This window comes from Streptomyces sp. NPDC030021 (assembly GCF_055574035.1).
The window spans coordinates 1-110,424 of record NZ_JBVIAH010000011.1 but is presented as its reverse complement, the minus strand read 5'-3'; the positions used below and the strand labels follow the sequence as shown (position 1 = coordinate 110,424).

The 110,424-nt window shown below is 73.0% G+C and carries 106 protein-coding genes and 3 pseudogenes (1 of these 109 only partly in view); 57 read left to right on the top strand and 52 right to left on the bottom strand.

Annotated elements, in window-relative coordinates; translation table 11 throughout:
* Positions 1-39, bottom strand: partial view of an SRPBCC family protein gene (locus ACZ4YL_RS22490; RefSeq protein ID WP_468118756.1) — the 5' portion only. The gene continues 450 nt to the left of window position 1, outside the view; 39 of the gene's 489 nt are visible here — the first part of the coding sequence; the start codon lies at positions 37-39; its stop codon lies beyond the left edge, outside the window.
* Between the two features lie 320 nt (positions 40-359).
* On the opposite strand from ACZ4YL_RS22490, the gene ACZ4YL_RS22485 reads away from it, so the two are divergent.
* Complete coding sequence (locus tag ACZ4YL_RS22485; protein WP_468118960.1) at positions 360-2,735, top strand: hypothetical protein; 2,376 nt, start codon at positions 360-362, stop codon at positions 2,733-2,735.
* Here ACZ4YL_RS22485 and ACZ4YL_RS22480 read toward each other — a convergent pair.
* From ACZ4YL_RS22480 to ACZ4YL_RS22460, 5 genes are all read right to left on the bottom strand, one after another.
* A complete protein-coding gene (locus ACZ4YL_RS22480) occupies positions 2,659-5,142 on the bottom strand; it encodes a right-handed parallel beta-helix repeat-containing protein (protein ID WP_468118754.1) in 2,484 nt (827 codons plus the stop codon). The genes ACZ4YL_RS22485 and ACZ4YL_RS22480 overlap by 77 nt on opposite strands.
* 146 nt (positions 5,143-5,288) lie before the next feature.
* The gene (locus ACZ4YL_RS22475) at positions 5,289-5,924 is read right to left on the bottom strand and encodes an Rv1733c family protein (protein WP_301372984.1); all 636 of its coding nucleotides are present in this window, start codon (positions 5,922-5,924) and stop codon (positions 5,289-5,291) included.
* A 198-nt stretch (positions 5,925-6,122) separates the two neighbouring features.
* Positions 6,123-6,947: an MOSC domain-containing protein gene (locus ACZ4YL_RS22470; RefSeq protein ID WP_468118752.1), complete on the bottom strand. Its 825-nt coding sequence runs from the start codon at positions 6,945-6,947 to the stop codon at positions 6,123-6,125.
* A gap of 46 nt (positions 6,948-6,993) precedes the next feature.
* A complete protein-coding gene (locus tag ACZ4YL_RS22465; protein WP_030713698.1) occupies positions 6,994-7,503 on the bottom strand; it encodes a DUF6643 family protein in 510 nt (169 codons plus the stop codon).
* 246 nt (positions 7,504-7,749) lie between these two features.
* Complete coding sequence (locus tag ACZ4YL_RS22460) at positions 7,750-8,928, bottom strand: glycosyltransferase (RefSeq protein WP_468118750.1); 1,179 nt, start codon at positions 8,926-8,928, stop codon at positions 7,750-7,752.
* 283 nt (positions 8,929-9,211) lie between these two features.
* Between ACZ4YL_RS22460 and ACZ4YL_RS22455 the strand changes: the two genes are divergently transcribed.
* Positions 9,212-10,003: a glutamate racemase gene (locus tag ACZ4YL_RS22455; protein ID WP_468118748.1), complete on the top strand. Its 792-nt coding sequence runs from the start codon at positions 9,212-9,214 to the stop codon at positions 10,001-10,003.
* A gap of 162 nt (positions 10,004-10,165) precedes the next feature.
* Positions 10,166-11,749, top strand: a complete 1,584-nt coding sequence (locus tag ACZ4YL_RS22450) for an ABC-F family ATP-binding cassette domain-containing protein (RefSeq protein WP_468118959.1) — start codon at positions 10,166-10,168, stop codon at positions 11,747-11,749.
* On the opposite strand, the gene ACZ4YL_RS22445 is transcribed toward ACZ4YL_RS22450, so the two are convergent.
* Together ACZ4YL_RS22445 and ACZ4YL_RS22440 are read right to left on the bottom strand one after the other, a co-directional pair.
* Positions 11,719-12,642, bottom strand: a complete 924-nt coding sequence (locus tag ACZ4YL_RS22445) for an ADP-ribosylglycohydrolase family protein (RefSeq protein WP_468118957.1) — start codon at positions 12,640-12,642, stop codon at positions 11,719-11,721. The genes ACZ4YL_RS22450 and ACZ4YL_RS22445 overlap by 31 nt on opposite strands.
* Positions 12,642-13,304 (bottom strand): TetR/AcrR family transcriptional regulator, encoded by a 663-nt coding sequence (locus ACZ4YL_RS22440; RefSeq protein WP_468118747.1) that lies wholly within the window; start codon positions 13,302-13,304, stop codon positions 12,642-12,644. Before ACZ4YL_RS22440 ends, ACZ4YL_RS22445 begins: the two co-directional genes overlap by 1 nt.
* 86 nt (positions 13,305-13,390) lie before the next feature.
* Between ACZ4YL_RS22440 and ACZ4YL_RS22435 the strand changes: the two are divergent.
* From ACZ4YL_RS22435 to ACZ4YL_RS22415, 5 genes and pseudogenes are all read left to right on the top strand, one after another.
* A pseudogene (locus ACZ4YL_RS22435) lies at positions 13,391-13,783 on the top strand (FAD-dependent oxidoreductase); the annotation flags it as partial.
* A gap of 185 nt (positions 13,784-13,968) precedes the next feature.
* Positions 13,969-14,484 carry a hypothetical protein gene (locus ACZ4YL_RS22430; RefSeq protein ID WP_468118745.1) on the top strand — a complete coding sequence of 172 codons (516 nt, stop codon included), beginning with the start codon at positions 13,969-13,971 and terminating at the stop codon, positions 14,482-14,484.
* 67 nt (positions 14,485-14,551) lie between these two features.
* Positions 14,552-16,177, top strand: a complete 1,626-nt coding sequence (gene lnt, locus ACZ4YL_RS22425; protein WP_468118743.1) for an apolipoprotein N-acyltransferase — start codon at positions 14,552-14,554, stop codon at positions 16,175-16,177.
* Between the two features lie 37 nt (positions 16,178-16,214).
* Complete coding sequence (locus ACZ4YL_RS22420) at positions 16,215-16,697, top strand: NUDIX hydrolase (RefSeq protein ID WP_468118741.1); 483 nt, start codon at positions 16,215-16,217, stop codon at positions 16,695-16,697.
* A 101-nt stretch (positions 16,698-16,798) separates the two neighbouring features.
* A complete protein-coding gene (locus ACZ4YL_RS22415; protein WP_468118740.1) occupies positions 16,799-17,998 on the top strand; it encodes an acyltransferase family protein in 1,200 nt (399 codons plus the stop codon).
* Positions 17,999-18,013: 15 nt separating this feature from the next.
* Here ACZ4YL_RS22415 and ACZ4YL_RS22410 read toward each other — a convergent pair whose 3' ends face one another.
* Both ACZ4YL_RS22410 and ACZ4YL_RS22405 read right to left on the bottom strand, forming a co-directional pair.
* Positions 18,014-18,784 carry a trypsin-like serine peptidase gene (locus tag ACZ4YL_RS22410; protein WP_468118738.1) on the bottom strand — a complete coding sequence of 257 codons (771 nt, stop codon included), beginning with the start codon at positions 18,782-18,784 and terminating at the stop codon, positions 18,014-18,016.
* A 140-nt stretch (positions 18,785-18,924) separates the two neighbouring features.
* A complete protein-coding gene (locus ACZ4YL_RS22405; RefSeq protein WP_468118736.1) occupies positions 18,925-20,418 on the bottom strand; it encodes a glycosyltransferase family 39 protein in 1,494 nt (497 codons plus the stop codon).
* Between the two features lie 159 nt (positions 20,419-20,577).
* On the opposite strand from ACZ4YL_RS22405, the gene ACZ4YL_RS22400 reads away from it, so the two are divergent.
* Together ACZ4YL_RS22400 and ACZ4YL_RS22395 are read left to right on the top strand one after the other, a co-directional pair.
* Positions 20,578-21,867 (top strand): ATP-binding protein, encoded by a 1,290-nt coding sequence (locus tag ACZ4YL_RS22400; protein ID WP_468118734.1) that lies wholly within the window; start codon positions 20,578-20,580, stop codon positions 21,865-21,867.
* A 251-nt stretch (positions 21,868-22,118) separates the two neighbouring features.
* Positions 22,119-22,457 carry a DUF6191 domain-containing protein gene (locus tag ACZ4YL_RS22395; RefSeq protein ID WP_468118955.1) on the top strand — a complete coding sequence of 113 codons (339 nt, stop codon included), beginning with the start codon at positions 22,119-22,121 and terminating at the stop codon, positions 22,455-22,457.
* Here the strand turns inward: ACZ4YL_RS22395 and ACZ4YL_RS22390 are convergent.
* The 5 genes from ACZ4YL_RS22390 to ACZ4YL_RS22370 form a co-directional block, all read right to left on the bottom strand.
* Entirely contained in the window at positions 22,435-23,061 is a 627-nt protein-coding gene (locus tag ACZ4YL_RS22390) for a hypothetical protein (RefSeq protein WP_468118732.1), read from the bottom strand. The genes ACZ4YL_RS22395 and ACZ4YL_RS22390 overlap by 23 nt on opposite strands.
* Positions 23,058-24,674, bottom strand: a complete 1,617-nt coding sequence (locus ACZ4YL_RS22385; protein WP_468118731.1) for a serine/threonine-protein kinase — start codon at positions 24,672-24,674, stop codon at positions 23,058-23,060. The genes ACZ4YL_RS22390 and ACZ4YL_RS22385 overlap by 4 nt, the downstream gene beginning before the upstream one ends.
* Positions 24,675-24,818: 144 nt before the next feature.
* Positions 24,819-26,072, bottom strand: a complete 1,254-nt coding sequence (locus tag ACZ4YL_RS22380) for a Tm-1-like ATP-binding domain-containing protein (RefSeq protein ID WP_468118953.1) — start codon at positions 26,070-26,072, stop codon at positions 24,819-24,821.
* A gap of 48 nt (positions 26,073-26,120) precedes the next feature.
* Complete coding sequence (locus ACZ4YL_RS22375; RefSeq protein WP_468118729.1) at positions 26,121-26,600, bottom strand: NUDIX hydrolase; 480 nt, start codon at positions 26,598-26,600, stop codon at positions 26,121-26,123.
* Positions 26,601-26,671: 71 nt separating this feature from the next.
* Entirely contained in the window at positions 26,672-27,736 is a 1,065-nt protein-coding gene (locus tag ACZ4YL_RS22370) for a cation diffusion facilitator family transporter (RefSeq protein ID WP_468118728.1), read from the bottom strand.
* A 179-nt stretch (positions 27,737-27,915) separates the two neighbouring features.
* Between ACZ4YL_RS22370 and ACZ4YL_RS22365 the strand changes: the two genes are divergently transcribed.
* The 3 genes from ACZ4YL_RS22365 to ACZ4YL_RS22355 are packed head-to-tail and all read left to right on the top strand — an operon-like array spanning position 27,916 to position 32,059.
* Complete coding sequence (locus tag ACZ4YL_RS22365; protein WP_468118727.1) at positions 27,916-30,297, top strand: ABC transporter ATP-binding protein/permease; 2,382 nt, start codon at positions 27,916-27,918, stop codon at positions 30,295-30,297.
* 5 nt (positions 30,298-30,302) lie between these two features.
* The gene (locus ACZ4YL_RS22360; protein WP_468118725.1) at positions 30,303-31,022 is read left to right on the top strand and encodes a hypothetical protein; all 720 of its coding nucleotides are present in this window, start codon (positions 30,303-30,305) and stop codon (positions 31,020-31,022) included.
* Between the two features lie 2 nt (positions 31,023-31,024).
* Positions 31,025-32,059, top strand: a complete 1,035-nt coding sequence (locus ACZ4YL_RS22355; RefSeq protein WP_468118724.1) for a serine/threonine-protein kinase — start codon at positions 31,025-31,027, stop codon at positions 32,057-32,059.
* A 56-nt stretch (positions 32,060-32,115) separates the two neighbouring features.
* Here the strand turns inward: ACZ4YL_RS22355 and ACZ4YL_RS22350 are convergent, their stop codons facing one another.
* Entirely contained in the window at positions 32,116-33,411 is a 1,296-nt protein-coding gene (locus ACZ4YL_RS22350; protein WP_468118722.1) for a streptophobe family protein, read from the bottom strand.
* A 93-nt stretch (positions 33,412-33,504) separates the two neighbouring features.
* Between ACZ4YL_RS22350 and ACZ4YL_RS22345 the strand changes: the two are divergent.
* A pseudogene (locus tag ACZ4YL_RS22345) lies at positions 33,505-34,752 on the top strand (DUF6777 domain-containing protein); the annotation flags it as partial.
* Positions 34,753-35,225: 473 nt separating this feature from the next.
* Here the strand turns inward: ACZ4YL_RS22345 and ACZ4YL_RS22340 are convergent.
* Entirely contained in the window at positions 35,226-35,483 is a 258-nt protein-coding gene (locus ACZ4YL_RS22340; protein ID WP_468118721.1) for a hypothetical protein, read from the bottom strand.
* Positions 35,484-35,609: 126 nt separating this feature from the next.
* Here ACZ4YL_RS22340 and ACZ4YL_RS22335 point away from each other — a divergent pair, with 126 nt between their 5' ends.
* The 3 genes from ACZ4YL_RS22335 (at position 35,610) to ACZ4YL_RS22325 (ending at position 39,723) form a co-directional block, all read left to right on the top strand.
* Positions 35,610-36,797 carry a sensor histidine kinase gene (locus ACZ4YL_RS22335; protein WP_468118720.1) on the top strand — a complete coding sequence of 396 codons (1,188 nt, stop codon included), beginning with the start codon at positions 35,610-35,612 and terminating at the stop codon, positions 36,795-36,797.
* A gap of 77 nt (positions 36,798-36,874) precedes the next feature.
* The gene (locus ACZ4YL_RS22330) at positions 36,875-37,543 is read left to right on the top strand and encodes a response regulator transcription factor (protein ID WP_468118718.1); all 669 of its coding nucleotides are present in this window, start codon (positions 36,875-36,877) and stop codon (positions 37,541-37,543) included.
* A gap of 110 nt (positions 37,544-37,653) precedes the next feature.
* Positions 37,654-39,723 (top strand): SpoIIE family protein phosphatase, encoded by a 2,070-nt coding sequence (locus ACZ4YL_RS22325; RefSeq protein ID WP_468118716.1) that lies wholly within the window; start codon positions 37,654-37,656, stop codon positions 39,721-39,723.
* Positions 39,724-39,859: 136 nt separating this feature from the next.
* On the opposite strand, the gene ACZ4YL_RS22320 is transcribed toward ACZ4YL_RS22325, so the two are convergent.
* The 3 genes from ACZ4YL_RS22320 to ACZ4YL_RS22310 all read right to left on the bottom strand — a co-directional run bounded on the left by ACZ4YL_RS22320 (position 39,860) and on the right by ACZ4YL_RS22310 (position 43,359).
* Entirely contained in the window at positions 39,860-41,857 is a 1,998-nt protein-coding gene (locus ACZ4YL_RS22320) for an ABC transporter permease (protein WP_468118714.1), read from the bottom strand.
* 154 nt (positions 41,858-42,011) lie between these two features.
* A complete protein-coding gene (gene modA, locus ACZ4YL_RS22315) occupies positions 42,012-42,806 on the bottom strand; it encodes a molybdate ABC transporter substrate-binding protein (protein WP_468118712.1) in 795 nt (264 codons plus the stop codon).
* A 157-nt stretch (positions 42,807-42,963) separates the two neighbouring features.
* Positions 42,964-43,359 (bottom strand): TOBE domain-containing protein, encoded by a 396-nt coding sequence (locus tag ACZ4YL_RS22310; protein WP_030730138.1) that lies wholly within the window; start codon positions 43,357-43,359, stop codon positions 42,964-42,966.
* Between the two features lie 135 nt (positions 43,360-43,494).
* Here ACZ4YL_RS22310 and ACZ4YL_RS22305 point away from each other — a divergent pair, with 135 nt between their 5' ends.
* On the top strand, positions 43,495-43,887 hold the full coding sequence (locus ACZ4YL_RS22305) for an RNA-binding S4 domain-containing protein (RefSeq protein ID WP_468118710.1): 393 nt from the start codon (positions 43,495-43,497) through the stop codon (positions 43,885-43,887).
* A 106-nt stretch (positions 43,888-43,993) separates the two neighbouring features.
* On the opposite strand, the gene ACZ4YL_RS22300 is transcribed toward ACZ4YL_RS22305, so the two are convergent.
* Genes ACZ4YL_RS22300 through dhaK form a run of 3 tightly spaced genes read right to left on the bottom strand, consistent with a single transcriptional unit; the run spans position 43,994 to position 46,104 of the window.
* Positions 43,994-44,437: a PTS-dependent dihydroxyacetone kinase phosphotransferase subunit DhaM gene (locus ACZ4YL_RS22300; protein WP_468118709.1), complete on the bottom strand. Its 444-nt coding sequence runs from the start codon at positions 44,435-44,437 to the stop codon at positions 43,994-43,996.
* Positions 44,434-45,048 (bottom strand): dihydroxyacetone kinase subunit DhaL, encoded by a 615-nt coding sequence (gene dhaL, locus ACZ4YL_RS22295; RefSeq protein WP_468118707.1) that lies wholly within the window; start codon positions 45,046-45,048, stop codon positions 44,434-44,436. The genes ACZ4YL_RS22300 and dhaL overlap by 4 nt, the downstream gene beginning before the upstream one ends.
* A 51-nt stretch (positions 45,049-45,099) precedes the next feature.
* On the bottom strand, positions 45,100-46,104 hold the full coding sequence (gene dhaK, locus ACZ4YL_RS22290; RefSeq protein ID WP_468118706.1) for a dihydroxyacetone kinase subunit DhaK: 1,005 nt from the start codon (positions 46,102-46,104) through the stop codon (positions 45,100-45,102).
* Between the two features lie 535 nt (positions 46,105-46,639).
* On the opposite strand from dhaK, the gene ACZ4YL_RS22285 reads away from it, so the two are divergent.
* The 3 genes from ACZ4YL_RS22285 to ACZ4YL_RS22275 all read left to right on the top strand — a co-directional run bounded on the left by ACZ4YL_RS22285 (position 46,640) and on the right by ACZ4YL_RS22275 (position 49,765).
* On the top strand, positions 46,640-47,203 hold the full coding sequence (locus ACZ4YL_RS22285; RefSeq protein WP_468118704.1) for a papain-like cysteine protease family protein: 564 nt from the start codon (positions 46,640-46,642) through the stop codon (positions 47,201-47,203).
* 10 nt (positions 47,204-47,213) lie between these two features.
* Positions 47,214-48,095 (top strand): hypothetical protein, encoded by an 882-nt coding sequence (locus tag ACZ4YL_RS22280; RefSeq protein WP_468118703.1) that lies wholly within the window; start codon positions 47,214-47,216, stop codon positions 48,093-48,095.
* A 377-nt stretch (positions 48,096-48,472) separates the two neighbouring features.
* Positions 48,473-49,765 carry an ion channel protein gene (locus ACZ4YL_RS22275; RefSeq protein WP_468118701.1) on the top strand — a complete coding sequence of 431 codons (1,293 nt, stop codon included), beginning with the start codon at positions 48,473-48,475 and terminating at the stop codon, positions 49,763-49,765.
* A 633-nt stretch (positions 49,766-50,398) separates the two neighbouring features.
* On the opposite strand, the gene ACZ4YL_RS22270 is transcribed toward ACZ4YL_RS22275, so the two are convergent.
* Positions 50,399-51,373 (bottom strand): 2-hydroxyacid dehydrogenase, encoded by a 975-nt coding sequence (locus tag ACZ4YL_RS22270; protein ID WP_468118699.1) that lies wholly within the window; start codon positions 51,371-51,373, stop codon positions 50,399-50,401.
* 430 nt (positions 51,374-51,803) lie between these two features.
* Here ACZ4YL_RS22270 and ACZ4YL_RS22265 point away from each other — a divergent pair.
* From ACZ4YL_RS22265 to ACZ4YL_RS22255, 3 genes and pseudogenes are all read left to right on the top strand, one after another.
* Positions 51,804-52,058: pseudogene (locus ACZ4YL_RS22265) on the top strand (glycoside hydrolase family 15 protein); the annotation flags it as partial.
* 20 nt (positions 52,059-52,078) lie between these two features.
* Entirely contained in the window at positions 52,079-52,603 is a 525-nt protein-coding gene (locus tag ACZ4YL_RS22260; RefSeq protein WP_468118697.1) for a gluconokinase, read from the top strand.
* A gap of 197 nt (positions 52,604-52,800) precedes the next feature.
* Positions 52,801-54,078, top strand: coding sequence for a GMC oxidoreductase (locus ACZ4YL_RS22255; RefSeq protein ID WP_468118695.1), 1,278 nt, complete (start codon positions 52,801-52,803; stop codon positions 54,076-54,078).
* A gap of 40 nt (positions 54,079-54,118) precedes the next feature.
* On the opposite strand, the gene ACZ4YL_RS22250 is transcribed toward ACZ4YL_RS22255, so the two are convergent.
* Positions 54,119-54,466, bottom strand: coding sequence for a cytochrome d ubiquinol oxidase subunit II (locus ACZ4YL_RS22250; RefSeq protein WP_468118694.1), 348 nt, complete (start codon positions 54,464-54,466; stop codon positions 54,119-54,121).
* A 606-nt stretch (positions 54,467-55,072) separates the two neighbouring features.
* Here ACZ4YL_RS22250 and ACZ4YL_RS22245 point away from each other — a divergent pair.
* On the top strand, positions 55,073-55,654 hold the full coding sequence (locus ACZ4YL_RS22245) for a DUF4190 domain-containing protein (protein WP_468118692.1): 582 nt from the start codon (positions 55,073-55,075) through the stop codon (positions 55,652-55,654).
* A 371-nt stretch (positions 55,655-56,025) separates the two neighbouring features.
* On the opposite strand, the gene ACZ4YL_RS22240 is transcribed toward ACZ4YL_RS22245, so the two are convergent.
* Positions 56,026-56,376: a hypothetical protein gene (locus ACZ4YL_RS22240; protein ID WP_468118690.1), complete on the bottom strand. Its 351-nt coding sequence runs from the start codon at positions 56,374-56,376 to the stop codon at positions 56,026-56,028.
* A gap of 67 nt (positions 56,377-56,443) precedes the next feature.
* On the bottom strand, positions 56,444-57,373 hold the full coding sequence (locus ACZ4YL_RS22235) for a LysR family transcriptional regulator (RefSeq protein ID WP_468118951.1): 930 nt from the start codon (positions 57,371-57,373) through the stop codon (positions 56,444-56,446).
* A 144-nt stretch (positions 57,374-57,517) separates the two neighbouring features.
* Here ACZ4YL_RS22235 and ACZ4YL_RS22230 point away from each other — a divergent pair, with 144 nt between their 5' ends.
* Positions 57,518-58,258 (top strand): flavodoxin family protein, encoded by a 741-nt coding sequence (locus ACZ4YL_RS22230; protein ID WP_468118688.1) that lies wholly within the window; start codon positions 57,518-57,520, stop codon positions 58,256-58,258.
* Between the two features lie 140 nt (positions 58,259-58,398).
* Here the strand turns inward: ACZ4YL_RS22230 and ACZ4YL_RS22225 are convergent, their stop codons facing one another.
* From ACZ4YL_RS22225 to ACZ4YL_RS22210, 4 genes are all read right to left on the bottom strand, one after another.
* Entirely contained in the window at positions 58,399-59,235 is an 837-nt protein-coding gene (locus ACZ4YL_RS22225) for an undecaprenyl-diphosphate phosphatase (RefSeq protein WP_468118686.1), read from the bottom strand.
* Positions 59,232-59,933, bottom strand: coding sequence for a phosphatase PAP2 family protein (locus ACZ4YL_RS22220; protein ID WP_468118684.1), 702 nt, complete (start codon positions 59,931-59,933; stop codon positions 59,232-59,234). The genes ACZ4YL_RS22225 and ACZ4YL_RS22220 overlap by 4 nt, the downstream gene beginning before the upstream one ends.
* A gap of 97 nt (positions 59,934-60,030) precedes the next feature.
* Positions 60,031-60,600, bottom strand: coding sequence for a TetR/AcrR family transcriptional regulator (locus tag ACZ4YL_RS22215; RefSeq protein WP_468118683.1), 570 nt, complete (start codon positions 60,598-60,600; stop codon positions 60,031-60,033).
* Positions 60,601-60,727: 127 nt separating this feature from the next.
* Entirely contained in the window at positions 60,728-61,378 is a 651-nt protein-coding gene (locus ACZ4YL_RS22210) for a DedA family protein (protein WP_468118682.1), read from the bottom strand.
* Between the two features lie 129 nt (positions 61,379-61,507).
* On the opposite strand from ACZ4YL_RS22210, the gene ACZ4YL_RS22205 reads away from it, so the two are divergent.
* From ACZ4YL_RS22205 to ACZ4YL_RS22185, 5 genes are all read left to right on the top strand, one after another.
* Positions 61,508-61,891, top strand: coding sequence for a BlaI/MecI/CopY family transcriptional regulator (locus ACZ4YL_RS22205; protein ID WP_468118680.1), 384 nt, complete (start codon positions 61,508-61,510; stop codon positions 61,889-61,891).
* Between the two features lie 169 nt (positions 61,892-62,060).
* Complete coding sequence (locus tag ACZ4YL_RS22200; RefSeq protein WP_468118678.1) at positions 62,061-62,366, top strand: hypothetical protein; 306 nt, start codon at positions 62,061-62,063, stop codon at positions 62,364-62,366.
* Between the two features lie 126 nt (positions 62,367-62,492).
* Positions 62,493-62,873 (top strand): BlaI/MecI/CopY family transcriptional regulator, encoded by a 381-nt coding sequence (locus ACZ4YL_RS22195; RefSeq protein ID WP_468118950.1) that lies wholly within the window; start codon positions 62,493-62,495, stop codon positions 62,871-62,873.
* The gene (locus tag ACZ4YL_RS22190) at positions 62,870-63,817 is read left to right on the top strand and encodes a M56 family metallopeptidase (protein ID WP_468118676.1); all 948 of its coding nucleotides are present in this window, start codon (positions 62,870-62,872) and stop codon (positions 63,815-63,817) included. Before ACZ4YL_RS22195 ends, ACZ4YL_RS22190 begins: the two co-directional genes overlap by 4 nt.
* A 210-nt stretch (positions 63,818-64,027) precedes the next feature.
* Positions 64,028-64,501, top strand: a complete 474-nt coding sequence (locus ACZ4YL_RS22185) for a MarR family winged helix-turn-helix transcriptional regulator (protein WP_468118674.1) — start codon at positions 64,028-64,030, stop codon at positions 64,499-64,501.
* A gap of 268 nt (positions 64,502-64,769) precedes the next feature.
* Here the strand turns inward: ACZ4YL_RS22185 and thpR are convergent, their stop codons facing one another.
* Entirely contained in the window at positions 64,770-65,354 is a 585-nt protein-coding gene (gene thpR / locus ACZ4YL_RS22180; protein WP_468118673.1) for an RNA 2',3'-cyclic phosphodiesterase, read from the bottom strand.
* Between the two features lie 58 nt (positions 65,355-65,412).
* Positions 65,413-66,258 (bottom strand): LysR family transcriptional regulator, encoded by an 846-nt coding sequence (locus tag ACZ4YL_RS22175; protein WP_468118672.1) that lies wholly within the window; start codon positions 66,256-66,258, stop codon positions 65,413-65,415.
* Positions 66,259-66,337: 79 nt separating this feature from the next.
* Here ACZ4YL_RS22175 and ACZ4YL_RS22170 point away from each other — a divergent pair, with 79 nt between their 5' ends.
* The gene (locus tag ACZ4YL_RS22170; RefSeq protein ID WP_468118670.1) at positions 66,338-67,327 is read left to right on the top strand and encodes an EamA family transporter; all 990 of its coding nucleotides are present in this window, start codon (positions 66,338-66,340) and stop codon (positions 67,325-67,327) included.
* Here ACZ4YL_RS22170 and ACZ4YL_RS22165 read toward each other — a convergent pair.
* From ACZ4YL_RS22165 to ACZ4YL_RS22155, 3 genes are all read right to left on the bottom strand, one after another.
* Positions 67,246-67,623: an ArsR/SmtB family transcription factor gene (locus ACZ4YL_RS22165; protein ID WP_468118668.1), complete on the bottom strand. Its 378-nt coding sequence runs from the start codon at positions 67,621-67,623 to the stop codon at positions 67,246-67,248. The genes ACZ4YL_RS22170 and ACZ4YL_RS22165 overlap by 82 nt on opposite strands.
* A gap of 95 nt (positions 67,624-67,718) precedes the next feature.
* Complete coding sequence (locus tag ACZ4YL_RS22160) at positions 67,719-68,555, bottom strand: CbtA family protein (RefSeq protein ID WP_468118666.1); 837 nt, start codon at positions 68,553-68,555, stop codon at positions 67,719-67,721.
* Between the two features lie 12 nt (positions 68,556-68,567).
* The gene (locus ACZ4YL_RS22155; RefSeq protein WP_189733983.1) at positions 68,568-68,795 is read right to left on the bottom strand and encodes a CbtB domain-containing protein; all 228 of its coding nucleotides are present in this window, start codon (positions 68,793-68,795) and stop codon (positions 68,568-68,570) included.
* A 365-nt stretch (positions 68,796-69,160) separates the two neighbouring features.
* Here ACZ4YL_RS22155 and ACZ4YL_RS22150 point away from each other — a divergent pair, with 365 nt between their 5' ends.
* The 3 genes from ACZ4YL_RS22150 to ACZ4YL_RS22140 are packed head-to-tail and all read left to right on the top strand — an operon-like array spanning position 69,161 to position 71,367.
* Positions 69,161-70,387 (top strand): MFS transporter, encoded by a 1,227-nt coding sequence (locus ACZ4YL_RS22150; RefSeq protein WP_468118664.1) that lies wholly within the window; start codon positions 69,161-69,163, stop codon positions 70,385-70,387.
* Positions 70,388-70,439: 52 nt separating this feature from the next.
* Entirely contained in the window at positions 70,440-71,075 is a 636-nt protein-coding gene (locus ACZ4YL_RS22145; RefSeq protein WP_468118662.1) for an alpha-ketoglutarate-dependent dioxygenase AlkB, read from the top strand.
* 34 nt (positions 71,076-71,109) lie between these two features.
* A complete protein-coding gene (locus ACZ4YL_RS22140) occupies positions 71,110-71,367 on the top strand; it encodes a hypothetical protein (RefSeq protein WP_468118660.1) in 258 nt (85 codons plus the stop codon).
* A 22-nt stretch (positions 71,368-71,389) separates the two neighbouring features.
* Here ACZ4YL_RS22140 and ACZ4YL_RS22135 read toward each other — a convergent pair whose 3' ends face one another.
* Together ACZ4YL_RS22135 and ACZ4YL_RS22130 are read right to left on the bottom strand one after the other, a co-directional pair.
* On the bottom strand, positions 71,390-71,683 hold the full coding sequence (locus ACZ4YL_RS22135) for a YkvA family protein (RefSeq protein ID WP_468118659.1): 294 nt from the start codon (positions 71,681-71,683) through the stop codon (positions 71,390-71,392).
* A gap of 55 nt (positions 71,684-71,738) precedes the next feature.
* A complete protein-coding gene (locus ACZ4YL_RS22130; protein ID WP_468118657.1) occupies positions 71,739-72,203 on the bottom strand; it encodes a MarR family winged helix-turn-helix transcriptional regulator in 465 nt (154 codons plus the stop codon).
* A gap of 121 nt (positions 72,204-72,324) precedes the next feature.
* Here ACZ4YL_RS22130 and ACZ4YL_RS22125 point away from each other — a divergent pair, with 121 nt between their 5' ends.
* The 3 genes from ACZ4YL_RS22125 (at position 72,325) to ACZ4YL_RS22115 (ending at position 77,465) form a co-directional block, all read left to right on the top strand.
* Complete coding sequence (locus ACZ4YL_RS22125) at positions 72,325-72,888, top strand: DoxX family membrane protein (RefSeq protein WP_468118655.1); 564 nt, start codon at positions 72,325-72,327, stop codon at positions 72,886-72,888.
* 166 nt (positions 72,889-73,054) lie between these two features.
* Positions 73,055-75,610 (top strand): discoidin domain-containing protein, encoded by a 2,556-nt coding sequence (locus ACZ4YL_RS22120; protein WP_468118653.1) that lies wholly within the window; start codon positions 73,055-73,057, stop codon positions 75,608-75,610.
* Positions 75,611-75,680: 70 nt separating this feature from the next.
* Positions 75,681-77,465, top strand: coding sequence for a glycoside hydrolase family 15 protein (locus tag ACZ4YL_RS22115; protein WP_468118651.1), 1,785 nt, complete (start codon positions 75,681-75,683; stop codon positions 77,463-77,465).
* 9 nt (positions 77,466-77,474) lie between these two features.
* Here ACZ4YL_RS22115 and ACZ4YL_RS22110 read toward each other — a convergent pair whose 3' ends face one another.
* Positions 77,475-79,565, bottom strand: a complete 2,091-nt coding sequence (locus ACZ4YL_RS22110; RefSeq protein ID WP_468118948.1) for a SpoIIE family protein phosphatase — start codon at positions 79,563-79,565, stop codon at positions 77,475-77,477.
* Positions 79,566-79,845: 280 nt separating this feature from the next.
* Here ACZ4YL_RS22110 and ACZ4YL_RS22105 point away from each other — a divergent pair, with 280 nt between their 5' ends.
* Complete coding sequence (locus ACZ4YL_RS22105; RefSeq protein WP_468118649.1) at positions 79,846-80,583, top strand: class I SAM-dependent methyltransferase; 738 nt, start codon at positions 79,846-79,848, stop codon at positions 80,581-80,583.
* Between the two features lie 35 nt (positions 80,584-80,618).
* On the opposite strand, the gene ACZ4YL_RS22100 is transcribed toward ACZ4YL_RS22105, so the two are convergent.
* Positions 80,619-81,527: an alpha/beta hydrolase fold domain-containing protein gene (locus tag ACZ4YL_RS22100; RefSeq protein WP_468118648.1), complete on the bottom strand. Its 909-nt coding sequence runs from the start codon at positions 81,525-81,527 to the stop codon at positions 80,619-80,621.
* A gap of 211 nt (positions 81,528-81,738) precedes the next feature.
* On the opposite strand from ACZ4YL_RS22100, the gene tdh reads away from it, so the two are divergent.
* The 4 genes from tdh (at position 81,739) to ACZ4YL_RS22080 (ending at position 87,109) form a co-directional block, all read left to right on the top strand.
* Positions 81,739-82,767 (top strand): L-threonine 3-dehydrogenase, encoded by a 1,029-nt coding sequence (gene tdh / locus ACZ4YL_RS22095; RefSeq protein ID WP_301373107.1) that lies wholly within the window; start codon positions 81,739-81,741, stop codon positions 82,765-82,767.
* Positions 82,768-82,892: 125 nt separating this feature from the next.
* On the top strand, positions 82,893-84,101 hold the full coding sequence (locus tag ACZ4YL_RS22090; RefSeq protein ID WP_468118645.1) for a glycine C-acetyltransferase: 1,209 nt from the start codon (positions 82,893-82,895) through the stop codon (positions 84,099-84,101).
* 30 nt (positions 84,102-84,131) lie between these two features.
* Positions 84,132-85,046 carry a LysR family transcriptional regulator gene (locus ACZ4YL_RS22085; protein ID WP_314241728.1) on the top strand — a complete coding sequence of 305 codons (915 nt, stop codon included), beginning with the start codon at positions 84,132-84,134 and terminating at the stop codon, positions 85,044-85,046.
* A gap of 137 nt (positions 85,047-85,183) precedes the next feature.
* A complete protein-coding gene (locus ACZ4YL_RS22080; RefSeq protein WP_468118643.1) occupies positions 85,184-87,109 on the top strand; it encodes a S41 family peptidase in 1,926 nt (641 codons plus the stop codon).
* A 108-nt stretch (positions 87,110-87,217) separates the two neighbouring features.
* On the opposite strand, the gene ACZ4YL_RS22075 is transcribed toward ACZ4YL_RS22080, so the two are convergent.
* Positions 87,218-87,997 carry a DeoR/GlpR family DNA-binding transcription regulator gene (locus ACZ4YL_RS22075; protein ID WP_468118641.1) on the bottom strand — a complete coding sequence of 260 codons (780 nt, stop codon included), beginning with the start codon at positions 87,995-87,997 and terminating at the stop codon, positions 87,218-87,220.
* A 183-nt stretch (positions 87,998-88,180) separates the two neighbouring features.
* Here ACZ4YL_RS22075 and ACZ4YL_RS22070 point away from each other — a divergent pair, with 183 nt between their 5' ends.
* Genes ACZ4YL_RS22070 through ACZ4YL_RS22060 form a run of 3 tightly spaced genes read left to right on the top strand, consistent with a single transcriptional unit; the run spans position 88,181 to position 90,479 of the window.
* Positions 88,181-89,083, top strand: coding sequence for an SIS domain-containing protein (locus ACZ4YL_RS22070; protein ID WP_468118639.1), 903 nt, complete (start codon positions 88,181-88,183; stop codon positions 89,081-89,083).
* Complete coding sequence (locus tag ACZ4YL_RS22065; protein ID WP_468118638.1) at positions 89,080-89,916, top strand: class II fructose-bisphosphate aldolase; 837 nt, start codon at positions 89,080-89,082, stop codon at positions 89,914-89,916. The genes ACZ4YL_RS22070 and ACZ4YL_RS22065 overlap by 4 nt, the downstream gene beginning before the upstream one ends.
* Positions 89,917-89,936: 20 nt before the next feature.
* Positions 89,937-90,479, top strand: a complete 543-nt coding sequence (locus tag ACZ4YL_RS22060) for a hypothetical protein (protein WP_468118636.1) — start codon at positions 89,937-89,939, stop codon at positions 90,477-90,479.
* A 179-nt stretch (positions 90,480-90,658) separates the two neighbouring features.
* On the opposite strand, the gene ACZ4YL_RS22055 is transcribed toward ACZ4YL_RS22060, so the two are convergent.
* Both ACZ4YL_RS22055 and ACZ4YL_RS22050 read right to left on the bottom strand, forming a co-directional pair.
* Entirely contained in the window at positions 90,659-91,345 is a 687-nt protein-coding gene (locus ACZ4YL_RS22055; protein WP_468118634.1) for a hypothetical protein, read from the bottom strand.
* A gap of 82 nt (positions 91,346-91,427) precedes the next feature.
* The gene (locus ACZ4YL_RS22050; RefSeq protein ID WP_468118632.1) at positions 91,428-91,979 is read right to left on the bottom strand and encodes a DinB family protein; all 552 of its coding nucleotides are present in this window, start codon (positions 91,977-91,979) and stop codon (positions 91,428-91,430) included.
* Positions 91,980-92,105: 126 nt separating this feature from the next.
* Between ACZ4YL_RS22050 and ACZ4YL_RS22045 the strand changes: the two genes are divergently transcribed.
* Together ACZ4YL_RS22045 and ACZ4YL_RS22040 are read left to right on the top strand one after the other, a co-directional pair.
* On the top strand, positions 92,106-93,296 hold the full coding sequence (locus tag ACZ4YL_RS22045; protein WP_468118630.1) for an acyl-CoA dehydrogenase family protein: 1,191 nt from the start codon (positions 92,106-92,108) through the stop codon (positions 93,294-93,296).
* A gap of 198 nt (positions 93,297-93,494) precedes the next feature.
* Positions 93,495-93,974, top strand: a complete 480-nt coding sequence (locus tag ACZ4YL_RS22040) for a hypothetical protein (RefSeq protein WP_468118628.1) — start codon at positions 93,495-93,497, stop codon at positions 93,972-93,974.
* 4 nt (positions 93,975-93,978) lie between these two features.
* Here the strand turns inward: ACZ4YL_RS22040 and ACZ4YL_RS22035 are convergent, their stop codons facing one another.
* The 4 genes from ACZ4YL_RS22035 to ACZ4YL_RS22020 all read right to left on the bottom strand — a co-directional run bounded on the left by ACZ4YL_RS22035 (position 93,979) and on the right by ACZ4YL_RS22020 (position 96,508).
* Complete coding sequence (locus tag ACZ4YL_RS22035; protein ID WP_468118626.1) at positions 93,979-94,392, bottom strand: VOC family protein; 414 nt, start codon at positions 94,390-94,392, stop codon at positions 93,979-93,981.
* Entirely contained in the window at positions 94,389-94,958 is a 570-nt protein-coding gene (locus ACZ4YL_RS22030; protein WP_468118624.1) for a MepB family protein, read from the bottom strand. The genes ACZ4YL_RS22035 and ACZ4YL_RS22030 overlap by 4 nt, the downstream gene beginning before the upstream one ends.
* Before the next feature lie 63 nt (positions 94,959-95,021).
* On the bottom strand, positions 95,022-95,414 hold the full coding sequence (locus tag ACZ4YL_RS22025; protein WP_468118623.1) for a TOBE domain-containing protein: 393 nt from the start codon (positions 95,412-95,414) through the stop codon (positions 95,022-95,024).
* 98 nt (positions 95,415-95,512) lie between these two features.
* On the bottom strand, positions 95,513-96,508 hold the full coding sequence (locus tag ACZ4YL_RS22020; RefSeq protein ID WP_468118621.1) for a DUF4344 domain-containing metallopeptidase: 996 nt from the start codon (positions 96,506-96,508) through the stop codon (positions 95,513-95,515).
* A gap of 232 nt (positions 96,509-96,740) precedes the next feature.
* Here ACZ4YL_RS22020 and ACZ4YL_RS22015 point away from each other — a divergent pair, with 232 nt between their 5' ends.
* From ACZ4YL_RS22015 to ACZ4YL_RS22005, 3 genes are read left to right on the top strand one after another with little or no spacing between them, the layout of a single operon-like run.
* Positions 96,741-97,646 (top strand): oxygenase MpaB family protein, encoded by a 906-nt coding sequence (locus tag ACZ4YL_RS22015; RefSeq protein ID WP_468118619.1) that lies wholly within the window; start codon positions 96,741-96,743, stop codon positions 97,644-97,646.
* 26 nt (positions 97,647-97,672) lie between these two features.
* Complete coding sequence (locus tag ACZ4YL_RS22010; RefSeq protein ID WP_468118617.1) at positions 97,673-99,784, top strand: serine/threonine-protein kinase; 2,112 nt, start codon at positions 97,673-97,675, stop codon at positions 99,782-99,784.
* Positions 99,781-101,355, top strand: a complete 1,575-nt coding sequence (locus tag ACZ4YL_RS22005) for a phytoene desaturase family protein (RefSeq protein WP_468118615.1) — start codon at positions 99,781-99,783, stop codon at positions 101,353-101,355. The genes ACZ4YL_RS22010 and ACZ4YL_RS22005 overlap by 4 nt, the downstream gene beginning before the upstream one ends.
* Before the next feature lie 10 nt (positions 101,356-101,365).
* Here ACZ4YL_RS22005 and ACZ4YL_RS22000 read toward each other — a convergent pair whose 3' ends face one another.
* A complete protein-coding gene (locus tag ACZ4YL_RS22000) occupies positions 101,366-101,815 on the bottom strand; it encodes a hypothetical protein (RefSeq protein WP_266485924.1) in 450 nt (149 codons plus the stop codon).
* 237 nt (positions 101,816-102,052) lie between these two features.
* On the opposite strand from ACZ4YL_RS22000, the gene ACZ4YL_RS21995 reads away from it, so the two are divergent.
* Positions 102,053-102,460: a PPOX class F420-dependent oxidoreductase gene (locus ACZ4YL_RS21995; RefSeq protein WP_468118613.1), complete on the top strand. Its 408-nt coding sequence runs from the start codon at positions 102,053-102,055 to the stop codon at positions 102,458-102,460.
* A 108-nt stretch (positions 102,461-102,568) separates the two neighbouring features.
* Here the strand turns inward: ACZ4YL_RS21995 and ACZ4YL_RS21990 are convergent, their stop codons facing one another.
* Together ACZ4YL_RS21990 and ACZ4YL_RS21985 are read right to left on the bottom strand one after the other, a co-directional pair.
* Positions 102,569-103,018 (bottom strand): nitroreductase family deazaflavin-dependent oxidoreductase, encoded by a 450-nt coding sequence (locus tag ACZ4YL_RS21990; protein ID WP_468118611.1) that lies wholly within the window; start codon positions 103,016-103,018, stop codon positions 102,569-102,571.
* Positions 103,019-103,057: 39 nt separating this feature from the next.
* The gene (locus ACZ4YL_RS21985; protein ID WP_468118609.1) at positions 103,058-104,266 is read right to left on the bottom strand and encodes an FAD-dependent monooxygenase; all 1,209 of its coding nucleotides are present in this window, start codon (positions 104,264-104,266) and stop codon (positions 103,058-103,060) included.
* 97 nt (positions 104,267-104,363) lie between these two features.
* Between ACZ4YL_RS21985 and ACZ4YL_RS21980 the strand changes: the two genes are divergently transcribed.
* The 3 genes from ACZ4YL_RS21980 to ACZ4YL_RS21970 all read left to right on the top strand — a co-directional run bounded on the left by ACZ4YL_RS21980 (position 104,364) and on the right by ACZ4YL_RS21970 (position 106,987).
* The gene (locus ACZ4YL_RS21980; RefSeq protein ID WP_468118607.1) at positions 104,364-105,017 is read left to right on the top strand and encodes a TetR/AcrR family transcriptional regulator; all 654 of its coding nucleotides are present in this window, start codon (positions 104,364-104,366) and stop codon (positions 105,015-105,017) included.
* A 564-nt stretch (positions 105,018-105,581) separates the two neighbouring features.
* Positions 105,582-106,754: an alpha/beta hydrolase family protein gene (locus tag ACZ4YL_RS21975; RefSeq protein ID WP_468118606.1), complete on the top strand. Its 1,173-nt coding sequence runs from the start codon at positions 105,582-105,584 to the stop codon at positions 106,752-106,754.
* Positions 106,685-106,987 carry a hypothetical protein gene (locus tag ACZ4YL_RS21970; protein ID WP_468118605.1) on the top strand — a complete coding sequence of 101 codons (303 nt, stop codon included), beginning with the start codon at positions 106,685-106,687 and terminating at the stop codon, positions 106,985-106,987. Before ACZ4YL_RS21975 ends, ACZ4YL_RS21970 begins: the two co-directional genes overlap by 70 nt.
* A gap of 23 nt (positions 106,988-107,010) precedes the next feature.
* Here ACZ4YL_RS21970 and ACZ4YL_RS21965 read toward each other — a convergent pair whose 3' ends face one another.
* Positions 107,011-107,370 (bottom strand): hypothetical protein, encoded by a 360-nt coding sequence (locus tag ACZ4YL_RS21965; protein WP_468118604.1) that lies wholly within the window; start codon positions 107,368-107,370, stop codon positions 107,011-107,013.
* A 434-nt stretch (positions 107,371-107,804) separates the two neighbouring features.
* Here ACZ4YL_RS21965 and ACZ4YL_RS21960 point away from each other — a divergent pair, with 434 nt between their 5' ends.
* Together ACZ4YL_RS21960 and ACZ4YL_RS21955 are read left to right on the top strand one after the other, a co-directional pair.
* Positions 107,805-108,302 carry a hypothetical protein gene (locus ACZ4YL_RS21960; RefSeq protein WP_468118603.1) on the top strand — a complete coding sequence of 166 codons (498 nt, stop codon included), beginning with the start codon at positions 107,805-107,807 and terminating at the stop codon, positions 108,300-108,302.
* A gap of 74 nt (positions 108,303-108,376) precedes the next feature.
* Positions 108,377-108,751 (top strand): VOC family protein, encoded by a 375-nt coding sequence (locus ACZ4YL_RS21955; protein ID WP_468118601.1) that lies wholly within the window; start codon positions 108,377-108,379, stop codon positions 108,749-108,751.
* Positions 108,752-109,867: 1,116 nt separating this feature from the next.
* On the opposite strand, the gene ACZ4YL_RS21950 is transcribed toward ACZ4YL_RS21955, so the two are convergent.
* Entirely contained in the window at positions 109,868-110,209 is a 342-nt protein-coding gene (locus ACZ4YL_RS21950; protein ID WP_468118599.1) for a DUF5713 family protein, read from the bottom strand.
* Between the last annotated feature and the right edge of the window lie 215 nt (positions 110,210-110,424).

Below are 110,424 nucleotides of genomic sequence, written 5' to 3'. Positions count from 1 at the left end.
GATGAAGTCGAGCCCCACCGGTCGGAGTCGGCGATCCATGGGCGGTACCCCCTGGGGTGAGCTGCTGAACAGGCGTGCGCGCCACCATAGCCCCGTACCCGTGAGAAGTCCGCAGTGATCCCGACCGATCCGGACCGATCCCGAGCGAACCCGTCCGGCCCTGTCCGGCCCTGTCCGGCCCCGTCCGATCTCTGCCGATCTCTGCCGATCCCCGCGCGGGACCTGGGCAGCGGCTCCGTTGCGCGGGATGCTGGAGCCGCGCCGATCCCGCCCCGCGAGCGGAGGCCGCTGTGCCCGACCGCCCCCAGCCCGACCCCTCCCCGTCCGACACCTCCCAACCCGACCCCTCCCCGCCCCACATCCCGGCCGACACCCCCCTCGCCCTCGAACTCCTGGTCCACGGAGTCGCCGGTGCCGCCCCCGGCGAGCTGCTCGGCGACCCGCGCACCGTCCGTGTCACCGGCGACTCCACCGCCGCCGTCTTCCGCCGCACCGAGGACGCCGACGCCGAGGCCCACCCCGAGCGGTACGCCGGGCGGCCCGTCCCCGAGGCCTACTGCTGGTCCCGGCTCACCTCCGGCAACGGCGCCCGCGCCCTGTGGCTGCTGCTCCTGCCCTTCATGGTGGCCAACCTCGCCCACTGGGCCCGGCCGGCCACGCCCGCCGCCGACCCCGCGCCACGCGCCGTGCGCACGTACGGGGTCCTCGTACGGATCCTCGCGCTCAGCCTGACCGTGCTGCTGATCGCCGCCGCCTGCGAGGTCGCGCTCGACCTCCTCGCCTGGCAGTGCGCGGGCTCCGGGACCTGCGCCGGCTCCCGATTCCGCTCCTGGCTGGGCTTCCTCGCGCCCGGCGCAGGCTGGTGGGCCCAGCCCGGACGGCGCCTCGCCCTCGGGGCCCTGGTCCCCGCCGCGTTGACCGGCCTGCTCTGGTACCTGTCGAACCGCACCTGGAGCGCCTACGAGTCCCAGCCCCCGCCCGCCGGCGCCGCCGATCCGGACACCGCGTCGGACCCCGTGCCCGCGCTCGGGCGCCCCGGGTTCTGGTACGGTCGCCGGCTCGTGGCCCGGCTGCGCGCCGCGCACACCGCCGCCGGGCTGCTCACCGTGGCGGTGGCCGTCTCCGTGCCGACCGCCCGCCAGGACCGCCGGGCCGGCGCCCCCGTCCTCACTGCCCTCGGTACCCTCACGCACGTCCTGCTCGCCGCCGGGGCCGTCACCGTGGCCTGGGTCGTCTGCCGGCGCGGCCGCACCGAGGACCGGGCCGACCACCGGCTCGACCGGGCCGCCGTCACCCTGCTGCCCGGCGCCGCCCTCGCCCTGCTCGCCGCCGTCCTCGTGCACGCCTGCTGGTCGCGCCCGGGCTGGACCGCCACCGGACGGCTCCCCGGGGACCTGGCCTTCGGCGTGCTCATGCTGGGTCAGGGGCTCTGCGTGCTCGCCCTCGCCGCCGTCGCCCGCGACCTGTACCGCAGGGCTCCCGACCCGGCGACGGCCCTGTACGGCCTCGGCGGGCCCGCCGTCGCCATGCTCGGCTGCGCGCTCGGCGGGGTGATGTCCGGCGGGGTCGCGCAGCGCGTCGCCGACTGGCTGGACGGGGGAGCCACGCCCGGCATGCCGGGCGCCCCGCTGGCCGGGCCGCCGGTCCTGCTGTCCTGGCAGGCCGCCGTACTGCCCCCGCTGCTCCTCGTACTGGTGCTGCTCGCGGGCTGGTTCGCGGTGCTCGGAGCCCGGGCCCGGGTCCGGCTCGCCGCCGCCGTGGCCGCCGAGTACCCGGGGGAGACACCGGACCTCGCCCGCAGCCGCAGGATCGCCGGGGCGCGCACCGCGGCCGCGCTCACCGACTCCGCGCCCTGGTTCGTGGCGGCCGTCTCCGGGATCACCCTGGTGCTGGGCGGGGGCGCGCTGGCCGGGGCCTGGTTCAGCGGAAAGGTCCCGGGCGAGGCCGCCCGGGGGACCGTGCCGCTGCTGGAAGCCGCCGCCCGCGCCGCCCAGGACACCGGGTCCTGGCTCATCGGCCTGGGCATCGCCGCCTTCATCGCCTGGGGCCGCCGCGCCTACCGGGACCCCGCCGCCCGCCGGACCATAGGGATCCTGTGGGACGTCGGCACCTTCTGGCCGCGCGCCGCCCACCCGTTCGCGCCGCCCTGCTACGCCGAGCGGGCCGTACCGGACCTGACCTGGCGGATGGCTGGCTGGACCGGCCGCACCGGCGGCCGCCTGGTCATCTCCGGCCACTCCCAGGGCAGCGTGCTCGCCGCTGCGGCCGTCTGGCAACTGCCGCCGCCCGCCCGCCGCCGTGTCGCCCTGCTCACCTACGGATCCCCCCTCGGCCGCCTCTACGGCCGCTGGTTCCCCGCCTACTTCGGCCCGGGGCCGCTCACCGCCCTGCACCGCGAGGTCGACTGCTGGCGCAACCTCTGGCGGGCCACCGACCCCATCGGCGGGCCGGCGCTGCCCGGCGCGGAGCCGGACGTGGACCGCGGCCCGCTCGCCGACCCGCTCGCCTACGGGCGCAGCGCCCGCCATCCGCTGCCCGCCCCGATCCTGGGCCACTCCGACTACCAGGCCGATCCGGCCTTCGCCGCCGAACGCGACGCCCTGCTCGCCCGGCTGGACGCCGCCGCACGGGCCGAGGTGCCGGGTCAGCGGGTCGTGGTCAGCAAGGAGCGGGCTGGACCGGCAGCGTCGGCAGATCCGGCAGCGCCGGCAGATCCGCCGGGAACAGCAGGGTGAGCTCGTCCGTACTGGGCTCCGCGAGCTGGGCCACCCGGCCCGCGTGCCGCTCCACCATCGACTCGAAGGTCTGGCGGGCCGTGCGGCCGTTGCCGAAGGCCGGGCCCTTGGGCAGTTCCGTGAAGTACGTCAGCAATGCCTGCGACGTCCCGTCCCCGAGCCGGTACTCGTGCTCCTCCGCCTGCTGTTCCACGATCCGCAGCAGTTCTCCGGGCCCGTAGTCGCCGAAGGTGATGGTCCGGGAGAACCGCGAGGCCACCCCCGGATTCACCGTCAGGAAGCGCTCCATCTCCGCCGTGTACCCGGCGACGATCACGACCACCGCGTCCCGGTGGTCCTCCATCAGCTTCACCAGCGTGTCGATCGCCTCGCGCCCGAAGTCCCGTCCCGAGTCCTCCGGCGCCAGCGCGTACGCCTCGTCGATGAACAGCACCCCGCCGCGCGCCCGGTCGAAGGCCTCCTGCGTACGGATCGCCGTGGAGCCGATGTGCTCGCCGACCAGGTCCACCCGGGACACCTCGACCAGGTGCCCGCGCTCCAGCACCCCGAGCGAGGCCAGGATCTCCCCGTACAGCCGGGCGACCGTGGTCTTGCCGGTGCCGGGGGAACCGGTGAAGACCAGGTGCCGGCGCACCGAGGCGGCCTTCAGGCCCGCCTGCTGACGCCGCCGGCCCACCTCGATCATGTCGGTGAGCGCCCGCACCTCGCGTTTGACGCTGTCCAGGCCCACCAGCGCGTCGAGCCGGCCCAGCATCTCGCCGGAATCCGGCGCGGCGGCGGCCGGACCGCCCTCCGCCCCGTCGGTGGGCCGCGGTACGGAAGGCGGGGGCGTCTGCGCCGGCTGCGCCACGGGGCTCTGCGTCCCGGTGGCCGTACGGATACCCGCCCGCGCCCCGGCGGGCGCGCCGCCGGGGGCGGCCCGGTCCGCGAGACGGGCGCCGGACTCGTCGCCGGTGCACTCCTCGGCGGTCGGCCCGTCCTCGGGAACCTCGTAGCCCCCGCGGGCGCAGCGCTCGGTGTGGCACCGCGTCAGCGTGGTGCGGCAGCCGTCCATGACGTGGAAGCCGAAGCCGGAACTGCCCGTCACCCGGCAGGCCGTGAAGGTGCCCCGGCCACCGGCCGACACGTAGAAACCAGCCTCGGCGGGGGAGGTGACCGTGCACCGCTCCAGCGTCGGGTCGGCGCCCTTGGTGACGATCACACCGGTCTGCACGGCGTCGATGGTGCAGCCGGCGAGCGTGCCGCCGCTGCCGTGGTCGCGGAACCAGGCCCCGGTCGCCGCCTCGCGGATCCGGCAGTCGTCGAGCTGCGCCATGGCCCCGTCACTCACGGACACGGCGGTGTTGCGCACCTGGGACAGATCGCTGTCGACCACGTCGACGCGCGATCCGCGGTCCAGCACGAACAGCGCGTCCGGCACGTCGTGCACCCGGCAGGAGTCGAGGGAGACGGTGGCCCCGTCACTGATCCACACCGCCGGATAGTCACCCGTGCTGTCGTGGATCTCGCAGGACTCGGCGTCCACCCGGGTGCCCGGGTCCCACACGGACAGGCCGTTGCGGCCGAACCGGCGCACCGTGGTGCGGCTGAGGGTGAGCACCGAACGTGACCGCAGATCGACCGCGTTCTCCGGGATGTCGTGGATGTCGCAGCCGGCCAGGGTGAGCACCGCGTCGGTGTCGAGCGTGACCCCGTCGGCCGAGGTGCGGTGCACCGAGCAGTCGGTGAGCCGGGCCGTGGCGCGCGCGGCGATCTGCACCCCGGCGCCCTTGACCTCGTACACCTCGCAGCCCAGCGCCTCCAGCCCCGAGCCCTCGCCGGTGACCCCGATGCCCGCGCCCGTGGCGTGGTGGATCCTGCAGCGCTCCAGCCGGGGCCGGCCGCCGCCGCGCACCGAGACGCCGTTCTGCCCGGCGGACACGACCTCGCACTCCTCGAACACCCCGCCGCCACCGTCCAGTACGGCGATGCCGACGCCGGCCGGATTCTCCACCGTGCACCGCCGCACCAGGGGACGGGCTCCGGAGCCACGCACCTCGATGCCGGCGGCGGAGTGGGTGCTCACCCGCAGATCGGTGAGCTCGGGGCAGCCTTCCTCCACCAGCAGCGCGGGCGCCGCCCGGTCCTGGCCCTCCAGATACAGGTCCTGGACCACGGCCGAGGCGCGCACGGTCAGCGCGACCCCGTCGAGCGGGGCGATCCGCACCGACCCCGCCCCGGCCTCGGGCCCGCGCAGGGTAACGGCACGGTCCAGCACCAGGTTCTCGCGGTAGGTGCCGGGGGCGATCGTCAGCACGTCCCCGTCGCCCGCGACGGCGAGCGCGGCGGTCAGCGTCGGATACTCACCGGAGCGGCGCCGCCACCGCGAAGTCCCGCCGTGCGTCACCTGGACCGTGCCCTGAACCATGGTGCTGTCGTGCCCCCACCCTCGTACTCGCGCTGCCGATACGACCGATGCCACTGAAGTCTGACGTCACCGCAGCCACCGAAGTCACTGGAGCGACCCATCCGGCCGCTCCACCGTAGCGCGCGCGGAGCCGATGAGCTGCCAGGTCAGCTGCCCGCGCCCGCTCGGCCCCAGTCCGGTCCTGCCGCCGCCCAGGCCCGGTCCAGACGTATGTACCGCCGATGCATGAGCCGCCGTACGACCAGCCGCCGGACCGTCTCCACCAGTGTGGCCACGCAGATCGCGGCGGCCAGCCCCGCCATCCCCGCGTGGAACACGGCCGCGGACGGGTCGAGCGGCTGCCCCACCAGCCGGCCGCGCGCGTCGGTCCAGATCCGGAACCGCTCGCCGGGCCGCGGCGGTTCCTCCGCGGCCGGCACCGTGCCCTGATGGCTGCTGCCGTCCGGCGCGGTCCACGAGGCCACGATCTGCGTCCGGTGCGGGGCCGTCCGCTGCGCCGACGTGTCGGCCGAGGCGCTGGCCGAAGCGCCCGCGCCCGTGGCCGCCGCCGACTCCGGGGCGGGCCGCAGGACCACCGCCGGGACGAGATGACGCTCCTGCCGCTGCTCGTGCGCGGCCTGCTGAAGGGTACCGTCCACCTGCAGGCCCGCGACCCAGCCGATGGCCGGAGCCACCACCAGGACACACACCAGCGCGGCGAACGCCACCCACGCCTCGAAAAGATCGGTCGGCCGGCGCAGCGGATTGCGCCGCCAACGCCACACACCCATTGCTGTCCGCACGGTCCGGCTCCCCCAACCTGTGCCAGTCTCCGCCTGCCTGCGCCTCTGTCCTGACTGATCCAACGGCTTGGTCGTGCCAGTTGGTTCCAGTGCGGGCGCCGAGCCCCTCGAAGGTGTCAATCCGGGCGGCCGGTCGCCGGTCCGCGACCACCCGCCCGCCCCTCATGTCCCACCTGCCCCAGGATGGCACCAGACGCGTCACGCGAGGACACGGACCTCGTCGCCGACGCGCACCGTACCCAGCCGCACCGGTACCAGGAGCCGCCCGAACGCGAGCGACTTGCCGATCCGCCGGTGCCTGGCCAGGGTCTTCAGCGGCTCCTTGCCCCGCTGCGCCGTCTCCTGGTCGGTGGTGGTGACGACGCACCGGCCGCATTCGCGCACACCGCGGAATACGGCATCGCCGATCGCGATGCGGAGCCAGCCGTCCTCCGCCCACGCCTCGGCCCCGGAAACCACCACATTGGGGCGGAAACGGTTCATGGGCAGGGGGCCTTCCTCAGGATGGTCCCCCTGCGCGATCAGCGAGTTGAGCGCGTCCAGCGAGGCGAGCGTGGCGATCAGCAGCGGATAGCCGTCGGCGAGGCTCACCATCTCGCCCGGCAGGGCGTAGTCCGGATCCACGGGACGGCGTACCGCCGGATCATCCATGTGCACCAGCCGTACCGGCTCCCCGAGGTACGCGCTGAACCAGTCGGCCGCGGTGGTCGCCGCGGCCACGGTCTCGACCTTCTTCCCGAACAGCATCGCCGGCTCCAGCGGACCCGGCTCGGGCACCTCCACGAACAGCTCCGCCATGCCCGGCGCCGTCACCGCGATACGCCCGCCGCCCGCAGGACGGGCCGTGGCCAGGGCGAGGCGTGGATGGCGGCGTTGGGTGATGACCGTGCCCTCGGGATCGATCAGCGCCCAACGTCGGTCCCCGGACAGACCCCAGGGCTCCACGGCCACCTCGTCGGGAGCGGTCCCCGCTACCGATTTGACGGGATGGATGTGGAGCGCCTGGACGTGCAAGTTCGACATGAGGGCATCCTGCCAGCCCTCCGCTGCCCCGCCTCTCAGAGCCCCCTCAGTAGCCGCGCCCCTGGTAGGGGCGGCCGTACGGGTCCTCGTACGAGGCGGCCGGCACCGGTGCGGGCACCTGCATCGGACGCGGCGCGGCCGGGCGCATCGCCTCGTACCCGGTGGCCATGGCGACCGGGCGGGGCTGCTGCGGCTGGGGCTGCGGCATGTATCCGCCGCGGGCCGCCATCGGCTGCTGCTGAGGGATGTACGGGGCCGGCGCCTGCTGCAGCGGCATCGGCTGCGGGGCCGACTGCTGCTGGTACGGGTATCCGTACCCCGAGGTCTGTTGCTGCTGGGGCTGGGCCGGCGGCAGCGCGGGCATCGACGACGCGAGAGCCGGCAGGTACCCGCCGCTCGAGTATCCGGCACTCGGGGACTCGTAGGCGGCCGGGACGCGGATCGGGGCGATCTGCGGAGTGCCGCGTTCGGCGACGAGGGAGTCGTAGATGGGGGTGTCCGGGAAGGAGGGCGCGGAGTAGTAACCGCCGCCATAAGTGGAGCGGGGGGAGGTCATGGGACCTAAGTTAAGCCCACGACTTCACCGGGTCCATAGCGAGGTGTCGTCAACCCCGCGCTGACCTGCATATTCGCAGGTCAGGGCCTCACCTTTCACTTGACGTTCACGTGCACGATTCGCCACTTCCGCCCCACCTTGTTCGTACTCGTACTCACCGGTTGGGTGTTGCACCGACTTCGTGCTGACGCAGCGTCACAACGCGGTGACCTCGGATGACTCTGTTCCGGGCGGCAGTTCGCCGTTTCAGGATTCACTGGGACGGGCATAGGTTCGGCCCTTCCATGACGCCCCGCGGCCCCGGTAGTGCTGCACGGCCGAGTCGACGGTCATCAGGAGGTACAGCAGCGCGGTGAACGGAAGCAGCGGAGCGAGGGCGGCCGACTGGCGGTAGTACCGGAGCATCGGCAGGTAGGTGCCGGTCATCAGCAGCCACGCCAGCCCGCCCGTCCACGCGATGTCCGGACGCCCGGCCGCGATCCCCGTCAGCAGGGCGGCGGGGGGCACGAGGTAGACGAGCACCAGCCCGGCCACCGTCCCGGCCAGCAGGAGGGGCTGGTGGCGCAGTTGCGCGTAGGCGCTGCGCGAGACCATCCGCCACAGGTCCGCGAGCACGGGGTACGGGCGCACGCTGTCCACCCGCTCCGCGAGTCCCAGCCAGATCCGGCCGCCGGAGCGGTGCACCGCGCGGGCGAGGGACACGTCGTCGATGACCGTCTGGCGGATGGAGTCGGGGACCCCGGCCCGCAGGGCGGCCGTGGTGCGCAGCAGTACGCAGCCGCCGGCGGCCGCCGCAGTCCGGGCGGAGGGCCGGTTGATCCGGCGGAAGGGGTAGAGCTGGGCGAAGAAGTACACGAAGGCCGGTACGACGAGGCGCTCCCAGAGGCCCACCACCCGCAGGCGGGCCATCTGGGAGACGAGGTCGAGGTCCGCGGAGGTGGCGGCGGCGACCAATTCGCGCAGACTGTCGGGTTCGTGTGCGATGTCGGCGTCGGTGAGGAGGAGGAAGTCGGGCTCGGTGACGTGCGCGGTGCGGGCGATCCCGATGCCGTGCCGGAGCGCCCAGAGCTTGCCGGTCCAGCCGGGTGCGGGGTCGCCGGGGGAGGCGACGGTGAGGGGGAGCCCGGGGTGCTCGCGGGCGAGCCGGCGCGCGAGCTCGCCCGTGCCGTCGGTGCTGCCGTCGTCGACGAGGATCACCTCGGCCTCGCCGGGATAGTCCTGGGCGATCAGCGAGGGCAGGCTCCGCGGCAGCACCTCGGCCTCGTCCCGGGCCGGGACGACGATCGCGACGGACGGCCAGCGGGCGGGGGCCGTGCGCGGCGGGAGGCGGACGTCGGTCCGCCAGAACATGCCCTGGGCGAGGGTGAGCCAGAGCCAGGCGGCGAGGGAGGCGTAGGCCGCGCAGGCGGCGGTGAGGAGGCCCATGGCGGCAGTGTGCCGGGCCGGGGCATGCGTGTCCCGCACCCCGACACCCCGGGTGCGGCGGCCTCCCGGCTTGGGCGCGATGGCCTTTCGGCCCTGGGTGCGGCGTTCTTCCGGCCGGTGGCGCGGTGCCGTTCCGGCCGGGGTCCGGCGGCTTTGCTGTTCTCCGTGGTGCCGGTTTCGGCGGGTGTGTCGTGCGCCCTGGGGCTTTCGGTCCTGCCGTGGCGGGCCCTGGGTGTGGTGGAGGGAGGGCTTCGTCGGGGCGGGGGTCGACTAAGGTGGCCGGGTGAAGATCGCGCTCATGGACTCCGGAATCGGCCTCCTCGCGGCGGCCGCGGTGGTGCGGCGGCTGCGGCCGGACGCGGATCTGGTCGTGTCCTCCGACCCCGACGGGATGCCCTGGGGTCCACGGACCCCCGCCGACCTCGCCGAGCGGGCACTCGCCGTCGCCCGGGCCGCCGCCGTGCACCGCCCGGACGCGCTGATCGTCGCCTGCAACACCGCGACCGTGCACGCCCTGGACGTCCTGCGGGCGGAGCTGGAGCCGGCCATCCCGGTCATCGGGACCGTGCCGGCGATCAAGCCCGCCGCGGCCGCCGGCGGCCGGGTGGCGATCTGGGCCACCCCCGCCACCACCGGCAGCACCTATCAGCGCGGGCTCATCCGCGACTTCGCCGCCGGGGCCCGGGTCACCGAGGTGCCCTGCCCCGGGCTCGCCGACGCGGTGGAGGCGGCCGACGACGCCGCCGTGACGGCCGCCGTCGCCGCGGCCGCCGCGCTGACCCCGGCCGACGTCACCGACGTGGTGCTCGGCTGTACGCACTACGAGCTGGTCGAGGGCCCCATCCGCGCCGCCCTCGCCGCGCGGACCCGGGGGGCGGAGCTGGTCTACCACGGTTCCGCCGAGCCCGTCGCGGTCCAGGCGCTCCGCCGGCTGGGTCTGCGGCCCGAGCCCGACCTGCCGCGCACGGGCGGACTGGCCGTGCTGCGCAGCGGGCGCGAGGGGACCCTGCCCGCCGCCGCGCTCGCGTACGCCGAAGGCAGGCTGCTCGCGGGCCAGGGCGCGCCCGTCGGCTGACGGAGCCCGACCGCCCCACCGCCCGACCCACCCCCGGCGAGACGAATCGTCTTGCATGAGATCCGGACCCGATCTACGATTGCCCAGGTAGCGAGACGGAACGGTCCGTCTCGCAATGTCGGAGGGAGACTGCCCTTGCGTGCTCCACTCGTCACCACCCGGATCGTCCTGTCCGAGGTCACCAAGAGCTACGACACCCGCGTCGTCCTGGACCGCGTCAGCTGCACGGTCCGGCCCGGCGAGCGGATCGGCGTCGTCGGCGACAACGGCTCCGGGAAATCCACCCTGCTCCGGCTGCTCGCCGGCCGGGAGCGTCCCGACCACGGAGAGGTCGCCGTCACCGCCCCCGGCGGCCTCGGGTACCTCGCGCAGACCCTCGACCTCCCGCCGACCGCCCGCGTCGGCGAGGCCGTCGACCTCGCCCTCGCGGACCTGCGCACCCTGGAGCGCCGGATCCGCGCCGCGGAATCCCTGCTCCACCGGGCCGGCCCCGAGGAACTCGCCGCGTACGGAGACCTCCTGGCCGCCTACGACGCGCGCGGCGGCCGCGATGCCGAACGGCGCGTCGCGGCCACCCTGCGCCGCCTCGGCGAACGCGCCGAGCTCGACCCGGACCGCCCGCTCGGCACCCTGTCCGGCGGTCAGCGCTCCCGGCTCGCCCTCGCGGCGGCCCTCGCCGCCGAGCCGGAACTGCTGCTGCTCGACGAACCCACCAACGACCTCGACGATGAGGCGGTCGCCTGGCTGGAGGAGCATCTGCTCGCCCATCGCGGCACCGTCGTCGCCGTCACCCATGACCGGCTCTTCCTCGACCGCGTCACGACCGCCGTCCTGGAAGTGGACCAGGACGGCCGGACGGTACGCCGCCACGGCAACGGTTACGCGGGCTACCGCACGGCCCGCGCCGCCGAACGGGCCCGCCGGGAACGGGAGTACGAGCAGTGGCGCGAGGAGGTGCGGGACGCCGAGCGGCTGGCGGACGTCAACATCGGGCGGTTCGCCGCGATCCCGCGGAAGCTGCCGCGCGGCTTCAGCGGAGCCGGTGCCTTCCGTGCCCGGTCCCGGACCCACGGCGCCGCGAGCCGCGTCCGCGCCGCCCGCGAACGGCTGCACCGGCTGACCGGGCACCCGGTCGCGCCGCCGCCGCGACCGCTCTCCTTCACCGGCCGGTTCACCGAGGGCTCGGCGGGAGTGGTGGAGATCGCCGGAGCGGCCCTGCCGGGACGGCTCGCGCCCGTCTCGCTCACGCTGCCGCCGGGGGATCGGCTCCTGGTGACCGGACCCAACGGCGCCGGGAAGTCCACCCTGTTGCACGTGCTCGCGGGTGAACTGGAGCCCGCGCGGGGCAGCGTACGGACGCCGCCGTGGGTCGGACTGCTCCGGCAGGACGACCCGTGGCAGCGCGAACCGCGCTCCGTCGTCGAGGTGTTCGGCCAGGAGTACGCCGACCGGGTTGCGGAGGACGGACTGCTGGCCGCGGACGACCTCACCCGGCCCGTACGCGCGCTCTCGGCCGGCCTGCGCCGCAAGCTGGAGCTGGCCCGGCTGGTGGCGCGCCCCCTCGACCTGCTGCTGCTCGACGAGCCCACGAACCACCTGGCCCCGGCCGTGGCGGAGGAACTGGAGGCGGCCCTGGCCCACTTCGGCGGAACCCTGGTCCTCGTCACGCACGACCGGCGGCTGCGCGCGTCCTTCCGGGGACGGCGCCTGGAACTTCAGCGGGAGCCGGCCGCCGCGAGCCGCTGAGCCAGCGTACGCAGGTCGTCCGCGTCCAGGACCCGGTCCCCGAACCCGGGCAGCGGCACGTGCAGCGCCGCCGTCCAGTGGGCCGGGACCGCCCCCTGGCCGTACCGGGCCCCGGCCAGGGCACCCGTCACCGCGGCCACCGTGTCGGTGTCCCCGCCCAGGTCCACGGCGGCCCGTACCGCCTCGGCGAAGCCGGTGGTGGTCCGCAGTGCCCACACGGCCGAGCCCAGGCAGGGCCACACCGCTCCGTTGAACTCGGTGGCCAGCTCAGGATGCCAGTCGGGGGCGAGCACGCGACCGTAGCGCTCGCGGTGGTCCGGATGCACCGCGGCGAGCGTCGCGGGGAGGGCGGCCAGCGGGTCGGCCCCTTCCAGGGCGACGCGGACGAGCTCGTGCAGGATCGCGGTCCCCTCCCAGGCGGCCCGGTCGCCGTGCGTCAGGGCCGCGATCCGCCGGGCGGCTTCCATGGTCCCCTCCCGCCCGGCGGGGGCGAAGTAGACCGCCGAGGTGGCGGCCCGCATCAGGGAACCGTTGCCCGCCGCCCGCGCGTTGATCTGGAAGTGCAGGGCCGAGGCGAGCTCCCAGGACTCGCCGTTGGTCAGCACGTCCTCGGTCTGCAGCCCGATGTCCTTGGGCTGCCCGGCCGCCCAGCGCTGGAACCGGCCGAAGATGTCGGGGAGTTCGAGACCGCCGCACTCCAGCAGGGACTCCGCGACGAGGACGGCCATCTGCGTGTCGTCCGTGGCCTCGCCGGGGTCCCAGCCGCCGCCCCCGGCCATCTCCGCGCCGCGCGCGGTCAGTTCCCCCGCCGCCCCGAACTCGTAGGGAGCGCCCAGCGCGTCGCCCGCCGCCGAGCCGATGACGGTTCCCACGGTCCGGTCCAGCCGGGTGATCACCGGGCCTCCTCCTCGCACACGGACGCCAGCAGTTCGCGCGTGAAGCGGTCCAGGTCGTCCAGGCCGGCCGCCGCCAGGGTCGCCGGGGCGCCGGTCAGCAGGTGGGGGACGGCGCCGTGCAGGGCGAGGGTCAGCGCGCGGGCCCGCTCCGGCCCGGCGGCCAGGCCGGCCGCGCGCAGCAGGTGGGCGTGCGCCGTGAAATCCGCCGCCGCGACCGGGTCCAGCAGCTCGGCCAGCCAGGGCCGGCGCGCCGCCTCGGCCTGGAGCTCCAGATACGCCAGCACGCGGATGCGGCCGGGCCCGGCCGTGTTGCGCAGCAGCCCCGCGAGCAGAGCCGCGAGCTGCGCCGCGTTGCCAGGCCCCGGTCCGAGCCCCGGTCCGAGCCCCGGTCCGGATTCCGGTCCCGGTCCCGACTCCGGTCCCGGTCCGTGCTCCTGCCCGGCCCCCGCCAGGGTCTGCGCCAGCGCCCGGTACTGCTCCGCGCAGCGTTCGGCCGCGGCCCGCAGCAGGGCGTCGCGGGTCGGGAAGTAGTTCTTGGCGGTGCCCGCCGGCACGGCGGCGGCCGCGTCGACGGCCCGGTGCGTCAGCCCGCGCCCGCCCTCCTGCGCCAGTACGGCGATGGCCGCGTCCCGCAGCCGGTCCCTCCGGTCCTGATTCACGGTGCCACCCTAGCCACAACCGTGGTACCACAGATGTAGTACCACATCTGTGGTGGTTGTCGGCGTGCGGCGAAGGGGGCAGGGCCATGAGCGAAACGTCGAGCGGGCGGGGGCCGGGGCGCGGAGCGGGCACGGCCGTGGTCGTCGGCGCGGGGGTCGGCGGACTCGCCACCGCCGTCGGCCTGCGCCGTGCGGGCTGGGAGGTGACCGTCCTCGAACGGCGTACCGCGCTCGAACGCTACGGAACCGCCTTCGGGATCCACCCCACCGCCCAGACCGCGCTCGACCGGCTCGGCCTCGGCGACGCGCTGCGGGCGCGGGCGGTCCCGTACCGGGGAGCCCGGATCCGGCGCCCCGACGGGACGGTGCTGGCCGCCCTCCCGCTCGAACGGATCGAGCGCAGGGCGGGCCGCCCCGAACTGCTCATATCCCGGCCCCACCTGATCGACGCGCTGCTCGCCGCGCTCGACCGGCTCGGCGGCGAGCGGACCGAGCGCCGCCGCAGCGCCCAGCGCGTCGCCTTCGCCTCCCGGAACCTGCACCGCTTCATGACCGGCCGCCACCCGGCCCTGCGCGACGCGCTCGTCCGCCGTGCGGGAGCCGCGCTGCACCGAGTGGGCGAGGGACGGTGGCGGGCAAGCGGAACGTGAGTACGCTGCTACTCATGACGGGTCACCCTCCGGGTCCGCTCTGGGCGGGCCGCGCCTCCAACCGTGTGCAGTGGCTGCTCGCCGCCGTCGGTGCGGCCTGTCTGGCGCTCGGCGTCGAACTCGCCGTCGACTACGCCTGGACCGCCGGCATCATCCCGCTGCTCATGTCCGTGATCGGCTGCCTCGCCGTCGGGCTGCTCATCCTCTACGGCACCCTGGCCTTCGTGCACGTCGCCGTCACCGTCGACGCCGAGGCCATGGAAGTGCGCTGCGGCCACATAGGGGTGCCCCGCCGCAGGATCCGGCTCACGCAGGTCACCGCCGCCGAGTTCCTCCCCAGCATCACCCCGCAGCAGTGGGGAGGCTGGGGCCACCGCTGGCGCCCCGAGAAGGGCACCGCGATCATCGTCCGGCGCGGCGAGGGCCTGGCCCTCGTCCTCGACGACGGCAAGCGGTTCACCGTCACCGTCGACGACGCCGAGAACGCCGTCCGCGTCATCCGCGCCCACCTGCGCGCCCTCGCCCGGTAGAGGTGTCCTGCGGAGCGCGGCCGGGCGCTTACCGCTCCGCGAGGCGCGGGGACGTACACTCCGCCAGATGAGCAGCAGTGTCACCCGCGCGACCGGGAACGAGCCCTCGCAGTCCGCCGACGGGCCCCCGGCCGAGGCGGCCACGCCCCCCGCGACCGCCCGGTCCGCAGCGAACCGGAAGGGACCGTGGCTGCTGCGTGCCCTGCTCGCCGCCCTCTCGGGCGTGCTGCTCTACCTCAGCTTCCCGCCCCGCCCGCTGTGGTGGCTGGCCCCCTTCGCCCTCGCCCTGCTCGCCGGCTGCCTCCACGGCCGCCGCGCCCGGGCCGGCTTCGGCCTCGGGCTCCTCGCCGGACTCGGCTACCTGCTGCCGCTCCTCGTCTGGACCGGTGAGGAGGTCGGCCCGGTGCCCTGGCTGGCGCTGAGCACCCTCGAAGCCCTCCTCATCGGCCTCACCGGCCTCGGTATCGCCCTGGTCAGCCGGCTCCCGGCCTGGCCGCTGTTCGCCGCCGCCGTCTGGGTCGCGGGCGAGGCACTGCGGTCCCGGGCCCCCTTCGGCGGCTTCCCCTGGGGCAAGCTCGCCTTCGGACAGGCCGACGGCGTGTTCACCCCGCTCGCCGCCCTCGGCGGCACCCCCCTGCTCTCCTTCGGCGTCGCCCTCTGCGGATTCGGCCTCTACGAGGCCCTGCGCACCGCCCGCCGTCACCCCGGCCGCACCACCGCAGCGCTGACCGCGCTCACCGTCGCCGCCCCGATCGGAGTGGGCCTCGCCGCCCGCCCGCTGGTCTCCGACGCGGCCGAGGACGGCACCGCCGTGGTCGCCGTCATCCAGGGCAACGTGCCCCGCCTCGGCCTCGACTTCAACTCCCAGCGCCGGGCCGTCCTCGACAACCACGCCCGGCGCACCGTCCAGCTCGCCGAGGACGTCAAGGCCGGCCGCGCCCAGAAGCCCGACTTCGTCGTCTGGCCGGAGAACTCCTCCGACCTCGACCCGTACGCCGAGCCCGACGCCCACGACGTCATCGACCAGGCCGTCAAGGCCATCGGCGTGCCCGTCGCCATCGGCGCCGTGGTGGCCCCGGAGACGGGCCCGCTGCGCAACACGATGATCCTGTGGGACCCGGTCAAGGGCCCCACCGCGACCTACGACAAGCGCAAGATCCAGCCCTTCGGCGAGCGCATCCCGATGCGCTCCGTCGTCCGCCTCTTCAGCGCCGACGTGGACCGGGTGCGCCGCGACTTCGGTCCCGGCAAGGAGCCCGGCGTCTTCGACATGGCCGGCACCGGCGTCGGCATGGTCACCTGCTTCGAGGCCGCCTTCGACGACGCCGTCCGCTCCACCGTCCAGGACGGCGCCCAGGTGATCGCCGTACCGAGCAACAACGCCACCTTCGGCCGGACCCAGATGACCTACCAGCAGCTCGCCATGGACCGGATCCGCGCCGTCGAGCACAGCCGCACCGTCCTCGTCCCCGTCACCAGCGGGGTCAGCGCCGTCATCCGCCCCGACGGGAAGATCGTCTCGCAGACCAAGATGTTCACCGCGGACGCGCTGGTCGCCGAGATCCCGCTGCGCTCCGGCCGCACCCCCGCCACGGTCGTCGGTCCGCTGCCGGAGTACGCACTGCTCCTGCTGGCCGCGGGCGGCTTCGGGTGGATCCTGAACCGCCGGATCCGCTCGCCCCGCGACGCCTGAGGCCGGATTCGGTCCGGCGGCCTCGTAGGGTCGGGACATGACCACACCCGATTTCATCCGCCGGATCCGCGCCACCGCCGGGCACCAGCTGCTCCTGCTGCCCGGAGTCACGGCCATCGTCTTCGACGACCTCGGCCGGGTGCTGCTCGGCCGGCGCTCCGACACCGGGCAGTGGGCGGTGGTCGGCGGTATCGCCGAGCCGGGGGAGCAGCCCGCCGAGACCGCCGTGCGCGAGGTGTACGAGGAGACGGCGGTGCGCTGCGTCGTCGAGCGCGTGGTCCTCGTCCAGATGACTGAGCCGATGACCTACCCCAACGGTGACATCTGCCAGTTCCAGGACATCACCTTCCGCTGCCGCGCGACGGGCGGCGAGGCACGGGCCAACGACCACGAGTCCCTCGAAGTTGCCTGGTTCGAGGTGGACGCGCTGCCGCCGCTGGATCCCTTCGGCCTGGACCGGATCCACCGGTCCCTGATCGACGAGCCGACCTGGTTCGAGGCCCCCGCCGCTCTCACGTAGCTCCCGGACGGGCGGCGTGGGCTGCGCGGACGTGCACTGTAGGGTTCCGCTGATCCAAGGCGGTTGTCGGACAGTCGTACATTCGAGAGGGCGGTCGGGGCATGAGCTCGCGCAGTTCAGCCGGAGAGTCGCGGGCGGGCGGCCACGGCCGCGCGCCGGCCGGAGCGGTCCCCGGCGGGCGCCTGGCGGTCCTCGACGGAGTGCGGGTCCTCGCCGCGCTCGGCGTGCTCTTCTACCACTACTTCGCCCTCGAAAGCGCCTGGGGGAAAGCGCCCGCGGACATCTTCCCGAACGCCCACCGGCTCGCCGTCTACGGCTGGCTCGGCGTCGAGATCTTCTTCCTGGTCAGCGGGTTCGTCATCTGTATGAGCGCCTGGGGGCGCTCGGTGGGCGACTTCGCGGTGTCCCGGGCCTCCCGGCTCTTCCCCGCCTACTGGGCGGCCGTCGCCTTCACCTCCCTCGTCCTCTTCTCCTGGCCCGAGGTCAGGCAGGTCAACGCGTTCAGCGATGTCCTGGTGAATCTGTCGATGCTCCAGTCCGGCATCGGCGTCCCGAACATCGACGACGCGTACTGGACCCTCTTCGTCGAGCTCAAGTTCTACGTACTGTTCGCGGTCGTGGTCATGCGCGGCGTGACCTACCGCAACTGCGTCCTGTTCTGCGCGGCCTGGACCCTGGCCGGCGTCGTGGCGCCCACCGCCGACAACGGCGTGCTGTCCTTCTTCGCGGTCTCGACCTCGTCCCCGTACTTCATCGCCGGCATCGCCTTCTACCTGATGCGCCGGTTCCGGCCGAACGCCGTCCTGTGGGCCGTCGTCGGCGTCCAGTTCCTCCTCGCGCAGCACCACGTGCACGCCCGTATGATCTCCAGCCTGGGCCGGGCCGCCACCGACCGGACGCCCGCCTGGCCCGCCCACCTGGTCATCGTGCTGGGCTTCGCCCTGATGGCGGCCATAGCGCTCGGCGCCCTCGACGGCGTCCGGTGGCGCTGGCTCCCGCACGCCGGAGCGCTCACGTACCCGCTCTACCTGATCCACATGATGGCCGGGCTGACCTTCATCCATCACTTCCGCCGCGACGTGGCGCCCGTACCCCTGGTCATCGGCGTGACCGCCGCGATGCTGCTGCTCGCCTGGCTCGTCCACCGGCTCGTGGAACGCCCGCTCGGCCGACGCCTGCGCGACCGGCTGCGCAGCGGGGTGGAGGACATCCGGTCGGCCACCCCGGCCGGCCCGTCGATCGACCGGCTCCCCGCCCAGCCCTCGGCACCCGGCGCGGAACGCATTCCGGCCGGCCGCTAGGCCGATCTATAGGCCTCAGGACCGTGCCTCCCGGTACAGCCGCACCGCCCGGTCGCCCATGACCGCGCTGTACGAGATCTCCGGGACGCTTCCGCCGCCCTCGTAGCCGCCGAGTACCCCGGCCAGTGCCCCGTTCACCAGCCAGGGGCTGCCGCTGGTGCCGCCGGTGAGGTCCGGGCAGCCGATCCGGCGCTGGGTCGCGGAGAGCAGGCCGGTGGTGTTCGCGCAGCGCACCGGGGCCTCCAGGGTCCGCGGGTAGCCGATGATCGTCACCCTGGCGTCGTCCGGCTGCTCGGCGGCGACCGGGAAACCGCCCACGAGGTCCTCCACGGTCCCGGTCCGCCCGCCGTCCACCGGGGCCACCGTCGCGAAGGCGATGTCGTCGTCCGGGTCCTGGCCGTCCGTCCAGCCCGGTGCGATGTACGCGCCGGTGAGCTTCCAGAATCCGTACGGGGCCTTGCCGTCGCGGTAGCCCGGCGCGAAGACGGTGGTGTCCGGGCTCTCCAGGCAGTGCGCGGCGGTGGCGATCACATCGCCCTGCTCGCTGTGCACCACGGCGGCGGTGCAGTGATGCCCGCCGCCCTGCCCGCCCGCGAAGAGCGCGCCCACCCGGTCGGTGGTGGCGCCGGGCAGCGCCCACGCGGTGACGCCCAGCGGTGGTCCGGCGGCGGCGTCGGGCAGGTCCACGCCGACCAGCGCGGCCATCGCGGCCAGTGCGAGCAGGATCCGGGACGCCCGCCGCGCACGGATGCGCCGGGCCGGTCGGAGGAGCGTGGAGTGGATCATTTTTCCACCCTGCCCGCCGAACCTATGTCCGGAGGATGGTGTTCCGTATGAATCCCCTGTGAATCCTGTGAAGCTCATGTGAAGGCCGGGGCATGCCCGGACAGGCCCCGCTATGTCGGATGTAGACAGCCGATCGGCGGCTATCCGAGCCGCTCGTACACCGTCACCCGGCGCCCCCGCACCTGCCGGTCCGCCACCACCGCGAAGTGCTCCCGCAGGACCGCCGCCTTGGCCCGGTCCCGCTCCGCCGACGGCGGCTTCGCCACCTTCTCCGCGTCCGTCACCAGCAGCACCCGCCGCTGCCCGAGCAGCGCCGCCCGGATCCGCGCGGGCTCCGCCTCCTCACCTTTGAGGGTGGCCGAGGCGGCCGGGGACGCGGCCAGCGCCACATCGGCCAGGCCCCCGAAGGCACCGGGCGAGACCAGCGCCGTGTCCCGCCGAGCGGCCGGCACGAACACCACCGCGTCCCCGTCCCGCTTCAGCCCGGCCACCTCGCCGGCCACCGCGAGCACGTCGTCGATCCGGCTGGCCGGAGCCCGCTTGGCCAGTTCCACCGGCAGCAGGGCCAGCACCGAGACCCCGACCACGCCCGGCACCAGCAGACCCGCCGCCGTCGGGAGGCGGGGCGCGCAGGCCCGTACGGCGGCGCCCAGCGCAGCGCCGATCAGCAGCGCCAGCCCCACCATGCTGAACAGCACGTACCGGTCCTGGAACAGCGGCTGCACCAGGGACAGACCGATCAGCCCGAGCTGCGGCACCGCCAACAGCGGCAGGCCGACCGCGGCCACCGACAGCGCCTTGCGGCCCGGCCGGACAGACCGGTCCGGCCGGTCCGGCCGGTCCGCCCACGCGCCCAGCCCGCCGATCGCCAGGAGTATCCCCGGCCCGATCAGCATGGGCCAGCCCAGCGGCGGTATCCAGGACACCTGGTCGGACTGGCCGCGGCTGAACAGGATCAGCGGCAGCGCCCCCGCCACCGCGCCCGAGCCGTACGCCGCCCAGCGCAGCCACACCCGCCGCCCGGCCCGCACCCAGCCCAGGGTGGCCGCGTGCGCGGGCAGGACCAGCAGGGACAGCCAGTTCAGCAGGGCGCACACCAGCACGGTGATCCCGTACGCCGCCCAGCGCGGCCAGGCCCGCCGGCCCGGCCCGCGCTCCAGGAGCGAGACCAGCAGCAGCGTGGAGAGCCCGGCCCCCGCCGCGACCAGCGCGTACGGGCGGCCCTCCTGGAGGTAGAACTGGACCGCGGGCAGCAGCCCGAGGGCCAGCCCGCCGCCCAGCCCCGCCCAGAACCCGGCCAGGCGCCGCCCGATCAGCGCCACGCACGCCGCGGTGGCCGAGACGGCGAGTACCGACGGCAGCCGCAGGGTCGCCGTACTCGCCCCGAAGACCTCGAAGAGGCAGTGCATCAGCAGGTAATAGAGCCCGTGCACGGCATCCACGTTCGCGAGCATCGCCCATATCTCACCCGCCGACCGCCCGGCCACCTGCCAGGTCGCCGCCTCGTCCCGCCACACGCTGTCCTGCCGGGAGAGCCCCCACAGACCGAGCCCCAGGGTCCACAGCAGGGGGACCAGCCACACCACGACGCGCCGACTTCGGGATTCAGGCGGGGCGGATATGTCGGAAGGCATGAAGGTGCGCGGATCCTCGGTGCGGGGCGTCGGCGGAAAGCACCAGTCTATGGACGCCACGGACGGTTTCCGGACCGGGTGTTGTGCACCACGGAGCGTGATCGTGCGGCCCCCCGCCCCTAGCCTCGCCGCAGGAGCACGAACGAGGGGCGGTACCCGGTGAACTGGCTCATCCACGACTACCGCGAGAGCGATCTCGCAGCGGTGGTCCATCTGATCGACACCACGGCCGAACTCGGACAGGAGTCCGTCTTCTCGCTCGCCGAGTGCATCAGCGCGCTGACCGACCGTCAGCCCTGTGTGGTCGCCGTCCACCAGGGCGTCCCCATCGGCGCGGCGCTCGCCTGCGTCACCGGCGAACGGGCCTGGGTCATGCGCATCGCGATCGCCGCCGGCTGGCGCGGCCGCGGCCTGGCCAGCGCCCTGCTCGTCGAACTGGAGCGACGGCTCATCGCCGCGCGCGTCGGCCGCATCGCGTACGTCCTGCCCGAGGAGGACATGCTCGGCGAGGGCCTCCTCAACGCCGGATACACCCGTCAGCCGGCCGTCGCCTACTTCGAGAAGACCGAGCCGCTGCACGGACCGGCCGCAGGCCTCCTCGACGACCTCGGCGGCCGCTTCCTGCCCAATGACCTGTGGACCAAGGTCGCCGGCATGGAGAAGGAGAAGGAGCTCATCGAGCGGCGTGTGGTGCTGCCGCTCGCCGAGCCCGAGCGGGCCGCCTCGCACGGGGTGCGGCCGCCGCGCGCCATCACCCTCTTCGGCCCGCCCGGTACCGGCAAGACCACCTTCGCCCGGGCCATCGCCTCCCGGCTCGGCTGGCCCTTCGTGGAACTGCTGCCCTCCCGCCTCGCCGACGAGGGCAATCTGGCGGCCGCGCTGCGCGACGCGTTCGCCCGGATCGCAGAGCTGGAGCGCGTACTCGTCTTCATCGACGAGGTCGAGGAGATCGCACCGGTGCGTACCGAGCCCGCGCAGCCCGGCGGGATCCACGGGGTGACGAACGAGCTGCTGAAACTGATACCGGGCTTCCGGGAGGGCGACGAGCGGCTGCTGGTGTGCGCCACCAACTCCATCCGCTCCCTCGACCCGGCCTTCCTGCGGCCCGGGCGCTTCGACTACCTCATCCCGATCGGCACCCCGGACGCCGGGGCGCGCGCCGCCATCTGGTCCCGCTACACGGCGGGCCGCGCGGACGTCGACGTGAACGCCCTGGTGGCGGCCACCGAGCTGTTCACGCCGGCCGACATCGAGCACGCGGCGCGGATCGCGGCGCAGGTGTCCTTCGAGCGGGACCTGGAGGCGGTGGGCGCGCGGGGCGCGGCGGCCGCGCAGCTGGGCGCGACCACGGAGGACTACCTGGCGGCGGTCCGGCAGTGCCGGCCGACGGTGACCCCGGCCATGACGGGAGAGTTCGAGGCGGACATCACCGCGCACGCCCGGTTCTGACCCCGGTCGGAGCCCCCTGATTTCCGTCCCCCGGTTGCGGCGGGGACGGAAGACGAAACGGCCCGCGGCCACTCCCCAAAGGGGCCGCGGGCCTCCCGCGCGGACGCGGCAGCCGCCGGGACGGCCACGTTCCGGTGGGGGTGTACGCCGGCTGGAACGTCAACCAGCGGGCCGCGGGGCCGCGCTTCGGCCGGACGGCCGGACCTCCCTCGGCCGAACGGCCGAGGCCCGGCTTCGGCTACCGTCGCCGCATGGGCTTCGTCATCTTCATGACCCTTCCCGGTCTGGCTCTGGTGCTCACCGCCGTGGCCTTCCTCGACCTGGCACTGGTCCGCGCCGGGCTGCTGCCCTGGCGGTGGAACGGCCGCCAAGGACAGATATCCGCCACCGGCTTCGAGCAGCTGCACGCCAGCTTCTCGCCGGGCAAGCAGAACGAGCTCAAGGAACGGCAGAGCGCCCTCGTCATGCGCGACGACGAGGAGGACGGCGCACCGCCGCGCACCCGGGTCTACCTCGACGGCGGACTCGCCGTCATCCGGCTGCCCGGCACGATCCGCAAGAGGCGGCCTACGGGGAACAGCGGTACGTGAAGTCCACCGCGGCCGTGCGCTGACCGGGCGACACCAGCTGCAGCTCCGCCTTCGCCGGGTAGCTCCCCCTGCCCTGGAAGGTCCACAGCAGGTGCAGCCGGGCTTCCCGCTGCCCGCGCGGCACCCGCTCGGTCAGCTGCTCGGACCGGGTGCCGTCGCTGCGCACCCACCGGTAGGTGAGGATGCCCGGGCGCCCGTTGGTCGCCACCACGGCCACCACGTCGGCCGCCGCGTCACAGGCCGGGCCCCTGGGATCGGTGCTCACGGCCACGTCCCGGACCTCGATGCCGGGCCCCAGCCGTTGCCATCCGAGGTACGCGAGGACCGCGGCCAGGACGAGCGCCGCGAGGGCGTACCGCCGCAGACCGGCCAGGCGGCGCCGCCGGGGCGGCGGTACGACGGCCATCGAGACGTCGACGGGGAACGGCGCGGGCATGGCCGCGGTGACCCCGGGCCCGAACCGGAGCACGGAGCCCTCGACCCGGTCGGGGGCCACCTCCTCGGGAGCCATCCTCTTGGTCGTGTCCGGGGGACCGCTGAACCAGTGGCTGCCGAGGACGGTGGCGCTGTAGTCGTCGCCCTCGGGGGCGCCGGAACCGCTCATCGGGGCACCTCCTGGCAGCGCAGCAGGTACTGCGAGGCCGACGCGGACTTGTTTCCGGCGGTGGGCTTGGTGGTGACCCGGACCCCGCCGTAGCAGCCGCGGTCGCGTGTGAAGGTGTGCGACCTGACCTGGGTGGCCGTCGAGCCGGCCGGGACGACGAACGACTCCGTGCCGTCGGGGACGGAGTAGGAGCCCTGCGCGCCGCCCAGGAACCACTCCACCGTCACGGTGACCGAGCCGGTGCCCTGGGAGGTGACCGAAACCGTCGCGTCGCCCCGGTAGACGCCGGTCTTGAGCGACACGGCGACGTCCGTGACCTTCAGCGTCGGCGTCGGCGTGGGCGTCGGGGTCGGCGTGGGCGGCCAGCTCACCGTCGGCTTCGGGGTGGGGCTCGTCGACCACGACGGAGAAGGCGACGGGGACGCGGACGCGGACGGCGAAGGGCTCGGGGACGCCGAGGGGCTCGGACTCGGCGAAGGGGAGGCGGAGTCCGTCGGGCTCGGGCTCGTGCTCGGTGTGGCCGAGCCGGGCGGGGCCGCGCTCGTCGTGGCGAAGGCGCTCACCGCCGACGCCGCGCCGGGGGCCGCGCCGATCGCGTCCGTCGTCAGGACCAGCACGGTTCCCAGCACCAGCGCCACGCCCGCCGCGAGCCAGCCGCGGCGCCCCGGTGCCCAGCCGGAACCGCTGGGCACCTTGGTCGTGGCGAACGCCGTGGTACCCGCCGCCGGGCCCCCCGCCGAGGGGAACAGCAGCGGCAGCAGGGCGGCCAGCGCCGCCAGCTTGCGCTGTCCGCGCTCCTCCCACTCGGGCCCGTACGCCGCCAGCGCCACGCCCTCCAGCTCGGCCACGAACGCCTCGGCGTTCTCCGGCCGCTGCTCGGGAGCCTTCGCGAGGCCGCGCCGGATCAGCGGACGGACGGGCTCGGGCGCTTCCGTCTCGGGTACCGGCGCCTCGATGTGCTGGACGGCGAGCTCGGCGAAGTTCTCCCCGTCGTAGGGCTTGCGGCCGGTGAGGCACTCGAAGAAGGTCGCCGTCGCCGCGTACACGTCGGCCGCGGGCGAGGCCGGCCGGCCCTGCCACTGCTCGGGAGCCATGTAGGCGGGGGTTCCGGCCACGCCGGGCGTGCTGCCCCGGTTCGCCGCGATCCCGAAGTCCACCAGCTTCGACGAGCCGTCCGGTGCGACCAGTACGTTCTCCGGCTTGTAGTCCCGGTGGACGACGCCCGCCCGGTGCGCCGCCGCAAGCCCGAGCAGGGACCCCTTGAGGACCACCAGCGCGGCCTCGGCGTCGGCCCGCCCGGACTGCTTCAGCAGAGCGCGCAGGGAGATGCCGTCCACCAGCTCCATGACGATGGCCGCGCCGCCGGTCGCCTCCACGTACTCGTACAGCCGGACCACGTACGGGGTCTCCAGCCCGCCCAGGAGGCGGGCCTCGGCCCGGAACTCCCCGACGAACGCCGGATCCCGGCGCAGCCGGTCGCTGAGGTACTTCACCGCGACCGGGGTGCCCGTGCCGTCGTGGACGGCGAGGACCACGCGGCCGCTGCCGCCCGAACCGAGCTCACGGACCTCGGTGTAACCGGGGACCGACCATGCCGCCCGCGTGTCGTTCATCGTTCCTGCCCCCTGCCTGCCGTGTGGTGCCGCCGCATCGCTCGGACGACCGGTCCCGGACCGGCGTCCACCGGCCCTCCCCGGACCGGACGCCCTCTGGGACGTGGTTTCCGCCGTGGCCGGTTCCCACCCACGGCGGACGGCTCAGGCCGCGGCCGACAGGGCTCCGATCATGGCGTGCAGCCGGTCGGCCGCCGCCCGCCCGAAGGCCGGATCGTTGATGTGCGTGTCGTAGTCGTAGAGCCTGATGGCACTGCCCCGCAGGCCCTCGCGCAGTGCCGAGAACAGGGCCCGGTCCGCGCCGGCGTCATGGTACGGCCCGCCCGGCGCGCCGAGCGTGGACAGTCCACGGAGCGGGACGCAGACCGCCGTGGGGCCGTTCGCCACGCGCAGTTTGGCGGCGACCCGGCGGCCGAGCTCCGCGCATTCGGCCGTGGTCGTGCGGGTCACAGTGATGGACGGATTGTGGACGTGGACGCCCCGGTCGCGGACCTGCCGGGGCAGGCTCTCCAGCGGGCCGAACTTCACCATGTCCAGCGCCCCCAGGCTCACCACCTGCGGGATTCCGGCCCGCCCGGCGGCGCTGAGCCGGTCCGGGCCCGCGGTGAGGATGCCCCCGCACAGGTCGTCGGCGAGCTCGCTGAGGGTGAGGTCGAGGACGCCCGCGAAGATCCCCTGGCCGGCCAGGGTCTCCAGGGTGCGGCCGCCGGTGCCGCTGACGTGGAAGACCAGCACCTCGTAGCCGAGGTCCGTCAGCCGCTCGCGCGCCGCGTCCACCCCGGCCGTGGTCACGCCCGCCATGCTCGCCGCGACCAGGGGGCGGCCGCCCGCGCCCAGCCGGGGCGGGTGGCCCTGCGCGGAGGTGCGGGCGTAGGCCCGGGCCATCCCGGTGACCGCCGCCACGGCGTTCGCCAGGACCGGTGCGGAGATGCTGTTGATCCCCGCGATGTCCACCACGCTGTACATCATGGTGATGTCCGAGGAGCCCACGTAGGGGCGGACGTCCCCGGACGCCATGGACGAGACCATCAGTTTTGGTACGCCCAGCGGCAGGGCGCGCATCGCCCGGGTGGCGATGGAGGTGCCGCCGCTCCCGCCGATGGCGAGCACCCCGTGCAGCCTGCCCTCGGCGTGCAGGCGTAAGAGGGTCGCCTCCGCGCCCCTCGCCATGGTGGTCACGGCCGCACCCCGGTCGGCGGCCGTGCGCAGTTCCGACAGTTCCGTTCCGGCAGCCCGGGCCACCGCGTCACGCGGTACGTCGGCGGGCACCCGGGGTTCGCCCATGATTCCTGTGTCGACCAGTACCACTTCGACGCCGGCGCGCAGCAGCCTCTCGCGCAGCCAGCCGTACTCCACACCCTTGGTGTCCAAGGTTCCCACCAGCACGACGTTCGTCATGTGTGCAATGTCCATGCAGGTAAGGGTGTTGGCAAGTGAAAGTGTGGGTCAAACCTTCAGGAGCTCCAACAGTCTCTCCAGGAAGGGGAGTTGGGAGGGCATGAGCATGTTTCGCGCCAGTGGTGGAGCGAACCAGGCCACCCGGTCCAGCTCGGGGAACTCCTGGACGTTCCCGGAGTGCGGAGGCCACTCCATCGAGAAGGTCCCGGGCACCATCAGCGCGGGGTCGAGATCCGCCTCCACCGCCCAGATGGTCACCAGCTTTCCGCTGGTCAGACGTACCTCGCCCAGCGGAAGGTACTCGCCCTCCGGCGGGGGCAGCCCGATCTCCTCGGTGAACTCGCGGCGGGCCGCGTCCCGCGGAGTCTCCTCCGGCCCGTATTCACCCTTGGGGATGGCCCAGTCCCCGGTCACCCGCCCGGCCCAGAGCGGGCCGCCCATATGTCCGAGGAGTACCTCGACACCGGGCTCCGGCTCCGGACCGGTCCGCCGGAAGAGGAGCAGTCCGGCACTGCGTTTGTGCGTCATGGGTACATCCATGCCCCGTACGGACCCGGGCCAGTGATGCGGGTACAGGTTCTGCAGTCAGTGGTCAGTGGTCAGTGGTCGTGCGGGCCCTGCCGGTGGACCGGACCGTGCGCGTCCGCGCAGTGCGCGTCGGACGGGCCCCCGCCCGCGCGGCCGACCGTGAGCAGGGAGTCCTGCACGTGGTCCACCTGGAGGGTGGTGTGCGTGATCCCGTACTCCTTGTCGAGCAGCTGCTCCAGGTCCCGGCGGACGGCGTGGCAGTCGCCCGCCGGCTCCACCAGCACGTGCGCGGACAGTGCCGCCTGGCCCGAGGTGATCGTCCAGATGTGCAGGTCGTGCACCTCGGTGACGGGCGGGTGCCCGACGAGGCGGTCGCCGACCGCGTCCGGGTCCACATGGGCCGGGGCGGCCTCCAGGAGGATCCGGCCGGACTCGCGGACCAGCCCGTAACCCGCCTTGATCATCAGCATCACCACGACCAGCGTGGCGATCGCGTCCGCCTGCCGGAAACCGGTGGTCAGCACGATCAGACCGGCGATCGCGGTGCCGATGAAGGCGAAGAGGTCGTTCAGGATGTGCTGGTAGGCGCCCTCGACGACGAGCGCCGAACGGTTCGCCCGGGAGATGCACCAGGCCGCGGCCACATTGACGGCGATGCCCGCGAGCGCCGTCACCACGACCAGCCCGCCCTCCACGGGCGGCGGGTCCATCAGCCGCCGCACCGCCTCGTACGCCAGCCAGACCGCCAGCAGGATCAGCGTCAGCCCGTTCGCCTGGGCGGAGAGTATCTCCGCCCGCTTGAGGCCGTACGTGAATCCGCCGCGGGCGGGGCGCGCGGCCAGCCGCATGGCGATCAGCGCCAGGATGATCGAGACCGCGTCGGTCAGCATGTGGGCCGCGTCGGAGATCAGTGCCAGCGAGTTGGCCATGACGCCGACGATCACCTCGACGGCCATGAACCCGCCGATCAGGGCGAGCGCGATCGCCAGCCAGCGCCGGTCGGCGTCGGCCGCCACGCCATGGCTGTGCCCGCCGGGACCGTGGCCATGGTCGTGGCCCGCGGACCCGTTGCCGCGTCTCTTGCCGTTCCCGTTCCCGTTCCCGTGGCCGTCGTGCGCGTGGTCGTGCCCACTCATGGCGTCCCCCGTCTCGTCGCGGCGCCCGTGTGTTCGGGTCCGTCGCGTGAAGTGAAGCGCACCCCGGCGGGATCGGCAAAGGCTGCAACGGGGACCGTTGTCATTACCCATAAGAGGGCTCTGACCTGCGATGATGTCCGACCGGTGCCAGACCTTCGCGATCGTGGGAAAATCTGGTCATGGTCCAGCGCCCAAGTGTGCCGACCGCGCCCCAGCTCGTCCTGGTGACCGACTGGGGCGCCACCGAGATGGATCCCGACCGGATCTACCACGTCGGTCGGGACCCCCTTTGCGAGATCTGCCTCGACGACGCCCGCGTCTCCTGGCACCACGCGATCCTGCGCCCGGACGGCGACCACTGGACGCTTGAGGACGAGGACAGCACCAACGGCACCTTCGCCGACGGTCACCGCGTCCACGAGTGGAGCGTCGGCGTCGGCACCGAGCTGCGCTTCGGCAGCGTCCAGGACGGACCGCGCGCCGCCGTCATCAGTCCTGCGCCGCCGGCGCCCGCACCACCCCCCGCGCCCGGCACCGGCCGTCCCTCCCAGGTCGCGAACCCGGCCATGACCGGCACCTTCCGGCAGCCGACGACCGTACGTCCGCTGCCCGTCCGCACCGCCGTCCGCATCGGCCGCGCCCCCGACAGCGACCTGGTCGTCGACGACCTCACCGTGTCCCGCCGCCACGCCGAGCTGCACGCCCTCGCCGACGGCAGCTACCAGATCGTCGACCTCGGCAGCCACAACGGCACCTACCTCAACGGCGCCGCCGTGACCCGGGCCACCCCCGTCACCGAGGGCGACATCGTCGGCATCGGCCACTCGGTCTTCTGCCTCGTCGGCGACCAGCTGCAGGAGTACGTGGACACCGGAGAGGTCTCGCTCGACGTCCAGGGCCTCACCGTCGCCGTCGACCGCGGCCGCAAGACCCTCCTCGACCAGGTCTCCTTCCCGGTCGGCGCCAAATGCCTGCTCGCCGTCGTGGGCCCCAGCGGAGCCGGCAAGTCCACCCTGCTCGGCGCCCTGACCGGCCTGCGCCCCGCCGACCAGGGCACCGTCCTGTACGACGGACGCGACCTCTACCGCGACTACGCCGAACTGCGCAGCCGCATCGGCCTCGTCCCGCAGGACGACATCCTGCACTCCCAGCTCACCGTCCGGCGCGCCCTCACCTACGCCGCCGAACTGCGCTTCCCGCAGGACACCGCCAAGGCCGAACGCCAGGCCCGGGTCGACGAGGTGATCGGTGAACTCGGCCTCGAACAGCGCGCCGACCAGCCCATCCACAGCCTCTCCGGCGGCCAGCGCAAACGCGTCTCCGTCGCCCTGGAACTGCTCACCAAGCCCTCCCTGCTCTTCCTGGACGAGCCCACCTCCGGACTCGACCCAGGCATGGACCGCTCGGTGATGAACATGCTGCGCGACCTCGCGGACGACGGCCGCACGGTCATCGTCGTCACCCACAGCGTGCTCAACCTCGAAGGCTGCGATCGCCTCCTGGTCCTGGCGCCCGGCGGGCGCATCGCGTACTACGGCGCCCCCGGGGAGGCCCTCGACTTCTTCGGCTTCGAACAGTGGCCCGAGGCCTTCGAAGCCTTCGAGAACCAGCGTGACCGCGACTGGGCCGGGGAGTACCGGGCCTCGCCGCTGCACCGCCGCCACGTCGACGTCACCGCCGGCCGGCCCCCGCTCACGGCGCAGGCCGAACGGGCCGCCGGCATCCCGCCGCAGCCACCGCCCAAGGCCCAGAGCTGGGGCTCCCAGCTCTCCACCCTGATGCGCCGGTACGCCGCCGTGCTCAGGTCCGACCGCACCTTCCTGGTCATCATGGTCGCGCTGCCCTTCGTCATGGGCGCCATGACCCGCGCACTGGCCGGCAACTCCCTCAACGCCGAAACCGCGCTGAACGCCCTGTTCATCCTGTGCGTGGGCGGAGTCCTGATCGGCGCCGCCAACGCGGTGCGCGAACTCGTCAAGGAACGCGTCATCTACCAGCGCGAGCGCTCCGTCGGCCTGTCCCGGTCGGCCTACCTGATGTCCAAGGTGGTCGTCCTCGGCGCGATCACCGTCGCCCAGGCCGTGGTCCTGACCCTCGTCGGCCTCGCGGGCGTCACGATCAATGCCCCCGGCGGCCGCGGCCTCTTCATGCCACCACTGATCGAGATCACCCTCGCCGTCGCCCTGCTCTCCGTCACCGCGATGCTGCTCGGCCTGCTGATCTCCGCCCTGGTGTCCAAGGAGGAGGTCACCATGCCGCTGCTGGTCCTCCTCACGATCGTCCAGGTCGTCTTCTGCGGCTCCCTGCTCAAACTCACCGGCGTCCCCGTCATCGAACAGCTGGCCTGGTTCGTGCCGGCCCGGTGGGCCATGGGAGCGATGGCGGGCACCATCGACCTCGGCGCGATCGTGCCCGGCAAGATCACCCAGGACCCGCTGTTCGACCACGAGGCCCACCTGTGGCTCCTCGAAATGGGCATGCTCGTCGTCCTGTGCGTGCTGTTCGGCGTGCTGGTCGTCCGGCTGCTGCGACGCCACGAGCCGACCATCATGCGGAAGTAGGCCTCATGAGCAGCCCGCTCGGACCCGGAGGCGAGGTGGCGGACTTCCGGCCCACCCATGTGGTTCCCCAGGAGGGCCTGCCCGCCTGGGAGGGCCCCGACGTCACCCGGCCGACCGTGCCCCTGGACGCCTTCCTGCCCGTGCAGCTGCTGTCCCGGCGCGGGGAGTGGGCGGAGGTCCTGTGCGCCAACGGGTGGTCCGCCTGGGTGGACGGGCGGCTGCTGGTCGCCGTGCCTTACCCGCCGCCGACGGCCGGGGGACGGCCCCCGGTCCGCTCCGAGGACCCGCGGCCGCTGCTCACCCGCGGCTCCGAGGCCCTGGAACGCTACCGGCGGGCCGTGGACGAGCTCGCCTCTGGACGGATCGACGCCGACGCCTTCCGCCGCTCGGTGCGCGGGCTGCGGGCCGGGGTGGTCATCGACGGGGAGTCGGTGTGGCTCTACGACGAGAAGTCGGGCCGCTGGCTGTACGACGACGGGGACCGCATGACGACCTACGCGGTCGTCGCCGGACCGGGCGGCCCGTCCGCGCCCGAACCCGCGCCGCCACCGCCCGCGTCGCCGCCCGCGGACACGGATCCGGGCGGCGGGGCGGCCGTACGCAGGGAACCGCCACCGACCGACGCGGTCGGAGTCCCGCGCGAAGCCCCCGGGAAGCAGCCCGACCGGGCGGCGGCCCATGACCCGACGCGGATCGTGGACACCCGCGACCCCGGAGGCGGCTGACGGTGGACGAGGAACGGGCGGAGCGCGCCGGCGGATCCCCCACCGACCTGCGCGGGCAGCAGATCGCCGGGTACCTGGTGGAGAGCGAGATCGGGCGCGGCGGCATGGCCGTCGTCTACGAGGCGCGGGACCTGCGCCTCGACCGGCGGGTGGCACTGAAACTGCTGGCCCCCGAGCTGGCCCGGAACGACACCTTCAGGAGGCGGTTCGCCCACGAGTCGAAGGTGGCCGCGACCATCGAGCACCCGCACATCGTGCCCGTGTTCGAGGCGGGGGAGGCGGACGGACTGCTCTACATCGCGATGCGCCTCGTCGAGGGACCGGACCTGCGGGTGATGCTCGACCGGACGGGCCCGCTGCCGGTGGAGACGGCCGCGCGGATCGCCGGCCAGGTGGCCTCCGCGCTGGACGCCGCCCACGCCCACGACCTGGTCCACCGGGACGTGAAACCGGGCAACATCCTGATCGCCCCGGGCACGGACCGGGACCACCCGGAACACGCCTACCTCACGGACTTCGGGCTGACGAAGAAGTCGCTGTCGCTGACCGGGTTCACGACCGACGGGCAGTTCGTCGGGACCGTGACCTACGTGGCGCCGGAACAGATCTCCGGGAAGCCGGTGGACGGCCGCTGCGACGTCTACAGCCTGGGGTGCGTCGTCTACGAGGCCCTCGCCGGGGAGCCGCCCTTCCAGCGGGACGACGACATCGCCCTGCTGTGGGCCCACCAGTACGACCCCCCGCCACCCCTGAGCTCGCGGCGGCCCGGGCTGCCGGCGGAGGTGGACGCGGTCCTGGCGAAGGCGCTGGCCAAGTCGCCGGACGACCGGTGGAACAGCTGTCTGGAGTTCACCGGAGCCCTGCGTCGGGCGGGGGAGGGCGCCCGGCCGCCGACGGCGGGTGAGGTGGGCGGGACGGTGGACGAGGCGGCAGGAGGCGCGGTGCAGCCCGCGCGGCCCGAGTTGCCCGCCCCGCCGCCGGTGCCGCCGTGGGCCCTGCCGGTGTTCCGCCTGCCGGCCTCCAGAGGGACGGCCTGAGCCGCTCCCGGCCTGTCCGGCCCGTTCGGCCTGTCCGGCCCGTCCGGCCCGTTCGGCTATTCGGGTGTCGCGCGGGTCGTGGGGGCCGGTTCGTCGACCCGCCCGCCGCGGTGCAGCGGACGGGCCAGCAGGGCGCCCAGGAATCCCGCCACCGCGCCCCACAGGAGCCCGAGACCGACATTGCGCCACAGCACGGGCTGCAGCTGGACCTGGCCGCCGAGGCCGTCCACGTCACCGATACCCAGCAGGGAGAGGCCGAACTGCGCCTGGATCCGGCCCAGCAGGCACACCGCCAGGGTCGCCAGGGCCAGGGCCACCCCCAGATGGAGGGCGTGCTGCCAGGGGCGGACGTGGGCGGGGGAGCGTACGGCGGCCAGTACGCCCGTGCCGAGCAGCAGGACGGCGGCCACCACCACCAGCCACCAGGCCCGGGAGTCCTGCTCCGCGAGCGCAGCCACGTCGATCCGGGACGGGTCGGAGCCGCGCAGGACCTGGTCCAGCAGCTGCGGCATCGGCAGCCCGAAGGGTCCCTCGACGTTGCCCTCCCAGGCGCCGCCGAAGCCCAGGGTGAGCGCGAGCCAGACGAGGTTCGGCAGCCCGAGCAGGATCACGGCAAAGGTCCGGTCGGCGTGGCCCTGGGTGGCGGCCACGACCACGCCGACCCCGATGCCGAGGACGACGTAGGCGAGGAGCAGCAGCATCGTGGCGAAGGCGGCGGGGCGCAGCGCCGTGTGGAAGCGGACCAGCCGGGCCGGCAGCGGGGCGCGCCGCGAGACCAGCAGGGCGATCAGCAACAGGCCGAGGATCCACAGCAGTCCGTACAGGAGGGTGGCCGGCAGGTCGGCCTGGAAGCCCACCGTGGGTGCGGAGTCCAGGAGTTCGGTGATGGTCCCGATGGGGGAGTCGCCGGTGGAGATGCCGAAGGTCTCGCGGGCGAGGAAGGCGGCGCCGGTCAGGGCGAGCAGCCACAGCACGACCAACGGGACCGCGCGGCCGACGAGTTCGCGGGGCCGGGCCACGGCCCGGTTGTGCAGGGGGCGCAGGAAGAGGTAACCGGTCACGAGGGCGCCGGCCAGGCTCACCGAGAGGGGGACCACCGACAGGCTCACCTCCGCCCCCGCCAGTGAACCGGCACCGCCCGACACCTCCAGCGAACCGCCCGCCGCCATCACCACGACTCCGGCGACCACATGCGGGAACGCGCCGCCCGGAAGGCCGCCCGCGCCCGCGCACATCAGCCCGGCGGCGGCGACCGCGCCCATCACCACGAATCCCGCGATGACGGCGACGAGGGCGTCCCGCCATGCCCTCGCGGAGCCCCCCGACGATGACGATCCAGGCGTCCGACTCACCCTGCCACCGTGACATCCCCGGCTTGCGGGCACCACCCGGACGGCGCACACAATGGTCCCCGGGGAACTCACTCCTCCTGGGAAGAAGAGCCCGTGACCACACAGCCCTCCGGCCGACCGCCATCTTCAGAACGCCCCACCGGGCCGCCTTCAGGCCCGCTCTCGGGCGGGCAGCAGGGTCCTCCGCCACCGCCGCCGCCGGCGCCGCCGGGTGGGCCCGGAGGATCGGCTCCGGGACCGGCCGGAGGTCCCTGGTGGCGCTCGGTGCCACGGCTCGTCACCGCGCTGGTCGCGGTGGCGGCCGTCGTGGCTCTGGCCGTGGTCCTCACCAGGCCCAGCGGGAAGTCCGACAACGCGGGCGGCGAGGTGTTCCTCCAGCCGGTCGCCGCCTCCGGCCCCGACCCCTTCACGGAGTCCACGGTGGTGAAGGACGCGCCGCCCCCGCCGGAGAGCCCGCCGCCCTCTCCCCAGGGCACGGTCGGCCCGAGCGCCAGCCCGACCGGGCCGGTGGGCACCAGGAGCGTCAGCGGTTCCGCGCCGGGCGTGTACGGCGGCACCAGGAACGTCGCCAGCTGTGACGTCGAGAAGCTGATCGGATCGCTGAGCGCGGATCCCGCCAAGAACGCGGCCTTCGCCCAGGCACAAGGCATCCAGCCGGCCGCCGTTCCCGGCTACCTCCGCTCGCTGACCTCGGTGCAGCTGCGGATGGACACCCGGGTGACGAACCACAGCTACCGGGACGGCAAGCTCGTCCCCTACCAGGCGGTGCTCCAGGCCGGGACGGCCGTGCTGGTGGACGACCGGGGCGTGCCGCGGGTGCGCTGCGCGTGCGGGAACCCGCTGGGTCCGCCGGTGCCGCTCAAGGCCTCCCCGAAGCGTTTCGGACAGACGTGGCCCTCCTACCAGCCGGCGAAGGTGGTGGCCATCGCACCGGCGCCGACCGTCGTCACCAAGATCGTGATCTACGACCACCGTGACAACCAGTGGTACGAGCGCCCCAAGGGCGGCCACCAGGGCAAGCCCAAGCCCGACCGGCCGATTCCGCCGCCGCCGGTCCCGACGCCCCCGCTCACCCCGAGTCCGGTGATCACACCGACCTCGTCCGTGACGGCCCCGACCCCGTCGGGGACCTCGCCGAGGCCGACCCCGTCCGGGACGTCCCCGACCCCGAGCACGTCCGTGACGACGCCGACACCCTCGAAGTCGCCCTCGAAGTCGCCCTCGGAGTCTCCGAAGAAGTCCCCGTCCGAGTCTCCGTCGAAGTCTCCTTCGGAGTCCCCGTCGAAGTCGCCCTCGAAGTCCCCTTCGGAGTCACCGAAGAAGACGCCCTCCGAGTCCCCTTCGAAGTCCCCTTCGAAGTCCCCTTCGGAGTCCCCTTCGGAGTCACCGAAGAAGACCCCGGCCGAGTCGCCCTCGACGTCGTCCGCCGAGTCGAAGTCGCCTTCGAAGCCGGCCTCGGCAACACCGCCGAAGCCGCCCTCCTCGCCGGCTGCGGCGTCACCGACGCCGAAGTCCGCGCCTGCGACTCCCGCGCCTCCCACAGCTGTGGCGTCTCCCACGGCTCCGGCGAGCGTGGCGTCTCCCGCGCCGCGCCCGTCAGCCCCGCGCCCGTCCGCCCTGCGGCCTTCCGCCCCGCGGCCTTCCGCCCCGCAGTCGGTCGCTCCGCAGCCGGAGCCGAAACCGGCCCGGACCGCCCCCCAGCCCGAGCCTGAAGGCCCGGCTCAGGAGAGCTGACCGCTCCCGTCCGTGGCCGCGTCTCCCCCCGGCACGGGGGAGAGGCGCGGCCACAGGGCGCTGCGGCAGCGGACCGGAGATCAGTTCCGGTCGCGGCGGGTGAGCACGTCGCCCGAGGCGCCCACCGCCAGGCCGAGGGCGATCATGACGATGTAGCTGTAGATCTCGTAGCCGTCGGGGGCGAGGAACCGGACGAAGCCCATGAAGTGGATCCAGCCGAGCCACTCGTGCAGCAGGCCGCTCGCGCCGCCGCCGACGACGACGAAACAGAGCGCCCCCGTGACGGTGGTCAACGGGGACTTCGGGGACTTCGGGGACTTCGGAGAGGTGGAGGTCATGCTCCGACGTTAGGAGCCGGGCACCGGGCCGGACATCGGCCTTAGGGCTGCCCGCGCTCGTACTTAAGTATTCGGAACGGGACGAGGACGCCCGGCCCCGCGCCCGCCCGCGTAGATTCCCAGGACATGCGCCGTATCCACCGCACCCGCCGGGACTGGGCCGCCGACCTGGCCCTGTTCCTCTTCGCCGCCTGCTTCGCCGCCGTCAGCGCGCAGTCCATCCCGGTCGCGGAGAGCCTCGGCCCGGGCTGGCGGGCCGCCGACCAGGTGGCCGGCGGGCTGGGGTGCGCGGCGGTCCTGCTGCGGCGGCGCGCGCCGGTCCAGCTGGCCGTGGTGCTGCTCCTGGCCGGCAGCGTGGCGCACTACCTGACCGGGCCGGCGATGGTGGCGGTGTACACGGTGGCCGCGACCCGGCCGTGGAAGGCCACGGCATGGGTGGCGGCCCTGGCCTTCGGACCGCTTCCCCTCTTCCTGTGGCAGCTGCCGGACATGTCCGAGGAGCGGGCCGGTTCGGCGGTGACGTACTTCGCCCTGATCGCCGGGGCCATCGGCTGGGGGCTGTTCCGGCGGTCCCGGCAGCAGCTCATCGCCTCGCTGCGCGAGCGCGCCGAGCTGGCCGAGGCGGACGCGGAGTCGCGGGCCGAGCGGGCCCGGATGGAGGCCAGGGAGGAGATCGCCCGCGAGATGCACGACGTACTCGGCCACCGGCTGTCGCTGCTCAGCGTGCACGCGGGCGCCCTGGAGTTCAATCCCGGCGCCCCGCGGGCGGAGATCGAGCGGGCCGCCGGGGTGATGCGCGAGAGCGCCCACCTGGCGCTGCACGACCTGCGCGAGGTGATCGGCGTACTCCGGGCGGGACCGGGTACGGGTGCGGGTACGGGGTCTGCGGAGGGCGGCGAGCGCCCGCAGCCGGAACTTGCGGACCTCCCCCGGCTGGTGGCGGAGGCGAGGGCCGCGGGCGGCCGGATCGAGCTGGCCGGACCGCCCGAAGGGGCCGCGCCGCCGCCCCTGGTGGGGCGTACGGCGTACCGGATCGTGCAGGAGGCGCTGACCAACGTACGCAAGCACGCGCCCGGCGCGGCCGCCGACGTGCGGGTCACCGGGAACCCGGGCGACGGGCTGACGGTGGAGGTCCGCAACACCCCGCCCCCCGGACCGGATCCGGCCCGGGGCCCGGTCCCCGGGCCTGCCGAGGGCGGCGGGCAGGGGCTGATCGGGCTGGCGGAACGCGCCCGGCTGGCCGGTGGGGAACTGACCGCCTTCCCCGCCGGAGGCGGGTTCCAGGTACGGGCCTGGCTACCCTGGCAGGGCTGACCGTCGGGCAAGACACGAGACCACGACGCACGAGACCACGACGCACGAGACCACGAGACACGAAAGACGAGGCGCCGGTGATCCGCGTACTGCTGGTCGACGACGACGCGATCGTCCGGGCCGGGCTGCGCCTGATGCTGGGCGGCGCCCCGGACATCGCGCTGGTCGCGGAGGCCGCGGACGGGGCGGAGGTGCCCGCCCTGGTCGACGCGCACGGACCCCACCTGGTGCTGATGGACATCCGGATGCCCGGCGTCGACGGGCTGACCGCCACCGAGCGGCTCCGGGCGCGGCCGGGAGCCCCGGAGGTGCTGGTCCTGACCACCTTCCACACCGACGCGCACGTCCTGCGGGCGCTGCGGGCCGGAGCGGCCGGGTTCCTCCTCAAGGACACCCCGCCGCAGGAGATCGTGACGGCCATCCGCACGGTGGCCGCCGGGGATCCGGTGCTCTCCCCGGCCGTCACCCGCCGGCTCATCGACCAGGTGGCCGGCGACTTCGGCCAGGACGCCCGGGCGAGCGCCGCCCGCGCCCGGCTGGCGCTGCTGGCCGGGCGCGAGCGGGAGGTGGCCCTGGCGGTCGGGCGGGGCCTGTCCAACGCGGAGATCGGACGGGAGCTCCACCTGGCGCTGCCCACGGTGAAGACCCACGTGTCCCGGATCCTGACCCGGCTCGACCTCAACAACCGGGTCCAGATCGCCCTGTTGGTCCATGACGCGACCCTGCCGGACAGCGGACAGCGCTGAATCGTCCCGCCGCCGGCTCCGGGGGCTCCCGCCGGCGTGTCGGGCCGGGCACGGAGGGTGTCCGGGCCTCCCGCAGGGACACCGGCGGGCGGGAGTGAGACCCTGGCTGCATGGCCCGTAGGGCAGAGAACCCCGACGTCGGCTGGCCCGCGCGGCCGGACACAAGCCTCGCGCTCAATCGCATGGGCACTTTCGACTGGGACCTCGACAGCGGTCGGATGTATCTCGATCCCACCGCCCTCGAGGTACTGGACCTGCGCCCGGACGAGTACGACGGCACCCCCGGCGGGCTCCGCGGCCGCCTCGCGCCCGGTGAGGAGGCCCGGCTCGACACCCGGGTCGCGCAGGCGATCAAGGACGGCCGAAGCCACTACGGGGCGTACGTCCGCAGCCGCCGGCGCGACGGTTCGCCGTCCTGGACCCACATCCAGGGGCACATCCTGCGGGACCCGTCCGGCCGTTCCTACCGCGTCATCGGGATCCTCCGCGACGCCGCCCACGACCCCGGCGAGCCCGGCGCCGCCGGCGAGGAGATCGAGGGGCGGCGCCGGATGACCGGCGTCGTGGAGCGGACCACCGCCATCCTCGCCCACGCCCGCACCGTCAACGACGTGACCGACATCCTCAAGGACCCGCAGGCCCTCGGCCACCTCGGCGCCGTCAGCGTGATGCTGGGCGTCGTCGACGGCGGCCGCATCCACCTGGTCGCGGAGGGGCAGCTCGGCTCGTACGTGCCCGAGATCGAGTACACGCGGATCGACGCACAGCTCCCGATGAGCGAGGCCGTACGCACCATGCAATCGGTCTTCCTCGTTTCCCGGGAGGAGTTCCAGCAGCGCTACCCGGACCTGTGGCCGTACATCGAGCCGCTGTCCGTCCGCAGCGGCGTCTATCTCCCGCTGATCGCCCAGGGGCGGCCCATCGGGGCGCTCGGGCTGCTCTACACGCGGGACGGCGAATTCACCACCGAGGAGCGGAACCTGCTGATGGCGCTCGGCAGCGGGGTCGCGCAGAGCCTCCAGCGGGCCATCCTCTACGAGCAGGAGCACGACCTGGCCGAGGGACTCCAGCGGGCCATGCTGCCCCGCCGGATCCCGGACGTCCCGGGCGCGCGGATCGCCGTACGGTACCGGTCCGCGCGGATGGGCCGGGACATCGGCGGCGACTGGTACGACGTGGTCCCGCTCGGCGAGGGCCGGGTCGGGGTGATGATCGGCGACGTCGAGGGGCACGACACGGACGCGGCCGCCGTCATGGGGCAGCTGCGCATCGTGATGCGCGCCTACATCGTCGAGGGCCACACGCCGGGCGCGGCGATGGCCCGGGCGTCGGCCTTCCTGCGCGAGCTGGAGACGGAACGGTTCGCCACCTGCACCTACGCCGAGGTGGACCTCACCACCGGGATGGCCCGGCTGGTCCGCGCCGGGCACCTCGACCCCGTCGTGCGGCGCGGCGACGGCAGTGTCCACCGGGTCCAGGTGGCCGGCGGGCTGCCGCTCGGCCTGCCGCCCCGCGAGCAGCCGGGCACCGGCTCCGGCTACCCCGTCACCAGCCTCGAACTGCACCCCGGGGACACCCTGCTGCTGTGCACCGACGGCCTGATCGAACGCCCCGGCGCCGACTCGGACACCGGTATGCGGGAACTCATGGCTGCGGTCCACAGCGGCCCGACCGACGTGGAGGAACTCGCCGACGTGCTGTGCGACCTGGTCGGCGACTCGGGCGGCGGGGACGACATGGCCATGCTCGTCCTGCGCCGCCGCGGCACCCCCACCCCGCGCGGTGGGGGCCCGCTGCAGCAGCGGCTGGAACCGGGTGACACGAAGGCCCCGGCGCTGGCCCGGCACCTGATCCGGGCGGCGGTGGCCGCCTGGGGTGCGCGGCACCGGGCCGACGAGATCGAACTGGCGGCGGACGAGCTGATGACCAATGCCCTGGTCCACACGGACGGCGGCGGCCACGTCAGCATGCGGCTCACGGCGCAGGGCCGGATCCGGATCGAGGTCGAGGACGGCAGCAGCGCCCTGCCGAGGCGGCGCGAGGCGGGCGACTGGGCGGTCTCGGGGCGCGGGCTGATGCTGGTGGACCGCCTCGCGGACGAGTGGGGCGTGGAGCCCCGGGGCGGTGGGAAGTGCGTGTGGTGCGAGTTCGCCCTGGCCGCCCCCGAGGACGCCGGCTGAGGGCCGGGCGCAACGGTCCGGACCCGGCACGCCCCTGGAGCCGGGGGACCTGGATGCGCGCCTCCGGGAACCGCGCCCCCGGCACCCTGCGGCCAGGGGACCGGGGCCCTGGGATCCGAAATCCGGGACCCTGCCGTCAGAGGCGCACCAGGGTGACCTCGGTGGCCTTCACGCTCGTCCACACATCGGCGCCCTCCACGATGCCCAGTTCGGCCGCCGCGTCGGGGGTGATCTCGGCGACCAGGTCGGGCACCTTCGCCGAGGCGATCAGCACGCGCAGCCGGCTGCCGACCGCGGTGATCTCCCGTACGCTGCCCGGCCAGACGTTGCGGGGGCTGCCGCCCGGGCGGTCCCGGTGCACCGAGACCGCCTCCGGAGCGATGATCGCCAGCGCCTTCGCCCCCTTGGGCACCGTCTCGGCGACCACCAGCCGGCCGCCCGCCGCGAGAGTGAGCCCGTCGGCCGACGCGGTGCCCGGCCAGGCGTTGCGCCCCAGCATCCGGGCGACCCACGGGGAGCGCGGGTGGCGGGTCACCTCGGTGGGCGGCGCGTCCTGGAGGGCCCGGCCGTGGGCCAGTACGAGGACCCGGTCGGCCAGCGACACGGCCTCGACGGGATCGTGGGTGACGATGAGGCAGACTCCGCCGAAGCCGGCCAGGTGGGTGCGCAGGGTGTGCCGGACGCGGGCCCGGGTGGTCTGGTCGAGTGCGGCCAGCGGCTCGTCCAGGAGGAGGAGCCGGGGGCGGGCGGCCAGCGCCCGGGCCAGCGCCACCCGTTGGGCCTGGCCGCCGGAGAGCTGGGCGGGCCTGCGGTCGGCGAGGTGCAGGACGCCCAGCCGGTTCAGCCAGGCGTGGGCCTCGCGGCGGGCCTCCGCGCGCGGCACCCCGCGGGCGCGCAGCCCGTACGCGGTGTTGGCCACGGCCGTCAGGTGCGGGAACAGCGCCCCGTCCTGCGGCACCCAGGCCACCTGGCGCTTGTGCGGGGGCAGGGCGGTGACGTCGGTGTCGCCGAGCCGCAGTGCGGCGTGGGCGCGTGGGGTGAGGCCGAGCAGGGCGCGCAGCAGGGTGGTCTTGCCGGCGCCGTTCTCGCCGACCACGGCGATGGTGGTGCCGGGTTCGGCGTCGAGGGTGAGCTCGTTGAAGCCGGTGACGGTGGCGTGCAGGGGCCAGCGGCCGCTTCCGTGGGGCGCCGCGGTGTCGTCGTCGCCGGTGGTGCGGGCGTCGGCGTCGGGGGTGGGCGGCTCCTCGGGGACCGGCGCCGCACCGGCCTCGCGGACCACCGGGGCGCCCGTCCAGCGTCCGCGCAGGGCGATCAGTACGCCCATCGCGATCGCGAGGAGCAGCAGCGAGACGGAGGTGGCGGCCTCGGGCCTGTCCTGCAGCAGCAGGTACACCTGGAGCGGCAGGGTCTGGGTGGTGCCGGGCAGGTTGCCGGCGAAGGTGATGGTCGCCCCGAACTCGCCCAGCGCCCGGGCCCAGGTCAGCGCCGCACCGGCGATCAGGCCGGGCGCGACCATGGGCAGGGTCACGGTGAAGAACACCCGGACCGGCGAGGCGCCGAGCGAGGCGGCGGTCTCCTCGTAGCTCTGCCTCAGACCGCCGAGGGCGCCTTCGAGGCTGATCACCAGGAACGGCATGGCGACGAAGGTGGCGGCGACGACGGCGCCCGACGTGTGGAACGGCAGGGTGATCCCGAAGGTGCCCTCCAGCCAGGGCCCGAGCAGCCCGCGCCGGCCGAAGCCGAGGAGCAGTGCGACACCGCCGACGGTCGGCGGCAGCACCATCGGGAGCAGGACGAGCGAGCGGACCAGGGCCTTGCCCTTGAACTCGACGCGGGCCAGCAGCCAGGCGAGCGGAACGCCGAGGAGCAGCGAGAGGGCCAGGGCCCACAGGGACACCACGAGCGAGAGCTTCAGGGCCTCGACCACACCGGGGCTGGTGAGGTGGGTGCCTAGCTCGCCCCACTGCGTGCGGACGAGGATGCCGATGAGCGGCAGCAACAGGAACGCGACGGCGAGCAGTGCGGGGAGCGCCAGGGCCAACGGGGGCCGGGTGCGGGCACGGGTACGGACGCCGGTGCGGACGCGTATGCGTATGCCGCTGCGCGTGCCGGTTCGGCTGCGGAGTCTGCTCATGAGGGTTCCTGGCTGTTCCTGGCTGGGGGTCGGCTGCGGGGGAAGCGTAGGCGGCCGGCGGCGGGTCCGGGGGCCCGTCCGCGCGAACGCCCTGAGGGGCTGCCTGTCCCCCCCGGTCCAGGCAGCCCCTCAGGGGGTGTGGGCCGTACGGCGGTTACGCCTTCTGGAAGCCCGCGTCCTGGAGGATCTTCTGCGCCTCGGGGGTGCTCAGCCAGGCCACGAATGCGGCCGCGTCCGTCGCGTTCTTGGACTGCTTCAGCGTGGCGGCCGGGTAGGAGGCCACGGCGTTCTGGTCGTCCGGGATCTCCACGGTGACGACCTTGTCGCCGGACTTGGCGGAGTCGGTCTTGTAGACGAGACCGGCGTCGGCCTCACCGAGCTCGACCTTGCTCAGCACGGCACGGACGTTGGGCTCCTGGGAGACCGGCTTCACCTCGATCTTCTGGGCGTCGAGGATCTGCTTGCTGTAGCGGCCGACCGGGACCTCGGGCGCGGCGAGCACGACCTTGATCTTGGTGTCGGCGAGGTCCTTGAGCTCGTCGATCTTGAACGGGTTGGCCTTGCCGGCCGCGATGACCAGGCGGTTCTTGGCGATGACGGTGGCGTCGCCGGTCTCGGCCTTCAGCCCGTCCATGGTCTTGGTGTCGGCGGTGACCAGCGCGTCGGCCGGCGCGCCCTGCTTGACCTGGGCCGCGAGCTCCTGCGAGCCGGCGAAGGAGAAGGTGATCTTCGTGCCGGGGTGGGTCTTCTGGTACTCCTCACCCGCGGTCTTGAAGACGTCGGTGAGGGAGGAGGCGGCCAGCACCGTGAGGTTCACGGCCTTCGGCTCGGGGGTCGTGTCGGCAGCGGCCTTCTTGTCGTCGCTCTTGCCGCAGGCGGCCAGCGGCACGAGCAGGGCGGCGGTCAGCGCGGCGGCGGCGGTACGACGGCGGATCGTGATCGGGGACATGAGCAGATGCTCCTCGGTCGGGTCGGCGGCCGGCCTGGTGCCGGAACCGCGCGGTGGTGACCCGCGCCGGTGACGGGCGGAGCGGGTGGGGACGTTCGGTGATGCCGAGCGGGTGGTGCGGGGGACCGCGGGCGGACGCCGGGCGGCGCCGTCCGGATCAGGTGCGGTCGATGTGCACGCTGGTGGACTTCACGCGGGCGGTGGCCTGCATGCCGACCTCCAGCCCGAGCTCCTCGACGGCCTCACGGGTGAGCAGGGAGACCAGGCGGTGGGGACCTGCCTGGATCTCGACCTGGGCGGCCACGTCGCCGAGTTTGACGGCCGTGACGATGCCGGGAAAGGCATTGCGCGCCGAGGTGTACGGCTCCCCGTCCTCAAGGTGGGCACCCTGGCCCACCTCGACGGAGAACGCGGCCAGGTCGCGTCCGTCGATCAGGCGCCGGCCGCCTTCGTCGCGATGGGTCACGACCCGGCCGGCGTCGGCCCAGCGGCGGGCGGTGTCCGGGCTGACGCCCAGCAGACGCGCCGCCTGTCCGATGGTGTAGGACTGCATGGGCGACAACGTAGGGCCACCTGTGGCGCATTTGCAATTCTCTTGGCCTGATCTCCATAGCAGATGCCATACTTCTTGGCTCATCTGCCAAAACTCATTCCGTTCCGCCCTGTCCGGCTCGCTAGAGTCGGGGGCATGGCTGATGAGGGAACGGGCACGGGAACGGGCACGGCGCGGGTCGACGCGTGGATCTGGTCCGTGCGCCTGACCAAGACCCGCTCGATCGCGGCGACCGCCTGCCGGGCGGGCCACGTGAAGGTCAACGGGGAGCGTGCCAAGCCGGCGCAGCCCGTGCGCGCGGGGGACGAGGTGCGGCTCTTCCACGCGGGGCGCGAGCGGATCGTCGTCGTCAAGCGGCCCGTGTCCAAGCGGGTCGGTGCACCGGTCGCCGCCGAATGCCTGATCGACAACAGCCCGCCGCCGCCGACGCCCGTGGAGGCCGCCGTGGTCGGCATCCGCGACCGGGGAGCGGGCCGCCCGACGAAGCGCGAGCGCCGCGAGATCGAAGTCCTCCGCGGCCGTCCGTAGAGGTCTCCCCGCAAGCGTCCCGGTCGGCCGGCCTGCCCGCGGCGCCCGCGGTCAGGCCTTCCGGTCCATGCCTTGCGGTGCAGGGCTTCCGGTCCAGGCCTTGCCGTCAGGCCTTGCGGTACGTGTACGCGTCGGCGGCGGACGCCGCGACAGCCGCCAGGGGGGCTCCGGTGGACGCGGTCACCACCGCCGCCACCGCGCCTTCGACGAACGGCGCGTCCAACAGCTCTGATCCCGGCGGCAGTTCGTCCTCCATCAGCAGGGCCTTCACCGTCAGCACCGAGCTGCCCAGATCGGCCAGCAGGGCCACCCCGGCCCCCCGGTCCACCTCCCGGGCGGCCGCGAGGATCCGCTCCGTGCTCGTGCCGAGCCCGCCGAGGGCCGTGCCGCCCGCCGCGGCCACCGGGGCCACGGGTCCGCCGGCCGCCAGCTCGCGCGCCAGCTCCGCCACCGCCTCCGCGACCCGCGCGCTGTGCGACACCAGCACGATGCCGACCAGGGCAGGGCCGGAACCGGAACCGGAGCCGGGCCCCGGGTGCTCGCCCGTCACCGCGAACCCGCCGATTCCGCCACGTCCGCCAGCGCCCCCAGCAACAGCGCCGATGAGGTCGCCCCCGGATCCTGGTGGCCGATGCTCCGCTCGCCCAGGTAGCTGGCCCGCCCCTTGCGCGCCTGCATCGGCACCGTCGCCAGCGCCCCGCTCTCCGCCGCGCTCCCGGCCGCCCGGTACGACGTACCCAGCGCGGCCACCCCCGGCACCAGCGCGTCCAGCATCGTCTTGTCCCCCGGCGCCGCCCCGCCCAGCTGCGCCACCGCCCCGACCCCCTCGGACAGGGCCTCACGCAGCTCCACGTCGGACACCTCGGCCGACTCACCGAGCGCCTTGCCCGTGCGCCGCAGCAGCGTCCCGTACAGCGGCCCCGACGCCCCGCCGACCGTCGAGATCAGCGTCCTGCCGGCCAGCTGGAGCACCGCGCCCGGCGCCGCCGCCGTCGGCTCCGCCTCCAGGGCGGCGAGCACGGCCGTGAAGCCCCGCAGCAGATTGCTCCCGTGGTCGGCGTCGCCGATGGGGGAGTCGAGCTCGGTCAGCCGGTCCGCCTCCCGCTCCACCGCGGCTGCGGCGGCCGCCATCCAGCGCCGGAAGAACTCTGCGTCACGCACCGGATCTCCTCGCCTCGCACCCGTCTGGCCAGTCCCACCGACACCATACGTTCACAGACCCCAGCGCAGCGCCGCGGTCCGGACGGGCGCGTCCCACAGCCGCAGCACTTCCTCGTCGGCCCGGCACAGCGTCACCGAACACCCCGCCATGTCCAGTGACGTGACGTAGTTGCCGACGAGGGCCCGCGCCACCGGCACACCGCGCTCGGCCAGCACCCGCGCCACCTCCGCGTGGAACCCGTACAGCTCCAGCAACGGTGTCGCCCCCATCCCGTTGACCAGGGCCAGCACCGGCCCGTCGGCCGGACCGATCTGCGCCAGCTCCTCCAGTACGGCGCCCACCGCGACCTCCGCGATCTCCCGCGCCGACATCATCGGGCGCCGCTCCCGGCCCGGTTCGCCGTGGATGCCGATGCCCAACTCCAGCTCCCCGTCCGGCAGGTCGAAGGTCGGGCTGCCCTTCGCGGGAGTGGTGCACGCGCTCAGCGCCACCCCGAAGCTCCGCGAGCACGCGTCGACCTGCCGGGCGAGCGCGGCGACCCGCTCCAGCGGCGCCCCCTCCTCGGCGGCCGCCCCGGCGATCTTCTCGACGAACAGGGTGGCCCCGGTGCCGCGGCGCCCGGCGGTGAACAGGCTGTCGGTCACCGCGACATCGTCGTCGACCAGGACGCGTTCGATCCGCAGACCGTCCTCCTCGGCGAGCTCGGCGGCCATCTCGAAATTCAGCACGTCCCCGGTGTAGTTCTTGACCACGAACAGCACCCCCTGGCCGGAGTCCACCGCCGCGGCCGCCCGCACCATCTGGTCGGGCACCGGCGAGGTGAACACCTCCCCGGGGCACGCGGCCGACAGCATTCCGTACCCCACGAACCCGGCGTGCAGCGGCTCGTGCCCAGACCCGCCCCCGGACACCACCCCGACCCGCCCGCCGGCCCGCGCGTCCCGCCGTACGACGACCCGCCGCTCCACGTCGACGTCCAGCTCGGGATGGGCGGCCGCCATCCCGCGCAGGGCGTCGGTGACCACGGTCTGCGGACTGTTGATCAGCATTCTCATGGGTATCTCCAGGTGAGGCTGACGGGTGACTCTCGGAACTGTCTTTGCAGGTCAGAGCCCACAGGTCCTGATGTTGATCTTTACGGTCCCTGGCGTCCGAAAGCGGGTGCTGGCGGTACCGATGCTGACCTCTTGCTGACTTCCATGATGACCCGTCAGGCCCTGTGTCGACTGTGCACTTCTCACTTCGACGGTAGGGCAGACCACCGCGCAGCGACGGGCAGACGGGGGTCTCGGGCGTGGCACCGGGCTCAGGTCGAGCCGCGACGCGGGCGCGCTGCTGATGGTCGGCGAGGCCGCCGTGTTCGATGACGGGCATTCCCTCGGACAGGCCGGGGTCGCGTTCGAGGACCGCCACCAGGTCGACTCCCGGCGGCCCGACTCCGGCGCTGCCCGAGTCACGTGATTACCTGACAAGTAATCAGTAAGGGGCAATTTCATGTAAGAGCCCTATGTGTCGTAGACATGATGCGCTGTCATATTCCTGCCAGATTGCCCCGTTCATCTCGTGCACCCATCAGGGGAAGGCAGGAAAATGGGCAGGTTCAGGTACGGAACCACGGCGTCGGCCATCGCGCTGGCCGCCTTGGGATCGCTCGCGGCCGCGGGAGGCACAGCCCACGCGGAAGCGGGTCAGGACACCATCGGCATGCTGAAGCAGGAGAAGACCCAGTGGTGCTGGGTCGCCTCCGGGCTCACCATCGCCAAGTTCCAGGGCTTCGGCTCCACACAGACGGACTTCTGCAACCGGGCCCAGCCCTACTACGGCTGCAACAACCAGCCCGCCACGCTCGACGACATGGCCAGGGGCTGGAGCAGCCTCGGCCTGACCCACACCGGCTCGGGCCTGAGCAGCGCGGCCACGTTCAATCAGGTGTACACCGACGTCAAGGCGGCCCGGCCGATCGGTGCCCGCATCGGGTGGACGTCCGGTGGTGGCCACATGAACGTGGTCTACGGCTTCGACACGTCGAACACCACGATCGCCGTGGCCGACCCGTGGCCGGACACCACCACGTACACGTGGTGGAACTACAACGACTACGTGAGCAACGGCTCGTCCAAGTGGACCCACTCCCGCATCGGTATCTCCCGCTAAGGCAGGCGACATGCGCGACACCATCGGCACCGAAATGTCCAGCAAGCGGGCGGCCTCTCGCTTCACCCGTCTGTCCCTCGTCATCGCCCTGAGCGCATCCGCACTGCTGTCCGTCGTCGGTCCGACGCACGCGGTCCCGGCCAAGGACCCGCTCCCGGCCGACATCCCCGACTACCAGGCCGCCCTCGACGCGGTGAAGTCCACCGACGTCCGCAACGCCGTCTGCCGCTTCCTGCGCACTCCGGTACCCACCGGCGACGCCGGCGGGCCGGTGCAGACGATCCCCGAAACGGCCGAGCCCTGCCAGGGCCTCCCGGTCTTCACGATCAAGGACCCGGTGGCACTGAACGAGATCACCCCCGGGTTCGTCGCAGGCACCGCCAAGCCGCTGCCCACCGAGGCGGTCAAGCTGACACAGCTGGTCTCCTCGCTGAGCACCACCGTCAACGGCCGCAACGCCACCGTCATGCTCGCCCCCACTCAGGGCGGCGGCTGGCACCTGGCAGCCGTGCGCGACGGCGACAGCGACGCCACGTACGCCGGCAAGGCCACCGTGGGCACGCTGGTCTTCACCGAGCCGCAGATCCGCGGCTGGTACCAGCTCAGGCTCACCACCGTCGAGCCCCTCAACGATCAGGCCCGGCAAGGACTGGGCGGCCAGGCGTCGGTGTCGCTCAGCGACTACCAGAAACTGGTCAAGGCCCGCTACGCCGACAAGCTGCCCGGCTCGGAGTACGACACCACGGGCTACTCCAGCGGCTACAGCCTCCAGCGCACGGAGGACGACGCCCCGTCCTCCACGCTGCTCCTTGCCGGCGGCTCCGGCACGGCACTCGCCCTGGCGGGCGGAGCCGTCGTGCTCCGCCGGCGCCGGCGCGCAAGCACCCGCTGAGCCCAACCCGTACGCCCCCTCGCTCCGTCCCGGCAGCCGGCCGGGACGGAGCGAATCCCCAACGTGCCGCCGAGGAAGAAGCCGCGGCCCAGGCGGCGGTTCACCGATCATTTCAAAGTCGAGATCGTGGAGCTCCGCCTGCGTGGGGACCGCTCGGTCCCCGAACCGGCGAGCAAGGCCCCGCAGGTGGCGGCTTGCGCGTCAGTCAACCGTAGCCGCGCTTCAGAACCACTCGACGATCTGTCCCTGAAGCCTCCCACCGGGGCGCTGCTGACGTCTGCGGGTACGGCATGGCCGTGGTGATCGCTCCCCGGAGGGGAAAGCGAAACGCCCCCACTTAAGGACTTAGGAGACATTTACGGGCATAGGGTGTTCTAGTGGTCACTGATACCCCGTCATCCGCGCCTCCCCCCTCCGCACCCGGCACCCCGTTCCGTGTCCTGCTGCCGCAGATCCTGCCCGCCCTCGTGGTCGGGGTGGTCTCGGGCCTGCTCTACCTCGGGATCACCGAGCTGTCCGAGCAGCTCAAGGACGTGGTGTGGGACACCGTCCCGGACGCATTGGGCATCGGCGGCTACTCCTCTCTCTGGATGATCGTCGTGCTGACCGCGACCGGTATCGCGGTGGGGCTGGTCGTCTGGAAGGTTCCCCGGCATGCGGGCCCCGACCCGGCCTCCACGGGGCTCGAAGGCCCTCCGCTGGCTCCGGCGGTCGTCCCTGGCCTGCTGGTGGCGAGCACGCTCGCGCTGGCAGGCGGGGTCAGCCTCGGACCGGAGAACCCGATCATCGCGGCCAACGTTGCACTGCTCTACTGGCTCGGCCGCAAGGTGGTGCCTGCCGCGCCAGGCGTATTTTGGGTCGCGCTCGCCACTTCCGCCACCATCGGTGCCCTCTTCGGCACCCCGGTGGCCGCTGCTCTGGTCATTTCCGAGGCCCTTACCCATCAGCCGGGCGGCCGAGGCTCGCTGTGGGACCGGCTCTTCGCGCCACTGGTCGCCGCCGGGGCCGGGGCGATGACCACCTCGCTGCTCACGGACTTCACCTTCGACTTGTCTCTGCCCGCAGTAACTGACCCCGGATGGGGCGACCTGCTCGCTGCAATGGTCGTGGCCACCGCCGCGGCCCTCCTCGGCCTCCTCTCCTGCTACGGATTCCCTTACATCCACAGCGCCTTCCGGCGGCTGCGCCACCCGATGCTGATGCTGCCCCTCGGCGGCCTGATCCTCGGCCTCCTAGGCACACTCGGCGGGCCTCTGACACTCTTCAAGGGCCTGGAGCAGGTCAAGGAACTCGCCTCGAACCTCGGTGGCTGGTCCTCCGGCGATCTGGCGAAGATGACAGCCGTCAAGCTCGCCGCCCTGCTGATCGCTACCTCCTGCGGCTTCCGGGGCGGCAGGATCTTCCCCGCCGTGTTCGTCGGTGCGGCCTTCGGTCTGTTCGCCCAGGTACTCGTACCGGAGATCCCCCCGGCCGTCGCCGTCTCCTCCGGCGTGCTCGGCGTGCTGCTCGCGACCACCCGGCAGGGCTGGGTGAGCCTCTTCACCGCCGCCGTCCTCGCCCCCCAGCCCTCGATGTTCCCCCTCCTCTGTCTCGCTACCCTGCCCGCCTGGCTGGTCGTCACCGGCCGCCCCCGGCTCGAACTGAACGAGTCCGGCGCTTCAAAGCGCTGAACGTCCGTAGGTGGTGGGCGGCGTGCCCACGCTTCACCGCGACCGTGACGAACACGTCTGGGGCGAGGGGGCCCGGGTGTTCGGCGTAGACCGCCCCGGCTCCGCTGAACCACCGGGCAGCGAAGGGCACCTTGCCGGCCCGACCTTGGAGCGAGGTGACCACCTCGTCGAACACCTTCAGTGGGCCGGTCGTCCCGCTGGGGACGGCACCCAGCGGGCCGCTCGTGCAACAGTCTCCATTCCGCACGCGCCGAGGTGCCGACACGACCGCATCGAACGGGAAATCGAGCATGCTCATTGGAGCCGCCGAACGGGTCTCACCCTGCGGCGGTGGTCGGGACGGGACCGATGAGGACGACGGTGTCCCCCTCCTGGGGGCGGCCGGCTTCCTCTCCGTGACGGGGTCGAGCCGGTGATCGGCGCGTACCACGAAGAGCGTGTCGTGGTCCGGCGGGAGTGGGGCGCCGGCCGGCTGCATCGTGAACCGGGCTCCCCGCGCTTAGCGCTCGGCGAGGACCTGTCGGAGCAAGGAGGAGCCGAAGAGAATGTCGCCGCCGGTAGAGGGAGCAACCACGCCGTGGCTGTCGTGTGCTGGTCCGACCCGGTAGACGGGCCCCTCGACGTTGTCCTGCATCACGATCGAGGCCAGGACTTGTGGGTGGGAACGACGTTCTCCAAGGGCTCTCCAGCGAGGTGGTGCAGGATCTGGGTGCGGATCAGCCGGAGTGCCCGCGGCAGAAAGGCCGAGCTGTTGCCTCCGACGTGAGGACTGATGAGCGTGTGGGGGGCGTGCCACAGCGGATGGCCGGGCGGGAGAGGCTCTGGGTCGGTGACGTCCAGGGCGGCGTGCAGTCTGCCGACCGTGAGTTCCGCGAGCAGTGCGTCGGTGTCCACGACGGCGCCCCTGGAGACGTTCACCAGCAGGGATTGATCCGGCATGCGGGCGAGAAAGTGAGCGTCGACCAGGCCGCGTGTTTCTTCGGTCAGAGGGACCGTGAGGATCACGACGTCGGCCTGGGGCAAGAGTTCGGGTAGGTCGTCGAGTGGGTGGACGGGGCCGCGCGGGGTTGAACGGGCTCTTCGGGCGACTCGCAGGAATGCGCACTCGAAGGGGGCGATCCGGTCCTCGATCGCGGTGGCGATGGAGCCGTAGCCGATGAGCATGACCGTACGGTCGGCCAGCGCGGGACGGTGGCCGGTCCGCCACTCCTCGGCGTCCTGGCCGCGCGCGAAGTCGGGGATGCCCCGGAGTGACGCGAGAGCGAGCGTCACGGCCAGTTCGGCGGTGCTGGTGTCATGGACGCCCCTGGCGTTGCAGAGCGTGACGCCGGCGGGAACGAATTTCGCGAGGTCGTCGACGCCGGCCGAAAGGGACTGGACGACTCTCAGCCGCGGCGCGCTCGCAAGGATGGGCACGGCGGCGTCTGTGCGGCCGTATGGGATGACAAGGAATTCCACCGTTGAGAGGCTTTCCGCGTCCGGCGGGCTGCCGGCGCCGTCCCACACCGTGACGGGCAGACCATCGGGAATGCCAGGCACATCTGATGCCGGATACGGCAACAGGAACCGGGCGGCGCTTCGATCAGCGGGACGGTCCAAGGAACTCACGGGCTGAACCTAGACCATTCGCCATAAATGATCGGTGCGGACTCGACCGACATCGTCCGCATAATTTCCGTTCGGGTGAACCCGGAGAGTAGGCCGAGGCAATGCTCGTTGCGGGCGCGTATTGCTTTTCCGGCCCCGAGAATGGTTTACCACCCGGGGCCTGTATCGCCCCGTCCACGCGGGTCGCCGTCTGGGCCTGCGTCCTGGCGCACACGGTCGTTTCCAGAGGTTCGCGAGCAGATTCGGCACGTGGGAAGGCGCTGCCGACCGTTGCGACGTGGCACGCGTGACCAGGCTGCCGGATAGTGGACGCAGGGGGCTTCCTCGGAGACCTCGGAGCCGCAATGGATCGCTACCCTCCCATCGCCGAGCACGGGCTGGTGGGCGACCTTCAGACCGCGGCGCTCGTGTCGTCGCAGACTGGTTCGCAGGTGGTGATGTCCTGGACGCCTCGTTGCTGCTCATGCCCATGGTCGGGTTCATCGCTCCCCGGGACAAGGCCTGGCTCTCCACGCTCGACGCGATGGACCGCAAACTCGTCTCCGACAGCCTTGTCTACCGGTACGACCCGGCGGCATCGCCGGACGGGCTGCGCGGTTCGGAAGGCACCTTCAGCCTGTGCACCTTCCTCTACGTCGATGCTCTGGCAAGGGCGGGGCGGGTGTCCCAGGCCCGCTACACCTTCGCTGTCTCCTGGGGAGCATCATGGACTCAGCTCCTGAGACGCCGCCGGTCGTGGTGGTCATGGGTGTCGCGGGGTCCGGAAAGTCCACCGTGGGGGCCCTGCTGGCACAACGGCTCGCGCTGCCGTTCCTGGAGGGGGACGACCTGCACCCGCCGGCGAACCGGGCCAAGATGGCTTCCGGTCAGCCGCTGGACGACCAGGACCGCCGCCCGTGGCTGCTGGCCCTCGCCGCCTGGATCCGGGAGGCGACCGCCTCCGGCCGGGGCGGGGTCATGGCCTGCTCGGCGCTGAAGCGCGAGTACCGGGACGAGTTCCGCCGGGCCGGCGCGAACGTCCGGTTTCTGCACCTGGCGCTCGACGCGGCCACCGCTGAACGACGGGTCACCGGACGTCCGGGCCACTTCATGCCCGCGCGGCTGGAGGAGTCCCAGTACGCCGCCCTCGAGCCCCTGCGCCCCGACGAACCGGGGCTGACCGTGGATGCCGCGGCTACCCCCGAATCCATCGTCGACGAGGTGGTGAAGACCCTGCCGAGGACCCGGTGAATTCTTCCCTCCGCGTCATCCGGACTCCTCCCGAGTCGCCGCTCCCGAGGAGGGCGGGTAATTTCGAAAGAGTCACCGAGTCCGGCCGCGCGGCTGCGCTCCGTAGGCCGTAGCACCGCAACCCTCATCCCGGCCGCAACCCTCATGTCGGCCGATACGGCCAGCACGGCAGGCGACTCCGGGAACGGGACCTCCGCATGGCCGACGATCAGCACTACGACGTCGTCATCGTCGGTACAGGAGCGGGCGGCGGCACACTCGCCCACCGGCTGGCCCCCACCGGCAAGCGGATCCTGATCCTGGAGCGCGGCGGCTACCTTCCCCGGGAGCGGGACAACTGGGACTCCACCGCCGTCTTCGTCAAGGGCAAGTACCGCGCCCCCGAATTCTGGTACGACAAGCACGGTGATGCCTTCGCGCCCGAGGTCGACTACTACGTCGGGGGCAACACCAAGTTCTACGGCGCCGCGCTTTTCCGCCTCCGCCCCGAGGACTTCGGTGAGTTGCGCCATCACGACGGCATCTCGCCGGCCTGGCCGATCCGCTACGGGGATCAGGAGCCGTACTACACGGAGGCGGAACAGCTGTATCTGGTGCACGGCCGGCACGGCGAGGACCCCACCGAAGGCCCGACCGGTCGCACCGTCACACGCGTCGTCGCCGAGCTGGGCGACGGGTCGACCGAGGGCTTCAGCGCCGGCATCGTCGTCGTCGCCTGTGGCGCAGTCAACTCGGCCGCACTGCTGTTGCGTTCGGCGAACGACAGACATCCCGGGGGTCTGGCCAACAGCTCGGACGTGGTGGGACGCCACTACATGCGGCACAACAACCTGGCGCTGATGGCGGTGTCGAAAGAGCCGAACCCCACCAAGTTCCAGAAGACACTCGCGCTGAACGACTGGTACCTCGGGGCGGACGACTGGGACTTCCCGCTCGGCGGCATCCAGATGCTCGGCAAGTCCGGCGCCGACCAGATCCACGGCGAGGCGCCGCGCTGGGTCGGCGCCGTCACCCCGGACATGCCGTTCGAGATGCTCGCGCACCACGCCGTCGACTTCTGGCTCTGCGGGGAGGACCTGCCGCTGCCCGAAAGCCGAGTCACCCTCGACGAGAACGGCGACATCCACCTGGCCCTCGACGAGAAGAACAACATCGCCGGGCTGGGGCGCCTCCAGCACAAGCGTCAGGGGACGCTCGGTCACCTGGGCATGCACGAGCATCACCTGTTGTCGCACAGCATCTACCTGCACAAGGGCATGCCCATCGGGGCCACCGCCCACCAGGCCGGTACGGTCCGGTTCGGCGCCGACCCCCGCAGCTCGGCCCTGGACGCCGACTGCAAGGCCCACGACCTCGACAACCTCTACGTCGTGGACACGAGCTTCTTTCCCAGCATCGGCGCGGTGAACCCGTCGCTCACCGCCATCGCCAACGCCCTGCGGGTCGGTGATCATCTTGCGGCCCGTCTGAACTGACCCGAACCGGTGCGCACCCTGGGACCGCGTGCGTCACCCGTCACAGGTCGTCCCCGGGGGCGGGGCCGGCCCGGGTGTCGGCGTCGGTGAGCGGCTCCAGCTGCCCCAGGGTGTCGAGACGGTACAGCACCACGAGCGCCGGACCGACGAGAACGATCGCGATGAGCGTGACGATACCCAGCCAGTTGAGGGTGGGAGCCGCGCCGGCCGCCTCGGTCACGGTCAGCGATGTGGGAAGCAGGTAGGGCCGCTGAGCCATGCCCCATGCGCCGACCGTGAGGGCGACGCTTCCGACGGCGGTCCAGCGGGACCAGAGACGCGATGTCCGGTCGGCACGGCAACCGCACCCCCGCCCGCCCGCCGCCCGCCCACGACGCGACGAAACCACCCCCGTCGTGACAGCGCACCGCGGCACGCGCGAGGCCCCCGTTTTGCCCGGTGTCACACCGCCGGGCTATGGCGTCACGTTGATCACCGTGCGGACCGGGATGGAGGTGCGTCGAAGCGGAGCGCGTCCTTCACCGCCTCCTCTGCCTCGTCGACACCTCCGGTACCGACACCACGAGCGGCGGCCTGGGCAATGACATCCGCCGCCCCCGCCGGACACCGAACCCGGTGGTGTGCGTGTCGGTACCAGTGCCGGGAGGGCGGCCGATGAGCGGCCGGGGGTGCGGCGGACGGGCGAGCACACACAGCCGGCGGTTCACTGCATTCAAGACCGGCCACGTGCTGTGAGATCCGGCCATTTTGGATCTCGGAGGCTGCGGTGGGCGTGTTGCCGGTAACCGGCTTGCCCCAAGGGCGTTGGGCTGGTGTATCCACCTGGCGTCGGGGGCGGTCCAAGATGCACGGGCATCCCGTACCTCGACGGTTCCGCGTCCTCGCGGAACCGCGCCCGGCGGCCGAACGCCGTTCGCGCCCTCGCGCACCGGCTGGCGCAGGCCACCTGCCTAGTACTTGAGCGCTGCTCACGCAGACCCCCAGGAGTTGTTGCATGTCCACGCAGCCGCAGTCCGGTCACGGCAATCCGCACCAGCCGGACGGCTACCAGCCCCCGCCGAAGCAGGGCATGAGCACGGGCCTCAAGGTGGCGCTGGGCTGCGGTATCCCCGCAGTCCTCGGTCTGATTCTGATCGGCGGCTGTGGGCTGCTGTTCACCAAGGCCGCCAGTGATGCGGGCAAGGAGCTCGACAAGAACCACGATTCCGCGGCCGTCGCTCCCGGGGGCGCCGCACAGGGCGGTGGCAGCTCGAAGGTCGACGAGCCGGACATCACCAAAGATGTGAAGGTCACGTCCTGCAAGGTGAAGGCCGGCGAGTACGGCATCAAGGAACTCGACCTCAAGATCGAGTACATCAACAGCGGTGACCGTCGGTTCAACTACCTGGCCGAGGGCGAGATCACCGTTAACGGTGAGAAGAAGAGCGACATCTTTTCCACCGGCCAGAACCTTGCACCCGGCCAGAAGTACACGGACGACGACGCCGGGGCCCTGGCGTTCGACGTGGCCAAGTCCGCGAAGTCCGGTGACAAGATCGAGTGCAAGCTGATCAAGGTCTCCCGCAACTCCTACTGAGAGACTGCAGAGCCGATAAGTGCCGCAGCTGGGAATGCGTCTGCCGTCGTACCCAATGACGCACTCAGACGGGCGTGGAGGAGATTCGCAGAGCCAAGCGGCATCCCTGCGATCTGAAGCACAGGTGAACAAGGGCCTGCAGCGTTGCCGAGTTTGGCCGTTCTCGCACGAGCGCAGGATCGGTGCACGACCACACCGAGCGGGCCCCCAGCCGGAACGCTGCGAGCCTGGCTCGTCAAAAGGAATCCCGCACGGGGCGACGCGTGCGGCGCCTCCGCGCCACTGTCCACCGGGGTGACAGGGCCCCCTGGGCCCGGGCAAGCCCGCCAGGTCGCGGACCACTCGGCCGTCGTCGGCCCCAGACGCCGGGTTCACGACTTCTCAGTGAAGGCTCTACGCAGCCAGGACGACGTCGAGGAGTACCTTCTTGAGCGTGTCGAAGGCATTCTGCTGAGTGGCGAGGCCTGTGCGCCGCTCCTCCACGGCCTGGACGAAGTCGTCGACCACGGCTGGTGAGAGGTGTTGACCCGGCGGGACTCCAGGCTGGGCAGCACGTGGTTGTCCAGCAGCCGGCCCACGGGGCGGATCGTGCCCGGCGCGAAGTGGCGCTGCCGGGGGAGCCACGCGGCGGTGTACTCCCCGAACCGCTGCTTGCCCAGCTCGCGCTTCTCCAGCGCCTGGCGCTGCGGAGTGTCCTGCTTCTGCTGGAACACCTTCGTCATGCGGTCAAGGGCGTCCTGCCGGGTTGCGCAGCCCGTCTCCTCGCGCTGTCGGCCAGGACGAGCAGGGTCATCGCGCGTCGGCGGAGTCCTCGCGGGCCGCGAGGTGATCGGTGGAGGGAGCCGCTGCCGAGGCGTGCAGCAGCAGGTCGCGCAGTGCCGTGGCGGCGTCGGACGGATCGGTGGGGGTGAGGACGACCTGGTCGGCGGTGGTCGAAGGGCCGGTGAGGGGGATGATCCGCAGACCGGGTGGCTGGTGGTCGAGGGCGGATTCGACGGCGATGCCGATGCCCGTTCCGGCGGCGACATGAGCGGCGATGGCGTGCACGCTGTCGGCGGTCCTGATGATGCGCAGGTCGGCTCCGCCGATGTGGAAGGCCGACAGGAGGCGGTCGCAGAGACCGCTGTTGATCTGGTGGGGCCAGGTGAGCAGGCCGGTGGTGGACAGTTCGGCCGCGCTCAGCTCGGCGTGCCCGGCGAGGGGATGGGCCGCGGGTACGAGTGCCATGAAGCGCTCGGTGGACAGCACCCTCGCGCGTACTCCGGTGACGTCGCCGGTCGCCCAGCCGATGCCCAGGCCGATCGTCTCCGCCCGCAGGGCGGTGAGCTGGGCCGTGGTCGGCATGGTCTCCGGCACGATCGTCACGTCGGGGAAACGGTCGCGCAGTTGCGGCAGGCAGCGCAACAGCAGCTGGTGGCCGGTGTATTCGGCGTGGGCGACGACCAGGGTGGTGCCGCTGGGCTCGCCCGCGGCCAGGGAGCGTCCGCGCTGCTGGAAGCGGCGCAGCTGGGCCAGGGTGGCGTGGGCGTCGGGCAGCAGCGCTTCGCCGAGACCGGTCAGTGACACGCGGCGGCTGGTGCGGTGGAACAGCCGCCCGCCCAGGGTGCTTTCCAGCCGCCTGACGGCGTCGCTGACGGTGGGCTGCCCCCGGTGCAGGCGCGCGGCGGCGCGGCCGAAGTGGAGCTCTTCCGCGACCGCGACGAATGCTTCCAGTTCCATTCTGTCCACGAGGCCAGACTAACGCGATCGATCGGTGCGACCGATCGCTGCGTGCCGAAGTTCGGCGTTGATGCCGTGGCGTACGGAGGCTGTGATGGGTGGGCAAGCAGAGATCTCCCCACGACCGGAAGTAGCGAAGAGCACATGACAGTCAATGAAGTTGCCCGTGAGTACGATGCGCCGACGGCCACGGTGACGGTGACGGTGGTCCACCACTCGGTGCACGGGCACACCCAGGTCCTGGCCGAGCACCTCGCCGACGGGGCGCGGATGGTGCCGGGAGCCCGGGTGCATCTCGTCGAGATCCGGCCGGAGGACGTCATCGCGGGCCGTTGGCACGATGCGGAGGTACTGGCGCTGCTCGACCGTTCCGATGCGATCGTCTTCGGCTGCCCGACGTTGATGGGCAGCGTATCGGCGGTGTTCAAGGCGTTCATGGAGGCGGCGTTCACGCCGTTCACGACGCAGGCGTGGAAGGACAAGCTGGCCGGAGCGTTCACCATGTCCGCCTCGCAGAGCGGTGACAAGCTCGCGGTCCTGGAGCAACTGGCGGTCTTCGGCGCGCAGATGGGCATGCAGTGGATCGGCGTGGGTGACATGCCGGGCAACAACTGGAGCGGTGGCACCCGCGACGATGTGAACCGGCTGGGCTCGTGGCTGGGCCTGATGAGCCAGAGCCACGCCGACCAGGGGCCGGAGCAGGCCGGATCGCGCGGCGACCTGATCACCGCGGAGCGGTACGGCGAGCGGATCGCCCGGCTGACTCAGCGTTGGGTCAACGCCGTGCCGTACGACACGCCCCGGATGACCGAACACGAGGCCCGCGCCCTGTCGGCCTCCTTCAGGGAGACGGGCGACGCACCGGCAGTGCTGACCGGCGCCTGACCTCGTAGACCGCCCCGCACGGCGGCAGCGGACGCAGTTCGCCGGAGCGGGCCCGGGCCGGCGCCCTGGCCGAAGCCCTCGCGGGCCAGGTGGAGCAGGCGGGCTCCCCCCCCCCGCCCGCAGCGGCGCCGGCCGGGCGGTCAGGCGTGCAGGACGCCGGTGCCCAGCAGCCCGAAGAGGAGTACGCCGATGACGATCCGGTAGACGACGAAGGCGTTGAACGAGTGCTTGGCGACGAACTTCAGGAGCCAGGCGATCGAGGCGTAGGCGACGGCGAAGGACACGGCGGTGCCGACGGCCAGGGGGAGGGCGTCGATGCCGACGCCTAGGGCGTCCTTGAGCTCGTAGAGGCCCGCGCCGGTCAGGGCGGGGATGCCGAGGAAGAAGGACAGGCGGGTGGCCGCGACCCGCTCCAGGTCGAGGATGAGGCCGGTGGACATGGTGGCGCCGGATCGGGAGAAGCCCGGGAAGAGCAGGGCGAGGATCTGGGAGGAGCCGACCAGCATGGCGTCCCTGAGGTCGGTGTCGTCCTCGCCGCGCTTGTGGCGGCCCATCCGGTCGGCCGCCCACATCAGGCCGCTGCCGACGATCAGCGATCCGGCCACCACCCACAGGGAGGCGAGCGGCCCTTCGATCAGCGGCTTCGCCGCGAGCCCCACGACCACGATGGGGACGGTGGCGTAGATGACCCACCAGGCGAACTTGTAGTCGTGGTGGTAGCGCTCCTCACGGTCGGCCAGTCCGCGGCCCCAGGCGGAGACGATGCGCACGATGTCGTGGAAGAAGTAGACGAGGACCGCCGCGATCGCGCCGACCTGGATGACGGCGGTGAAGGCCACGACGGACTTGTCGTCGACGGGGATGCCCATCAGCCCTTCGGTGATCTTGAGGTGGCCGGTGGACGAGACCGGCAGGAACTCCGTCACCCCTTCCACGATGCCCAGGACCACGGCCTGCCCCACACTGATCGCGCTCACGTGCCTTCACCTTCGTTCGATGGGACGGCGCCGGACTTCCGGCGCCGGAGGAGAATCAGGAACATCCCGAGCAGCCCGGCCCACAGGGCGGTCAGCAGCCACCCCGCCAGGACATCGGTGGGCCAGTGCATGCCGAGGTAGACACGGCTGACGCCCACGGCCGCCGCCCACAGCGCCGGCATCACCAGGAGCGGCCGCCGCGCCCGGCCCCGCACCGCCCGGTGCACCCCGGCGGTGAGGAGGACCGCCACGGCCGCGGAGGTCGTGGTGTGCCCCGAGGGCATGGCGTATCCGTCGGCCGACCACGCCCACTCGTCGGCCGCGGGCCGGGGCCGGGCGAGCCACGACGCCAGGGCGATGCGCGGCAGTTGCACCGATACCAGTGCCAGGGCCCCCGCCAGCGCCCCGCGCCAACGGTGCGCCCTGACGGTCATGGCCCCGGCGAGCGCCGCCAGCAGGTAGGCGGGCACTCCGCTTCCCGTCACGGTGACCGCCACGGCCCATCCGACCGCCCAGCGAGTGCGGTGCTCCAGCACCCAGCGGTGCAGGACCTCGTCCACCCCGAACGGCGTGCCGTGCGCCGCGCAGGCCGACGCGACCAGCGCCGCCAGCAGCATCGAGCACACCAGCACCGGTAGGGCGGGCAGCCACCACGGTTTGCCGACGGTGCCGGGTGCGGCAGCGGGGACGGAGGTCATCGGGCGTCCTGTCCGGACAGACCGCCACGGCGGCACGGTCGGTGGGCATGGGGCATGGGGCACGGGGCGCGGGGCGCGGGAGGGGCACTGTTTTTGGTCAGGGAGGGGTGAGCGCGCCCCACAGGAGCAGCGACACCAGGTCGTGGGCGGGCAGGGTTTCCGCAGGGCCGGACGGAGCGCCCGACAGGACCATCGACTGGAACACCCGGGCGAGGTGCTCCGGGGGCATTCTGAGAAGCTCACTCTCCGGTTCGAACAGGGTCGTCAGCGCTTGCCGGAGCGACGCGAGCTCTTCTTCGTGCCGGGCGTGCCCGTCGGTGCCCTCCCAGGGCCCGGAGAGCCCGGTCCGGTTCACGGGTATGGCATCGGCGAGCAGGAGTACGCGGGTTGCGTAGCTGCGCAGATGTACGGCGGCCGAGGCCAGTCGGGCTTCGAGTGGCCGCGTCAGGTCGATCGCGGTGATGGCCGCCACTGCTTCGTCCGCCCTGAGGGCCTCGGCCGCACAGGCTGCGAGCAGGGCGGTCTTGTCGGGGAACGCGGTGAAGACCGCCGCTGTCGGGACCCCCGCGGCCCGGGCGACCATCGAGGTGGTGACCGACATGCCGTGCCTCACGACCAGGGGCAGCGCTGCGGCGACGATCAGCGCGTGACCGGGGTGCTCGGTCATTTTCCGTCCGGAGGGGTCAGGGGCCGGGGCGGGCCGGCCGGTGAGCGCAGGTGGCGGGTTCGGGCGACCGCCGCCACCGGCAGGGGCCCCGGCGCCTTCGCGGCCGGCCCGTCCAGGGCGACCAGGCTCAACGCGCACTTCCGTTCGGGGTGCGGGGGCCCCGCCGGCGGATCATTTCGACGGCCACCGGAGTGAGGGAGACGAGGACGACGAGGGCCACGATCGGCAGGAGGTAGCGGTCGACGTCGGGCACGGAGGAGCCGAGGGCGTATCCGGTGAGGACGAGGCCCACGGTCCAGAGGAGCCCGCCCACGACCTGCCAGAGGGTGAAGACGCGGGCCGGCACGCCGAGGGCTCCGGCCAGGGGATTGAGCACGGTGCGCACCACCGGTACGAAGCGGGCCAGCACGACGGCCTTGGCGTGGCCGTAGCGGTGGAGGAGTTCCTCGGCGCGCTCGGCTCCGTCGTGGAGTTTTCGACTGCGGCTACGGGCGAGCAGGGCGCGGCCGCCGCGTCGGCCGATCAGGTAGCCCACTTGCGCGCCGAGGAGCGCGCCGATGACGGCGAAGGCCAGTACCTGGGGCAGTGAGAGGTGGACGGGGCGGTTCCCGCCCGGCACGCAGAGCAGGCCCGCGGTGAACAGGAGGGAGTCGCCGGGCAGGAAGAAGCCGACCAGGAGGCCGGTCTCGGCGAAGAGGACGACGGCGATGCCGAGCGCACCGAATGCGGACAACAGGGATCCGGCGTCGAGCAGGTTCACGGCCTGTGGCACTGCCATCTGGGCGGATAGGGCCATGGTGGACGGCTCCCCTGAGGTGAGTGGACCGGGGCGGTGACGGCGTCGTCGACTACAGTCATGTAGACGGTCTACGTCACTGTAGACGATTGTTGTGGTGAGGAGATTCCCATGGGGGATGCGCATGCGGAACGGCGGCCCGCCGGTGAGCTGGGGGCGAGCGTCCTGGCGGCGCTGTGGGCGGCCGGAACCCCGCTGACGCCGGGGCAGGTCCAGGAAGCGCTCGGCTCCTCCCGTGCCCGCACGACGGTGACGACGATCCTGTCCCGTCTGTACGAGAAGGGCGTGGTCACCCGCACCCGGTCCGGCCGCGGGTTCGCCTACCTGCCGACCGAGGACGCGTCGGGGCTCACCGCGCGCCGCATGCACGCGGAACTGGCGAGGACCGAGGACCGCGTGACCGTGCTGAGCCGGTTCGTCTCCCAGCTCAGCGAGGAGGACGAGGCGCTGCTGCGTGCCCTGCTGGAGGGCGACGGCGCCGGGGGTGTCGCGTGAGCCGGCTGGTGTCGTTGCCGCTCCTACTGGCGTCCGGCTCGCCGGGCACGGCCGTCGCGATCACTGTCGTCGCCGCCTCACTGCCCGCCGCGGGCAGCCGGAGCGAGCTCGCGGTCCTGAGGAGGAACGCCCCGACGCCTGCGCGCGGCCGGGCCGTCCCGGCCGCATCGTGATCACCTCAGGAAGGCTGCGCGTGCTGTCCGCGGCGGCATGCGATGTCCTGCTCGCCCATGAGCGAGCCCATCTGAGGAGCCGTCAACACCTTCTGGCGGCGGCGGTGGAGCTGGCCGCCCACTGTCCTCCGGGGCTGCGCGCTGGAGCGCACCGCGCGGACACGTTCCCTGGAGGCCCGCCCCGCCTGGCGGCGCTGACGCTGCGCGCCTGTCTGGTCGTGTCGGCCGGTGCGTCCTTCCAGGCGGCCGACAACCTGCACACCGGCATCGAAATCGTGCAGGGCGGGACCGGCGAGGAGTGAAGTGGTCCGGTCCCGTCGGCGCATGGATGCGGGGCTCGATTCGGGCCCCCGTACAGTTAGATAAGGCAAACCTATTTATCGATGACCGGGCGCATCGGCCCGGGGCGGCTGCAGGGCGGTAGCGGGATGGTGGAGGACGGCGGGGACGCGAGGCGTCCGCACGGTGAACTCGTCGCGGATGTGCTTGCGGTCCTGTGGGCGGCCGCGGAGCCGTTGACCCCGCAGCAGATCAACGCCGTGCTCGACCGGGACCTGGCCAGGACGACGGTGACGACGATCCTCACCCGCCTCTACGAGAAGGGGACGGTCGTACGGACCCGCGAGGGCAGGGGCTTCGCCTACGCCGCGGCGGACGACGCCGCCGGGCTGGCGGCCGGGCGCATGCGCCGCGAGTTGGAGCGGGAGCCGCAACGCGACCTGGTACTGAAGCGGTTCGTTTCCTCGCTGTCCGGGGACGACGAGGAAGCGCTGAGGCGTCTGCTCCTGGAGTCCGGGGAAGGCGAATGACCCCGGTTCTGGCCGTGGTCACGCTGACCCTGCTCCTTCCCTGGGCAGCGGTGCCGGCCACCCGCCGGCTGGCCGGTCTCATGCCGCCGAGGGAAGCGTGCGCGGCGCTGACCGGAGCCGCTCTTCTGCTGGCCGGCGGCACCGTGGCAGCGCTCATCGGCCTGTTCCACGTGCCGTTCCTCGCCTCCCTGGAGCAGATTCCGCTGTCGAAGGCGGCTGCCGAGTGGCCGGCCGCAGTGCCGGTGGCCGCGGTCGCCGGTGCGGTGCTGGCCTTCCAGGCGGTGCTGCTGGTCCGCCGCTGGTACGAGCGCCGCTCGCTGCTCGCCCGCGCCTGGTCGTCCACCGGCGGCGCGGTGCCCGATGGCGATCTTCTGGTCGTACAGGATGCCGAGCCGCAGGCGTTCGCGCTGCCGGGGTGGCGCAAGCGCGGCGGCCGGGTCGTGGTGACGACGGGCATGCTCAAGACGCTCGGTCCGGCGGAGCGCGAGGTGCTGTTCGGCCACGAGCGGGCCCATCTGACGGGCCGCCACCATCTGTGGTCCGTCACCGCCTACCTGGCGGCCGCGGTGCACCCCGCCCTGCGGCTCCTGCGCCCGGCGCTGGACTTCCACCTGGAGCGGTGGGCGGACGAGTCGGCGGCCTCGTCGGTGGGCGACCGGCGGTTGGCGGCGACCGCGATCGCACGCGCGGCGCTGGCCGCCGCGTCCGCCGAGAGGGTTCGGAGTGCCCGTGGCCCCCTGCTGTCGGTGAGTACCGGGCCGGTCCCGCAGCGGGTCGAAGCCCTGCTGCGGCCGGTGCCGGTCCGGCCGCAGGCACGCAGGACGCAGGCGGCCGTGGCGGGCCTGGTGACGGCGGTGGCGGTCTCCGCCCTGCTGGGACTGGCGCTGGCGTACGGCCTGCACGAGTACGTGGAACTCGCTGCCGAAGACGTGCGGGGTCGCTGAACCACCGAGTGACGACGTCGATGTAGACCGATCGACTCGGGTGCAAGTAAGCTCACCTGGGTTTACTTCACCTATCTCTTCGAGCCCGGAGCGCCGTGTGGTCCCGGAGCCGAAAGTGCTCCGTAGCCGGCGCGCAGTGTGCCGTGGGCGACGTCGTCCGCGCGTCCCGGGCCGGAGGTGACATCCCCCTCCCCGGCGATTGGATGCGACGTGTACGACAGGGGGAGCGGGTCGTCGAGTCCCTCCGAGCAGACCGTGCATCTCCTGGCGGCGGCGGGCAAGGCCGGGGACGCGCTGATGACCGAGCGATTGCGTGCGGGTGGATCGAGCCCCTTGCACCGGTCGGTTCTCACGACGCTGGCCGAATGGGGGCCGCACGCCCGGCGTGATCTCGCCACTCGGATGGACGTGCCACTGGCAGACGTCTCGCGGGTGATCCGCGATCTCCTGGCGCAGGGCCTGGTGCAGGACATGGTCGTCAACATCGGCGGTCGCCACGAGGTGGTGACGCTCACCCCGACCGGTACGGCGGCACTGACCGCGATGCAGGACGACATGAACGTGGTGCAGGACGTCCTGCTGGCGTCCCTCACGAAGGGTGAGCGCGCCCAGCTGCACTACCTGCTTCGGCGGGTGTGCGCGACGGCCGCCCGTCTGGGCGCGGTGCGCTCGGCATCGTCCTAGGGATGTCTTGCCGATCAGGCCGGGCGAGGTGGTGACGACCGCGTCTCCAGGAGGCTCGTGTCGCACAGGTGCCCCCGTCCGTGCGATTCGGTCGTACGTCCACGTCCTGCGGGCATGATCGCCGTCTGTTCGGGGGCCGACTGTCCAGAGGGGGGCGCCCTCCTGACGAGGACGACGGCCAGGCCCCGGGGCCGACGCAGGCCGCGGAGCATGAACGGTCCGTTTTCCGGGCCTGCAGGCCTGTCGGGTTGCGCAGCCCGTGCCGGTGTCAGCCGTCGCCCTCGAAGGGCCAGGACCGGATGTCGCGGTAGTGGATGGGGCCGGGGCCGCGGCCGGTGTTGCTCCCGACGAGGTGGAGGCGCCGGGCCTCCCACGGGCGGCCGGTGAACGCGTCGAGCCCGGTCGCGGCCTCCACCGCGCTGGTGGTGTCGTGGCGGCGGGAGCGCGCCAGCGTCAGGTGCGGGCGCAGGGGCCGCCCGTGGAACGGGATGCCGCAGTCGGTGACCGCGGCGCGCACCTCGGCGGCGAGCAGGTGCAGCCCATCGAGGTCTCCGTCGATCCCGGTCCACAGGACCCGCTCGTCGAAGTGCCCGCCGCCGCGCAGCGCGAGCCGCAGCGGCCGCCGGGCCGCGGCGAGCTCCGCGAGCGGCGGCCGCAGCAGTTCGACGGCGGTGACCGGGAGCTCGCCGAGGAAGGCCAGGGTGATGTGCCAGTCCTCGATGCGGTTCCAGCGCATGCGCGGGTACGCGGCGTAGGCCGGCTGCAGCCGCTGCTCCAGCTCTTCCTTCGCGTCGTCGGGCGGGGCCAGCGCTATGAACACGCGGACGGTCGCTGCCTGGGTCGTTTCGTTCACGAGGTCTTCGTATCCTGTTCGGGCACGTTCCGTCATCTTCTGCCCGGTGGGGTGCGGGTCAGTGGGCGCCGGGGGACCCGATGGTCACCACGCGGGCCCAGGCGGGCGGGGAGTCCGGGACGTGGTCGGGGTTGTCCTCGCGCCAACGGCTCCGCCGATTCCGGGGGAAGAGGCCCACCACCGTGCGGCAGGGCGGTCGCGTGGCCGGCCAGGCCGTCTGTCCGTCCGTCAGGACCACGATCACGTCGGGCCGGGGTCCCGTGCCGAGGGCCTTGGCGAATCCCGTGCGCAGATCCGTACCCCCGCCGCCCAGCAACGGGATGCCCTCACCGCTGCACAGCGGGTGCACGATCCGCGCCGCCGCGTCGCACGGCACCACGCTGACCATGTCGCTACGGCCGCCCACGGCACGGGCGATCGCGGCGACCTCCAGCAGCGCACTGCCCAGTTCGGCGTCGCTGACCGAACCCGAGGTGTCGATGACCACGCAGACCCGGGGCGGTCTGCGCCGCAGGCTCGGGAGTACGGCGCCGGGCACCGCGGGTACGTGCGGATACCGTCGGCGGAAGTCGTGCAGCGCCCCCGGGATGTCGACCGCGGCGACGGTCGGGATCAGCCCGACGGCGAGCCGCCCGCGTACCTCCCCGACGGCCGCCGCGACCTCGGCGGCCGCCCGCTCGGCGGCGTCCAGACACTGACGGGCGGCCGGGAGGAACGCCTCACCGGCCGGTGTCAGCCGCACCCGGCGGCTGGTGCGCTCGAAGAGCCGTGCGCCGAGTTCCCGTTCCAGGCGTGCGATCTGGTGGCTGAGGGCGGACTGGACGACCAGGCACCGTTCGGCGGCCCGGGTGAAGCTGTTCGTCTCGGCGACGGCGAGGACGTAGCGCATCTGCTGGAGCTCCATCGATCCATCGTGGATCACGATCGATGGGCTGACAAACATGTGTTGGACTCATCTATCGGGCCCGATGAGACTCCGAAGCATGACAAGTCCAGCCGCACGGGCGGCCCGTGGGAACCTGCCGCGCACCCTCCTGACCGCGCTCGCCCCCCTGACGTGGGGCACGGTCTACATCGTCACCACCGAGCTGCTGCCGCTGGGACACCCCCTGTTCGCAGGCCTGCTACGGGCGTTGCCCGCCGGCCTGATCGCCCTGGCGCTCACCCGGACACCGCTCCGGGGAGCCTGGTGGGGGAGGGTCGCGGTGCTCGGCACGCTGAACATCGGACTGCTGTTCCCGCTGCTGTTCATCGCGGCCGAACGCCTGCCCGGAGGGGTGGCCGCCACCCTGACGGCGGCCATGCCCCTCATGGTCGCCGTCCTGGCCGTGACCGTCCTCCACGAGAGTCTCTCCGCCCGGCGCCTGACCTGGGGTGTGATCGGCGTCGTGGGCATCGCAGGGGTGGTGATCGGCCCGGACGCGGCGTTCGACCCCGTGGGCATCGCGGCGGGCCTGGCCGCCGCGGCCGTACTGGCACTCGGGGTGACGCTCACCAAGCGCTGGGGGCGGCCCGCCGGCATGGGCCCCACCGCCTTCGCCGGCTGGCAGCTCACGGCCGGCGGCCTGTTCCTCATTCCCGTCACCTTCCTCGCCGAAGGGCCACTGCCCGCCATCGGCCCGACCGCGGCCCTCGGCTACCTCTGGCTCTCCCTGGTCTGCGGCCTGGCCACCTTCGTCCTGTGGTTCCAAGGCATCGGGAGCCTCCCCGTCACCTCCGCCGCGGTGCTCGGCCTGCTCTCGCCGCTGGTCGCCGCAGTGCTCGGGGCCGTCCTGCTCGGCCAGACACTCGGCCCGGTACAACTCGTGGGCTTCGGGCTCGCGCTCGCCGCGATCGTGGCGGGACAGCTTCCGGCGCCCGGCCGCCCGACCGGCTCCGGCCGGCGTGGTGTTCAGTCGTGCGGCGGGAGGGAACCGAGCTGGTGGTCGGCGACGTTCAGGGCCTCGTCCACCAGCCGCCGCAGGTGCCCGTGACCCAGGGCGTAGACGACCCGGCGGCCGTCCTTGCGAGTGGTGACCGGTCCGGCCGGACGGAGCTTGGCGAGGTGCTGGCCGACGGAGTGGCGGGCGGCCCCGCACGCTTCGGTGGGGGTGGTGACATCGGCCTCGCCCCGGCCGAGGCGTTCCATGAGCGCCAAGCGGGTGCGGTCGGCGAGCAGGGCGAGCACGGACGCGGCGGCCTCCAGCCGGTCGCCCCGCCCAGGCGCGTCCGGCGCACCCGGCGCGATCTGCGCACCGTGTGCACCTGCCGGATGTCTGCCTGCACTCATGCGCACATCGTCGGGCGCCGCTGCGCGCAAGTGCCCGGGCCCCGCCACCCCCACAAGGGGGCGGCGGGGCCCGGGCACAGGCGGCGCGGTCGGGATCAGCCGAGCGCGGGCGCCTCCTGCTGAGCCGGAGCCGTCACTTGCGCGCCGTCGGCGCGCGCGGCCAGGAGCCGCTGGGCGAGGACGCCGAAGACGACGGCGAACACGGCCCACAGGACGAGCTGGACGGCCAGCGAGGCGACCCGGAACTCCCACAGCAGGGCCGCGGGGAAACCGGGCTGGACGGCGTCGCTGTTGTCCGGAAGGAACACGAACGCCAGGGCGGCGGCGACGATGAAGCCGACGCCCGCGGTCAGCGTCGCGTTCCAGTTGCCCAGGCGCGGTGCCAGCCGCCGTCCGAGGATGATCGCGCCGATGCCCAGCAGCACGCTGAGCAGGATCATCAGGAAGAACAGCGTGGTGCGCTGACCGATCGTGTCCGGGTTGCCGACCGCCGGCGGGGTGGCCGGGTACTTCAGGAACGGCACCAGGTAGACCGTGGCGAAGGCACCCGCCGCGGTGAGCGCCGCCGTGGCCCGCGGGCTGAACCCGCCGACGCGGCCGAGGGCGAACGAGAACGCGAGCGAGGCGATGCCGCCCAGCGCGACCCCGTAGACCAGGACACCGGTGGCCAGGCCGAAGGTCGACTGAACCGGTCGGCTGACCAGCTCTTCCTCCTCCTCGGCGGCCTCGCCCGACGCGGCGTCACCGCCGTGCCCGGCGTGCGCGCTCGGGGCGCTCGCGGCGTCCTGGGCGGCCTGGGCCTCTTCCACGGCTATGGAGCCACGTACCGGCGGCTCACCGACCACGTAGGCGACCGCGAAGGCGAACAGCCCCGCGATCAGGCCCGCGAGCATGCCGCGGACCAGCAATCCTCTGACAGTGGAGGCGTACATGTGCGTGGCCTCTCAGTGGCAGGGGAAGCCGAGCAGATGACGACCGTCGTGCACCCACTCGTGCACGCCCTCGCCGGCGAACACGGCCGTGGCGCCCTGTTCGGCGCCGACGAAGTACAGGGCGACGAGCATCAGGAGACCGACGAAGAGCGCCCAGGGCAGCACCGCGCGCACAGGCAGCGGAGCCGACAGGGAGCCGGCGGGGGTGGATACGGCAGCGGAAGCGAGAGCCTCGGCCATGATGGAACCTCCTCGGGGAACAACGCGTCCCATACGGTGGTGCAGGACGACGGTCCTCGGGTCTGACTCGCCGCGACGCCATCGTGGAGATGCCGCCGCAGCACACAGTGGCGCGACCATGCCGGATTCACACCGGGCTTCCGTCTCGCCGTCGTCGCTATGTGGAAATGTCGCCGTGACGGTACCGTGCGCAGCGCCTGCGGCCAAGACCGTGAGTCCCTGATCACACGCCTACGCTGCGGTAATGCGGGTCCGCCGGGTCCCGCGGGACCCGAAGTGTCCATCAACTGGACCTGCAGACTGCTAGAATGACCGCGTTGGCCTTCGGCGTGCGTGCCCCGTGCATGTGTCCGGAGGCTTTTTTCATGCCTTCACACCGGTCCACCACCAGCCCTGCCCTGCCTCCGACCGCCGCCGCCACCACCGGCTACCGAGCCCTGCTCCGCAACAAGGAGTTCAGCGGCCTGTACCTCAGCTTCACCCTCACCGTCGCCGCGAGCACTCTGTCCGGCTTCGCGCTCGGCACACTGGTCAACCACCGGACCGGTTCCCCGTTCCTGACGGCCGTGAGCATGTACGGCGCCACGTTCGCGACGGTGCTCGGCGCGCTGACGCTGATGTCCGTCGCGGACGGGAAGCGGCCCCGCCGGACCCTCCTCCTGCTCCAACTCGTCTCGCTGGTGGGCGTCGCAGCCCAGGCGGTCCCGGGGCTGCCGCTCGCGGCCCGGTTCGCCCTGCTGCTGACGCTGGGCTTCTTCCAGTCCCTCGGCACCGGCACCCGGCTGGGGCTGCTCGCCGAGGTCGTGCCCAGCTCCGCCTACGCGCCCGCCCGTTCGCTGATGAACATCACCTCGGGCGGCACGGTGATCACCGGCTACGCAGTCGGCGCCGTACTGCAGCGCCACCTGAGCCCGTACGGGGTCTTCGTCGTCGCCGCGGCCCTGACCGCCCTCGGGGCGGCCGTGGTGGCCGCCACCGTCCGGGAACACTCGATCCGGCTCACCCGCCGGCCCGGGCTGCGCCGGACCTGGACGGCGAACGCCGAGCTGTTCGCCCACCCCGGCCGCCGGACGCTGCTGCTGAACCTGTGGGTCCCCAACGGGCTGATCGTCGGCTGCGAGGCCCTGTTCCTGTCCTACGACCCGGGCCGGGCGGGCACGTTCCTCGCCGCCGCTTCGGCGGGCATGCTCCTCGGGGACCTGACCGTCGGCCGACTGCTCACCGCCGACCGGCGACGCCGCCTCGCCTTCGCCCTGCGGCTGCTGCTCGCCGCCCCCTTCCTGCTGTTCGCCGTCCACCCGCCCCTCCCGGTCGCGACCGTGGCGGTGTTCCTCGCCGGTGCCGGGTTCGCGGCCACCCTGCCCCTCCAGGAGCAGCTCCTCGAACAGACCCCCGAGGCCGTCCGCGGCCAGGTCCAAGGGGTCGAGTCGGCCGGCCGGATGACCTGGCAGGGCATCGGCGCCGCCATGGCCGGGGGCCTGGCGCAGTACGTCGCCCCGGGCACCGCGATCGCCGTCGTCGCCGGGGCCTCCGTGGCCGTCACCCTGCTGTGCCGGCCGTCGCGCCGTACGGGGCCGGAAGAGACGGCCTAGTCGCGGCGCGTTATTCGAGCATGTGTTCGGTTATCGGGGTTAGGCTGGATCCATGCACGCAGTCCAGGGCCTTCAGGGTTCCCTCTTCGACCAGGGCGACGAGATCCGGCTCGGGCCCCTCGGCGGCATGCGGCGGACCGACCTCGGGGCGGGGGCCTGGGTCGATCACCTGCCCGGCTGGCTGAGCGGCGCCGACGCGCTCTTCGAGCGGCTGGCCGCCGACGTGCCCTGGCACGCCGAGCGGCGGCAGATGTACGAGCGGGAGGTGGACGTGCCCCGGCTGCTCGCCTTCTACGCCGCGGACGAGCCCCTGCCCCACGCGTCGCTCACGGAGGCCCGCGAGGCGCTGACCGGCCACTATGCCGCCGAGCTCGGCGAGCCCTTCACCACCGCGGGCCTGTGCCTGTACCGCGACGGCCGTGACAGCGTCGCCTGGCACGGCGACCGGACCGGCCGCTCCCGGACCGAGGACACCATGGTGGCCATCGTCTCCGTCGGCGACCCGCGCGATCTCGCCTTCCGCCCCCGCGACGGTGGTGCCACCCTGCTGCGGCTGCCCCTGGGGCACGGCGACCTCGTGGTCATGGGCGGCTCCTGCCAGCGGACCATGGAGCACGCCGTACCCAAGTCGGCGCGGGCCGTCGGCCCTCGCATCAGCATCCAGTTCCGGCCCCACGGCGTCCGCTGACCCGAACCGGCCGATCCTGAAGAACAGCGACGTCGTGATCGGGCTGTTCGTCGGCATGTTCGAGAAGAACATGCCGACCTTCGATCCGGGCTGGGACGGCAGTGCGAACGCGCTCGACTCGTTCACCGGCATCCGGGACACGCGGCGGCAGCTGAAGGGGCGGGGCGTGGAGTTCCTGGCGGAGGCCGACGAGTCGGGCTCGGGCCCGGCCCGGGCCCGGGCAGCTTCCCCGTCGTCGACCCGGACGGGAATCCGGTCCTCTTCGACCAGCACGTCTGACCGGCACGTCTGACCGGCACGTCTGATCCGACGGCTCAGGCGGCGCCGGGCTCCTTCGGGGAGCGGACGGCCCCGGCCGCCGCGTGCAGCGAGCGCAGCGCCAGCAGCAGGATCCCGATGTCGTCCAGGTACACCGGGTCCGGAATCAGGTCCAAGGGTGAGACGGTGTAGATCACCGCGGCCCAGAACAGGGCCTTGTCGTGCAGCGGGATCCCGGCGTCGACCAGCAGCCGCCGGGCCGCGAAGACCCGTACGAGCAGCACGGCCGCGGTGATCGCGAGCCCCACCGCGACGAGCGTGCCCAGGGCGAGCCAGACCTTTCCGTCCATGGCGGCCCTATACCCCGATATCGGGCCGCGATACCCCGCGGGCGGCCGGATGCATTCAGGCGCCCTCTCCGCGCAGCCTGCGGCCGACCTCGCCCAGCCCTTCGGCGAGGGCGTCGAGCTGCTCGGCGGTGAGGACGTCGACGAGGATCTCCCGGACCGTCGCCACGTGCCCGGGGGCCGCCTCCTCCAGCTTGGCGCTGCCGGCGTCGGTGAGGACGGCGAAGACGCCGCGCACGTCGGAGGGGCAGCTGCGGCGGCGGACCAGGCCGGCCTTCTCCATCTGGGTGACCTGGTAGGTCAGCCCGCTCTTGGAGTTGATCAGCCCGTTGGCGAGCTCGGTCATCCGCAGCTCGCGCCCGGGCGCCGCGGCGAGCCGTACGAGGATCTCGTACTGGGGGTGCGAGAGCCCGGCCTCGTCCTTGAGCTGTTGGTCGAGACGGCGGTTCACCAGGGCCGATGCGGCGAGGAACCCGCTCCAGGCGCGCATCTCGCGGTCGTCCAGCCATCTCGGTTCAGCCATGGCTCCAGCCTACACGGGTTGTTCCAATTTGAATCAATGGTTAGGGTCGGGGCCTAGCGGTTCGAATTTGAACAACTCTCCTGCCTCCCCACCGGGCCGCCCGACCGGAAGGACCCCCCCGATGACCAGCCCCTCCGTCACCGCGACGAAGCCGCAGGCCGCCGCACCGGCCGCACGCCCCGAGCCCTCCGCCCTCTCCACCCCGGGTCACGACACCGGCCTGCTCCTCCTGCGCCTGGTCCTCGGCCTGACCATGGCGGCGCACGGCTCGCAGAAGCTCTTCGGCTGGTTCGGGGGCGGCGGCATCAGCGGCACCGGCCAGTTCTTCACCGCCAGCGGCTACCCCGCGGGCGATGCCATGGCGGTCCTCGCCGGCCTCACCGAGACCCTCGGCGGGCTCGGCCTCGCCCTCGGACTGCTCACCCCGCTCGCCGGGGCCGCCGTCGTCGGCACCCTGATCAACGCGATCGCCGTCCACGGCGCCGGCGCCTTCTTCGCCCCGAAGGGCATCGAGTACGAGCTGCTGCTGGCCGCGGGCGCCGCGGCCCTCGCCCTCACCGGCCCCGGACGGTACGCCGCCGACCGCTTCCTGCCCGTCCTGCGGAGCCACCGCCTCGCGCACGGCGCCCTCGCCGTCACCCTCGGCGTGGTCCTCGCCGCCGTCCTGCTCCTCGTACGCAACTAGAACGACGACAGACCGGTGGACGCCGGGTGGGCCGCTACGGCCCGCCCGGCGTCGGCGTATTCCGACCGGCCATACGGTTTGCGCCAACTCTCCTTGACTTCAGGTGAGTTATTGCTGTGCTCACCTATGTTCTACGGGGCACATCAGTTCGCCCCAGGAGGTCAGATTGCAGTCCAGGCGCTTCCTCGCCTTTCACCGTGCGATACGCCGTTCCCACCTGCTCATCGCTCTCGGCCTCGGCTCCCTGCTGATCGGTCTGACCCCGTGGTTCGTGGTCACGAGCACCGCAGCGGCCGGCCGCGCACCGGCGCCCCGTCCCGCGCCCGTGCCCTTCGACCAGCAGACGGCGAAACAGTCGCCGCACCACGGCATCGTCCCCGCGAACGCGATGGAGCCGACGGCTCCGATCCTCGACCGGACCGGATGGACGGCCACGGCGAGCGATCAGGAGACCGGCGCCGAGAACGGCCGCGCGGCCAACGTCCTCGACGGGAACACCGCCACCATCTGGCACAGCAAGTACGCTCCCACCCCCACCCCGCTGCCGCACAGCATCACCGTCGACATGCACCGCACGGCGGTCGTCTCCGCCCTCGTCTACCGTCCCCGTACCGACGGGCCCAACGGGCGCGTCGGTGAGTACAGCATCAGCCTCAGCAGCGACGGACTGAACTGGGCGACCCCGGTCGCCACCGGCACGCTCGCGGACGACGTCAGCCCCAAGACCCTCGGATTCGCCCCCCAGGGCGCCCGGTTCGTCCGGCTCACAGCGCTCAGCGAGGCGGGCGGCCGCGGACCCTGGTCCTCCGCCGCCGAGATCGACCTGCTGGGCGACCCCGGCACCCCGGCGGCCACCATCGACCTGTCCCGCGCCGGATGGACGGCCACGGCGAGCGACGAGGAGACCGGCGCCGAGAACGGCCGCGCGGCCAACGTCCTCGACGGCAAGGACGACACCCTCTGGCACAGCAAGTACGCCCCCACTCCCACCCCGCTGCCCCACAGCATCACCATCGACATGCACCGCACCGAGGTCGTCTCCGCCCTCGTCTACCATCCCCGCTCGACCGGGCCCAACGGGCGTGTGGGTGCGTACTCCGTCGCCACCAGCACCGACGGCGTCACCTTCGGCACACCGGTGGCCTCCGGCACCTGGCGGGACGACGACACCGTCAAGACCGCCACCTTCACCCGCGCCGCATCCGCCCGCTTCGTCCGGCTGACCGCGACCAGCGAGGCCGGCGGCCGCGGACCGTGGACCTCCGCCGGTGAGATCCGCCTGAGCGGTCCGTCCAGTCCGGCAGTCCACGGCTCCTGGGGCCGGATCACCGGCTTCCCGCTGGTGCCGGTGGCCACCGCCGCCCTGCCCGGCGACAAGCTGCTGGCCTGGTCCGCGTACGCCGTCGACCGCTTCGGCGGCAGCAACGGCTACACGCAGACCGCGATCCTGGACCTGAAGACGGGCAAGGTCACCCAGCGCCGCATCGACAACACCGGACACGACATGTTCTGTCCCGGCATAGCCATGCTCGCCGACGGCCGGGTGCTGGTCACCGGGGGCAGCAACGCGGAGAAGGCGAGCATCTACGACCCGGCCACCGACAACTGGTCCGCCACCACGAGCATGAACATCGCCCGCGGCTACCAGGCCATGACCCTGCTCTCCACCGGCGAGGCCTTCGTCCTCGGCGGATCCTGGAGCGGATCCACGGGCACCGACAAGGCCGGAGAGGTCTGGTCCCCGGACACCCGAACCTGGCGCAGCCTGCCCGGCGTCCCCGCCGCCCCGGCGCTCACGGCCGACCCGGCCGGACCCTACCGCGCCGACAACCACATGTGGCTGCACGCCACTTCGGGCGGCAAGGTCCTGCAACTGGGCCCGAGCAAGCAGATGAACTGGATCTCCACCAGCGGGCAGGGCGGCATCACCGCCGCCGGCACCCGGGCCGACAGCCAGGACGCCATGACGGGCAACGCCGTCGCCTACGACATCGGCAAACTGCTCACCCTGGGCGGCTCGCCCGCCTACCAGGACACCCCGGCCACCCGGCGCGCCTACACCGTGGGCATCTCGGGCAGCCAGGTCCAGGCCGCCCGCACGGGAGACATGGAGCATGCCCGCGCCTTCAGCAACAGCGTGGTCCTGCCCGACGGCAAGGTGGCCGTCTTCGGCGGTCAGGCCTATCCGGTGCCCTTCAGTGACGCCACCTCCGTCCTGACCCCCGAACTGTGGGACCCGGCGACCGGCGCCTTCACCCCGCTCGCCACCATGGCCGTTCCGCGCAACTACCACAGCGTGGCCAACCTGCTGCCCGACGGACGGATCTTCTCCGGCGGCGGCGGTCTGTGCGGCGACTGCGCGACCAACCACGCAGACGGGGCGATCTTCACCCCGCCGTACCTGCTCAACGCGGACGGAACCCCGAAGCCGCGTCCCGCCATCACCGCGGGCGTGCCCCCCAGGGCGGCCCCCGGCTCCTCGCTCACGGTGAGCACCCAGGGTTCGGTGGCGTCCTTCGTCCTGATGCGGGCCGCCGCCGCGACCCACTCCACCGACAACGACCAGCGTCGGGTCCCCGTGGTGTCCACCGCGGCGGGAGGCGGCACGTACACGGTGTCGATACCCGCCGACACCGGTGTGGTCCTGCCGGGGACCTACATGCTCTTCGCCCTCGACGCCCAGGGCGTACCGAGCATCGGTCAGTTCGTCACGATCTCCTGACCCCGACCCCATGAGCGATGTCCGGGGCCTGAGCTGATTGGCCCCGGACATTCAGGGGAATAGCGCACAAATGACACAAGCCATCGAAGACTACGCACTCATCGGCGACCTGATGACCAGCGCACTGGTCGGCCGTGACGGGTCCATCGACTGGCTGTGCCTGCCGCGCTTCGACTCGGCGGCCTGCTTCGCCAAACTCCTCGGCGAGGAGGAGAACGGTCACTGGCGCATCGCGCCCCTCGACGCCGCCGTCGGCGAGCCCTGCACCCGCCGCGCCTACGTCGACGGCTCCCTGATCCTGGAATCGTACTGGGAGACCGAAACCGGAACCGTCAAGGTCACCGACTTCATGCCCCAGCGCGAGGTCGCCCCCGACGTCATCCGCATCGTCGAGGGCATCAGCGGCACGGTCAGGATGCGCAGCACCCTGCGCCTGCGCTTCGACTACGGCCACGTCGTGCCCTGGGTGCGCCGCAGCGACGGCGACCGGGTCGCCATCGCCGGGCCCGACTCCGCCTGGTTCCGCAGCGAACCCCCGGTCCGCACCTGGGGCGAGGCGAACAGCACCTGCTCCCAGTTCCCGGTCACCGCCGGCCGGCGCGTCGCCTTCGTCCTGACCTGGCACCCCTCGCACCGGCCGCGCCCCGACCCCTGCGACCCCTTCGGCGCACTGGAGCAGAGCCTCGCCGACTGGCGGGAATGGACCGCGCAATGCCGCTACGAGGGCCCCTACCAGGAGGCGGTCACCCGCTCCCTGATCACCCTCAAGGCCCTCACCTACGCCCCGACCGGAGGCATCGCCGCCGCGGCCACCACCTCCCTCCCCGAAGAGCTCGGCGGCGTCCGCAACTGGGACTACCGCTACTGCTGGCTCCGGGACTCCACCCTCACCCTCGGCTCGCTCCTGTCCACCGGCTTCCTCGACGAAGCCCGCGCCTGGCGCGAGTGGCTGCTGCGCGCGGTCGCCGGCGACCCCGCCGACCTCCAGATCATGTACGGGATCGCCGGCGAGCGGCGGATCCCCGAGAGCGAACTGCCCTGGCTGCGCGGCTACGCCTCCTCCGCCCCGGTCCGCGTCGGGAACGCCGCCGTCGACCAGCTCCAGCTGGACGTGTACGGGGAGGTCATCGACTCCCTCTACCTGGCCCGGTCCGCCGGCCTGCCCTCCGAACGCCACGCCTGGCGGATCCAGCTCGCGCTGCTCGACTTCCTCGAACGCAACTGGCACCGGCCCGACGAGGGCCTGTGGGAGGTCCGCGGCCCCCGCCGCCACTTCGTGCACTCCAAGGTGATGGCATGGGTCGCGGCCGACCGGGCCGTGCGCACCCTGGAGAGCGACCCCTCTCTGGACGGCGACGTGGAGCGCTGGCGCACCATGCGCGACGAGGTGCACCGCGACGTGTGCGCCAACGGCTACGACCCCGAGCGGGGCACCTTCACCCAGTACTACGGCTCCGCCGAACTGGACGCGGCGACCCTGCTCATCCCCAGGGTCGGATTCCTGCCGCCCGACGACCCGCGGGTCGTCGGCACGGTCGACGCCGTGCGCGCCGAACTCGGCAGCAGCGGACTGGTCCGCCGCTACAGCACCGCGGGCTCCACCGTCGACGGGCTGCCCGGGGACGAAGGGGCCTTCCTGGCCTGCTCGTTCTGGCTGACCGACGCCCTCCACATGACGGGCCGGCGGGAGGAGGCCCGCGCCCTGTTCGAGCGGCTGCTGTCCGTACGCAACGACGTGGGCCTGCTCGCGGAGGAATACGACCCCCTCGCCGGACGCCAACTCGGCAACTTCCCGCAGGCGTTCAGCCACGTCGGCCTGGTGAACACCGCGCTCACCCTGGCGAGCCCCGCCTGAGCGCACGCCCTACGGGTCCCCGCCGGTACGGGAGGCCAGCAGCAGCGCGATGTCGTCCGGCCGGTCGGCGGTGTTGCCCGCCTCGCTGATCAGCCGGTCGGCGGTCTCGGTCAGCGGGGACGGCCGGGCCGCCTCCAGGGCCTTCCGCAGCCGCTCCACCCCCACGTCGATGTCGAGGCCCGGCTTCTCCACCAGCCCGTCCGTGTACAGGGCGAGGACCGAGCCCGTCGTCAGCCGCAGCTCCGTGAGCGGGTACGAGGCCTCCGGGTCGATGCCGAGCACCACCCCGCCCGCCAGGTCCAGCACCTCGGTCCGGCCGTCCGGATGGCGCAGCAGCGGCTGCGGGTGCCCGGCCCGGGCGGCCGTCACGGAGCCCGACGCCGGGTCGAGCAGCATGTAGCAGCAGCTCGCGAACTGGCCCGGATCCAGGTCGATGAGCAGCTGGTTGGTGCCGCTCACCACCTGCTCCGGAGTGCTGCCGCTGAGCGCGAACGCCCGTACCGCGCTGCGCAGCTGGCCCATGGTCGCCGCGGCCGCCACACCGTGGCCCTGGACGTCCCCGATGACCAGGGCCAGCAGGCCGGCGCCCGTCTCGACGACGTCGTACCAGTCGCCGCCGACGTCCATGCCCAGGGTGCCGGGGAGGTAGCGGCCGACGGTGTCCACGTGCTCGCGCACCGGCAGCCGGTGCGGCAGCAGGGCCGACTGCAGACCGCGGGCGAGCTCCACCTCGCTGTCGTAGCGCCGGGCCCGCGCGAGCGCCTGCGCGATCAGACCGGCCAGCGCCGTGAGCACCGTACGCTCCTCCGCGCTGAAGCCTCGGGGCGAGTCGAAGCCGAGGATGCACGAGCCGACCGGCCGGCCGGAGGCGATCAGCGGCAGGAAGGCGCGGGCGCCGACATCGGCGTCCAGCGGAATGCCCGGATAGGCGGCGGCCAGGTGCTGCATCGACTCGAAGAACAGCGGCCGGCCCGTGGTCAGGGTCTCCACACCCGGCAGCCGGACATCGAGGGAGACCCCGTCGAACCGGTTGAGGAAGCCCTGCGGGAAACCGGTCTCCCAGGCCAGGTGCAGATGCCGTTCGTCCAGCAGGTAGATCGCCAGCTGGCGGCCGCCGAAGGCCGGCAGCAGCTCCTCGGTGACCACCGCCGACACCTGCCGGGCCGTGACCGCCTCCGTCAGCGCGATGGCGAGGGCCACCGGCCGGTACAGCGCCGAGGCCTCGTCGGCGGACGCGTCGAGGTCCGCGTACGCGTCCACGCCGGCGTCCGGGTCCCGCCGGGCCCGTGACTCGCGCGCGTAGGACGGTTTCGCGGAGGTGCCCAGCGTCAGGGTCACGCCGTCGGCCGCCGGGTACAGGTCCACCGACAGCCACTGCCCCGGCGCGTGCCGGCCGCGCCGGGCGGGGAAGTGCACCGGCTCGCCGGACATGAAGCCGGCCCGGAAGTGGTCCTCGTAGGCGGGATGCCCGAGCCACGGCAGCGCCTCCCACAGCAGCCTTCCCTGCAGATGGGGCCCGTCGAGGCCGAGCAGCTCCTTCGCCGCGGTGTTCACGTAGCCGATCCGGCCCTCCCGGTCCAGGGAGAGCACCGCCTGCGCGAGCCGGTTCGCGGCCCTGCGGGCGCCCTCGGCCCCGGCCTCGGGCGGTGGCGCCGGCACGCCCACCGGGTCGCCCTCCCACAGCACCCGCGCCCCGGCCGCCGCGAGCGCGGTGAGGTCGGCGGCCAGCTGCTCCGCGGCCCGTCGCATCCGTTCGCGGTCCGCGGTCCCGACCGGGATCCCCGGGGTCGCCTCGCGCAGCACCACCAGCACGCCGAACCGTTCCGTCCCGGCGGTCACCGGCTGGTACAGCGAGCCGAAGGGGAACGGCAGCCCGGCCATCATCTGCGGGAAGCGGCTCATCGCCGACTCCGCGTCGGGCAGGTGCACGGCCTGCCCGGAGCGGTAGGCCTCGGCGATCGGGTACGGGCGGTTCACCTGCATCCGCCACCAGGGCCGGAACAGCTGCAGCGGCAGGCCGGTGAACACGGCCATCAGGAGCAGTCCGGTGGTGGGCGAGCGCAGGTAGACGCCGGCCGCGTACCCACCGACGGCCTCCATCGCGTTCACGGCGGCCCGTGCGAGCACCTGGGCCGTCGCATCAGGGGCATCCGTGGTGTCAGGGGCGGCGCCGACGCTGTCCGCTCTCGCCATCACACAGCCAGGATGCGCCTTCGGCGGCGCCGCCTGCATCCCGGCTGGTCGCGGCCGTGCCCCGGCCGATAGGCCGGACCGCTTCCCTCGTCCGGGGGACGCCCGGGTGTGCGGACCACCCCCCGGACGGCGCCGCGGGGCACGATACGCAGGCGTCCCACCCCCGGCAGGCCCCGGAAGGCAGAGCATGCGGTTCCAGTACGACACCATCGGCGAGCGCTACGCGGAGTCCACGAGCACGGCGGCCTTCTCCGCGGCCGACACCTACACCCTGCACGGAGCCCTCGACGCCCTCGGCGGGGTGCGCGGGCTCGACGCCCTCGACCTGGCCTGCGGATACGGATACAACACCCGGCTGCTGGCCCGCGGCGGGGCCCGGCGGACCGTCGGCGTCGACGTCTCGGAGGAGATGATCCGGCTGGCCCGCGCGCACGAGGCGACCAAGGACCGACCGGACGTCGAGTACCACGTCGCCGACGCCGCCGGCCTGCCGGACCTGGGCCCCTTCGACCTCGCGACCGCCGCGTACGTCTTCAGCTACGCGCCCGACCGCAGGTCCCTGCACGCGATGTTCCGGTCCGTCCGAGCCAATCTCCGGGCGGGCGGGCGGCTGCTCGCCATCGTCCCCAACGCGGGGGCGTTCCCGCGCGTGGACTGGTCGCCGTACGGGGTGCGCATCCTCGACCGGGTCCCGGACGGCGACGCGCCGCTGCTCAAGGCGCATTTCCTGACCGAGCCGCCCGTGCCCTTCGAATTCCGCGAATGGGCCCACGCCGACCTCGCCGAGGCCGCCGTCGAAGCGGGTTTCGTCACCGTCGGCTGGCAGCCGAACCGGACCCCGCCCGCCGACGCCGTACGCGACGAGGAGTACTGGACGGCGTACCGCGCCTGGCCGATCAGCTCCCTGATGACCTGCACGGCGTAGGCGGCCGTCAGCGATCCGCCGTCAACGCCGTGCCCTCACAGCTCCGCCGTCGACCTGATCAGCTCGACGATCCGCTCGCGCGCCGCGCGCCCCTCCGGCACGGGCAGCAGCGGGTACCCGTGCGGCAGCCCCGCCGCCTCGTGGAACTCCACCTCGGCCCCGTCCGCGCGGGCCCGGCGCAGCAGCTCCCGGCTGTCCGTGGTCAGCACGTCCCGGGTCCCGGTGAACACCGCCATCGGCGCCAGCCCGGCGAAGCCGCCGTGCAGCGGGCTCACCCTGGGGTCCTCGGCGTCCAGGGTTCCGGCGTACAGCCGCCCCGCCTCCAGCAGCCCCGGGCGGGCCAGCATCGGATCGGCCGCCTCGATGGCCGCCTGGTCCGGATGGCTCATGGTCACGTCCAGCCAGGGCGAGATCAGCACGATCCGGGACGGCTGGTCCCCGGTGCGGTCGCGCAGCCGCTGGGCTGCCGCCAGCGCCAGGCCGGCCCCGGCGGAGTCCCCGATCAGTACCGTCCCGCCGGAGCCGCCGCTCGCGATCAGACCGCTCAGCAGGTCGGCGGCGACCGGGACGGTCCGGTCGGCGGTACCGCGCGGAGCGAGGATGTACGCGGGTACGACCACCCGCGCCCGCGCCTGCGTGACCAGGGTCCGGATCAGCGCCCAGTGCGGGCGGACCAGCTCGTCGATGTAGCCGCCGCCGTGCACGTACAGCACATGGGCCGCGGGCTCCGCCCCGAGCGGGGAGACGTCGTACACCGGCCAGGCGCCGACGAAGGTCCGCGAGATGTCGGCGACCCGCCCCAGCGACCGCGGCGGCAGATGGGAAGCGGGCCGGCGGGCGGACTCGGCCACCCGGCTCCGGACGGCCTCCGCGCTCGCGTACCGTCTTCGCCGTCCCGCCGCGATCAGCGCCACCGACAGCGCCCTGCTGCGCAGACTCGGCACGCCCCTCACCTCCCCTTTTTCCCGCGCCGTCCCCAGCGCGAGCCCCTTCCCCGTCACGGGAGGAGCATAGGCGTGAAGCTGCGCTGTCGACCCGTTTAAGAAAGTCTCGATGGACTGATCACCGCGCCGATCGGCAGATTGGTGCACGTCACCGCCGCCGTTCGGGCCCATCCGCCCGCGGCGTACCCTTCCGCATGCCTGGAGCCACCCCATGAAGGCACTCGTCAAGCACAAGGCAGAACCCGGCCTGTGGCTCATGGACGTCCCCGAGCCCGAATACGGCCCCGGCGACGTGCTGATCAAGGTGCTGCGCACCGGCATCTGCGGAACCGACCTGCACATCCGCGCCTGGGACGGCTGGGCGCAGGGCGCGGTCAAGACCCCCCTCGTCCTCGGCCACGAGTTCGTCGGCGAGGTCGCGGCGCTCGGCGCGGACGTCCAGGACATCGAGGTCGGCGCGCTGGTCAGCGGCGAGGGCCACCTGGTGTGCGGCAAGTGCCGCAACTGCCTGGCCGGCCGCCGCCACCTGTGCCGCAGCACGATCGGGCTCGGGGTCGGCCGCGACGGCGCCTTCGCCGAGTACGTGGTCCTGCCCGCCCAGAACGTGTGGGTGCACCGCACCGCCGTGGACCTGGACGTCGCCGCGATCTTCGACCCCTTCGGCAACGCCGTGCACACGGCGCTGTCCTTCCCGCTGGTCGGCGAGGACGTACTGATCACCGGCGCCGGCCCGATCGGGATCATGGCGGCGGCCGTGGCCAAGCACGCCGGCGCGCGCAGCGTGGTCATCACCGACGTCAGCCCCGAGCGCCTGGAGATCGCCCGCAAGGCGGGCGCCACCCTCGCCGTCAACGTCGCCGAGTCCTCCATCGCCGAGGCGCAGACCAAGCTCGGCCTCCGCGAGGGCTTCGACATCGGCCTGGAGATGTCCGGCCGCGCCGAGGCCATGCGCGACATGATCGACAACATGACGCACGGCGGCCGGATCGCCATGCTGGGCCTGCCCGCGCAGGAGTTCCCGGTGAACTGGGCGAAGGTGGTCACCTCGATGATCACGATCAAGGGCATCTACGGCCGTGAGATGTTCGAGACCTGGTACGCGATGACCGTGCTGCTGGAGGGCGGGCTCGACCTGAGCCCGGTCATCACCGGCCGCTACTCGCACCGCGACTTCGAGGCCGCCTTCGACGAGGCCTCGACCGCCCGCAGCGGCAAGATCATCCTGGACTGGACGGCGTAGGGGACCGCCCCTCCCGCCACCCCACCGAACCACCTCCCTCCGGGCCGGGCCCCGCACACCCTCCCCCCTCCGCGGGGCCCGGCCCCCTCCCTCGTCGCCCTCCGCCGCACAAGGAGAACCGCACCATGTTCGAGACCGTCCGCGAGGACCTGCGCTCCACCCTCGACGAGATCCGCGCCGCCGGCCTGCACAAGCCCGAGCGCGTCATCGGCACCCCGCAGAACGCGGCCGTCTCCGTCACCTCGGGCGGCGCCGCCGGCGAGGTGCTCAACTTCTGCGCCAACAACTACCTGGGGCTGGCCGACCACCCCGAGGTCGTCGCCGCCGCGAAGGACGCGCTGGACCGCTGGGGCTACGGAATGGCCTCCGTCCGCTTCATCTGCGGCACCCAGGAGGTGCACAAGGAGCTGGAGGCGCGGCTCTCGGCCTTCCTCGGCCAGGAGGACACGATCCTCTACTCCTCCTGCTTCGACGCCAACGGCGGCGTCTTCGAGACCCTGCTCGGCGCCGAGGACGCGGTCATCTCCGACGCCCTCAACCACGCCTCGATCATCGACGGCATCCGCCTCTCCAAGGCCCGCCGCTTCCGCTACGCCAACCGCGACCTGGCCGAGCTCGAAGCCCGCCTGAAGGAAGCCACCGAGGGCGGCGCCCGCCGCAAGCTCATCGTCACCGACGGCGTCTTCTCCATGGACGGCTACGTCGCCCCGCTCGCGGAGATCTGCGACCTGGCCGACCGCTACGACGCCATGGTCATGGTCGACGACTCGCACGCCGTCGGCTTCGTCGGCCCCGGCGGACGCGGCACCCCCGAGCTGCACGGCGTCATGGACCGCGTCGACATCATCACCGGCACCCTCGGCAAGGCCCTCGGCGGCGCTTCCGGCGGCTACGTCGCGGCCCGTGCCGAGATCGTGGAGCTGCTGCGCCAGCGCTCGCGCCCGTACCTCTTCTCCAACTCCCTCGCCCCGGTCATCGCGGCAGCCTCCCTCAAGGTCCTCGACCTGCTGGAGTCGGCCGGTGACCTGCGCGAACACCTCGCCGCCAACACCGCGCTCTTCCGTACGAAGATGACCGAGGCCGGCTTCGAGGTCCTGCCCGGCGACCACGCCATCGCCCCCGTCATGATCGGTGACGCGGCCGAGGCGGCCAGGATGGCGGAGCTGCTCCTGGAGCGCGGCGTGTACGTGATCGGCTTCTCCTACCCGGTGGTGCCGATGGGCGCGGCGCGCATCCGCGTCCAGCTCTCCGCGGCCCACTCGACGGCCGACGTCGAGCGCGCGGTGGCCGCCTTCATCGACGCCCGTGCTGCCCTTGAGGGCGCTGGGGCCTGAGGGGTCTCTGCACCCTGAGACAATGGTGGGGTGATCGACCCCCGCCGGCTGCGCATCCTGCGGGCCGTGGCGGACCACCGTACGGTGACCGCCGCGGCCGCAGCCCTGTACCTCACCCCCTCCGCCGTCTCCCAGCAGCTCGCGGCACTGGAGCAGGAGACCGGCCACGCGCTGCTCACCCGCAGCGGTCGGGGCGTACGGCTCACGGCGGCCGGTGAGATCCTGCTCGGCCACGCACACGAGGTGCTCGCGCAGCTGGAGCGGGCGGAGGCGGAACTCGCGGCGTACGCGGGCGGTTCGGCGGGCGAGGTCACCGTCGCCGCCTTCGCCACGGGCATCGCGGAAGTACTGGCCCCGGCCATCGCCCGGCTCGCGCTGGAACAGCCGGGCATCCGGCTGCGGGTCCGCGACGCGGAGGGCGACCAGAGCCTGCCGCTGCTGCTGGACGGCGAGGCGGACCTCGCGCTGGCCGTCGAGTACCGGGGCGGCCCGGGCGCCGACGACGCGCGGCTGTCCGTCCTCCCGCTGTACGCGGAACCCTTCGACGCGGTCCTGCCCTCGGGGCATCCGCTGGCCGACCTGCCCGCGGTGTCGCTGGCCGACCTCGCGGACTCGGACTGGGTGGGCCAGTACCCCGGCAACCCGTGCCACGACGTGACGCTGCTCGCCTGCGAACTGGCGGGCTTCCAGCCCCGGCTCGTGCACTCCTCGGACGACTTCCGCGCCGTGACGGCGCTGGTGGGCGCGGGGGCCGGAGTGGCCCTCGTCCCGCGCTCGGCCCTGCGCGGCATGGACCTCAAGGAGGTCCAGGTCCGCCCGGTCACCGGGCCGGCCGCCACCCGCCGGGTCTTCGCGGCCACCCGCCGCGGGGCCGAGACCCACCCGCTGATCGCCCCCGTCCTGGCCGCCCTGGTCCGCGAGTCGGAGCGGCTTCCGGCCCACTGAAGGAGCCGGCGCCAGGGTGAATGGTTTCGCCACGCGCCTGTACGGGTGAAGTCCGGCGCGCGCTCTATGAGGGCGGCCGCTGCGGTCGAAGACTGTGCCCCGAGCCGTAGCAGCCCCACCCCGACCACGGAGGCATCATGGGCCGCGCCACCGCCGCCGACACCGCCGACACCACTCCCGACTACCTCAAGCACACGGCAGAAGTGGTCCGCGAGCACCTGGCAGCCGCCACCCGGCTCGCCACCTTCCTGAAGGGTGCGGGCACCCTCACCCTGGAGCAGCGCAAGCTCCTCGTCGACCAGGCGCTGGTGCTGCTGGAGCAGAACTACGTACACCTGCCACTGAAGATCGCGATGCACGCGGTCAACCCCGTACAGCGGCTGCGCCTGATCCGCCGGCAGCTGGAACAGCAGACGCCGGCCACCATGCCGCCCGAGTGGATCTTCCACTCGGAGATGTCGAAGGTGTTCAACTCGGTGCGGGACCTGCACACCAACTACCAGCTGCCCGAGCCGTTCGCGAAGAAGATCGCCTTCCTGCCCTTCCTGGTCGAGGAGACCACCGACGGACCGGAGCCGCGCTTCCTGGTCACCCTCGTCATGCAGGGCTTCTCCGCGCCCGGTTTCGAGCCGGGGGCCGAGGTCACCCACTGGAGCGGCGTCCCCATCGAGCAGGCCGTCGAGCTCAACGCCGGCCGGTTCGCCGGCGGCAACGTGGCGGCGCGCCGCAGCCGGGGCATCGAGTCGCTGACGGTGCGTTCGCTCTCCGCCCACCTGCCCCCGTTCGAGGAGTGGGTGACCGTCAGCTACGTCGGCACCGACGGTGCCCCGCACGAACTGCGGGTGCTCTGGCAGATCGTGGACCTCTTCGGGGAGCAGGCAGGCCCCGACGGTGAAGAGTCGCTGGCCCTGGGAGTGGACTACGACTCCGAGGAGATCAGCCGGGCCAAGGTCATGCTCTACGTCCCCCACGTCATCGAGCAGCAGCAGGCGGTGGCCGCAGGGGAGTCTCCCCGGTCCGCGGCGGGTGAGGTCGCGAGCACGATGCCGGAGGTGTTCACGGCCCGTTCCGTCGAGACCCCGTCGGGGACCTTCGGCCACATCCGCATCCACACCTTCATGGTCGAAAGATCCGGCCCCTTCGTCACGGAGTTCGTCCGGCTCATCGGCACCCTTCCGCAGAACGGCCTGATCGTCGACGTGCGGGACAACGGCGGCGGCTCGGTCCTGGCGTCGGAGCGCACCCTCCAGACACTGACGCCACGTCATATCACTCCGGAATCGTTCCAGTTCATCAACACCCCGCTCAACCTGCTGATCTGCCGCAGCAGTGGCGACCTGGACCCGTGGGTGCCGTCGATGGAGCAGGCGGTCGAGACCGGGGCCACCTTCTCCGCCGCCCTGCCCCTCACCCCGGAGGGCCTGGCCAACGAGGTCGGCCAGAAGTACTTCGGCCCGGTCGTGCTCATCACCAACGCCCGGTGCTACTCCGCCACCGACATGTTCGCCGCCGGCTTCCAGGACCACCGGATCGGGATCGTGCTCGGCACCGAGGACAACACCGGGGCCGGCGGTGCCAACGTCTGGGAACAGGGCGACTTCCTGCGGGACTTCCCGCTCGCCGCCTCGCCCTACCGGCCGCTCCCCAACGGAGCGGGCATGCGCGTGTCGATCCGCCGGTCCCTGCGGGTCGGTGACCGGTCCGGCACACCCCTGGAGGACCTGGGCGTCGTACCGGACGTGCGCCACCGGATGACCCGCCGGGATCTGCTGGAAGGCAACGCCGACCTCCTGGCGAAAGCCGGTGAACTGCTCGCGGCCCAGCCCGTGCGGGAGCTGAACATCGCCAACGTCGCGCGCGCCGACGGGTCGCTCCGCCTCGAACTGACGACCACCAACATCGACCGCGTCGACGTCTACCTCGACCGGCGCCCCGGCGCCTCCGTGGACGTCCCCGACGGCCAGGCCGAGGTCACGGTGACGGGTGCCACGGCCGCCCGGTCGATGCGGGTCGAGGGCTACGCCGTGGGCGAGCTCGTCGCCAGCCGCACCATGTCGCTGTAGACGCAGAGGCGGGTGGGGGCCGGTGGGGGCCGGTGGGGCGGTCGGGGCAGATGGGGGCGGATGGTGGCCGGACCGGCCCGGCACCCGCCCCGCCCGCCCTTCCGTTGCTCACACCGTGACCACGTCGACCCCCGCCGCGGTGAAGGCCCGGGCCACCGCCGGGGCCAGTCCCGTGTCCGTCACCAGGACGTCCACCGACGAGGTCGCGCAGATACGGGCGAAGGCGCGAACGCCCAGTTTGCTGGAGTCGGCCGCGACGACCACCCGGCGGGCGCGTTCGCACAGCAGGCGGTTGATCGAGGCCTCGTCCTCGTGCCGGGTCGCCGCGCCGTCCTGCGGGTCGAAGCCGTCCACGCCGAGCACCGCCGTGTCCACCGCGAGCTGCCCGAGGACCTGCTCGGCGAGCGGGCCCGTCAGTTCGTACGACTGGGGGCGGGCCACCCCGCCGGTCAGTACGATCTTGAACTGCGGCCGGATCACCAGCTCGCCCGCGATGTTGAGGGCGTTGGTCACCACGGTGAGCGCCGGCGAGCCCTGGGCCAGGTCCGGACGCCCGGCGAGGGCCCGCGCCACCTCCGTGGTCGTGGTGCCGCCCGTCAGGCCGATCACCTCGCCCGGGGTGATCAGGGCCGCCACCGCCTCGCTGATCCGGTGCTTCTCGGCGGCGCGGCGTGACGTCCGGTAGCGCAGCGGGAGTTCGTACGAGACCCCGTGCAGCACCGCCCCGCCGCGCGTACGGACCAGCAGCTGCTGCTCGGCGAGCTGGTCGAGGTCGCGGCGGATGGTCGCGGCGGACACCCCGAGGGTCTCGGCCGCCGGTTCCACCTCCAGCTCGCCCCGTTCCACCAGCAGGTCCAGCAGTGCCTGCCAGCGCTCCTTGCGGGTCATCGGCCGCCCCCTCCCGTGCTCGTCCCGTGCCCGACCCCGTGACCGCAGTCGGGCTACCCGGCGACACTAACTCAGCAGATCACCCCGTGGTTGCTTGAAGTTGCGCGAAAGTGCGAGCTACCTTGCAGGAAAACGCACAACACTCCACGCATCCAGACCCGCCTGCCGCACGAGGGAGCCTGTATGAGTCACGTCGCGTACGAGTTGGGCACGCAGCCCGCATGCTGGGAGCGGGCCGCCGAACTGGCCCCGGCCCGGCGGGCGGTGCTCCCGCAGCCGGGGGAGCGTACCGCGATCGTCGGGTGCGGGACCTCGTACTACATGGCCCAGGCGGCCGCCGTGCTGCGCGAGGAGTCCGGACAGGGCGAGACCGACGCCTTCCCCGCCTCCGAGTTCCCGCGCCACCGGCGCTACGACCGGGTCGTCGCCCTGACCCGGTCCGGCACCACCACCGAGGTACTGGACCTGCTGGCCGGGCTGCGGGACGCGGGCGTGCCCACGACCGCGGTCGTCGGCGATCCGGCCACCCCGGTGATGACCGCCGCGGACGAGCTGGTCGTCCTCGACTTCGCCGACGAACAGTCCGTCGTGCAGACCAGGTTCGCGACCACCGCCCTCACCCTGCTGCGCGCCCACGTCGGGCGGCACACCCCCTCCGTGGTCGCCGACGCCCGCACGGCCCTCGTCGAGCCGCTGCCCGCCGACATCGCCGGCCTGGGCCAGTTCACCTTCCTCGGCCGCGGCTGGAGCGTCGGACTCGCCCACGAGGCCGCACTGAAGATGCGCGAGGCCTCGCTGTCCTGGGCCGAGTCCTACCCGGCGATGGAGTACCGGCACGGGCCCATCAGCGTCTCCGGGCCCGGCACCGTGACCTGGTCGCTCGACGAGGCCCCCGACGGGCTCGCCGAACAGGTACGCGCCACCGGCTCCCAGTGGGTGCCCGGCCGGCTCGACCCGCTCGCCGAACTGGTCCGCGTACACCGCCTCGCCCTCGCCGTCGCCGCCCACCGGCAGCTGGATCCGGACGCGCCGCGCAACCTCACGCGCTCGGTGATCCTCACCACCGGCGAGGAGGCGGTCCGATGAGCCTCGTCCGGGCCGGCGACCTGGTCCTGGAGGCGGCCGCGGCCGGCCGGGCCGTGGCCGCCTTCAACATCATCACCCTGGAGCACGCCGAAGCCGTCGTGGCCGGGGCCGAGGCGGCCGGCCTGCCCGTCATCCTCCAACTGAGCGAGAACGCCGTGAAGTTCCGCGGCGGGCAGCTGCTGCCCATCTCCCGGGCCGCCGGCGCGTGCGCGGAGGCAGCCGGGGTCCCCGTCGGCCTGCACCTCGACCACGTCAAGAGCCCCGAGCTGCTCCGGCAGGCCTGCGACGCCGGATACAGCTCGGTGATGTTCGACGCCGCGCAACTCCCGTACGCCGAGAACCTGGAGGCCACCCGGTCCGCGGCCGACTGGGCGCACGCCAACGGCCTGTGGATCGAGGCCGAGCTGGGCGAGGTCGGCGGCAAGAACGGCGCCGCGCCGCTCGACCCGCACGCGCCCGGCGCCCGTACCGACCCCGACGAGGCCCGGCGGTTCGTCGCCGACTCCGGGGTCGACGCCCTCGCCGTCGCCATCGGCAGCAGCCACGCGATGACCAGCCGGACCGCGGCCCTGGACCATGTGCTGCTGGCCCGGCTGGCCAAGACCGTGGACGTACCGCTCGTCCTGCACGGCTCCTCGGGGCTGCCGGACGCCGAGCTCGCGGCGGCCGTCGCGGGCGGCATCCGCAAGGTCAACATCGGCACCGCCCTCAACGTGGCGATGACCGGGGCCATCCGTACCCACCTGACCCCGGCGGACCCCCGGCCGTACCTGACGGCGGCCCGTGCGGCGATGACGGCGACGGCGACAGCTATGATCGGCGCCCTGAACTGACGGGCGACGGGGCGGCGATCATGGACATACAGCGGGGACGTACGAATCGCCGCCGGTTCCTGCTGATCGCCGGCCTCCCGCTGCTGACGGTGGGCGCGGGCATGACCTACCTTCTGTGGCCGCAGCCGCCGCGCCGTCCCGAGGTCCGTACCGACCTGGAGCCGCTGAACAAGCGGCTCGGGCCGTTCCTGGGCGAGCTGACCGACGCGCACTGGCTGGGCTACGACATCGACGACGCGGGTGACGACCGCAGCATCCCGGGCCCCGACTCCCGGATCCGTGTGGTCGGTGTGGCACACCTGCCGGCCGGCGGCGCGGCCGCGATCACCGGCAAGGCCGACCACGCCTTCGCCGCCACCGGCGCGCCGTCCGACCTGCCCGCCGCGCTGAAGCAGCACCTGCCCGCCGCCGCGGCCTGGCAGCACAGCCCCGGGTTCGACGCGTACGCGAACGGCCAGGGCGCCGACGGCCAGGCCTCGGACGGGATCCCGCCCTCGGGCCGGTACCTCTTCGACACGGCCCGCGACCTCGTCCACTTCGACGTCCTGTACTCCTTCACCTGACAATCGGGCGGGGAGCGGGCGGCGGACGTCCCACTCAGTGGGAGAACGCCCGCGGCGCCGTTGAAGGTGCGCCGCGCACGGTGTTTTTCGTCGTACGGCGGACGTGCCGTGCCGTACGACGGAGTACGTGGATCCCGTACCCCCACGAGTTCTCCGGCCGGGCCCGGCGGGGACGGGCGTCAGCGCGGTGTGAGGCGGGCCTGGTGGTACTGGATCCCGTGCCACCGGGCCTGGTCCGGGCGGGCGCCCCGGTCCAGGGTCCGGGTGCCCTCGGCGAGCGTCAGGGCCCGCTCGGTGGACAGGACGAGGGCGACGAACCAGGTGGTCCGCTCGGGCTCGACGGTCTCGTCGTAGTACCAGTCGGCGGTGACACGGGCCTCCCTGGTGAGGAAGGGCCGCTGCAGGAAGTCCTGTACGGGGAGCGGGAAATGGCCGAGTACCCCCTGGGCCTCCGGGCCCAGTTCCAGGCGCAGCACCGGAGCCCCCGGCAGGCCCGGGGCGGTGGCCCGCCCGTCCGGCGCGGGCCGCCCGTCGAAGGACCGGCTGTGCAGCGAGCCCGGCTCCACCCGGGCGCGCTGCCCGCGGAACTCCGCCACCCCGTCCCGCAGCACCTGGCCGACCCGGCATAGCCCGCGGTCCCCCACCACCAGCGCGGCGGGGCGCCCGTCGGCATCCGGCCCGGCCCACCAGGTCAGGCACCGGCCGGCCTTCTCCAGCAGCCGGGCCCGTACGTCCCCCGGAAGCAGCTCCCAGTACGCGTGCCGGGCCGGGATCCCGGGGTCGGTGGGGAGGGCGCCCGGCTCGTGGATCTGCGTCACCGCCCGCGTGAACTCGGGGTCCTCACGGCGCCATGCGTCGATGTCCATATCCGTCCATTGTGCGGCAGGCCGCCGAACCGCACCCGTGTTTCAGGTGAGTTGGGGGCGAGCCGGCGGCGGCCGGGCGCTCTCAGATGCCTATGGCCCCGTCGATCCGCTCGCGCAGGAGGTCGGCGTGCCCGTTGTGCCGCGCGTACTCCTCGACCATGTGGATCAGTACCCAGCGCAGCGACACCTTCCCGCGCCACGCGTCGACGGCCTCGACGTCCAGATCGGGCGCTTCGGCCACGAAGCTTTGGGCGAAGGCCACTTCGGCTCGCCACGCCGCCCAGGCCGCTTCGACGGCCGCGGGATCGGACAGGGCTCCGTCGAAGTCCCCGTCGGGGTCCTCCGCCGAGGAGAACAGGGGCGGCGCGTCGTGGCCCGCCAGGACCTGCCGGAACCAGCGGCGCTCCACCTCGGCCAGGTGCCGGACCAGGCCGAGCAGGGAGAGCGTGGACGGTTCCACCGAGCGGCGCGCCAACTCCGCTCCGAGGCCTGCGCACTTGAGTTCCAGGGTGGCGCGGTGGTCCGCCAGGAAGGCGACCAGCATCCGCCGCTCGTCACCGGTCGCGGGGCCGCTGAAGCGGCCGTCCCGCTCGGGCTCGACGAAGAATTCCGCTCTGCTGCGTGGGCTCGTCATGCTCGCGATTATCAATGCCGGTCCCCAACGGCCGGCACCCGGGTCCTTCCGAATTCTTGTAACAGGTTCTACTCTGACCGCCGCCACCACAGCGACCGGCTGGACCGCGAGACCCCCGGAGGGGCCGTGCACCTCGAATACACGCCTGAGCAGCAGCAGTTGCGCACCGAGCTGCGCGCCTACTTCGCCGAGCTCGTGCCGCAGGACGTCTACGCCCGCTACGAGGACCCGGCCGCCCAGAAGCGCTTCTACCGGGACACCATCCGCCGGCTCGGCGCCGACGGCTGGCTCGGGGTCGGCTGGCCCAAGGAGTACGGCGGCCGCGGGATGACCCCGATGGACCAGTTCATCTTCTTCGACGAGGCCGCGCAGGCCGTCGTACCGCTGCCCCTGATGGCGCTCAACACGGTCGGGCCGACCATCATGCAGTTCGGCACCGACGAGCAGAAGGCGTACTTCCTGCCGAAGATCCTCACCGGGGAGATCGACTTCGCCATCGGCTACAGCGAGCCCGACGCCGGCACCGACCTCGCCGCGCTCAAGTGCAAGGCCGTGCGCGAGGGCGACGAGGAGACCGGCACCTACGTCGTCGACGGGCAGAAGATCTGGACGACCAACGGCGACACCGCCGACTGGGTCTGGCTCGCCGTGCGCACCGACCCGGACGCCCCCGCCCACAAGGGCATCACCATGCTCCTGGTCCCGACCTCGGACCCCGGCTACTCCTGCACCCTCATCAACACCCTCGCCTCGCACGACACCACCGCCAGCTACTACGAGAACATCCGCGTCCCGGCGAGCCGCCGCGTCGGCCAGGAGAACAAGGGCTGGCGCCTGATCACCAACCAGCTCAACCACGAACGCGTCACCCTCGCCGCACACGGCGCGATGGCCATCCGGGCCCTCCACGACGTCCAGCGCTGGGCCGCCGCGACGAAACTCGCCGACGGCCGCCGGGTCATCGACCTGTCCTGGGTCCGCGGCCGCCTCGCGCGCACCCACGCCCGGCTCGACGCGATGAAGCTGCTCAACTGGCAGATGGTGGGCGCGGTCGAGGCCGGCACCCTCACCCCGCAGGACGCCTCCGCGGTCAAGGTGTACGGCTCTGAGGCCCGCCGGGACGCGTACGCCTGGCTGATGGAGGTCGTCGGCGCGGCAGGCTCCCTCAAGGACGGCTCGGCGGGCGCGGTCCTGCACGGCGAGCTCGAACGCGGCTACCGCAGCGCCGTGATCTTCACCTTCGGCGGGGGCAACAACGAGATCCAGCGCGAGATCATCTCCTGGATCGGCCTCGGCATGCCGCGCGTCCGCCGCTAGGTCACGCAGGGGCGTCCCGGCATGCCACGCCTGAGCACAGGCGGGGAGCCGCCTACGGGACGGCTGCTGCCGGGGACCAGCGGGGTTCTCGGGGCGTCGTACGGCGGAACCCGATGCTGTTGAGCGGTTACGGAGTTGTTGCCGGAATTGTGGGGTCCGGCACAGTGCTCGCCCGTGCTGCGATGGTGGGGTCGGGCAGTGGCGTACTTCTTGTTGGTTCTCGTTCCGGCGGGTCTGATCCTTCCGTTGGTCTTCGCGGGCCGGGCCTTTGGCGTGCTGGCCCGGGCCGGGGGTTCGCGGCGTGCCGACAGCGCGGCCTGGCTGCGGACCGCCGGCTTCGCCCAGGCGGCGATTGCGGTGGGCGTGTACGCCTGGGGCCTGCTGCACGTCACCGGCGCGGTCGTGTCGGCCGAGGACGGTGGGACGAACTCGTTCCCCCTTCCGCCCTGCCGTACCCAGGGCTGGGAGCACCGGGCGGAAGGGATCACCGGCTACCGGGTGGAGTACGTGCCGCTGCGGTTCGTGTGCGAGACCGACGACGTCGGCGACTACACCACCTCCGTCCCCGGCTACGTCAACCCGGTCTTCTTCCTGCTGGGCCTCGGCGCCGCCGTCTGCTTCTCCGTCGTAGCCCTTGATTCGGACAGCAGCCGCGGGCAGACCGGCACCGGAACGTAGCGGATCAGCCTGCGGCGGTGATCGCGACGAGTTCGACCTCGAAGCCGTCGTCGTTCTCCAGGTAGGCGGCGTAGTGCTGTGGGCCGCCGGCGTGCGGATGCCGGTCCGGGAACATCAGGCGCCAGCCGTGGCGGATCGACTCCTCGGCGAGGCACTCGACCGCGGCCTCGTCCTCGACATGGAAGGCCAGGTGGTTCAGGCCCGGCCGGCAGCGGTCGTGCCGGTCGGAGGTGAGGGCCGGGGACCGTTCGACGACCAGGTACGTCGGCCCGAGCCGCCAGCTGCGGCCGTCGGCCCAGTGCTGGTAGGGCGCGTGGCCCAGGGCCTCCAGGAGCCAGCCGAGCGAGGCGATCGCACGGTCGAGGTCCGGCACCCACAGTTCGATGTGATGCAGCGTGCCGCTGACCGGCCGGCTCACGTGTAGAGCTCCCGGGCGCGGGTCAGGTCGACGCCTCCGTCCTGGGTCAGGGGCAGTGGCAGGAAGTGGTCCAGCTGCCACTCCTGCGCGCGGCCGGCCTGGCGGTTGGTGGTGGTCACCCAAGGCGGGTAGACGCGGAAGGCGCGCTTCCCGCCGGAGCCGTCCGTCGATACGACGCCGTGCCGGCGGAGCGCCTCCAGGGGGAGGACGAACTGGCCGAAGTGGTGACCGTCGCGGGTGCTGATGACGAAGAGGTCCACCGGGTCCGAGGCGTCGAACGGCTGGATGGGACCGGCCGGGGAGCGCTTCCAGACGGTGACGAACTGGCCCACCTTCGTGGGGGTGGTCTTCGCCGCGCGGAACCGGACGGCGCGGCCGTCCAGGGTGAAGGTGTGCGCGGCGTAATCGGCGCCCTCGGCCTCCGGAACCGGCAGCGAGCAGATGAATCCGCAGGGGTCGTAGACGAGCGCCTTCGCAGCGACCAGGTCCGCGTGGGCCGTGGCCGCGGCGGTGTCCGACCACGGCCGGGGGTGGGGTGGGGCGGGGTGTTCGCGGCGCGTCGTCATGCCCTCACCCTGTCACGGCCCGGACCGGGCCCGCGGCCCGAGGGCCGCCGCGCCGCACCGCGCTCAGTCGAGGTCGATGTGGACGCTGGTGGACTTCACGCGGGCGACGGCCTGCACACCGACCGCGAGTCCGAGCTCCTCGACCGCCTCGCGGGTCAGCAGGGAGACCACGCGGTGCGGGCCGGCCTGGATCTCGACCTGGGCGGCCACCTCGCCGAGCGTCACTGCCGTCACGATCCCGGGCAGCGCGTTGCGCGCCGAGGTGGCGGACTCGCCGTCGCCCTCGGCCGCCTCCTGGGCGAGCGCCACGCAGAAGGCGGCCAGATGCACGCCCTCGATCATCCGCTTGTTGCCGTCCCGCAGGGTCGGGAAGCGGCCCGCGTCCGCCCAGCGGCGGGCGGTGTCGGTGCTGACGCGGAGGAGTTGGGCGGCCTCGTCGATCGTGTAGAGCTGCACCCCGCAACTCTATGCCGCCGGCGCCCCGGCCCGCGCGAGGCCGCTTCTTTCGGATCTTCCGGGTACAGGGGAGGATTCCGGGCCTGTGCCGGGCGGGCTCACTGGCTGGTGCGGATCTCGTCGATCCGCTTCGCCAGAGCCTCCGTCTCCGCGATCAGCCGCGCGTGCGCCTTCTTCTGCTCCCCGTCACCCTCGGCCCTGAACGCCCCGCTGAAGTGGGGCTGGAGCTGGGTCCACCAGCCGTAGTCCAGCATCGCCCACGCCTGTGGGCAGAGGGGGGCGCGGGTCTTCGGGAGATAGCCGCTGTCGACCAGGGACCGCTGGTACTTCTTCGGGTCGCTGCCTTCCAGGTAGCACAGGAAGTTGAAGGCCCGTTGCTGGGTGACGGGGTGGTCGCTCGACATGCCCTCCAGGGTCGGCACGCCTTCCTTGCGGGCGATCTCGTCGAAGAGGATCGCGGCGGCCAGCGACGGGCCCGGCCCGACCTCGTTGACGGTGTAGAAGGACGCGAAGCCGTCGGCCGCATCCTCTTCGAGGCCGAGGTTGGCCAGGAGGAACTGGCGTTGCAGGGCGTGGCCCATCTCGTGGCCGAAGATGAACTCGGTCGACAGCACGGTCAGGTCGGCGGTGTTGTACTCGGACGCGGGGAACGGGGCGGGCCGTTCGACGGTCTTCACGACGTCGGCGAGGGCCTTCTCGATGGCGGTCAGGAACGACGGCGGGATGAAGATCGTCCTGCCGTCGGGCTGGGTGACGGCGTCGGTGACGCCGGGCGGCACGTCCGCGGTGACCTTCACGACCATGTCGTGCGGGAGGGTGAGCGCTCTGTTCACCCAGTCGGCCGACCGCTCCAGCACACGGGATTTCCGGATCAGTGCCACGGCCTCCCGGTCCGCCGGTGCGACCGTTCGGTCCTCGTAGACGACGGTGACCCTGCCGGAGCGCGCCGCCGGGGGGCGAGGTCCTGCTCCGGACCCCTGCCCGGCGTCGCGCGCCGCGCCGCCGCACCCGGTCACGACGACCCCGGCGAGGACCAGCACGCCTGACAGGACGATGCGCGCCCTCTTCGAGCAACCGGCGGTGTTCGGCATCATGGGTCGGCTCCCGTCAGGTGTTCCCGCCCCGATCCTCCGGCCGTCCGGAGGCGGATGCCCGTCGAGCCGCCCGTTCGGGGGCACCGTCGGCCGATGAGCCGGGGCGCGCAGCGAACCGCGTACGGAGCCGGCCGCGGGTTGTCGCACGGCGTTCGTCCTCCTGGCGGCCGCCCACGGCCGCCCCGGATCGGTAGGCTGGAGCCGCCGGGCGTCTGCGACGGGGAGGTACGGGATGGGGACCACCGTGGCCGGACCGCGCCCCGGCGCCGACCCGGGGCTGTACGGCCCGTCGTCCGTCACCTGGCAGTGCCACGGCGACCCGATGATGTGGATCGCCGGGCTCCGCGCGCTCTACCTCCAGGCCCTCCACCCGCGCGCCGTCCGCGGGGTCATGGAGAACTCCGACTTCCGGGCGGACGCCTGGGGGCGGCTGCTGCGCACCGCCGACTTCGTCGGCACCCTCACCTACGGCACCACCGAGGCCGCCGAGCGCGCCGGCCTCCGCGTCCGCACGATCCACCGCAAACTCTCCGCCACCGATCCGGACACCGGCGAACGCTTCCCCGTCGACGACCCCGAGCTGCTGCTGTGGATCCACTGCGCGCAGATCGACAGCTTCCTGCACGTACTGCGCCGCTCCGGCGTCCCCCTCACCGCCGCCCAGGCCGACCGCTACGTCGACGAGAACCGCGTGGGCGCCCGCCTCGTCGGACTCGACCCGGCCGGGGTCCCCGCCGACACCGCCGGGCTCGCCGCGTACTTCGAACGGATCCGCCCCGAACTCGCCGCCGGCCCCGACGCCCTCGCCGTGGACGACTTCCTGCGCGGCCCGCCCGTCCCTGCCCTCCTCGTGCGTGGCCGAAACCTGCTGTGGCCGCCCATCGCCGGCCTGGCGTACGGTTCCCTCCCGGGCTGGGCGCACCAGCTGTACGGGCGACCTGCACCGGCCCCGCGCAGCATCACCCGGCGCATGCGCCTCACCGGGCGCGTACTGCGCAGCATTCCCGCAGGTCTACGCTGGCAGCTGCCTCCAGGTCACATCTTGAAAGCGATGCGTCGCATGGGCCCCGGGAGCCGCCCCTCGCCGTACACACTGCGTACATCAGCGGCCATACTGGACCGGCCGGGGAGGGCGTAGCGCGAAAACGGGGGCGGCTTTAAGACATGGCGGAGTCCAGACTGATCCAGGGCCGTTACCGGTCGCTCGATCTGATCGGGCGCGGCGGCATGGGCGAGGTGTGGCGCGCCCGGGACGAATCGCTGGGTCGGCAGGTCGCCGTGAAGTGCCTCAAGCCGATCGGCGCCGAGCAGGACGCCCACTTCACCCAGGTGCTCCGCGAGCGGTTCCGGCGCGAGGCGCGCGTGGCCGCGTCCCTCCAGCACCGCGGGGTCACCGTCGTCCACGACTTCGGCGACGACAGCGCCGCGGGCGGCCCGCTCTACCTCGTCATGGAACTCCTCGAAGGCCGCAACCTCAGCCAGCTCCTGGAGGACAACGACGCGCGCCCGCTCCCCGTCGACGTGGTCGTCGACATCGCCGAGCAGATGGCCGCCGCCCTCGGCTACACCCATGACCAGGGCGTCGTCCACCGCGACCTGAAGCCCGCCAACATCATGCGGCTCACCGACGGCACCGTGAAGATCTGCGACTTCGGTATCGCCCGCCTCGCCCACGACATCGGCTTCACCGCCAAGCTCACCGGCGGCGGCATGGCCATGGGCACCCCGCACTACATGTCGCCCGAGCAGATCGCGGGCGGCGAGGTCGACCACCGCAGCGACCTCTACTCCTTCGGCTGCGTCCTGTACGAGATCGCCACCGGTGCCCCGCCCTTCGACCTCGGCGACTCCTGGTCGGTGCTGGTCGGCCACCGCGACAACGCGCCCGTACCGCTGCGCGAGCACCGCCCCGAGCTGCCCGGATACTTCGACGAGGTGGTCCTGGACCTGCTCGCCAAGCGCCCCGAGGACCGGCCGGGCGACGCCCGCCACGTGCACCGCCGGCTCGTCGAGGCACGACTGGGACCGGGCGGGCTGCCCGGCGCCCAGGCCCCGCTCCCGCCGTGGGCGCGCGGCATGACCGCCGGCCGCAAGGCCGGGATCGACGCCCGGCCGGCGAGCGGCGAATGGGCCGTGCTCACCGGAGCCTGGACGGCCGCCCGCCCCGCGGGCGGGCCGCCGGTGCCGCGCCCGCGCGGCGCATACCCCCCGGTGCACCCCGGCACCACCACCATCGTCCGACCCGCGCCCGCCGAGGACCCGCGGCTCACCGCCGCGTACGGATTCCCGCGCCCCGCCGGCCCGCGGGGCAGCGGCCCCGACGCGCTCGCCGCCGGTCACGCGCGCGCGTACGCCCTCAGCCGCGCGGGCCGGCCCGAGGAGGCGCTCGCCGGGTACACGGCCGTGGCCGAGGGGCGCACGCGGGTACTCGGCGCGGACCACGCCGACACCCTCGCGGCGCGCCAGGAGACCGCGTACGAGCTGGGCCGGCTCGGGCGGCACCAGGAGGCGCACGACGTCTACCGCGCGGTGCTCGTCGCCCGCGAGCGGACCATGGGCCCGCTCCACCCCGACACCCTGCGCTGCCGGCACAACCTGGCCTGCGCGCTGGGTGTGCTGGGCCGGTACGCGGACGCCCACGCCACCGCCGCCCAGGTCGCCGCCGACCGGGCGGCCGTCCTGGGCGCCGAGCACGCGGACACCCTGCTGACCCGCTACGAGGCGGCGTACGCGCTCGGCCGTCTGGAGCGCTGGCAGGAGGCCCTGGTCGCATTCCACGAGGTCGCCGTCGTACGGGACCGGGTACTCGGCCGCGACCACCCCGACACCCTGGCCGCCCGCTACGAGGTCGGCATCGCGCTCGGCCGCACCGGCAACAGCGCCCAGGCCCTCGACCTGTTCCGGGGCCTGGTCCGCGACCGCACCCGCGCCTACGGGGTCACCGACCCCGAGACGCTGCGCGCCCGGCACGTCCTCGGGGTCAACCTGGGCCGCCTGGAGCGCTGGGCGGAAGCGGTGGCGGAGGCGCGCCAGGTGGGCGCCCTGCGCGCCGAGGTGCTGGGGCCCGAACACCCGGACACCCTGGTCAGCCGCCGGGAACTGGCCGGAGGTCTGGGCCGGCTGGGCCGCTGGGACGAGGCGCTGCCCATCTACCGGGACCTCTCCGGCATCCGCGAACGGGCCCTCGGCGACGACCATCCCGACACTGTGCTGGCCCACGCCGACGAGGCACACTGTCTGGAGCGGCTCGGCCAGGTGTGCTACCAAGAGCCATGACGACCTTCGGGCGGGACGTGTACGACGACGTGATCGTGGGCGGTGGGCACAACGGTCTGGTGGCCGCCGCGTACCTGGCCCGGGCGGGCCGCTCGGTGCTGGTCCTGGAGCGGCTGGGAAACACGGGCGGGGCGGCGATCTCCAGCCGTCCCTTCGTGGGCGTCGACGCCAGACTCTCGCGCTACTCGTACCTCGTCTCCCTGCTCCCGTCGAAGATCGTGCGCGACCTGGACCTGCGGTTCGCGGTACGCCGGCGCACGATCTCCTCGTACACGCCCACGGAGCGGGGCGGACGGCCCGGCGGACTGCTCGTCGGCGGCGGAGAGCAGCGCACCCGGGAGTCCTTCGCACGGCTGACCGGCTCGGAGCGGGAGTACGAGAGCTGGCGCGCCTTCTACGGGACCACCGGGCGGGTCGCAGAGAAGGTGTTCCCGACCCTGACCGAGCCCCTGCCCACGCGGGCGGAGCTGCGGGCCCGGATCGACGACGAGGACGCCTGGCGGATGCTCTTCGAGGAGCCCCTCGGGCAGGCCGTGGAGCGGAACTTCGCCGACGACCTGGTCCGCGGGGTGGTCCTCACGGACGGGCTGATCGGCACCTTCGCGGACGCGCACGACCCCTCCCTCGCGCAGAACCGCTGCTTCCTCTACCACGTCATCGGCGGCGGGACCGGTGACTGGGACGTGCCCGTAGGCGGCATGGGCGCGCTGACGGACGCCCTCGCGGCGGCGGCCCGGGCGGCCGGTGCCGAGATCGCGACCGGCCACGAGGTGCTGCGGATCGACACGGACGGGGTCGCCCCGGCCGAGGTGGTGTTCCGCACGGCGACCGGGGAGGGCCGGGTCGTCGGCCGCACGGTCCTGGTGAACGCCTCGCCGCAGGCCCTGGCCGAACTCCTCGGCGAGACCCCGCCGGAGGGCGCGGCTGCGGCCGCGGCACCCGAGGGCGCCCAGCTCAAGGTCAACATGCTGCTGCGCCGACTGCCCCGGCTCCGGGACACCTCGGTGGACCCGAGCGAGGCCTTCGGCGGCACCTTCCACATCGCCGAGGGCTACGCCGAGCTCGCCCGGGCCTATGCGGAGGCCGCCTCCGGCGAACTGCCCTCCGTACCGCCTTCGGAGATCTACTGCCACTCGCTGACCGACCCGACGATCCTGGGCCCGGAACTGGTGGAGCAGGGCTACCAGACCCTCACCCTCTTCGGCCTGCACGCTCCGGCCCGGCTGTTCGGACACGACAACCAGCAGGCCCGCGAGGTCCTGCTGACGGCCACCCTCGCGCAGCTCGACGCACACCTGGCCGAACCGCTCACCGACTGCCTCGCCTTCGACGCGGACGGCCGCCCGTGCATCGAGGCGAAGACCCCGCTGGACCTGGAGCGCGAACTGCGGCTCCCCGGCGGCCACATCTTCCACCGGGACCTGTCCTGGCCCTACGCCGACCCGGGCGGCCGGTGGGGTGTGGAGACCACCCACCGCAACGTCCTGCTGTGCGGGGCGGGCGCGGTCCGCGGCGGCGGCGTCAGCGGCGTCCCCGGGCACAACGCGGCGATGGCGGTACTCGGGCACTAGGACGGGTTGCTCAGCTCCAGGGCCGCAGGGCGCTCCAGGTGCCACCGGTCGCCGCGAAGACCAGGTCCGACCCCTCGAAGACCTCCCGCGCGTTCTGCGGGGACGAGCGGCCGAAGCGTTCGGCACACAGATCCACCCGCATGAGCCCGTCGAAATGAGTGAACATCGGGGGATCGTAGAGGACCCAGGAGAAGTGCCGGCTCTCGTCGATCCGCAGGTGTCGTACGCCCGTCAGGTCCAGGCACACCGGCTCCCACCGGAGGTCCTCCGCCACGACCCGGGCATCGATCACGATCCGGGCGACGCGCCCCCGCGTCCGCGGACCGAATTCCTGATCGAGGACGACGCGGCGGACACAGGCGTCACCGAACGCGTAGCGGGCCAGCAGAGCCGCGATCCCGTCCGCGTCCAACGTGTACGGTCCATGGCTCCGCTCCGGTACCGGCGGTACGAGATCCACTGCGCTGCGCCCCTTCGTCGATCCGGCCATCGTAGAAGCCGCCACCGCGCGGCCACGACCCGGCCCGAAGGCGGCCGCCGCGGTGCGAGATCGCTCGGCCGGACGGGTGGATCGTGCGCACCCCGTCCGCCCGCCGGGCCCCCGGGACGGCGGCGGTTTTGCAGGCTGTCCGTTGCCGGTCCCCTCCGAGGCCAGTCGGCCCGGGGACGGCAGTCAGCCGAGGGAAGGAACCGCCCCGTGTCCGCCGCACTCTCCGACGACCTGAAGAAACTCATCGACGACAGCCCGGTCTTCGCGACCGTGGCCACGATCCAGCCGGACGGCAGCCCGCAGCTGTCGATCACCTGGCTCACCCGGGACGGTGACGACCTGCTCGTCTCCACGACGGTCGGCCGCCGCAAGGAGAAGAACCTGCGCACGGACCCGCGGATCACGGTCATGATCAACCCGGCGGACGCGCCCTACTCCTACGCCGAGGTCCGCGGCACCGCCGAGCTGACCACGGAGGGCGGCCAAGAGCTGATCAACGCGCTGTCGCGCAAGTACACGGGCAAGGAGTACGCGGACTTCAACCCGGCCTCGAAGGACGACGCCGAGCGCGTCGTCGTCCGCGTCACCCCGCGCAAGGTCGTCGGCTCGATCTGACGCACGCCGGACGGGCCGGCGGGAGGAGGACTCCCGCGGGCCCGTCCGACGGTGTGCGCACCGGCCCGCCGACGTGCGGCCCGGCCACGTCCCGGGCCGCCGCCGTGGTCATCCGGCGGGTTCGATGACGACGATCGGGATCTCGCGGTCCGTCTTGGTCTGGTACTCGTCGTACGCGGGCCAGTGCCCGACCATCACCGGCCAGTACGCGGCGCGTTCCTCGGGGGTGGCGGTACGGGCCGTGCCCTGCATGATCTTCGGGCCGACCTGGATGCGGACCGTGGGGTGCTCGGTGAGGTTCCGGTACCAGAGCGGGTGCGCGGGGTCGCCGCCCTTGGACGCGACGACCAGGTAGGCGCCTTCGGCCTCGCCGTAGATGAGCGGGGTCCGCACGGGCCTGCCGGACACCCGGCCCAGGGTGGTCAGCAGCAGGGTCTGGGTGCCGTTCCAGTACTGGCCCTCGGAGCCGCCCGAGCCCACGTACTGCTTGACGTGGTCCAGCTGCCAGGTCCCCTCCCTGGGGTCGGTCGGGTTGTCCCAGTCGATGTCGGTCGTCATGTGACTCGCCTGCCTTCGCGTCGAATCGGTCAGCGAACCTCACCAACGAGTGGCAACACCCGCGGGCACGGTGCCCATTGCGTCCGGGAGCGTGAATCCGTCGAACAGCGCAGTCATCGCCCGGTTCGCGACCCGGGCCGGGGTGGCGCGGACGGCAAGGTCGCGGACGGCCACGGCGAGGGGGTGGGTGAGGGCGGCGACCCGGCCCGCCCGGCGGGCGCGGACGCGGATGGCGTCGGTGCGTGCGCAGCGGGCCGCGCTGTAGGCGGCGAGGGCGGCCGGGACGCCCTCGGTGCCGGTGCCCGCCAGCAGATGGCCGAGGACCGCGGCGTCCTCGACGGCCTGGCAGCCGCCCTGGCCCAGGTTGGGGGTCATGGCGTGGGCGGCGTCGCCGAGCCAGGCCAGGCGCCCGTGGTGGAAGCGGGGGAGCGGGGCGGCCAGGTCGTAGAGGTCGTGCTGGAGCACGGCCGCCGGGTCGATCCGCTCCAGCAGGGCCGGGATCGGGTCGTGCCAGGTGCCGTAGCGGCGCAGGAGTTCGGCGCGGACGTCGGCGGGACGGTGGCCGGCGGGGACGACGGCGGTGGCGTAGAGGTAGATCCGGCCGTCGGCCAGCGGGACCACGCCGAAGCGCTCGCCGCGGCCCCAGGTCTCGGCGGTCGCCGTCCCGGCGGGGCTCGCCGCGGCGGGCAGGACCGTGCGCCATGCGGTCTCCCCGCTGTGGTGGAGGCCGGGGTGGTCCGGGAAGTACTGGCGGCGCAGCGGGCTGTGGATGCCGTCGGCGGCGATGACGAGGTCGGCGCCGTCGAGGTCGCCGGCGTCGGTACGGACCACGGGGGAGCCCTCGGCGTCGTCCACCGAGGTGACGGCGACGCCGTAGCGGATCGCCGTGGCGGGGAGGGCGGCGGCCAGGGCGTCGGCCAGCGCCGAGCGGTGCAGGGCGAGCGGCGGGCCGCCGAAGCGGGCGGCCGGCGCAGCGGTGTCGGCGCGGCTGAGCCAGCGGCCGTCCGGGCGGCGCAGGCCCATCGCGGCGGGGACGGCGCGGCCCGCAGCGCGGGTGACGTCGAAGCCGATGGTGTCGAAGGCGCGCAGGGCGTTGGGGGCGAGCACGATCCCGGCGCCGGCCGCGGTCGGCCCGGCCGCCCGCTCGCACACGGTGACCCGCCAGCCGTGGCGGTGCAGGGCCACGGCCGCGGTGAGCCCGCCGATCCCCGCGCCTGCCACGACCGCGTGACGCTGAACTGCCGGCATGACGAGTCCCCCGCTTCCTCTTCCGCGTACTCCTCCGGCCGGATCCTCTACATGTGTAGAGTCCGGTGCCGTCACTCTACAGCTGTAGAGTGGGGCGATGTCCACCCCTCGCAAGAGCCCGCCCGCGGCGGATCGCAGAACGCTGATCGCCGACACCGCGATCGGCCTCGTCGCCGCCGCCGGGCTCCGGGGCCTGACCCACCGCGCGGTCGACGGTGCGGCGGAGCTTCCGGCCGGGAGCACCTCGTACTACTTCCGTACGAGGACGGCGCTGATCGGGGCCTGCTACCAGCGGCTGGCCGAGCTGGACCTGGGCGACGTCGGTGACCTCGGCGATGTCGGTGACCTCGGGGGCACTCGCACGTCCGAGGGGCCGCCCGCACCCCCGGTGGCGGACCGGGGGGCGGCCGCGGCCGCGCTGGCCGGGCTGCTGCACCGCTGGCTGACGGTGGGCCGCGCGCGCCAGCTGGCCCGCTTCGAGCTCAGCCTCGAAGCGGCCCGCAATCCCGCACTGGAGGCGGACTTCCACCGGGCGGGCCAAGGGGCCCGGGCCCGCGCCTCGGGCATCCTCGCCGCCCTCGGCGCGCAGCGGCCCGAGGAGGCCGCCGAACTGCTGGTCGCCTGGACGGACGGGCTCCTCTACGACCGGCTGGCCGGCGCCCTCGCCCGCTCCCGCCCGGCCCCGGACCTCGCCGAACTGACCTCCGTCACCCGGCGGATGCTCGACGCGGTCCTCGCCCGCCCGGCCTGACCCGAAGGGCGCCGGTGGCGCCGGGGGTGCCGGGGGTGCCTTCGGGCCGTCGCGCCGCCGTGCGAAGCCGTGGTGGGCACCTGCGCAGTGGGGGAGGGGCAGGTGCCCACGGGGGCGGCCGCGGGCCGCTCGCCGGTTCGGCCGCCGCTTTTCAGCGTAGGACGTTCCGGGCCGACAGGGGATGGCGAGCCCGGTGCCGGGGTCTGGGCGGGCCGGGGCCGGGGCCGGGGCGGCCGGGAACCTCCCGGGGTGGTTGACCGTTCATCTATACGCGGGTGCGGTGAAGGGGCTGATGTCCCCGCCCCTCCCGATACGCCCCGGCCGGCCTCCCCCCGGCCTGCCGGGGCCCGCCCCGACCGGCCTTCCCCCCCCGGCTGGTCGGGGCCCCGCTTACCCCGGCCGGCGCAAGGCGGGCGGCGTCCGGAAGTCCGCGCCGACAGGCCGGGACGCAAGCCCGTGACCTGCCGGTTCGCGGACCGGTCGGGGACGGCCGGGCGCCCGGCCCCGTCCGCGCCGGACGGGACGGGAGGTCGCCGCGCCACGCCGGGGCTACGTTCCGATGGCATGAACGGCATATCCGGCGATCGGCACCCTGGTCCCACCCGTCGTGCCCTGCTCACCGCCGGGGCGGGTGCCGCCCTCGTGGCGGGCTGCAGCCGCGGCGGCGCCCCCGGCGCTCCGGCGGCAGCGACCAGCAGCGGCTCCGCCCCACCCACCGCGGCAGCGGGCGGCCTCACCCCGGGCGCGATGACGCTGTTCGAGGACCCGGCGTACAACTTCAACGGACTCCTCGCCCTCGGCGCCTCGGGCGCCGGCGCCGCCGAGGTCGGCGAGGTCCTCACGGCGGTGAACGCGATCAACGGCGCGGGCGTGACCGCGCAGACGTACGTGCAGACCTTCCGCGCACTCGGCGACCAGCTCCTTGAGGCACCCCCGGGTGCCCCGGCCGACGCCCAGACCAAGCGATTCCGGGCGCTGCGCGCCGCCCAGTACTACGGTCAGGCGCTGTTCTTCGTCCTCGGCTCGGACGACCCCGGCAGCGAGGAACAGCTGTACAAGGCGGGGCGCGGGGCCTGGGACACCTTCTGCGGCCTGTGCGAGCCCGCCCCGGTGAAGGCGAACGTGCCCTACGGGGCCACGCCGCTGCCGGTGTGGTTCTTCCGCCCCGACACCTCCGGCACCCCGCGCCCGACGGTGATCCTGACCAACGGCAGCGACGGCCAGAACGTGGACATGTGGACCTACAGGGTCCCCGCCGCGCTGGACCGGGGCTGGAACGCGCTCGTCTACGACGGGCCGGGCCAGGGGCAGCTGCTCTTCGTGGACCAGGTCGTCTTCACGCCCACCTGGGAGAAGGCCGTCACGCCCCTCGTCGACTGGCTGTCGGCCCGCTCGGACGTGGACCCGGACAAGATCGCCCTGACGGGTCTGAGCATGGCGGGGGACCTCGCCCCGAGGGCGGCGGCGTTCGAGACCCGGATCGCCGCACTGGTGGCCATGCCGGGCTGCGTGGAGCCGTGGCTGGGTTTCCCGCCCGAGATCCGGAAGATCCTCACCCCCGACAAGCAGGAGACGAACGACATCTGGAACAAGGAGGTCGTCCCCGAACTGCCTCCGGACGCGGCCGACGTGATGAAGAAGCGCTTCGAGCCGTTCTCCATCCCCCCATGCTCGAAGCCCGTCAGGGAAAGCTGTTCACCGACTTCTACACCCCCGCGACCCGGATCCAGGCGTTGACCATCACCGATGTCGTCGGCCGGATCAAGGCACCCACCCTGGTGCTGGACTACGAGGGCGAGCAGTTCTACCCCGGCCAGCCACGCCGCATGTACGACGCGCTCACCTCGCCCAAGGACTACCTGAAACTGACGGCGGCCCAGGGCGCACGGCTGCACTGTTCCCCCATGGCCCCGCAGCTGCACTGCGAGGTCGTCTTCGACTGGCTCCAGAAGACGCTCCCGGACCGCTGACGGACGCGGACGGCCCCGCGGTCTCACACGCGGTGGAACGCGACGGCGTTGTCGTGGAACACGGCGCCGTCGTGCGGTCCGGCGGCTTCCGCCGGCAGGTCGAGATCGGCGTCGGCGAAGGGACGCCGCGCCCGGGTCGAAGGGAGGTCCGATCCCGCCATCCGGGCGGTGGGGTCGACGCCGAGCACGGCGTGGACGGTCTCACGCACATCGAGCTTGCCCCGGCCGAACCCCGTCGCCTTCACCTTCACCCCGCGCTCGACCAGCGCCAGCAGGTGGGGGAGTCCGTCGGTGTGCAGGCCGGCCACCGCGAAGACCCGTCGGGCGAGCCGGTCGAGGTGCTCCAGGCCTACCGACCCGCCGCGCCGGAGGTTGAACCGCACACCGCACACCGCGCACGCGCCGTTCGGCGAGCTCGGTGATCCGCCGGTCCGGTAGGTCGTGCGGGATCTGGGTGACCCCGACACAGCCGGGGCCCAACCGGTCGAGGGCATCGAGCGGAAACCCCTGGTCGAAGCGCTGGAACGAGCCGGACACCACCGCGCCGCCCACCAACCCCAGGCCCTGGGTGCCGGCGCGGTACTGCTCGACGGTGAACTCCCCGGGCAGGAAGCCGTCGTTCTCGAACAGCGGGAAGCGCGGATCGACGATGTGGAAATGGGCGTCGAAGAAGGGCTGTCGGGGCACCGGTCTGCTCCTGTCAGCTGTGTCGGTCGGGCCGGAAATCCGTGGCCGGGGGCCGTCCCGGCTCTGCATGATGGGTACGTCGCCGCCCGGCGGCCTCGATGCCGATCCCTCGATGCGGAGCAGCGGTGCCATGGCGACCATCGCGGTGACGGGCCATGCGAACCTCACCGGGGCGAGCCTTCCCCTGGTCGCAGGCGCGCTGCTCCCGCTGCTCGCCCGCTACCCGGCCGCGGAGCTCACCGGAATGTCCTGCCTGGCCGCGGGTGCGGACACGGTCTTCGCGGACGCCGTTCTCGCGCTGGGCGGGCGGCTGGTGGCCGTCCTCCCCTCGGCCGACTACCGTGCGCGCATGCCGGAGGGACCGTACGCCGTCGCGTTCGACCGCCTCCTGCGGGCAGCCACCGAGGTGAAGGTCATGCCGTACCGAAGGGCGGGTGCGCCCGCCTACGCCGCCGCCAACCGCCTGCTGCTCGGCCGGGCCGAGCTCCTGGTCGCGGTCTGGGACGGAGGGCCGGGCGGCAGGCAGGGCGGGACGGCCGACGCCGTGGCGACGGCTCGCGCGCAGGGGATGCCGGTGGAGGTCGTCTGGCCGGCCGGCGCCGCCCGGCAGCCCATGGTCAGGCCCTGATCAGCCCATGATCAGGGCCTGATCAGGCCCGGGTCGAAAGGGCACCCCCTGCGGGCACGGCCTAGGATTCGATCGTGATCGCTGAACTGCAATGCGTGGTCCTGGACTGTCCCGACCCGCAGTCGCTCGCCGAGTTCTACCGGTCCCTGCTGGGCGGGAACGTCAACCAGCCGGACCGGCGCTGGTCGCTCGACGAGAGCTGGGCGACGCTCCACACCCCGTCCGGTCCGGTCCTCGCCTTCCAACAGGCCCTGGACCACGTGCCGCCGAGCTGGCCCGACCCCACCCGGCCGCAGCAGTTCCACCTGGACCTCGGCGTCCCGGACCTGGACCGGGCGCAGGAGGAAGTGCTGGCGGCCGGCGGGACGCTGCTCGACGGGTCGGACGGGCGCGGCTGGCGGGTCTACGCGGACCCGGCGGGGCATCCCTTCTGTCTCGTCCGGCACTAGGCCGTATATCGAAAGTGGCAGGTAGCGAGCTGTGGGGCATGTTCGAGAACCCGATCGCCGGGTCATGTCGTGAACCTGCGATGGTGTCCTCATGGATTCCGAGCCGCGCACTGATCTCACTCGTCACTACGACCCAGGGGCTCCGTTGGCTCGGTTCGCGGGTCAGATACTTGTGGTCTGTCCGCGATGCGGAGGCCGCGCTCTCGTGATTCCCCGGCCAGGCCTTCCTGATCTCAGGTACTTCAGCGAGCTCTTGTTCCAGCCACGTCGTCTGACGTGTGGAGGGTGCGGTGCCGTCGCCGGCTGGGAACCTGAGGTGCGGGGGGCCGGGCTGGTCGGCGTGGTGCTGGGTGGAAGTGAGGATCCGTTCTTCCAGCAGCCTCTGTGGCTGCAGACCCGTTGCGTCGGTCAGATCTTGTGGGCCTACAACGAGGAACACGTCGACGAGCTGTCCGCCTACGTCGGTGCGCGATTGCGAGAGCGTGGCGGAGCGCACTCGACGAGGGCGATGTTCGCTCGGCTGCCGGCGTGGATGAAGAGATCGGAGAATCGTTCGGAGGTGCTGGCCGGCTTGGAGACACTGCGGGAGCTGGCCAAACGGACGGCACCTGCCGACCGCTCCGATGCCGCATACGGGCGCGATGACCGGCCCCGAGCGCACAAGTGCATGTACTTCCGGGGCGGCCCCTACGAGTCCTGAAGGCCCTGGTCACAGCCATTCGTTGATGGCTGCGATCAGGACGGTTGCCTCGTATCGGACCACGAGCTTGCCCTACCGCGTGGTGACGGCGCGGTGTCTCTTGAGGCAGCTGATCCCGCACTCAAGCGCGTGGCGCTGGCGGTAGTCGACCAGAAGCCGGGCCGGTCCGCCACGGCGTGGACGGGCACCGGGGCCGATGGCACCACCCGGCACATCGACCCAGGCAGGACGGTCCCACGCCCCTCGGCCTCGAACTCGACTTCGGCGGCGCCGCCTGCGTCGTCGTCCGCACGTGGCCGCTCGAAGGCCGCGGTCGCCACGCGGTACGACAAGCTCGTGGTTCGCTACGAGGCGACCGTCCTGATCGCAGCTCTCAACGAATGGCTTTGACCGGAGGGTGACCTCCTCGTCCTCGTTCACCAGTCCCGGCCGGCGGTCAGCTCCTCCGCATCCGCGTCCGTGAACCCGTATGCCGACGCGACGAAGCAGAACTCGTCACAGATCCACTCGCGCGCGACTGTCTCGATCCCGCTCCCCGCCGCCACGAACTCCCTGTCCAGCAGGTTGAACTCCTCCGTCGCGGCCTGGGTGAGTCCATACAGCGTTTCCAGATCCGACGGCTGCCCTGCCTCAATGCGCTCGCACAGCCGCAGCAGTATCGCCTTTCCCCCGTCGACCACGTGATCAGGGAAGTACGAGTCGTCGTACATCTCCCGCAGGAACGCGTGTCCCGCTACCTGTTGGTTTGTGATCGGCATGGCACACTTCCCTACCTCCGCGAAAAGCTGACGCGCCGATCATGCACAGCACCACTGACAACGACGCCCCCCGATGGACGCCAGACCCCATATGACCAGGACTTTGACGACAGGGCCTAGCTTGACTCTGTCGGGGATCTTGGAGTTGCCCGGTGCGCCGGCGTGATCGGTGGGCATGCTCGGGGTGTTCCGAGAGCCCACGCAGTTGTCGAGGT

Excerpts from the sequence above, each read along its gene's own strand:
- ACZ4YL_RS22365 (WP_468118727.1), top strand. The coding sequence starts at position 27,916 with ATGGTCCAGCGCCCAAGTGTGCCGACCGCGCCCCAGCTCGTCCTGGTG.
- ACZ4YL_RS22030 (WP_468118624.1), bottom strand. The coding sequence starts at position 94,958 with ATGACGACGCGCCGCGAACACCCCGCCCCACCCCACCCCCGGCCGTGG.
- ACZ4YL_RS22420 (WP_468118741.1), top strand. The coding sequence starts at position 16,215 with ATGACCACACCCGATTTCATCCGCCGGATCCGCGCCACCGCCGGGCAC.
- ACZ4YL_RS22005 (WP_468118615.1), top strand. The coding sequence starts at position 99,781 with ATGACGACCTTCGGGCGGGACGTGTACGACGACGTGATCGTGGGCGGT.
- ACZ4YL_RS22380 (WP_468118953.1), bottom strand. The coding sequence starts at position 26,072 with ATGACGAACGTCGTGCTGGTGGGAACCTTGGACACCAAGGGTGTGGAG.
- ACZ4YL_RS22230 (WP_468118688.1), top strand. The coding sequence starts at position 57,518 with ATGACAGTCAATGAAGTTGCCCGTGAGTACGATGCGCCGACGGCCACG.
- ACZ4YL_RS22050 (WP_468118632.1), bottom strand. The coding sequence starts at position 91,979 with ATGACGAGCCCACGCAGCAGAGCGGAATTCTTCGTCGAGCCCGAGCGG.
- ACZ4YL_RS22015 (WP_468118619.1), top strand. The coding sequence starts at position 96,741 with ATGGGGACCACCGTGGCCGGACCGCGCCCCGGCGCCGACCCGGGGCTG.
- ACZ4YL_RS22125 (WP_468118655.1), top strand. The coding sequence starts at position 72,325 with ATGACCAGCCCCTCCGTCACCGCGACGAAGCCGCAGGCCGCCGCACCG.
- ACZ4YL_RS22060 (WP_468118636.1), top strand. The coding sequence starts at position 89,937 with ATGGACATACAGCGGGGACGTACGAATCGCCGCCGGTTCCTGCTGATC.
- ACZ4YL_RS22105 (WP_468118649.1), top strand. The coding sequence starts at position 79,846 with ATGCGGTTCCAGTACGACACCATCGGCGAGCGCTACGCGGAGTCCACG.
- ACZ4YL_RS22335 (WP_468118720.1), top strand. The coding sequence starts at position 35,610 with ATGCGCCGTATCCACCGCACCCGCCGGGACTGGGCCGCCGACCTGGCC.
- modA (WP_468118712.1), bottom strand. The coding sequence starts at position 42,806 with ATGTCCCCGATCACGATCCGCCGTCGTACCGCCGCCGCCGCGCTGACC.
- ACZ4YL_RS22170 (WP_468118670.1), top strand. The coding sequence starts at position 66,338 with ATGACAAGTCCAGCCGCACGGGCGGCCCGTGGGAACCTGCCGCGCACC.
- ACZ4YL_RS22135 (WP_468118659.1), bottom strand. The coding sequence starts at position 71,683 with ATGGACGGAAAGGTCTGGCTCGCCCTGGGCACGCTCGTCGCGGTGGGG.
- ACZ4YL_RS22370 (WP_468118728.1), bottom strand. The coding sequence starts at position 27,736 with ATGAGTGGGCACGACCACGCGCACGACGGCCACGGGAACGGGAACGGG.
- ACZ4YL_RS21960 (WP_468118603.1), top strand. The coding sequence starts at position 107,805 with ATGGCGACCATCGCGGTGACGGGCCATGCGAACCTCACCGGGGCGAGC.
- ACZ4YL_RS22210 (WP_468118682.1), bottom strand. The coding sequence starts at position 61,378 with ATGGCAGTGCCACAGGCCGTGAACCTGCTCGACGCCGGATCCCTGTTG.
- ACZ4YL_RS22395 (WP_468118955.1), top strand. The coding sequence starts at position 22,119 with ATGGGCTTCGTCATCTTCATGACCCTTCCCGGTCTGGCTCTGGTGCTC.
- ACZ4YL_RS22310 (WP_030730138.1), bottom strand. The coding sequence starts at position 43,359 with ATGCAGTCCTACACCATCGGACAGGCGGCGCGTCTGCTGGGCGTCAGC.
- lnt (WP_468118743.1), top strand. The coding sequence starts at position 14,552 with ATGAGCAGCAGTGTCACCCGCGCGACCGGGAACGAGCCCTCGCAGTCC.
- ACZ4YL_RS21950 (WP_468118599.1), bottom strand. The coding sequence starts at position 110,209 with ATGCCGATCACAAACCAACAGGTAGCGGGACACGCGTTCCTGCGGGAG.
- dhaK (WP_468118706.1), bottom strand. The coding sequence starts at position 46,104 with ATGAGAATGCTGATCAACAGTCCGCAGACCGTGGTCACCGACGCCCTG.
- ACZ4YL_RS22375 (WP_468118729.1), bottom strand. The coding sequence starts at position 26,600 with ATGACGCACAAACGCAGTGCCGGACTGCTCCTCTTCCGGCGGACCGGT.
- ACZ4YL_RS22175 (WP_468118672.1), bottom strand. The coding sequence starts at position 66,258 with ATGGAGCTCCAGCAGATGCGCTACGTCCTCGCCGTCGCCGAGACGAAC.
- ACZ4YL_RS22480 (WP_468118754.1), bottom strand. The coding sequence starts at position 5,142 with ATGGTTCAGGGCACGGTCCAGGTGACGCACGGCGGGACTTCGCGGTGG.
- ACZ4YL_RS22415 (WP_468118740.1), top strand. The coding sequence starts at position 16,799 with ATGAGCTCGCGCAGTTCAGCCGGAGAGTCGCGGGCGGGCGGCCACGGC.
- ACZ4YL_RS21975 (WP_468118606.1), top strand. The coding sequence starts at position 105,582 with ATGAACGGCATATCCGGCGATCGGCACCCTGGTCCCACCCGTCGTGCC.
- ACZ4YL_RS22130 (WP_468118657.1), bottom strand. The coding sequence starts at position 72,203 with ATGGCTGAACCGAGATGGCTGGACGACCGCGAGATGCGCGCCTGGAGC.
- ACZ4YL_RS22465 (WP_030713698.1), bottom strand. The coding sequence starts at position 7,503 with ATGACCTCCCCCCGCTCCACTTATGGCGGCGGTTACTACTCCGCGCCC.
- ACZ4YL_RS22285 (WP_468118704.1), top strand. The coding sequence starts at position 46,640 with ATGGGCAGGTTCAGGTACGGAACCACGGCGTCGGCCATCGCGCTGGCC.
- ACZ4YL_RS22070 (WP_468118639.1), top strand. The coding sequence starts at position 88,181 with ATGAGTCACGTCGCGTACGAGTTGGGCACGCAGCCCGCATGCTGGGAG.
- ACZ4YL_RS22255 (WP_468118695.1), top strand. The coding sequence starts at position 52,801 with ATGGCCGACGATCAGCACTACGACGTCGTCATCGTCGGTACAGGAGCG.
- ACZ4YL_RS22080 (WP_468118643.1), top strand. The coding sequence starts at position 85,184 with ATGGGCCGCGCCACCGCCGCCGACACCGCCGACACCACTCCCGACTAC.
- ACZ4YL_RS22145 (WP_468118662.1), top strand. The coding sequence starts at position 70,440 with ATGCACGCAGTCCAGGGCCTTCAGGGTTCCCTCTTCGACCAGGGCGAC.
- ACZ4YL_RS21990 (WP_468118611.1), bottom strand. The coding sequence starts at position 103,018 with ATGACGACCGACATCGACTGGGACAACCCGACCGACCCCAGGGAGGGG.
- ACZ4YL_RS22240 (WP_468118690.1), bottom strand. The coding sequence starts at position 56,376 with ATGACGAAGGTGTTCCAGCAGAAGCAGGACACTCCGCAGCGCCAGGCG.
- ACZ4YL_RS22390 (WP_468118732.1), bottom strand. The coding sequence starts at position 23,061 with ATGAGCGGTTCCGGCGCCCCCGAGGGCGACGACTACAGCGCCACCGTC.
- ACZ4YL_RS22470 (WP_468118752.1), bottom strand. The coding sequence starts at position 6,947 with ATGTCGAACTTGCACGTCCAGGCGCTCCACATCCATCCCGTCAAATCG.
- ACZ4YL_RS22065 (WP_468118638.1), top strand. The coding sequence starts at position 89,080 with ATGAGCCTCGTCCGGGCCGGCGACCTGGTCCTGGAGGCGGCCGCGGCC.
- ACZ4YL_RS22115 (WP_468118651.1), top strand. The coding sequence starts at position 75,681 with ATGACACAAGCCATCGAAGACTACGCACTCATCGGCGACCTGATGACC.
- ACZ4YL_RS22245 (WP_468118692.1), top strand. The coding sequence starts at position 55,073 with ATGTCCACGCAGCCGCAGTCCGGTCACGGCAATCCGCACCAGCCGGAC.
- ACZ4YL_RS22195 (WP_468118950.1), top strand. The coding sequence starts at position 62,493 with ATGGTGGAGGACGGCGGGGACGCGAGGCGTCCGCACGGTGAACTCGTC.
- ACZ4YL_RS22410 (WP_468118738.1), bottom strand. The coding sequence starts at position 18,784 with ATGATCCACTCCACGCTCCTCCGACCGGCCCGGCGCATCCGTGCGCGG.
- ACZ4YL_RS22320 (WP_468118714.1), bottom strand. The coding sequence starts at position 41,857 with ATGAGCAGACTCCGCAGCCGAACCGGCACGCGCAGCGGCATACGCATA.
- ACZ4YL_RS22340 (WP_468118721.1), bottom strand. The coding sequence starts at position 35,483 with ATGACCTCCACCTCTCCGAAGTCCCCGAAGTCCCCGAAGTCCCCGTTG.
- tdh (WP_301373107.1), top strand. The coding sequence starts at position 81,739 with ATGAAGGCACTCGTCAAGCACAAGGCAGAACCCGGCCTGTGGCTCATG.
- ACZ4YL_RS21980 (WP_468118607.1), top strand. The coding sequence starts at position 104,364 with ATGTCCACCCCTCGCAAGAGCCCGCCCGCGGCGGATCGCAGAACGCTG.
- ACZ4YL_RS22020 (WP_468118621.1), bottom strand. The coding sequence starts at position 96,508 with ATGATGCCGAACACCGCCGGTTGCTCGAAGAGGGCGCGCATCGTCCTG.
- ACZ4YL_RS22205 (WP_468118680.1), top strand. The coding sequence starts at position 61,508 with ATGGGGGATGCGCATGCGGAACGGCGGCCCGCCGGTGAGCTGGGGGCG.
- ACZ4YL_RS22155 (WP_189733983.1), bottom strand. The coding sequence starts at position 68,795 with ATGGCCGAGGCTCTCGCTTCCGCTGCCGTATCCACCCCCGCCGGCTCC.
- ACZ4YL_RS22460 (WP_468118750.1), bottom strand. The coding sequence starts at position 8,928 with ATGGGCCTCCTCACCGCCGCCTGCGCGGCCTACGCCTCCCTCGCCGCC.
- ACZ4YL_RS22235 (WP_468118951.1), bottom strand. The coding sequence starts at position 57,373 with ATGGAACTGGAAGCATTCGTCGCGGTCGCGGAAGAGCTCCACTTCGGC.
- ACZ4YL_RS22430 (WP_468118745.1), top strand. The coding sequence starts at position 13,969 with ATGACGGGTCACCCTCCGGGTCCGCTCTGGGCGGGCCGCGCCTCCAAC.
- ACZ4YL_RS22280 (WP_468118703.1), top strand. The coding sequence starts at position 47,214 with ATGCGCGACACCATCGGCACCGAAATGTCCAGCAAGCGGGCGGCCTCT.
- ACZ4YL_RS21970 (WP_468118605.1), top strand. The coding sequence starts at position 106,685 with ATGCTCGAAGCCCGTCAGGGAAAGCTGTTCACCGACTTCTACACCCCC.
- ACZ4YL_RS22075 (WP_468118641.1), bottom strand. The coding sequence starts at position 87,997 with ATGACCCGCAAGGAGCGCTGGCAGGCACTGCTGGACCTGCTGGTGGAA.
- ACZ4YL_RS22385 (WP_468118731.1), bottom strand. The coding sequence starts at position 24,674 with ATGAACGACACGCGGGCGGCATGGTCGGTCCCCGGTTACACCGAGGTC.
- ACZ4YL_RS22360 (WP_468118725.1), top strand. The coding sequence starts at position 30,303 with ATGAGCAGCCCGCTCGGACCCGGAGGCGAGGTGGCGGACTTCCGGCCC.
- ACZ4YL_RS22110 (WP_468118948.1), bottom strand. The coding sequence starts at position 79,565 with ATGGAGGCCGTCGGTGGGTACGCGGCCGGCGTCTACCTGCGCTCGCCC.
- ACZ4YL_RS22165 (WP_468118668.1), bottom strand. The coding sequence starts at position 67,623 with ATGAGTGCAGGCAGACATCCGGCAGGTGCACACGGTGCGCAGATCGCG.
- ACZ4YL_RS22055 (WP_468118634.1), bottom strand. The coding sequence starts at position 91,345 with ATGGACATCGACGCATGGCGCCGTGAGGACCCCGAGTTCACGCGGGCG.
- ACZ4YL_RS22220 (WP_468118684.1), bottom strand. The coding sequence starts at position 59,933 with ATGACCTCCGTCCCCGCTGCCGCACCCGGCACCGTCGGCAAACCGTGG.
- ACZ4YL_RS22010 (WP_468118617.1), top strand. The coding sequence starts at position 97,673 with ATGGCGGAGTCCAGACTGATCCAGGGCCGTTACCGGTCGCTCGATCTG.
- ACZ4YL_RS21985 (WP_468118609.1), bottom strand. The coding sequence starts at position 104,266 with ATGCCGGCAGTTCAGCGTCACGCGGTCGTGGCAGGCGCGGGGATCGGC.
- ACZ4YL_RS22160 (WP_468118666.1), bottom strand. The coding sequence starts at position 68,555 with ATGTACGCCTCCACTGTCAGAGGATTGCTGGTCCGCGGCATGCTCGCG.
- ACZ4YL_RS22190 (WP_468118676.1), top strand. The coding sequence starts at position 62,870 with ATGACCCCGGTTCTGGCCGTGGTCACGCTGACCCTGCTCCTTCCCTGG.
- ACZ4YL_RS22260 (WP_468118697.1), top strand. The coding sequence starts at position 52,079 with ATGGACTCAGCTCCTGAGACGCCGCCGGTCGTGGTGGTCATGGGTGTC.
- ACZ4YL_RS22150 (WP_468118664.1), top strand. The coding sequence starts at position 69,161 with ATGCCTTCACACCGGTCCACCACCAGCCCTGCCCTGCCTCCGACCGCC.
- ACZ4YL_RS22405 (WP_468118736.1), bottom strand. The coding sequence starts at position 20,418 with ATGCCTTCCGACATATCCGCCCCGCCTGAATCCCGAAGTCGGCGCGTC.
- ACZ4YL_RS22090 (WP_468118645.1), top strand. The coding sequence starts at position 82,893 with ATGTTCGAGACCGTCCGCGAGGACCTGCGCTCCACCCTCGACGAGATC.
- ACZ4YL_RS22305 (WP_468118710.1), top strand. The coding sequence starts at position 43,495 with ATGGCTGATGAGGGAACGGGCACGGGAACGGGCACGGCGCGGGTCGAC.
- ACZ4YL_RS22325 (WP_468118716.1), top strand. The coding sequence starts at position 37,654 with ATGGCCCGTAGGGCAGAGAACCCCGACGTCGGCTGGCCCGCGCGGCCG.
- ACZ4YL_RS22215 (WP_468118683.1), bottom strand. The coding sequence starts at position 60,600 with ATGACCGAGCACCCCGGTCACGCGCTGATCGTCGCCGCAGCGCTGCCC.